This is a genomic window from Clostridium sp. AF27-2AA, assembly GCF_003478505.1.
In the GTDB taxonomy this organism is placed as follows: Bacteria; Bacillota; Clostridia; order Lachnospirales; family Lachnospiraceae; genus Brotaphodocola.
This window is the reverse complement of record NZ_QUFI01000002.1, coordinates 57,672-173,014: the sequence shown is the minus strand read 5'-3', so window position 1 is coordinate 173,014 and position 115,343 is coordinate 57,672. Positions and strand designations below refer to the sequence as shown.

Below are 115,343 nucleotides of genomic sequence, written 5' to 3'. Positions count from 1 at the left end.
TGTGTGGGACGCCATTGATCAGTACAAATGTACGATCTTAAACGGTGTTCCGAGCATGTTTCTCGCATTGATCCGCAAACCGCAGTACGCGGGACGTCAGGCACCAGATCTGAGATCCGGCATCATTGCAGGCTCACCGTGTACCCCGGAGGATTTTCTGGAAATCTGCAGACGGTTTCCGCAGATGCATCTGCAGCCGTCCTACGGACAGACAGAAACATCACCATGTATTGCCATTGCAGACTGGGATGATCCAAATGAAATCAAGGCGGTATCGGCCGGACATGTGATTGAACATGTGAAGGCGCGTATCGCGGATCTTGCAACCGGGAAAGAAGCAGCACCGGGGAAGGCCGGAGAGATTCAGGTCCAGGGCTATAATGTCATGCTGGGGTATTATCATCTGCCGCAGGCCAATGCCAAAGTTTTCACAGAGGATGGATGGCTGAGAACCGGAGATATCGGCTACTTTGACGAAACGGGTGAGCTTCATATTACCGGACGCCTCAAAGAGATGATCATCCGTGCGGGAGAAAATATTTCTCCGCGGGAGATTGAGCTTGCGATCCGCCGTTATGAGGGCGTGGCGGATGTCAAGGTAGTAGGAGTTCCGGCACAGGTCCTTCAGGAAGAAATCGCAGCCTGTGTGATTCCGAAGCCGGGAGTGCAGATCGATAAAGAACGGATGCTTTCCTATTTAAAACAGCATCTGGCAGATTACAAGGTTCCGGCCTATGTATTCTGGTTTGAAAAATTTCCCATGAACGCGAGTGGTAAGATTGAATTAAAGGAGCTGCGAAAAGAAGCAGCGGAGCGTGCCGCAAAACAGCGTGAGACGGCTGGCGGCACACAAGAATAAGCATACAGCCGGAGCAATCCGGTTTAGATATCAATATGTATGAAGGAGGAAATAGAGCAAGATGGCAGACGCATTTTTCACAGAGCAGCATGAACTGGTCAGAAAACTGGCAAGAGAATTTGCAGAGACAGAGCTGACAAAAGAAGTCCTCGATAAAGTTGAGGAGGAGGAGGTTTTCCCGGAGGAAATCCTCGATAAGATGGCAAAAGCCGGTTTCTTCGGAATCAAGGTTCCGAAGCAGTACGGTGGACAGGGCGGAGACGCGCGTTCTTACGTTATCGTAATGGAAGAAATTGCAAGAGTATCCGGTGTTGCAAGTATTTATGTTTCTTCCCCGAACTCACTTTCCGGCGGTCCGTTCCTTCTTTCCGGAAACGCTGAGCAGAAAGAGAAATATTTACGTCCGGTAGTAACTGGCGAAAAGAAGGTCTGCTTCGCGCTGACTGAGCCGGGCGCAGGTTCCGACGCAGGCGGCATGCAGACCACCGCAGTAAAAGACGGTGACTACTATGTGCTGAATGGCCGTAAGACCTTTATCACCATGGCGCCTCTGGCTGACTGGGCGGTTGTATACGCAAAGACCGACATGAGCATGGGCACCAAGGGTATTTCCGCATTCATCGTAGACATGAAGCAGGAGGGTGTATCCTGTGGTAAGCCGGAGAAAAAGATGGGTGTTGTAGGCTGTGCAACCAGTGATATCATTCTGGAGAATGTACGTGTACATAAAGACAACCTGCTTGGCCAGGAAGGCAAGGGCTTCATTAATGCCATGAAGACTCTGGATACCGGACGTATGGGCGTTGCTGCACAGTCTATCGGTGTTGCACAGGGCTGTCTGGATGAAGCAATCAAGTACGCAAAAGAGAGAAAGCAGTTTGGCCGTCCGATTGCAAAATTCCAGGCGATCGCATTTATGCTGGCTGAGATGGCAACCAAGCTTGAAGCAGCTAAGAACCTGGTTTACAAGACCGCATGGCTGATTGATAACGGTCAGGATGCTTCTATGGCAGCTTCCATGGCAAAATTCTACGCATCTGAGGTCTGCAACGAGATCGCTGCAAAGACCGTTCAGATCCATGGCGGATACGGCTTCATTAAGGATTATAAGATTGAGCGTATGTTCCGTGACTGCCGTGTATTCACGATCTATGAAGGAACCAGCCAGGTACAGCAGATGGTAATTTCTGGTAAATTACTGAAGTAATTAGGAGGGAGCAGACCATAATGAAGATCTTAGTATGTGTAAAACAGGTGCCAGACACCACAGAAGTAAAGATTGATCCGGTTAAGGGAACCCTGATCCGTGAGGGCGTTCCGAGTATCTTAAACCCGGATGACGCAAATGCGCTGGAGGCAGCACTTCAGTTAAAAGACAAAGACCCGGAGGGAACCTCCGTTGCAGTATTAACCATGGGACCGCCGCAGGCAACCTACATGCTGCGTGAGTGCCTGGCAATGGGCGCTGATGAAGCTTATCTGTTAAGTGACCGTGTATTCGGCGGCGCAGATACCTGCGCAACCTCCACCACCATCGCAGCCGGCATCCGCAAGGTAGATGAACTGGGCAAGGTAGATATCATCTTCGCAGGCCGTCAGGCAATCGATGGTGATACCGCTCAGGTAGGGCCGCAGATTGGCCAGAGACTTGGTGTTCCGGTTGTTACCTATGTACAGGATTACAAGGTTGAGGGTGACAAAGTGATCGTTCAGAGACAGCTCGAGGATGGTTACGAAGTAATCGAGGTTGGCATGCCGTGCCTGTTAACCGCTGTAAAAGAGTTAAACACCCCAAGATATATGAGCATTGGCGGTATTGTAGATGCTTACCAGAAAGAGATTACCGTATGGGATCACGTTGCAGTTGACCTGGATCCGGCAGACTGTGGACTGAAAGCTTCTCCTACCCGTGTATTCCGTTCCTTCACTCCGCCGCAGAAGGGCAAGGGCGAAATGCTTGAGGGCAGCATTCAGGAGATGGGTGCAAAGCTTGTAGGCAAACTGGTCGAGAAGCATTACATCTAAGCACAAGTGAAAGGAAAGGGTACGAAGAAATGGCAGACGTAAAGGATTTAAGCGCCTACAAAGGCGTATGGGTATTTGCAGAGCAGAGAGAAGGCAAGATCATGCCGGTAGTAATCGAGCTGCTCGGAGAGGGCCGCAAGCTGGCTGACGCAGTTGGATGCGAGCTGTGTGCCGTACTTCTTGGTGATAAAGTAGAGGGACTGACCGATGAACTGTTTGCATATGGCGCAGATAAGGTATATCTGGCAGACGATCCGGAGTTAAAGGATTACCGTACCGATGCGTACAGCATTACCATTGGCAAGGCAATTGAAGAGTACAAACCGGAGATCGTTCTGTTAGGCGCTACCCATATCGGCCGTGATCTTGGTCCGTGTCTGGCAGTAAACTGCAACACCGGCCTGACCGCAGACTGCACCAAGCTGGAGATCGATCCGACGGATAAGAAGATCCAGCAGACCCGTCCGGCATTCGGCGGAAACTTAATGGCTACGATTATCTGCCCGGATCACAGACCGCAGATGTCTACCGTACGTCCGGGTGTTATGGAAAAAGCACAGTACCAGGAAGGCCGTAAGGGCGAGATCGTAAAATTAAATGTTTCTTTCAAGGAAGGCGAGATCCGTACCAAGGTTCTGGAAATCGTAAAGAGCTTGAAGGAGACGGTTTCCCTGACCGATGCGAAGATCATCGTTTCCGGCGGTATGGGACTTGGCAAGCCGGAGGGCTTTGAGTTATTAAAGCAGCTGGCTGATAAGCTGGGCGGCGTTGTCGCAGCTTCCCGTGCGGCAGTTGACGCAGGCTGGATCGATCACTCCTACCAGGTAGGACAGACCGGTACTACCGTAAAACCAAAAGTATATTTTGCATGTGGTATTTCCGGTGCAATCCAGCACGTGGCAGGCATGCAGGATTCCGAGCTGATCGTTGCCATCAACACCAACGAGTCTGCACCGATCTTCGAGATCGCAGACGTTGGCATTGTAGGTGATCTGTATAAAGTGATCCCGGCAATCATCGAGGAGCTGGACAAGGCAGAAGCAAAAGACTGATCATAAAACGAACCTTTATAAGAGAGTGGGATGCAGAAGTGTCCCGCTCTTTTGTTCGATTAAGGAAAAGCGGAGGACTTAGACATGATGGGATATGACATCAGGGAGGTGCTACCGGAGGTGTTCCGGATTCCGGTGCCTCTGGAGGGTAATCCACTCAAAGAGTTAAACAGCTATCTGTTCCGGGGCAGCAGGGAGGCGAAGCAGCGCAATCTGCTGGTGGATACCGGATTTCGGACAGAAGGCTGCAAAAAAGCGCTCCTTAAGGGACTGGGGCAGCTCGGCGTATCCATGGAGGATACGGATATCCTGCTGACACATCTTCATGCAGATCACAGTGGGAACGCCCCGGAGCTGATCCGGCCGGGCGGAAGGGTATATATCAGCCGGGAGGATTACCGGTTTATGGACGGAACATTGCAGGAGCACCGTTCGGAACGCTTCCGGGAAAACGGAATTGAGGAATCGCTTTTGCAGGCGATGTTAGCATGTACGCCGTCCAGAACCATGGCAGCGCCGCTTTCCTTCCGGGATTATACGCTGCTGGAGGAAGGAGATGTGATCTTAGCGGGGCGGTACACGCTGCGGGCCATCTGGACACCGGGACATACACCAGGGCATTTCTGCTTTGAAGTCTGCGGTACCGGCGCCATGCTTCTGGGGGATCACGTGCTGTTTGACATTACGCCCAATATCACAGACTGGTGGGATGTGCCGGACTCTCTGGGCAATTATTTAAGGAGCCTGGACAAGCTGGAAGCCTATCCGGTTACCCTGCCGCTTCCGGGACACCGGCAGGCAGGGGATATGAAGCTCAGGATCCGTCAGCTGAAGGAGCATCATAAGAAGCGTCTGGCAGACTGCCTTAGAATTGTCCGTGAATTGCAGCATGATCCGGTGAAGAAGCCCTGCCTTTATGATATTACGGGCTGCATGAAATGGAAGATCCACTGTGATGGCTGGGATGATTTTCCGCCGGCCCAGCGCTGGTTTGCCCTGGGTGAATGCTTTGCGCATCTGGACCATCTGAAACAGGAAGGACTGGTCAGGGAGGTCTGCGGGGAGCATGGTGTGCATTATGAACCTGTTGAGAAATAAAAAGATCCGGTAAAAAACTTTTAAAAGCCTCTTTTTTTTGCTACACTGTTACCAGTAACAAAGAAAAGAGGTTTTTATGTTATATCAGATTACGGATGGTACCGTTTCGGCGGGCGGACATGTGATTTTGTCCCATGTGGATTTTGAGATAAAGGGAAATGAAAAGATTGCCCTGGTGGGGCGAAATGGCGCAGGAAAGACCACGCTTTTAAAGCTGATCGCAGGAGAACTTTCCCTGGACCGGGACGACAGGCGCCAGGGAGCAGGTGTGACGAGTTCTCGCCGGCTGACCGTGGGGATGTTAAAGCAGCAGGCTTTTTCGGACCGGGAACAGACCGTGGAGGAGATTCTTCTGGCGGCATGCCCGTTTCGCGATACCTTTGCACGGGAACGGTTTGAATATGAGCAGGAGTATGACCGGATCTTTACCGGCTTTGGCTTTGCAAGGGCTGACAAGCACAAAAAGATCGGAGATTTTTCCGGAGGTGAGCAGACGAAGATCGCGCTGATCCGTCTGCTGCTGGAAAAACCGGATATTTTACTGTTAGATGAACCGACGAACCATCTGGATATTGCCACGATCCAGTGGCTGGAGCAGTATTTAAAGCGGTATGAGCACGCGGTGGTGCTGGTGTCTCATGACCGTTTTTTTCTGGATCAGGTGGCAGAGACTGTGGTTGAGGTTTCTGACGGGAAGCTGACCCGGTATGCAGGCAATTACAGCCAGTACCGGGAAGAGAAGCAAAAGCGGATCGAACGGCAGCGAAAGGCCTGGGAGCGGCAGCAGGAGGAGGCGGACCGCTTAAACGGCGTGATTGAGCGTTTTCGCCACAAGCCGACGAAAGCATCCTTTGCCCGGGCCAAGAAAAAGCAGCTGGAGCGTATGGAGCGGGTGGAAAAGCCGGTGGAGGATGATGTGCATCTGTTTACCGGCAACATTGAGCCGCTTATTCCGGGCAGCAAGTGGGTGTTTGAGGCAGAGCACTTGAAAATCGGCTATGACCGGGCACTTTTAGAGATTACCCTGCGGATCCGCCGAGGACAGAAAATGGGCATTCTGGGGCCAAATGGAGCAGGAAAAAGTACCTTTTTGAAGACGGTGGCGGGGCTTTTGCAGCCGTTTCAGGAAAAGGATAAGTCTGTGGAGCGGCGGTGTGTGCTGGGAAACAACATTACCATCGGATATTTTGACCAGCACTCGGCAGAGATTCAGTCGGAAAAGTCCGTGGCAGAGCATTTTCATGACCTGTTCCCATCCATGACAGAGAAAGAGGTGCGGAATATTCTGGGGATGTATCTGTTCCCTGGAAAGCTGGCATCCCGGCGGGTGAGTGATTTATCCGGCGGTGAAAAAGCACGGCTGGTGCTGGCGGAACTTTTGCAAAGCCGCCCGAATTTTCTGGTGCTGGATGAGCCAACCAACCACATGGACGTGCAGGCGAAGGAAACGCTGGAATCGGCTTTCCAGGCCTATACCGGAACCATTCTCTTTGTGTCCCATGACCGGTATTTCATCCGTCAGGTAGCCCAGAGCGTGCTGATCTTTGAGGATGGAGGCCCCATGTATTACCCGTTCGGTTATGAGCATTACCTGGAGAAAAAGCAGAAGGCGGACGAATACGGAGAAGAGCTTTCAGCCCAGGTAAAGGCCGAGGACGCAGCACTTTTAGCAGGAATGCGGGCTGTGCCGAAGGCGGAACGCCACCGCCTTAAGGAGTTTTCCGTCGAGGAAGCCTATGCGGACTGGAAACTGCGGCTTGTGCAGGAAAAACTGGAGCCGGAGGAACTGGAGTATGGACGGCTTGAGGAAGAATATCAGGGGCTTTTGGATGAGTGGAAAATGTCAGAGGCGTACTGGATGACAGAACCCGCGGCGCGGATGACGGAAAAAACAGAGGCAGAGTCATCGGGAGAAAAGACCGCCGGAGGGACAGCCGGAATACCGGATGAGCCATCTGGCCTGCAGGAAGATGTGGCGGCCGCGAAAGCACGGCGCGACGAGGCGTGGGAGTGCTTTCACGCGCGGTGCATGGAATGGTATGAGGTGTATGAGGAAGTACACGGATATTCCGGCCTGGAGATCTAAGAAGATTTTAGACAGAACAGGCCGGATAGAAAAATTACTGGAGATTTCAGGAGGATAAATCATGGATGCAGAGAAGATAGGCGCGCGCCTTTCGGGCTGTCAGAAGCTTCTGATTGGTCTGGGCGAGGAGTGGAAATGGAAACGCGGGGACGCTGCGCAGGAGGCGCGGCTGCGGGAAGCCTACGCGAATTTATATGAGCTGGTGAAGAATAAGGACTATTTTATCATCACGATGGCAACAGATGCCCTGATCTTTGAGACAGCGCTTGGAAGCCAGACGGAGACCGCCATAACGGAGGAAATTCACATGGAAGAGGTGTCCTGCCCGGCTGCCGATGAGCAGACTCAGGCAATGATGGACCGCCTTTTCCCGGTGAAGGAAAAACCAAAGGATAAGCGGGTGCAGCGCATCGTAGCGCCCTGCGGAAATGAAACGTGGAAACAGTGCTCTGCGGGATGTACGAAGGACATCTGGGAGCCGGATGAGATTCCGTCCGGCATCTGTCCGCATTGTGGCGCGCCGTTAACAGGAAACACCATTGAGGCGCATCCGTACATAGAAGAGGGCTATCTGCCCCAGTGGAACCGCTATACCCAGTGGCTGACCGGAACCTTCAACAAGGATCTGGTAATCCTGGAGCTGGGAGCTGGCTTTGCGAATCCGGGCGTGATCCGCTTCCCCTTTGAGAAGACCGCATTTTTTAACCAGGGCTCTTTCTTTTTGCGGATAAATAAGACCTTCCCGCAGACGACACAGGAGCTTCATGAGCGGGCATGCGGTGTTCACCAAAATTCGGTAGACTGGATGCTGAAAAATGATTATAATGTAGAATAAAATCGAACTGATAACTAGCAACTGCATGGAGGAGACCGAATGATAGCGATTATTGACTACGATGCCGGAAATATACGAAGTGTGGAAAAGGCACTGACCGCCCTGGGCGAGCAGCCGGTTGTAACAAGAGACAAAGAAAACATTCTTGCGGCAGACAAACTGATCCTGCCGGGTGTTGGTGCCTTTGGGGGCGCCATGGAACGCCTGCACCAGTATGGTCTGGTGGAGGTAATCCGGGAGGCGGTAAAGAAAGGTACTCCGCTTCTGGGAATCTGCCTGGGCCTGCAGCTTTTGTTTGAGCGAAGTGATGAGAGTGATGGTGTGGAGGGCCTTGGCATTTTGAAGGGCGAGATCTTAAAGATTCCGGACAGCCCGGGACTCAAGATTCCGCATATGGGCTGGAATTCCCTGGAAATCAAACCGGGAACCAGACTGTTTGCCGGAATTCCGAATGGGTCTTATGTGTACTTTGTGCATTCGTATTACTTAAAGGCAGAGGACACAGAAATCGTGGCAGCCACCACAGAATACAGCACCCACATTCATGCGGCGGTGGAGCAGGGCAATGTATTTGCCTGCCAGTTCCATCCGGAAAAGAGCAGTGAGGTGGGGCTTCAGATCCTGAAAAATTTCATCAGCCTGTAACGGACAGGGCAGTTTGTAGGAGGAACAGCATATGTTTACAAAGAGAATCATTCCCTGTCTGGATGTTCACAACGGACGGGTGGTAAAAGGTGTCAATTTCGTGAATCTGCGGGATGCCGGAGATCCGGTGGAGATTGCGGCAGCCTATGATAAGGCCGGCGCCGATGAACTGGTATTTCTGGACATTACGGCATCTTCTGATGCAAGGGAGACTGTGGTGGACATGGTACGCCGGGTGGCAGAGACCGTGTTTATCCCGTTTACGGTAGGTGGAGGCATCCGCACCGTGGAGGATTTCCGGCGGCTTCTTCGGGAGGGCGCGGATAAGATTTCCATCAATTCTTCCGCTATCAATACACCGCAGCTGATCAGTGACGCGGCAGACAAGTTCGGTCGCCAGTGTGTGGTGGTTGCCATTGATGCCAGACGCAGGGAAGACGGATCTGGCTGGAATGTATACAAAAATGGCGGACGTATTGATACCGGTCTGGACGCCGTGGAGTGGGCCATGAAGGCAGACTCTCTGGGTGCCGGTGAGATTTTGCTTACCAGCATGGACTGTGATGGAACCAAGGCCGGCTATGACAATGAGCTGACTTCCCTGATTGCAGAGAACGTGTCGATTCCGGTCATTGCATCCGGCGGCGCAGGAACGAAGGAGCATTTCTACGATGCACTGACCAAAGGAAAGGCGGACGCGGCGCTTGCGGCATCTTTGTTCCATTATAAGGAGCTGGAAATCCGGGATTTAAAGCAGTATCTGCGGGAGCGGGGCATTTCCGTGCGCCTGTGATTCAAAGCTGTGCCTGGCGCGAAATTCCGGTGTTTCCGGCAATGCAGGTCTGCATGGGAACGAAGCACTGGCAACGAAAGGAGAAGCTATGGGAGCCATTGCAAATGACTGGCTTGGCCCGTTAAGCGGGGAGTTTAAGAAGCCATATTATAAGAAACTGTACGAGACAGTGAAACACGAATACGAGACACGGCAGGTGTTCCCGGATCCGAACGACATTTTTAACGCGTTTGAATTTACACCATTGTCTGAGGTGAAGGTGGTGATTCTGGGACAGGATCCTTACCATAACGTGGGGCAGGCCCACGGGCTGTGCTTTTCCGTAAAACCGGATGTGGAGATCCCGCCGTCCCTGGTGAACATTTATCAGGAGCTGCACGATGATCTGGGCTGTTACATACCGAACAACGGATATCTGGTGAAATGGGCAAAGCAGGGCGTCATGATGCTGAATACTGTGCTGACCGTGCGGGCCCATGCGGCCAATTCCCATCACGGCATTGGCTGGGAGGAGTTTACCGACGCGGCCATTAAGATCTTAAACGAGCAGGACCGGCCGATGGTATTCATTCTCTGGGGCAGACCGGCCCAGATGAAAAAGTCCATGCTAAACAATCCGAAACACCTGATTCTGGAAGCACCGCATCCAAGCCCGCTTTCCGCGTACCGGGGCTTTTTTGGCAGCAGGCCGTTCAGTAAGACCAATGCCTTTTTAGAGGCGAACGGGCTGACACCGATTGACTGGCAGATTGAAAATGTGGTAAAATAATTCTTTGGATTGTTATAAATATGACAAGAAAGAAATGAGGCAGAGCTATGGATTTTATTGAATTTTTAAAGGTTCTGGTGCTGGGTATCGTGGAGGGCTTTACCGAATGGCTTCCCATCAGCAGCACCGGCCATATGATCCTGGTGGATGAGATCATCCATTTAAACGTGACAGACGCGTTTATGTCCATGTTCCGGGTTGTAATCCAGCTGGGGGCGATCCTGGCGGTAGTTGTTTTGTACTTCCGGCGGCTGAATCCTTTTGATCCGGGAAAGACAAGGGCACAGAAGGTTGGAACGGTAAAGCTCTGGATGAAGATTGTGGTGGCCTGCATTCCGGCGGCAATTCTCGGACTTTTGCTGGACGACTGGATGGATGCCCATCTCTACAACGGATATGTGGTAGCGGCTACCCTGATCATCTACGGCGTACTTTTTATTGTGCTGGAGAATCACAACCAGTACACAGATTTCCCGATTCAGCGAACCGGCCAGATTTCTTATCAGACCGCATTTTTCATCGGCCTGTTCCAGGTGCTTTCCCTGGTGCCAGGTACCTCCCGTTCCGGTTCTACCATTCTGGGAGCCATGATCCTGGGCTGCTCCCGCAGTGCGGCTGCAGAGTTTTCCTTTTTCCTGGGAATCCCGGTCATGTTTGGCGCGAGCCTGTTAAAGCTGTTGAAGTTCGGGTTCCATTTTACCGGACTGGAGCTGTTTTATCTGATTGCCGGTATGGTGATCGCCTTTGTAGTATCGGTGTACTCCATCAAGTTCCTGATGGGTTACATCAGAAAAAATAACTTTAAGGTATTTGGTTATTACCGGATCGTGCTGGGCGTCATCGTGCTGTTCTATTTCGGAGTAACTGCGTTCCTTGGATAATGGAGGAATTGATGGAACGATTTGGACTACAGAGACCCCTTTCAAAAAACAAATGCTTTTTGATTTTGTCCCTGCTCCCGGTTTATTTTATTATAGCCGGATTGTTCATGCAGCCGGTAGATGAGATTTTTCATGGAATTGTGGAGATCATTCGGGAACCGGATTTTCTGATTACGGATTATTTTGTGATCGGCGGTGTCGGGGCGGCCTTTATCAATGCCGGTGTCCTGACGTTGATCTGTATTGGCATCATGTATGCGCTGGATATGAATTTTGACGGTCATACCGTTACATCCACCTGCCTGATGTTTGGATTTTCCCTGTTTGGAAAGAACCTGCTAAACATCTGGATGATTCTGGTGGGAGTGTTCCTTTATGCAAAGTATCATAAAACTACGGTAAAGCGTTACCTGTATGTGGGTTTTTACGGGACGAGCCTTTCTCCGATCGTGAGCCAGGTTATGCATATTGTGGATCTGCCGCTGCCACTGCGGTTTCTGCTGTGCGCGGCTACCGGCATTATCATCGGATTCGTGCTGCCACCGCTAAGTACCCATGTCCATTTTTCCCACAAAGGTTATTCCCTTTACAATGTGGGATTTGCAGGCGGCATCATCGCAACGGTGATCGTGTCTATCCTGAAGTCTTTTGGCGTTACCATTGAGTCCCGCCTGATCTGGTTTACCGGACAGAACCAGACCTTTATCATTCTGCTGTCCATCCTGTTCGGTGCCATGATCATTTATGGAATTGTGACGGACCCCATGGCGCTGGAGGATTACCGCAGTATCCTGCGCTCTTACGGTCTGGGCGGTACGGATTACTACAAGTCCGAGGGCGGTGCGGCGGTCATGATCAATATGGGCGTGAACGGCCTGGTTACCATGCTGTTTGTGGTCATGGTAGGCGCGGACTTAAACGGTCCGACCATCGGCGGAATCTTTACCGTGGTTGGCTTCAGTGCCACCGGTAAGCATTTAAGAAATATTCTTCCGGTCATGGCCGGAGTGCTCATTGCCAGTGAGGCAAAGAGCTGGAGCATTACCGATCCGTCCGCCATTCTGGCCCTTCTCCTTTCCACGACGCTGGCGCCGATTGCCGGTGAGTTTGGAATTATCGCGGGCTTGATCGCAGGTTTTTTACATTCTTCTGTAGCGCTGAACGTGGGAATTGTGTACGGAGGCATGAACCTCTACAATAACGGATTCGCTGGCGGCCTCGTGGCCATGTTCCTGGTACCGGTGATCCAGTCCATCTGCGACAGACGCGCAAGAGCAAGGGGCGGATTATCGCTGTAACACAATAAAGATTTAAGAATAGTCACGAAAGGTCCGAAGCAGGCCGGGGTGGTATCCCGCTGCGCAAAATATAAGTGCCGTGTTCGGACGATGTGGCTGACAGCCGTTTGCGGATAGTCGGACATGCTGTCCGCCTCCCGAAAACGTCAGTCGCCACATAGCCGGACACGTTGCACTTATATTTATGCTACGCAGGATACCACCCCGGCCTGCTTCTGCTTTCCTGCTATTCTACGGTAATAAAAAACACGGCCAGAATGGTACTGGTAAAAGATGGAAATCATGGCTTTTATCAGTACCGTTCTGGCTGATTTTATTTCTCTCTTAGCGGGAGCAATACAGCAGAAGCCGGTAATCCCGGCTTCGGACCTGTAGTGGGTTCTGTCTCTATATTGTTATTAGAATGTCAGGCGCATTTGGTACCAGGTTACGTTGCCGTGGACGGATGCGGAGACGCCTTCATTTACGAAGCCGAACTTTGCGTAGTAATGGATGAGCTTATCCTTGCAGGTCAGCACCAGTCCTTTGCGGCCCTGGGCTTTTGCATCGGAGATGGCGCGCTTGATGAGGTCTCCGGCATAGCCATGTTTGCGGTACTCCGGGATGGTGTTGACGCCGAAGATCATCTGCCAGGCACCGGATTCCTTGTGGAGCTCGGCGCGCTCATACATTTCATCGGTCAGGTCAGCTGCATCGGTAACCATGCCGTCTACAAAAGCAATGAGCTTACTTTCATCAAACATGAGCCAGAAATGATCACCGTAATGGGAAAGGCGGTGTTCAAAATCGGCACGGGTAGCGGCCTCCGACGGCGGGAAGCATTCTGCTTCGACAGTGGTGACAGCATCAAGGTCTTCTATGGTTGCGGTTCTGATTAACATAAGGAAAGTCCTCCTGAGTATTTTCTAGACAGATTGTATTGTAGCATGATGACCATGGAAAATCCAGACAGAAGCAAAGGTCGTTATCTGATGAAAATGACATGATGGATTAATATCCGGAATGAAACAAAAAATCCCTGTGGCACATAGACATTTATGTGCCGCAGGGATTTTTTGGTAAAAGAAAAATGCGTCTGATAGGAATCGAACCTACGCACGCGGCTCCGGAGGCCACTGCTCTATCCACTGAGCTACAGACGCATCTCTATCATGATACTATACTTTTTTCATATTTGCAAGGGGATTTATTGATTTTTTGGGCCCATTTTGATATGATTGTACTATCTTTTGGAGGATATGATTTTATGAGACACGACTGGAAATTTTTACGGGAAAAAGATACTGACACACAGAAAAAAATGCTGCTTCCGGTCCTGGTGATTCCGCTGGTGGTCATTGTACTGATGATCGTCATTGTACTTGCGGATTATGGGAAGAAGCGGTCAGCGGAGCAGGCGGCAGTAACGGAAACGGTGGAAACGGAAACGGAGACGATGCCGGCGGAAACAGAGGATGCGTCTGCGGAGGAAGAAACAGATACAGAATCTGAAACGGAGACAGAGGCTGCGGAGGAAAACGGAGACCCGTACGCAACGGAAAACTTTACCCATGATAGTGTTCCGGAGGTCCTGAGCCTGATGAAGAAGTATTTCGCGGCCCGGGCCAGCGCGGACGCGGATACCATGAATGAGATTTACGGTGTATCCGGCCTTTCCTTTACGGAGCTGGAGCACGAGAAGACACGCCTGCGCAGCAATTCCAAGTATGTGCAGGATTTTGAGAATATCACGACCTATGTGCGTGCCGGTGTAACCTCAGACAGCTGGCTGGTTTACGCGCTGGCTGATATCAAATTCCACTCTGTAAAAACAGCGGCACCCATGATCATGTGGTGCTATGTAGAGAAGGATAGCGAGGGAAACTATCACATCATCAATGACGCGGATCTTTCTGAGGATGTTCTTCAGTTTGTAGATACCTCGAATCATTCGGAAGAAGTGCGCAAGCTGGCTTCCAGTGTCAACGTGAAATTAAAAGAAGCGCTGAATTCCGATGAGGATTTAAACAGCGTTTACGGTGTACTCCGGGATGGTTCTCCGGTTTACGACAATGGAGATGAACCGGAGGTTGTGATCGGAGATGATGAGACTTCTGAGAGCAGCGAAGCGGGCGCGGAGAATGGGGAAAGCGCAGCAGACGGTTCCGCAGAAAATGGCAGCGCGGCTGCTGAGGCAGGACATGGCGCAGGAGCAGAAACACAGGCGGCATCCACAGAAACGCAGAGTGCGGAGACAGCCGCTGCGGCAAACTAGACCAGAAACGATGACCTGGCTGACTGCGCAGATTCAAAAAACAAAAACACAGAATTCACAGATAGAAAAGAAAGAAGATAATACAATGGAAACCATGAATGTAAAAGACTTTTATTTTGATCTTCCCCAGGAGCTGATCGCACAGGATCCGCTGGAGGACCGTTCTTCTTCCCGCCTTCTGGTGCTGGACAAGAACACCGGAGAGACGGAGCACCGTCATTTCCGCGATATCACTGAGTATCTGAGACCGGGAGACTGCCTGGTCATCAACAATACCAAGGTCATTCCGGCCCGGCTGTTTGGTGTAAAAGAAGATACTCAGGCCAAGATCGAGGTGCTTTTATTAAAGCGCCGGGAGAATGACATCTGGGAGACCCTGGTAAAGCCGGGCAAGAAGTGCAAGCCGGGTACCGTGATCGTGTTTGGCGAGGGCCTGTTAAAGGGTACCGTCATTGACGTGGTAGACGAGGGCAACCGTCTGATCCAGTTTTCTTATGAGGGTATTTTTGAGGAGATTCTGGACCAGCTTGGCCAGATGCCGCTTCCGCCATACATCACCCATCAGTTAAAGGACAAGAACCGTTACCAGACCGTATACGCAGAGCATGACGGCTCCGCGGCAGCTCCGACAGCAGGACTGCATTTCACGAAAGAGCTTCTGGCCCAGATTGAGGACATGGGTGTGAAGATTGCCCATGTGACGCTGCATGTAGGACTTGGCACGTTCCGTCCGGTGAAGGTGGAGAATGTGCTGGAGCACCATATGCATTCTGAATTTTACATGGTAGAGGAATCTGAGGCAAAGAAGATCAACGACACCAAAGCGGCGGGCGGCCGCGTGATCTGCGTTGGCACTACCAGCTGCAGAACCATTGAGTCTGCCACGGGCGAGGATGGAATCTTAAAGGCCGGCAGTGGCTGGACGGATATCTTTATCTATCCGGGTTACAAATTCAAGATTCTGGACTGCCTGATCACCAACTTCCATCTGCCGGAGTCTACTCTGGTGATGCTGGTTTCTGCGCTGGCAGGCCGCGAGCATGTACTGCATGCTTATGACGAAGCAATTAAGGAACGTTACCGTTTCTTTAGTTTTGGGGATGCGATGTTCATCCACGATTAAAGAACGGGATAAGAGACAGGCTATCTCTCTGGTGGGGGGATAGCCGTTTTCGGCTTATGGAAACAGGAGCGTGCGCGGCAGAAGGAAAAGAAAGCGCGCAGGAAAACTGGCTGGTGAGAAAGGAAAGAAAACCATGGAAGAAATCCGTTTAAATAAATATCTGAGCGAGCAGGGAGTCTGCTCCCGCCGGGAGGCAGACCGCCTGATTGAGGCAGGAAAAGTCACCATTGACGGCCGAAAGGCAGAGATGGGTGAGAAGGTAACCGGTCAGGAGACGATCATCTGTGATGGCAAACCAGTGGGAAAGGCGGCAGGCGGTAAAAAAGTAAAGCCGGTGCTGCTGGTAGTCAATAAACCGCGGGGAATCGTGTGCACCACTTCGGATAAAGACCGTGCGCCGAATGTGGTAGACCTGATCAAATATCCGGCCAGAGTGTATCCGGTAGGACGCCTGGACAAGGATTCCGAGGGACTTCTGCTCATGACAAATCAGGGTGAGCTGGCCAATGAGATCATGCATGCAGGCAATTTCCATGAGAAGGAGTATCTGGTTACCGTGGACCAGCCCTTCAACGCGGCATTTTTAAAGAAGATGCGTGAGGGTGTGGAGTTAAAGGAGCTTGACGTGACCACAAGACCGTGTAAGGTGGAGGCCGCCGGAGCGAAGACTTTCCGTATTATTCTGACCCAGGGCTTAAACCGTCAGATCCGCCGGATGTGCGCGGAACTGGGCTACCGTGTAGTGACTTTAAAACGTGTCCGTATCATGAACATTCATCTGGGCAAATTAAATACCGGAGACTTCCGCCGGGTAACACCGCAGGAGCTGGAGGAGCTGGAGTGGCAGTTGGAGCAGGCACGCATGGAACGTGAAGAAGCGGATTTGCCAGAGGAACAGGATGAGTAGAGGAGAAGTCCAAATCTGAACAGAGAAAACAGATCTGTAGTTTGCGTAATGAGTGAACCGCAGAAAAACAGGCAGGTGACGAATATGGATCAGAAACAGAATGAAGATAAAATCTTGCGCATGAAGGAGCTGCACCGGCAGCTTCTGGCGGCATCCAGAGCTTATTATCAGGAGAGCCGCGAGATCATGAGCAACTTTGAATATGACCGGCTGTACGACGAACTGCTGGAGCTGGAAAAAGAAACCGGCACTGTCTTAGCCGGAAGCCCGACTCAGAAGGTGGGCTACGAGGTGTTAAGTGAGCTCCCGAAGGAGGCCCATGAGGCGCCGATGCTTTCCCTGGACAAGACCAAGGAAGTACCGGTTCTGCAGGAGTGGCTGGGAAGCCAGAAGGGACTTCTCTCATGGAAATTGGATGGCCTGACCATCGTCCTGACTTATGAGGGAGGAGAACTGGTAAAGGCGGTTACCCGTGGAAACGGTGAGATCGGCGAGGTCATCACCAACAACGCAAAGGTGTTTGCCAATGTGCCGCTTCGGATCCCGTACCAGGGACAGCTGATCCTGCGGGGCGAGGCCGTTATCAAATATTCTGACTTTGCCCGCATCAACGAGGAAATCGAGGATGTGGACGCAAAATACAAAAACCCGAGAAACTTATGCAGCGGATCGGTGCGTCAGTTAAACAATGAGATCACTGCGAAGCGCAGTGTAAATTTTGAGGCGTTTATGCTGGTGCAGGCTGTAGCGGCAGAAAATGCAGGAGCAGCAGAAGACGCGGCGACAGTCGGCATGCCGGATGACGGAACCGACCATGGACGTTTCCACAACTCACGCAGGGAACAGTTTGAGTGGTTGAAGACCCAGGGCTTTGATGTGGTGGAATACAAGGAGGTAAATGCAGCTGCTCTGCCGGACGCTGTGGCGGAGTTTGCGGAAGCCATTCAGAGCTATGACATTCCATCGGACGGCCTGGTGCTTCTGATGGATGATATTGCTTACGGTGATGCCCTGGGACGCACGGCGAAGTTTCCGCGAAATTCCATTGCTTTCAAATGGGCGGACGAGATTCTGGAGACGACGCTTCGGGAGATTGAGTGGAGCGCGTCCAGAACCGGCCTGATCAATCCGGTGGCAATTTTTGATCCGGTTGAACTGGAGGGAACCACGGTGAGCCGCGCCAGTGTCCACAACATCAGCATTATGGAAGCCATGGAACTGGGCGTTGGGGATACCATCACGGTCTACAAGGCCAACATGATCATTCCGCAGATCGCGGAGAACTTAACACGAAGCGGAAACATCGTAATCCCGAAGATCTGTCCGGTCTGCGGCGGTGAGACCCAGATCCGCCAGATGAACGATGTGAAATCCTTATACTGCATGAATCCGGACTGCCAGGCGAAGAAGATCAAAAGTTTCTCCCTGCTGGTCAGCCGGGATGCGTTAAATATCGACGGGCTTTCGGAAGCAACGCTGGAGAAATTTATTGCGGCGGGCTTTATTCACAGCTACGCGGATATGTTCCATCTGGACCGTCACAAAGAAGCCATCGTTTCCATGGAAGGCTTTGGAGAGAAGTCGTATGAGAATCTGATGGCGGCGGTGAAGAAGGCCTCCCACACCAATCTGGTGCGTGTGGTATACGGCATCGGCGTGGCAGGTATCGGTCTGGCAAACGCCAAGATGCTGTGCCGTGCTTTCGGCTATGATTTTGAAAAGATGCGCCATGCCACAGCGGAAGAGCTGACGGCGGTGGACGGCATTGGAGCTGTTCTGGCGGATGCCTGGATCGCTTACTTTGCTTCAGAGAAGAACCGCGAGGCGGTGGATGGATTGTTAGCAGAGCTGACCATCGAGAACGAGGCAGAGAATACCGAGGCAGCCATCTTTGCCGGAATGACCTTTGTCATCACCGGTTCGGTGGAGCATTTTGCCAACCGCAAGGAATTACAGGCGGCCATTGAGGCCCGGGGCGGCAAGGCCACCGGTTCGGTTACCGCAAAGACCACGTATCTGATCAACAATGACGTAACATCCAATTCGTCAAAAAATAAAAAAGCAAAAGAACTGGGAATTCCGATCATTTCCGAGCAGGATTTCCTGAGTATGATGGGGGAAGAAAACAATGCCGATTAAAGTACAAAACGATCTGCCGGCCAGAGCCATTCTGGAGTCAGAGAATATCTTCGTGATGGACGAGAACCGTGCGATGAGCCAGGATATCCGTCCGCTGCAGATTCTGATCTTAAACCTGATGCCGATCAAGGAAGACACGGAAACCCAGCTTCTGCGGGCGCTTTCCAACACACCGCTGCAGGTGGACTGTACCTTCCTGATGCTGTCGACCCACGTATCCAAGAACACCTCGGCCAGCCATTTAAACAAGTTTTATGTGACCTTCGATGAGATCCGCCGCCAGAAATTCGATGGCATGATCATCACCGGCGCTCCGGTGGAAAATATGGAATTCGAAGAGGTTAATTACTGGGATGAGCTGACCTTCATCATGGAGTGGAGCAAGACTCATGTGCATTCGACGCTTCACATCTGCTGGGGTGCCCAGGCAGGCCTGTACTATCATTACGGCATTCCGAAATACAAACGGGAGAAGAAGCTGGCGGGAATTTACCGCCACAAGATCTTAAACCGCAAGATCCCGTTAGTCCGCAGCATGGATGACTATGTGATGGCACCCCATTCCCGCTACACGGAAGTGCGCAGGGAGGATATTGAGAAGCATCCGGAGCTGACCATTGCGGCAGAGTCCCCGGAGGCCGGTATTTTCCTGGTGCTTAACGATACCGGAAGCCAGATTTTTGTTCAGGGACATCCGGAATATGACCGCATGACATTAAACAACGAGTATCACCGTGACTTAAAGAAGGGCCTGCATCCGGAGCTTCCGTGCAACTACTACGAAGACAATGACCCGTTCAATGTTCCGGTCCTGTCCTGGAGAAATACCTCCAATACCCTGTACGCGAACTGGCTGAATTTCTATGTATACCAGACGACCGATTATATTCTGACGGTGGATGAGGAATAGTCAGCCTGCAGCAATATACCGGGAATGCGCCGGATGCGGAAATCCATACAGTGATTGCGGGAATGCAGTATAAATAAAACAGAAACGGGAGAAAGCAGTTATGAATACAAATGCAGCGGGTGGATTCCCACATGTAATTCTGGCATCGGCATCTCCGCGCCGCCTGGATCTTTTGCGCCAGGCAGGCATAGAGCCGGAGGTGGAGCCGAGCCATGTTGTGGAGGTAATCCGCAGCACAAAGCCGGACGAGGTGGTGATGGAGCTTTCCAGACAGAAAGCAGAAGACATTGCCTCCCGCCACACCGGGGAAGATGTGGTGGTAATCGGCGCGGATACCGTGGTGGCGTTTGACGGAAATATTCTGGGAAAGCCAAAGGACGAGGCGGATGCGGTCCGCATGATCGCTTCATTTCAGGGCAAAGCGCACCAGGTATACACAGGCGTGACCCTGGTGTTTTGTGGAAAAGCAGGAGAAAGACCGGATGACCGGTGGAAAACCATTACCTTTGCGGAAAAAACGGATGTGTTTGTCTGCCCCATGACAGAGGAACAGATCAGGGGCTATGTAAAGACCGGGGAGCCAATGGACAAGGCCGGAGCTTACGGCATTCAGGGGCGTTTTGTGGTCTGGGTGAAGGAAATTTCCGGGGACTACAACAATGTGGTGGGACTTCCGTTAGGCCGTGTATGCCGGGAATTGCTGGGGATTTCCTGAGCAGATTCCATTTCGGGAATCCATACCAGAATGACACCAGGAGATGCTATGATTAAGAAAAAAGACTTTCTGAAAGAATATAATATTGAAAAAGAAACCCTGAAAAAAACAGGGATGAAATGGGAAGAACTGAATTCCATTTATGACAGCTACTGCCGTCTGGAGCCGCAGTTAAAGAAGATCGGCAAGGATTTTGTGAATGATTACCTGTACGATATTGAAAAGGCGGGCATCCACTCTTATCGTTACCGGACGAAAAAGGCCGGGCATCTGCTGGAGAAGATCATCCGCAAAAAGAGTGAGCAGCCAGACCAGTACAAATACATCAACCGGAAGAATTACTACAAGTATATGACCGATCTGATCGGAATCCGCGTGTTCTTCCTGTATCGTGAAGATTGGATTCACTTCCACAATTATATTACGTCGGTGTTTGAGAATGACCCGGCAAACTACATTGAAGACCGTCTGCTGGATTTTGATGACGACCCGGATCACTATTACATTGCGGAGCGCCCGAAGGTATACCGCCGGACTGGTGATACCCGCATTTACGATAAGAAGCTCATCGACATCAAGTCCGACGGCATTTACCGTTCTCTGCACTACATCATCAAGTATAAAGGCTACTACGTGGAAATCCAGGGAAGAACCCTGTTCGAGGAGGGCTGGAGCGAGATTGACCATGATATCGTCTATCCATATTACCAGGATGATGAGATGCTTTCCGATTTCTCCACGCTCTTAAATCGTCTGGCCGGTATGGCCGATGAAATGAGCTCCTATTTCCGCCGTATCAAGCAGCAGCGTCAGGAGCAGCTGGAGAAGGAGCATGCGGAGAAAGAGGCGCAGAAGAAACTCGAGAAAGAAGCCCAGAAGAAGCTCGGGAAAGAACAGAAAAAGCTGGAAAATTGATTCCAGCTTTTTCATTTTCTCAGTATATGCGCATACAAAAGCATCACCCCATAGCAAAATGACAGCAGCAGAATCTGCCCGGAGGTCTTGAAAAACAACGGCATGGCACCGGCAGGAGCGGGCAAAAATCCGGAAACAAAGTAGTGAATGCCAATGGCCAGGAACAGCAGGATGGTCGGCTTGGCAATCATGTCCCAGGCATTCCAGATGAAGGGGATCCGCCGTTTTAAGGACCACAGGTGCGCCAGGGCCAGAAACATCTCACTGGCCAGCATGCCGCAGAGGTAGCCGTAGATTCCGAAAACGGGAATGGCAGCCACCACAAAGCAGAGTCGAAGGAGCATGGCGGCAACACTCTGCAGAAAGGTAGTGCGGGTGCAGCCCAGGCCGTTTAAGATACTGCCCATGGTGGCAGCCAGGTAGAGGAATGGACAGAGCCAGGCAAGGATCTGCATACAGCGTCCGGCCTGTTCTTCCTTAAATACGCTGATGCCCAGGGGAAGGCCGAACAGTACAAAGATTCCAATGCAGAGAATCCCCATGTAGAGACTATAGCGCAGTGACATGGAAACACTTCCGGCAATGCTTTCTGTGCGGCCCTCTGCCTGATCCTTTGCTACGCTGGGAAGCAGCAGGACAGCAATGGAGTTGGTGATGGCGGAGGGAAACAGAATGAAGGGCAGGGCCATACCGGTGAGGATTCCGTAGACAGAAAAGGCTTCGGCATCGCTTAAGCCAGACATTTGCAGACGGTTGGGAATCCAGACAGCTTCGGCACCTGCCAGAAGGTTTAAGATCAGGCGGTTTCCCATGAGGGGAAGCGCGAGGGACATGAGCGGGAGAAGACAGGAGGATCCATTCGCCGGAACCTGCATGCGGCGGGGCAAAATTGCGCTGTGAGGAATCTGCGGAGTGGACGGGGCGGTCCTGGAACTTGCGGCACTGTCTGGAATTTCAGCAGACAGATTCGTGGTTTGTCTTTGCGGCGGAAACAGAACCAGGCACAGCAGGTTAAAGGATGCCGCCCCGATTTCTCCGATCAGATGACCGTATACAGCCAGCCGCACGGTGATTTCTGTTCCTTCTGCCGCCCATTTTCCTGCGATCAGGAACACCAGGCTCATGCGGACAACCTGCTCTGCTACCTGGGAAAAGGCGGGAACCCGGGATTTCTGGGAACCATAGCAGTAGCCGTTGGCGCAGGCGTGGAACGAGGCAAAGGGCAGGGAAAGACCCATAACCGGCAGATAGGGACTGCAGCGGGGCTCCATAAGAATGCGTGCTGCGATCCAGTCCTGCTCATGACAGATCAGGAAAGCGAGAATGCCGGAGAGTACCATGGAAATATAGAGACCGGTGCGAAAGATCCGGCGGCCCTGACTCTCGTGGGCAGCTATGTACTGGGAAAGGGCAGTCTGGATAGAACCGCCGCAGATGGCAAAGCAGATGCCGTAGACCGGATGCACCATATTGTAAATGCCAAGCCCCTCAGCACCGATGGCGCGAGAGAGGAAAATACGGTAGAAAAAGCCCAGGAGGCGGCAGAGAAAGCCTGCGGCCGTGAGCAGCAGCGTGCCGGTGAGAAAGGCGCGCTTTTTCTCGGAAAGACCGGAATAGAAAGACATAAAACAGCCCCCCGGCCGGAAATCTTATTACAGGATATGAAGCTCCCGCAAAAATCAGAACCGGCCATGAGGGCTGCGTTACTTTAATTTTTTATGTAGCGTTCTACCAAAAGTCCGCTGTGATAAGCCATGAGAAGCTGCTCTAAATCCGCAATCTTCTCCCGGAGTACAGCGCCGGTGTCGGTGTCGCCTACCAGCTTTCTGCGGTCCGCATGCCGAACAATGACGCTGTCAGAGTGAATGTCAATCTCTCGCTCAATGGCAGCTTCCGTGGATTCGAACGGCTCCAGGGCAGACAGAATCAGGCCGTAGGAGTTGTAGGTTAAGGTGTAGCCTGCGATACCGGTTTCTTTCTGGTATGCCTTGGAGAATCCTCCGTCGATAACCAGAATCTTACCTCCGCATTTGACCGGACTTTCGCCATTCTTGGAACGGACCGGAACGTGGCCGTTGATGATGTGGCTGCCCTTTTCCGGCAGTCCGAATTCGGCCAGAATGTGGTTGACTACGGTTTCATTCTCCAGATAGCGGTAATACGGGTTCTTCTTTTCTGTGTGGGTTTCCTTTTCTGCCAGGAAATAGCGCTCAAAGGTTGCCATCTTGTCCTTGCCAAAGAGCGGGGAATCCGGATTTAGCCAGATGTACCACATAATATCGCGTCCCAGTGTCTTTTCGCGCTCCGATACGCCCATAAAAGCCTTGCGGATGTAGCTCTCCAGAATATCATAGAGGGCACGGCCATGGAAGCAGGAACCGTTGATCTCGATTTCCTTGAAGCTTCCGTCCTCATTTAACGGAATGCAGCCGTGGTAGAGCAGATTCCTGTTGTAGATTTTGTAGAGGCTTCCTTTGGCCAGCAGGAACTTTACATGCTGCTGGAGCTTTTCACAGTTTAAGAAGGCCTTGCTTAAGCGGTCCATGATATCGGCCTCGATCGGGGTGTAGGCGTAGGGATCCTTCGGGTCAATGGTCGGGAAGTTGGTATCTAACAGGTCGTAGGTATGCGGTGTCAGATTTCCGTTCTCATCCGGCATATCCAGGGTGATGGTGCCGTGCTCGTAGTCGATGCGGTGCAGCAGATTCCGCTGTTCCATGTGATACTCCGGATGCGTCTTGATGAGCTGGCCCTCGGCCTTGAACTGGATGATGGAGATGGCTTTGTGCATTTTTAAGTTAACTTCCACCTCATACTGGTTCAGTTCATTGGAACCCTTTAACTTAAAGCAGGTACACGGGTCGTCCTTGTAGGTATTTAAGGCGAAGGTGGCAAGGGGCAGCAGGTTGATGCCGTAGCCATCCTCCAAAATATCCAGGTTTCCGTAGCGGGCACAGATACGGATGACATTGGCAATGCAGCCCGGCTGGCCTGCGGCAGCGCCCATCCACAGAACATCGTGGTTGCCCCACTGGATGTCCACGGAGTGGTAGCTCATGAGCTTGTCCATGATCTTGTGCGGGCCAGGGCCTCGGTCGAAGATATCTCCCACGATATGTAAGTGGTCAATGACCAGACGCTGGATCAGCTGGCTCATGGCAATGATGCATTCCCGGCCGCGGCCGACGTGGATGATGGTGTTGACGATGGCGTTATAATAGGAAGCCTTGTCCACACTGTCATCCTTCTCGGTGATCAGCTCTTCCAGGATGTAGGCAAAATCCTGCGGCATGGCCTTGCGGACTTTGGAGCGGGTGTATTTGCTGGCTGCGCGTTTGCAGATCTCAATGAGACGGTACAGGGTGATGCGGTACCACTCATCTTTGTCTTCGGTGACCTTTAAGATCTGGTCCATTTTCTCTCGTGGATAGTAGATCAGTGTGGCAAGGGTACGCTTGTCCTGCTGGGACAGGGTATTGCCGAATACCTCGTTAACCTTGCGGCGCACGGATCCGGAACCGTTCTTCAGCACATGGGCAAACGCCTCGTCCTCACCGTGGATGTCAGTAAGAAAGTGCTCCGTTCCTTTTGGGAGATTTAAGATGGCCTCCATGTTGATGACTTCGGTAGAGGCGGCCGCAATGGTGGGATACAGATCAGCAAGCCGCTCTAAATAACGGATTTCCGGGTAATTCATATAAACCTCCTTGTTTGCGATCATAATATATGATAGATTGATTATAGCACAGATACGGCCAAAAGCCGGGATGGGGATTGTACTTTTTCGGGAAATCGAGAAAAATTTTCATAAATTTGTTAATTCCTATTGAAATACTATGAAATAAAGACTATAATAAGCCTGTCAATATGACAGGCTGGCTGCTCTGCGCGGACAGCTGAAAAATTTAAGTATATCTTTCCAGGAAAGGTGGATTTATAGATGAAGAAAACAATCTATTTGGATAATGCGGCAACAACCAAGACCAGACCAGAAGTGGTTGAGGCTATGCTTCCATATTTTACGGAGTTTTATGGCAACCCGTCCTCTATCTACAGCTTCTCTGATGAGCCGAAAAAGGCAGTTGCAGCAGGTCGTGAGGCTATTGCAAAGTCAATCGGCGCAAAGACCAACGAGCTGTACTTTACCGGCGGCGGCAGCGAGTCTGACAACTGGGCTTTAAAAGCAACTGCAGAGGCATACAAGAGCAAGGGCAATCACATCATCACCAGCAAGATCGAGCATCATGCAATCCTGCATACCTGCGAGTGGCTGGAGAATCATGGCTTCGAGGTTACCTACATCGATGTAGACGAGAACGGTGTTCTGAAGTTAGATGAGCTGAAGAAGGCTATCCGCCCGACTACCATTCTCATTTCCGTGATGTTTGCAAATAACGAGATCGGAACCATCCAGCCGATCAAAGAGATTGGCGAGATCGCGAAGGAGCATGGCATTCTGTTCCACACCGACGCGGTTCAGGCATACGGACATGTGCCGATCAACGTAGATGATTTTAACATCGACATGATGAGTGCCAGCGGCCACAAGATCAACGGACCGAAGGGAATCGGTTTCCTTTACATCCGCACCGGTGTGAAGATCCGTTCCTTCATCCATGGCGGCGCGCAGGAGCGCAAACGCCGTGCAGGTACCGAGAATGTTCCAGGTATCGTAGGTTTTGGCAAGGCAGCAGAGATTGCTGCTGCAAACATGGAAGAGCGCATCAAATACGAGAGCGAGCTGCGTGACTATCTGATGGATCGCGTTATCGCTGAGATCCCATACGCACGCATCAACGGCAGACGCGAGAACCGTCTTCCGAACAACGCAAACTTCTCTTTCCAGTTCATCGAGGGTGAGTCCATGCTGATCATGTTAGACGATAAGGGCATCTGCGGTTCCAGCGGTTCTGCATGTACCTCAGGTTCTCTGGATCCGTCCCATGTGCTTCTGGCTATCGGACTTCCTCACGAGATCGCGCATGGTTCCCTGCGCTTAAGCTTAAGTGAAGAGACCACCAAAGAGGATATCGACTACACCGTAGACAACTTAAAAGCAATCGTAGCAAGACTGCGCAGCATGTCCCCGCTGTATGAGGATTTCATCAAGCATCAGGCAAAGTAATTGGTTTTCATAAGAAAAGGAGATAAACACTATGTATTCAGATAAAGTTATGGATCATTTCCAGCATCCGAGAAATGTAGGTGAGATTGAGAACGCAAGTGGTGTCGGTACCGTCGGCAACGCAAAATGCGGTGATATCATGAGAATTTACCTGGACATCGATGACAACGGCATCATCCGGGACTGTAAGTTCAAGACCTTCGGCTGCGGCGCTGCAGTAGCAACCAGCAGTATGGCAACCGAGATGGTAAAGGGCAAAACCATTCAGGAAGCCCTGGAAGTAACCAACAAGGCCGTTATGGAGGCTCTGGACGGACTTCCGCCGGTGAAGGTACACTGCTCCTTACTGGCAGAGGAAGCAATTCATGCAGCTCTGTGGGATTACGCTGAGAAGAAGGGCATCAAGATCGAAGGTCTGGAGAAGCCGAAGTCTGACATCAGCGAAGAGGAAGAGGAAGAAGAGTATTGATTCAGGCAGAAAATAAAAAGAAGGTAGTAGTTGGAATGTCAGGCGGCGTCGATTCATCGGTTGCCGCCTGGCTTTTAAAGAAACAGGGGTATGACGTCATTGGCGTCACCATGCAGATCTGGCAGGATGAAGAGGAGACCGCGCAGCAGGAAAACGGAGGCTGTTGTGGTCTTTCTGCCGTTGATGACGCAAGACGTGTTGCATGGCAGCTGGAAATCCCCTATTATGTCATGAACTTTAAAAAGGAGTTCAGGGACAATGTCATGGACTATTTCGTGGGCGAGTATTTATGCGGGCGGACTCCGAATCCCTGTATTGCCTGCAACCGCTATGTAAAGTGGGAATCCCTGTTAAAGCGAAGCCTCGACATTGGGGCAGATTATATTGCTACCGGTCATTATGCGCGGGTAGAGCAGCTGCCAAACGGCAGATATTCCTTAAAGAAATCTGCTACTGCGGCAAAGGATCAGACCTACGCGCTGTACAATCTGACCCAGGAGCAGCTTTCCCATACGCTTATGCCGGTGGGGGAGTATACCAAGGACCAGATCCGTCAGATCGCGGAGGATATCGGCCTGCAGGTGGCCCACAAGGCAGACAGTCAGGAAATCTGCTTCATTCCGGACAATGATTACGCGGGCTTTATTGAGCGTGAGGCAGAAAACGTGCCGGGGCCGGGGAATTTTGTGACGGCAGACGGAACGGTCATTGGCCGTCATGAGGGCATCACTCATTATACCATCGGCCAGAGAAAGGGCTTAAACCTTGCCATGGGACATCCGGTATTCGTGACGGAGATCCGCCCGGAAACCAATGAGGTGGTCATCGGTGAGGCGGGAGATGTATTTACCGATACCCTGGTCTGCAACAAGTTAAACTGGATGGCCATTGACGGCCTGCACGGAAAACCCATGGAGGTAAGCGCCAAGATCCGCTATAGCCACAAGGGCGCTCCCTGTGTCATTGAGGAGATTGGGGAAGATCTGGTGCAGTGTCATTTTTCAGAACCGGTCCGTGCGGTAACGCCGGGACAGGCAGTCGTATTTTACGATGGAGATTATGTGGTCGGGGGAGGAACCATCATCCGATGAGAAAGAAAAGTGTATTACTTGGGGTGGCGGCAGCCACCATGCTTATGACGGCAGGGTGCCAGTCGAAGTACGAAAAGATTGAAGCGCCAGGAGCAATCGTGGAATCCGCGGCAGAGGAGCAGAAAGCAGGAATCAGTGAAAATAAGGCGGAACTGACCACCGAATCTGCTCCTGCCATGGAAGCACGGGATGAGACCGTGTATGTGAAAGCGACGACCCTAAACTTAAGGGTCTCTCCGGCACCGGGGGCGGCGGTGCTGGCCGCTCCCGCAAATGGAACGGCGTTAAAGCGCGCCGGAGATAACGGAACCTGGAGCCAGGTGGAGTATGAGGGAAAGACCTGCTATGCGGCTTCAGCCTATCTGACTACGGAAAAGCCGGCAGAAACCGCGGCAGCGTCCGGTCAGGATGGTCAGGCGGGCGCATCTGCGGCAGCCTCTCGGAATGCGGGAGAGGTCGGCCTGAATATGGACTGGAAATATGCTTCTCTGTCGAAAATCAACAGTGGCAAGGCTGTGCTCTACCGCTCTGAGGCGGCATCCCGTAAGAATAAAGTAGTCTGTGTCAATGCTGGTCATGGAACCAAGGGCGGCAGCAGTGTGAAGACCCAGTGCCACCCGGATGGAACTCCGAAGGTGACCAGCGGAACCACCAGCGCCGGAGCAACCACGGCAGTAGCGGTATCCGGCGGCATGACTTTTGCGGACGGAACTTCGGAAGCAAAGGTAACCCTGGCTATGGCCAAAGTATTAAAAGACAAGCTTCTGGCCCGGGGGTATGATGTACTGATGATCCGTGAGAACGATGATGTCCAGCTGGACAATGTGGCCCGTACTGTGCTTGCTAACAATATGGCGGACTGTCATATTGCGCTGCACTGGGATTCTACGAAGAGCAACAAAGGGGCATTCTACATGAGTGTTCCGAATGTGGCTTCCTATCGTGCCATGGAGCCGGTGGCATCCCACTGGCAGCAGCACAATGCCCTGGGCGAGAGCCTGGTGGCAGGTCTGAAAAATGCAGGCGTGAAGATCTTCTCCGGCGGCAGCATGGAGATGGACCTGACCCAGACCTCCTACTCCACAGTTCCCTCCATTGATATCGAACTGGGAGACGGCGGTTCCGATCATTCAGCGGCAACCCTGGATAAGCTGGGAACCGGCCTGGCAGACGGTGTGGACGCATACTTTGGAAAGTAGGTATTTTCAGAAGAAAAATGCGTATAAACGGCATAAAATAGCAAAGAAATAGGGATAGAGATATTTACAATCAGCCATTTTTCGTGTATACTGATTAAGTTATTGCGGCAAAGCGTTACAGTGCCGGTAACGGATGGAGATATACCCAAGTGGCTGAAGGGTCCGCACTCGAAATGCGGTAGGTCGGGCAACCGGCGCGAGAGTTCAAATCTCTCTATCTCCGTAAAGCAACCGGAATTCCCCGGATCTCCGGGGGTTCCGGTTTTTGTGTTCAGAGGGGATTTTCCTCTGAACGCGCCTTCATAAAAGTTCCACATGAGAGGAGAAAAGTTATGAAAAAGAAATTTTTAACGGCTCTGGTATCTGCCAGTGTTGCAGCCCTGGCATTAAGCGGCTGTGGCGGCAAGACTTCTGAGACTACCGCAGCGGCAGACCAGAACAGCGCTGCAGCAGAGAGCGGCGCTGAGACCGCAGGCGAGAACGGCGCAAAGAAGGTGCTGCGTTTTGGACAGGCAAACGCAGGCGAGGGCCTGGATATGCAGACCTCTACCAGTTCCAGAGCGGCATCCATCGCAGATGAGGTAACGGAGAGCCTGCTTCGTTTTGACGATGATAACAATGAGGAGCCGGTGCTGATCACCGATTTCCCAACCGTTTCTGACGACGGGCTGACCTACAGCTTTGAGTTAAAGCAGGGTGTACACTTCACCAACGGCACCGAGCTGACCAGTAAGGATGTTAAGTTCACCTTTGAGCGTATGTTTACTCCGGCTACTGCAGCAAAGAGCACTGCTTACTTCAACATGATCAAGGGCGCACAGGATATGCTGGCAGGAAGTGCCACTGAGCTGGCTGGTTTTGAGGTTGTGGATGATTACCACTTCAACATCACCCTGGAGTATCCATTTGCACCGTTTGTAAAGAACATTGGTACTTCCTACGCAGATATCTTCCCAGAGGACGCATGTACCGAGGCAGGCGAGAACTGGGGTCTTGGCACCAATCTGATCGGTACCGGCCCGTACAAGATTGCGGAGAACGATGACACCACCCAGGTTGTTCTTGTGAAGAACGAGGATTACCACGGCGGCGAGGTAAACTTAGACGAGCTGGATATCATCTTCTACGACGATGACCAGACCAAGCTGATCGCCTACGAGAACGGCGACATTGACCTGGCAGACTTAAACGCAAGCCTGTTAAGCCAGTATGAGGCAAACTACGCAGATGAGATCACTGCTTATCATCCGCTGGGAACCGCATTCATTTCCCTGAACTTAAACGACCAGTACTTAAGCAATGTGAACGTAAGAAAGGCCATCTCCCTGGCTATCAACCGTGAGGAGCTGGTAAGCGCAGTATTAAACGGCGCTGGCATTCCGGCTACCTCCTACTTAAACAACGGCATCCCGGGACATGACGATTCCCTTTCCGTATACGAGTATGATCCGGAGCAGGCAAAGGCACTCCTGGCTGAGGCTGGCTATGCAGATGGCATCACCATCAGTTCTGAGGTCCGTCAGGCTGACCAGGCTGTATTTTCCGCCATTCAGGGTTACCTGGCTGAGGTTGGCATTAACCTGGATCTGACCGTAGTTGATAACGCAACCTACAACTCCGACAGAACCGCAGGCAAGATCCCGATGACCGGAACCACCTGGAACGCGCTGTACCCGGATGGAGATTTCCAGATGTACAACTACTTCTACTCCAACAGATCTGACGCACAGGGCGTATTCTACAAGAACGATGACTTTGACAAGCTCTTAGACGAGGCAAGAAAGTCTACCGATGAGACTGCACGCGCAGATATGTACAAAGAGGCAGATAAGATCCTGTCCCGCGAGGATTACGCATGCATCCCGCTGTACTATCCGCAGTCCCAGTTCATTGCAAAACCGTATGTGAAGAACTACAAGGTTGGCAACCTGATCTATCATTTCTGGAATGTGGATGTTGATACCGCAGCACAGAACCAGTAAACAGAATCTGCATTCACAGGGGCACACGGCCCGGTGAAAACAAAAGCGCTCCGGCGCGTGGGGGTCCGGCAAAACGGACTCCCTTTTTTCTGTTTATCTATTTTACGAAACAAAAAGGAGGAGATCGCTTGATCCGATATATCATAAAGCGGGCGGCCCTGGCTGTCGGCATCATTTTTTCCATCTCCCTGATCACATTCTTTATCCTGAACGTGATCCCGGGAGACCCGGTAGCGGCAATGCTGGGTGAGTTCGCGGATGCGGACAAGATCGCCCAGGTAAAGGCCCAGATGGGACTTGACACCCCGCTTCCGGTCCAGTACTTTAACTGGCTGAAAGATCTTCTGCACGGAGACATGGGAACCAGTTATTTCCAGAAGAAACCGGTCATTACCCTGATCCTGCAGGCATTCCATTACACGGTCATCATGGCTACCGCAGCCTATATTGTAGCGCTGATCGTGGGCCTGACCACCGGCATTCTGGCGGCTGTTTACCATGACCGTCCGCTGGACCGCATTCTTATGAGCCTTTCCGCCCTGGGAATTTCCGCCCCGTCTTTCTGGGTAGCGATTATCCTCCAGATTTATGTAGGACTGCGTTTTGATATTTTCCCGGTATCCGGCGTAAAGAGCCCCATCGGCTACGTGCTGCCCTCCGCGGCTCTGGGTGTGCGCTACGCGGCATCCATTGCCCGCATCACCCGTGCCAGTATGCTGGAGGTGACCGGCCAGGACTTTGTCAAGACGGCTTATGCCAAGGGACTGTATTCCTGGCGCATTATCCTGATTCATATTTTCCAGAACGCCCTGGTGCCGATCATCACCGTGATCGGTACGGATATTGGCGCGCTTCTGACTGGATCCATGATCACCGAGAACGTGTTCAACATCCCGGGAATCGGAAAGCTTCTGATTGATGCCATCCACCGCAGAGACATTCCGCTGGTGCAGGGCGGTGTCATCTATGTGGCGGCCATCTGTGTCCTGATCTACTTTATCGTGGACATTCTGTATGCGGTCATCAACCCGAACATCCGCCTGACGAAAGGAGAATAGCTGATGAGAAAAAAGAATTATTATTCCGAGAGCTTAAAGCTGTTCTGGAAAAACAAGCTGGCGGTGCTGTCGCTGCTGATCCTGGTGATCCTGGCTGTGTCCGCAATTCTGGCCCCGGTGCTGACCCCGTATGATCCGAACAAGCAGGTCCTGGCAGATAAGCTGCTGTTTCCAAGCTCCGAGCATTTGTTTGGTACCGATGAATTCGGCCGTGACATTCTGACACGCTGTCTCTATGGCTGCCGCGTATCCTTAAGTGTCGGCCTCATCTCCCAGCTGATTGCTTCCGTGATCGGTTACTTTATGGGTGTGTGTGCCGGCTACTTCGGAAAGAAAGTGGACGATGTGATCTCTTTCCTGATCCAGGTCTTTTCCAGCTTCCCGGCTCTTTTGTTTGCTATGGCGCTGATGTACGCGCTGGGCTCCGGACTGATGAATCTGTATCTGACCCTGGGATTTTTATCCTGGGCCAACACCGCCCGCCTGATCCGCGGCACGGTGCTGCAGTTAAAGGAGCAGGAGTACATTCAGGCCTGCCGCATTGACGGCGGAAGCAGCCTGCGCATCATTTTAAAGCATCTGTTCCCGAACTGCATCCCGATGCTGATCGTATCCTGTACCCTGGGCATTCCGTCCGCGATCCTGACTGAGGCCAGCTTAAGCTATCTGGGACTTGGCGTGCCGAGCCCGACTGCAAGCTGGGGTTCCATGATCTCCGGTGCCCAGACCTTCATTCGTACCAACACCTACTACAGCCTGTTTCCGGGACTCTGCATCATCCTCACCGTGATCGCCTTCAACACGCTGGGCGATGGACTGCGGGATGTGCTGGACCCGAAACTCCGCAAATAGAAAGGAAGACGACATGGAAAACGAAAACATTCTTATAATCAAAGATCTGGATGTGCGGCTGTTTACCGACCGCGGCGAGCTTCCGGTCATCGACCGTTTGAGTCTTACCCTGAAGGCTGGAGAAACCCTTGGCATTGTGGGTGAGAGCGGCTGCGGAAAGAGTATGCTGGCATCTGCCATCATGGGACTGATCGCCCATCCGGGAAAGGTAACCGGAGGCAGCATTCAGTTTGAAGGCCAGGAGCTGGCAGGGATGAAAAAGAAGGATCTGCGCAGGATCCGCGGCACCGGCATCTCCATGATCTTCCAGGAGCCGATGACCAGCTTAAACCCGCTGATGACCTGCGGGCGTCAGATCGTGGAGACCATTACCTCTCATGAGAAGGTGAGCAAAGCAGAGGCGAAGGAGCGTGCCCTGGATATGATCCGTTCCGTTGGCATCGCCCGCCCGGAAAAAGTATTTTCTGAGGTTCCGGCCCAGCTTTCCGGCGGTATGCGCCAGCGTATCATGATCGCCATGGCGCTGATCTGCAGGCCGCGGCTTCTGATCTGTGACGAACCGACCACGGCGCTGGACGTAACGGTGCAGGCCCAGATCCTGGGACTGATCCGCCGCCTGCAGAAGGAAACAGGAACTTCCGTTATCTTCATCAGCCATGATATGGGCGTCATCTCCCAGATGGCAGACCGGGTAGCGGTCATGTACGCGGGCCAGCTGGTAGAATATGCCGAAGGGGAAAAGATCTTTACGGAGCCAAAACATCCCTATACCCAGGGACTGCAGGCAGCCATCCCGCGTCTTGATGAAGAAAAAGACACCCTGCTCAGCATTCCGGGCAATGTGCCGATGCTCTATGAACTGCCGAAGGGCTGTATCTTCTCTCCGCGCTGCGCCCACGCAACGGAGCGGTGCAGAAATGAACGCCCGGCGCTCGTGGAAAACAGCGGTCATCTGGTGCGGTGCTTTTTGTATGAGGACAATAAAAAACAGACTAAGAGTCAAAGCAAGGGAGGAGCGCAGGCATGAGTGAGACGATCCTTCAGGTAAAGAACTTAAAGAAATATTATATGGTGGGCAGAAAGGGGCTGTTCGGGGAAAAGGAGTATGTCAAATCCGTGGACGGTGTCAGCTTTGAACTGCACCGCGGTGAGACTCTGGCCATTGTAGGCGAGAGCGGCTGCGGCAAATCCACCACCGTGAAATCCCTGATCCGCGTGACGGAGCCGACTTCCGGCGAGGTCATCTTAAAGGGCCAGGATTTCCTGAAATTGAAGGGCGAGGAGCTGAAAAAAGCCCGCAGAAATATCAAGATGATCTTTCAGGATCCCTACAGCTCCTTAAATCCGCGTATGACGGTGCGGGATATCATCGGGGAACCGGCGGATATCGAGCATTGTTATAAAAATGAGGAAGAGCGCGAGAATCTGATCCTGGATACCATGGAGATGGTTGGTCTGAACAAAGACTTCGCGGACCGTTATCCCCATGAATTTTCCGGCGGACAGCGCCAGAGAATTGGTATTGCCCGGGCCATCATCTTAAAGCCGGAGATCATCATCTGCGATGAGCCGGTATCTGCGCTGGATGTATCTGTGCAGGCGAAGATCATCAACCTCTTAAAAGAACTTCAGCAGAAGTTAAACATTTCCTATATTTTTATCTCCCACGACCTGGGCGTAGTCAAGCACATCGCGGACCGCGTGATGGTGATGTACCGCGGCCATGTGGTGGAAGAGGGAACCCGGGATGAGATTTTCTCTCATCCAAAGCACGACTACACAAAGCTGCTGTTAAGCAGTATCCCGAGAATCGGAGAAAAAATGGATTTTGAAGCATTTGATTCTTCGTATCAGGCGTGCTATGATGAACTGGACAAAGAGAACAGCTGATTGCCGGTGTCTGTACAACATGAGGCCAGGAATGGAAAAGCTGTTTGGAACTGGAAGAAAAACGGAGGAAGCAATTTATGAAACTGGACAGAAGCCAGATTGAAGCGGATTTCCGTGCCCTGATCGGACCGCTGTGTGACGCAGTTGGACCTTCCGGGTTCGAGGATGAGGTGGCAGATCTGTTAAGAAAAGAGCTGTCTGGCTGTGATGTGGAGCTTTCGGATGACGTGATGGGAAACCTCATCGCGTATAAGAAGGGAAATAAAAAGGGCAGCGTGCTGATCGCAGCCCATATGGATGAGATCGGACTCATCATTCGCCACATTGACAGCAAAGGCTTTTTGTGGGTAGAGACTCTGGGCGGCATCGCGCCGCAGCAGTTTTTCGGCAAGCATGTGATCATCAAGACGGAGACCGGCCATGTGGACGGCATTGTGCAGTCCCTGCATCCGGGACGTCCGGACCGCTGCTCCGAAATGCCGAAATCCGCCCAGGAGTTTTACATTGAGGTGGGCGCGGAGAGCCGCGAGGAAGTATATGAGATGGGAATCGAGGAAGGCAATTCCGTTTCCATCTGCTATCCGGTGATTTTCCTTGGAAAGCACAGGGTAGGCGCAAAGGCATTAGATGACCGGGCACTGGTATTTATTCTGTTAGAGGTGTTAAAACTCTTAAAAGATGACGCCGATGTACCGGATATCTACGGCCTGTTTTCCACCCAGGAAGAGGTGGGAGCCCGCGGTGCCATTGCGGCAGCCACCCGCTTAAAACCGGATGTAGCCCTGGCTCTGGACATGAGCCTGGCTGTGGACATTCCGGGTGTTTCTGAGAGCCGCTACATCAACGAGCTGGGCCGCGGCACCTCCATCAAGGTGATGGATAAGCTGAGCTCCGGCGTGGGCGGAATCCTGGCAAACCGGGATTTAGTCCGGGAGATGAAGCAGATCGCAAAGGCCCACGATATCCCCTACCAGATCGAGGCCTATGCGGCAGGCGCTACCGACGCAAGCTTTATGCAGACCTTAAACGGCGGCATCAAGAGCGGCGGCATCCAGATCCCGATGCGTTATGTGCATTCCTATGAGGTCTGCGATATCCGCGATGTGGTGGACAGTGTAGAACTTCTTTACTGGTATGTAAAGGACGCGCAGATCTAAGGCGCAGGAGAATATTACAGGGTATCACGAGAAAAGCCAAAAAGGGACCGTTAAAAATGGCCCCTGAATATACACAATAAAGGAGAACAAAGTTATGAGCATCAGAGTTGGTATTTTAGGTTACGGCAATCTGGGAAAAGGTGTTGAGAGCGCCATTGCCCAGAACGATGACATGGAGCTGAAGGCAGTCTTCACCCGCAGAAATCCGGAAAGCGTAAGCGTTCGCACCGCAGGCGTAAAGGTTCTGCAGGCAGATGAGCTGTCCCATATGCAGGACGAGCTGGATGTGCTGATCCTCTGTGGCGGCAGCGCAACCGATCTTCCGGTTCAGACTCCGCAGTACGCTTCCATGTACAATGTAGTAGATAGCTTCGACACCCACGCAAGAATTCCGGAGCACTTTGCGGCTGTTGACGCAGCAGCAAAGAAGGCGGGCAAGGTCAGCCTGATTTCCTGCGGCTGGGATCCGGGTATGTTCTCCTTAAACCGCCTGTACGCAAACTGCGTGCTGCCGGAAGGCAAGGATTACACCTTCTGGGGCAAGGGCGTAAGCCAGGGACATTCTGACGCAGTTCGCCGTATCGAGGGCGTAAAGGACTGCAGACAGTACACCATCCCGGTAGAGAAGGCAGTAGAGGCAGTCAGAAGCGGTTCCAACCCGGAGCTGACCACCAGAGAGAAACACACCAGAGAGTGCTTCGTGGTAGCTGAGGAAGGCGCAGACCTGGCTAAGATCGAGAACGAGATCAAGACCATGCCGAACTACTTCTCTGATTACGACACCACCGTTCACTTCATCACTGAGGAAGAGATGAAGCGCGACCACAGCGGACTGCCGCACGGCGGCATGGTGATCCGTACCGGCGTAACCGGAATGGAGAAAGAGCATAAGCATGTGATCGAGTACAGCTTAAAGCTGGATTCCAACCCGGAGTTCACCGGTTCTGTGATCGTGGCTTACGCAAGAGCAGTCAGCCGCATGAACAAAGAGGGCATGAGCGGATGCAAGACCGTATTTGATGTGGCACCGGCTTACCTGTCCCCGAAGAGCGCAGAAGAGCTGCGGGCACATATGCTGTAATAAAAATTTAAGAGCAATACCAATATAGGTCCGAAGCCGGTAATCCCGGCATACCGCTGCGCAAAATATGGGTATTGTGTTCGGACGATGCGGTTGACAGATGTTTGCGGATAGTCGGACAAGATCTCCGCCTTCCTCAAACACCAGTCGCTGCATAGCCGGACACGTATACCCATATTTATGCTCGCGGAATGCCGGGATAACCGGCTTCTGCTGTATTGACCCCACTACGAGAGAAATAAAATCAGCCAGAACGGTACTGATAAAAGCCATGATTTTCAGCTTTTACCAATACCGCCCCGGCCTGCTTTGGACCTTTCGCGAACATGATTTAAATTGTGATTTGCCTGCAGGCTGCGCGAAACGGTCCTCTTGACGGTTTGGGGCTTATAGTGTAAGTTAGTAGGGTATGAATGACTGTGAAACAATGATAGAAGAGGAGGAGCCCATGATTAAGCTGGTGGTATCAGATATTGACGGGACTTTGCTGGAGGATGGAGGCCATGAGCTGAATCCGGAACTGTTTGAGGTGATTTTAAAGCTTAGGGAGAAGGGCATGCAGTTTGCGGCGGCGAGCGGAAGGCAGTGGGCGAGTATTGAGCAGGTGTTTGACCCGATTAAGGAGAAGATTTTTTATCTGTCGGACAATGGCGCTTACGTGGGCTGCCATGGACGTCAGCTGTTTGTAAATCCCATTGACCGATCTCTGGTGGAAGAACTGGTGAAGGATATCCGTAAGGCGGGTCTGACGGTTATGGTGGGCGGACCAGATGTGGCTTACATGGAAAATCCGGATCCGGAATTTGAGGACTGGATTTTAAACGGCTATAAATTTCAGGCAAAAAGCGTAGAGGATGTTCTGGCGGTGGATGATCAGTTTATCAAGGTGTCCGCGTACCGGAAAACGGATATTGAGGCGCATACGAAGGAACTGCGTGAAAAGTACGGCAACCGTCTGAAAATGACCATTTCCGGTGATATGTGGCTGGACTGCATGGCAACCGGTGTGAACAAGGGTGCGGCTGTGAAGCTGTTACAGGAGAGTCTGGAGATTGCGCCGGAGGAGACGATTGCTTTCGGTGACCAGTTAAACGATATCGAGATGCTGGGCCGGGCTTACTACAGCTTTGCTATCGGAAATGCAAGACCGGAGGTCAAGGCAGCGACCAGATTTCAGACCGATACGAATGTGCGGGATGGTGTGCTGAAAATTCTGAAGCTGCTGGTATAAGGAAAGGTTTTAAATATATGGAAAAGAAACTGGTATGCCCCAACTGCGGGGAACCATTTGAGATTGATGAAAAAGGTTACGCGGCCATCGCGAAGCAGGTGCGGGACAAGGAGTTTAAGGAAGAACTGACCCGCCAGCAGGCATCTCTGGAGGCAGAGAAGCGGACTGCCCTGGAACTGGCAAAGTCCCAGACTGCGGAAAGCTACGAGAAACAGCTGGCGGCGAAAGAGGCGGAAATTCTGAAGCTGAAAGCCCGGAGCGAGCAGGCGGAAAAGCAGCAGGAACTGGCGGTGGCCCGGGCAGAGGCGGCACTAAAAGAGCAGATGCAGGAGAAAATCCAGCGCCAGCAGGCAGAGCTCACGGAATTGAAAGCCCAGACGGAGCTCACGAAAAAACAGGCAGAACTGGCGGAGAAGCAAGTTGCACAGCAGGAAAAAACCTTGAGGGAAAGCCTGGATGCGCAGCTGAAGCAGCAGCGGGAGAGCTACGAAGCGCAGCTGAAGCAGCAGGAGCAGTCCATGAAAGAGCGATACGAGGCAGAGCGTCAGCTTCAGGAAAAAGCCGTTAAGGAGCGTTACGAGATCCAGCTCAAAGACAAAGACGAGATGATTGAGTATTACCGTGACTTAAAGGCGAAGCAGTCCACGAAGATGGTGGGCGAGACGTTGGAGCAGCACTGCGAGGTTTCCTTCAATCAGGTGCGGGCCATCGGCTTTCAGAATGCCTACTTCGAAAAAGATAATGAAGTTTCCAAAAGCGGAAGTAAGGGCGATTATATCTTCCGGGACTATGATGAGAATGGCCTGGAGTACATTTCCATCATGTTTGAGATGAAGAATGAGAACGAGACCACAGCGACCAAGCACAAGAACGCGGATTTCTTAAAAGAACTGGACAAGGACCGCCGGGAGAAGGGCTGTGAGTATGCGGTGCTGGTAACATTGCTGGAGGCGGATAATGATTACTATAATACGGGCATCGTGGACATGTCCCACAGGTATCCGAAGATGTACGTGATCCGCCCGCAGTTTTTTATTCAGATCATCACCATTCTGCGGAATGCTGCCATGAATTCCCTGCAGTACAAGAGGGAACTGGAGACAATGCGGAATCAGAATCTGGATATTACCCGTTTTGAGGAGAAGCTTCTGGATTTTAAAGATAAGTTTGGCCGCAACTATACGCTGGCCAGCGACCGCTTCCAGAAGGCCATTGATGAGATCGACAAGACCATCGACCATCTGCAGAAGGTGAAGGACAACCTGCTGGCATCGGAGAATAATCTGCGTCTGGCAAACAATAAGCTGGATGATCTGACCATCAAGAAGCTGACCTGGAAGAATCCGACCATGCAGGAGAAATTTGCCGAGGCGCGGGCAGCGGTCATTCCGGAAAAAGGGCAGGCAGAATCTGGACAGAACGCAGATTAGGAAAAAGATAGATGGAAAATCAGGATTAAAAGAATGAGAAATCAGAAAACAGAAACAGAGAGACTTACTGGTGACAGGGAAAATTTCAGAAGTCTGCCCAAAAAACAGAAGTGGTATAGCAGAAGCATGCGGGGATTTCGGGCAGTCATGCTGGCATTTTTTGCGGCAGCGCAGCTTACCTTCCTTACTGCCTGCAGCGTCAACATCCCCATGGTGTCTGACAGTGCGGCTACAGAAGGCTACACGGATGCCCAGACAATGCTCATCATAGCCACGGAGCGCAACCGTTACCGTCAGGTTTACACGGACCAGATCTGGAACGTGGAGGTCAGTGATGACAAGACGCCGTTTCAGACCTACCTGCTGGAGCAGATCCGCGCGTTTTTAAGCGAGATCCGGTCCATGAACCTTCTGGCAGACGAGGAGGGGCTGACGTTAAATAGTCAGGAACGGGAGCAGTTAAAGCAGCTGGCAGATGATTATTATGCTTCCCTCACCGATGCGGATAAGGCTTACATCAAAGCATCGCGGGATGATGTATACACAATGTATGAGGCCTATCATCGGGCCAATAAGCTGGTGGACGAGCTGACAAAGGATGTGAGCCTGGAAATCAGTGACAGTGAAGCACGGGTGATCCAGGTGCAGGAAATCGCGGTCAGCGAGGAAGCAAAGGCACAGGAAGTGTACGAAAAGGTTGTAAGTGAGGGCGCGGATTTTGCGGCCACCGCCAGAAAAGAATCGGAAAATTCAGAAATTGACGTAATCGTCGGGCGCGGCGAACGCGACGATGCCTATGAAAGTAACGTGTTTGCGCTGGAAACCGGTGCGGTTACGGAGCCGTTTTTATGGCGGGGAAAATGGTATGTAGTGAAATGCGTCAATGATTTTGACGAGGATGCAACGCTGGAGCGTAAAAACAATATGGCGCTGGAGCGCAAAAACAAGGCGTTTCGGAGCATTTATGATTCCTTTGAGGCAGAGCATAAGGTGGAAATTGAGGGCAGCATCTGGAACAAGGTCTCTCTGAGTGACGGAGCTGACTGCACTACTTCGGATTTCTTTGAGCGTTATCACGAGGTGATGGGCGAGTAGAACGTGCCGGCAGTGTGAGACGCAGCATGGCGTGCAGCAGGGCAGAAATAAAACCAGGCAGCAAAAGGGGGAATTTGCGCATGATCGCATTAAAAATAGAAGATTTGAAAACATTTACCGCGCAGCTTTTCATGGGAGAGACCTTTGACCACTGGCTGGTGCGGGAGGCAAATATCGTGACCTTCAACAGTTTTACGATAGATGGTCGTATCCGCCAGGGATACTATTCGGACGAGGAACTGGAAAAAAACCGCATTGAGGAGCTTTCTTCCTGGAAAGCCCTGCGCCCCTTCTGCTATTCTCTGATCAAGGGGAAAAAGCTTCCGGAAAGCTTTCAGATCACGATGCAGCTGTCACCAGAGGAGAATGAAAAATTTATCCGACGGGTAAAACCGGATTTCCCGGCGGAGCAGGTGGCGGCGCTTTACTTAAATATCCGCTACGAGAACCATGCGGCGGCCTGTGTGACCGGGACATCGCTTAAGGTGTTTACGCTGGACAAACAAATCGAGCGGGAATGGGATGATACAGTGCGCAGATATTTCAAAAAGCTGCAGATTCCCTGCGTAGAAGCAAACTAGGAGGTGGGTATGATAAAGGTATTTCTTGTGGAAGATGAAGCAATTATCCGGCGCGGGATTAAAAAAAATGTAGAGTGGGAGAAAAACGGTTTTGAGTTTGTCGGGGAGGCCGGGGATGGGGAATACGCGTATCCGCAGATCTTAAAGACCGAACCGGATATTCTGATCACGGATATTAAGATGCCGTTTATGGATGGGCTGGAGTTAAGCCATCTGGTAAAAAAAATCCTTCCGAATACGAAAATCATCATTCTCAGCGGATACAATGAGTTTGAGTACGCCAAAGAGGCTATCACCATCGGAATCAGCGAATATCTGCTCAAACCGGTTACCGCCGCCAGCCTGACGGCAGTACTCCGCAAAGTAAAGGAAGAAATCCGGGAAGAAAAGGAAAAATCCAGACTGTTGGAACGATATTTTGTGAGCTATGAAAAATACAATGCATTCCTCGATAAGACCGATTACACGGGAGTGGACCGGAAACTGATCCAGGATTTTTTAAAGCTTGGCTCCGCCGGGGAAGAGGGCATGTTTATTGATGAGTACCTTGCGGCGGTGGGCGAGAACAACTACCGCTCCCTTTTGCTGCGCCAGTACATGACCATCGATATTTTTTTCTGCGTGCAGGAATTTTTAAAGGGCCTCAGTGTCTGCGCGGACGAAATTCCGCCGGAGCTTGGCGATATCAAGTATATTCCCAAAATTGTCGTAAGCGAGGAACAGACGGTTTCCTATCTGAAAGAATTGTTCGCGTTTGCGATCTCAGAACGTGACCGGGTATCCGGCAACCGCTATGGTTCGCTGATCGATACCGCAAAGCAGTATCTTGCGGAACATTTTGAGAGCAATGACGTTTCCCTGAATACCGTAGCAGCGCAGGTCGGAGTCAGCAGCAGCTATTTTTCTTCTATTTTTAAGCAGGAAACCGGGCAGTCCTTTGTAGAATACCTGACGAAGCTGAGAATTGACAAAGCGTGTGAGCTTCTGCGCTGTACCACACTTCGGACCGCGGAGATCGGAGAACGGGTCGGATACAATGATCCCCATTATTTCAGCGCCACATTTAAAAAGGTGACGGGGGTATCGCCGAAGGACTATAAAAACGGCGGCCAGGAACCGGAAAGAAGAACGGTATGAACATTGCGAAACGGATAGCCAGCAAGGTATCTTTGAAGGAACGGATGCGTCTGCTGATCATTCTGACAGTCATTCCGCTTACGGTGATGGTGCTTGGCATCGTTGCCATGATCTACAATTACTCCGGCTCCTATAACCGGATCATGGCGAATCTGAAGGTCATTAATACCTATAATATGAACTTTAAGTCGGACATGGAATACTCCATGTACCGGGTCATGATTGGCCTGATCAACACAAAAGAGTTCGAAAACGGAGATATCCTGGAAGGGGAGAGCCAGTATGCCACGGTAGTAAAAAATCCGTTTCACATGATCGAGGAGGCCCGGTACGACATGGAAAAACGGATTACAAGAACTCCTGGCAGTGATGGAGATATCAGCATCAAAGGGATCTTATCCTGCCTTGATTCCCTGGAAAAAGCAGTGCAGAAGATGGTTGAGAATTCCAACAAGGCGGGGCGGTATGATGAGAACAGTGCCATTTGGGAAAATGATATCCAGGGCCTGTGTTCCATGATCCAGGATTATATCAACAAATATATTTATTACGAAACCCGCAACATGGAGAATCTGCAGCGGGACCTGGAAATCCACACCAGGCAGAGCGTTTATACATTTATGGTTCTGCTGGCAGTCATTCTGACGACCGGAATCATGTTTTCCGCCATGCTGACCAATTCGGTGACCAGGCCGATCAGCAGCCTGAAAATGACGGCAGAGCGCCTGGGAAACGGAGACTGGAATGCCAGGGCAGAGACGGGAAGCCTGGAAGAGATTAATGTTCTTGCGCGCACCTTCAACCAGATGAGCGAGGAAATCGCGGGCCTGATCGAGCGGATCCGGAAGGAGCAGAAGAACCTTCACATTGCGGAAATGAAGCTTCTGCAGGCACAGATCAACCCTCATTTTTTGTATAATACCCTGGATTCTATCGTCTGGATGGCGGAGGATGGAGATAACCAGAAGGTGGTGGAAATGACTTCGGATCTCAGTGATTTTTTCCGGACAGTCCTTTCCGGTGGTTCTGACTTTATTCCCATCGAAGAGGAAAAACGCCACATCGAAAGCTATCTGAAGATCCAGAAAATCCGATACGAGGATATTCTGGATTACCGGATCGTCATTGAGGAGCAGATCCTGCACAAACGGGTTCTGAAAATGCTGCTTCAGCCAATCGTTGAAAACGCGCTCTACCATGGAATTAAAAATAAGCGGGGCGGAGGCACCATTGTAATCCGCGGTTATGAGGACAAAAGCGGCGTGGTATTTGAGGTAGAAGATAACGGCCATGGAATGGATCCGGATACCTTACATGCGTTGCGGGATAAGGTAAATGGCTGCAGCGTGATGTCGGAGGTCAGTGAGCGGGGCGGCTTTGGTATGTCTAATGTGGCCCAGCGCATCCGGATGTATTATGGAACGGAGGCGTCGATTACGATTGAATCGGAAGAACAGGTTGGTACCTGTGTGAAAATTTATATCGGACATGGACAGCTAGTAGGGAAGTAAACTTTATAAAATCTAAAGAAAACACACGTCCATTGAAAGAAAACACACCAATTTCGAAAAAAAGAGAAAAAAGAGTCGAAAAAATCAGCAAAATCAGTAAAATAATCCAATTTTTTCAAAAAAAGCTCTGTTTCAAAAAGCAGAGCTTTTTTTTATAATAAAAGTACGATGTGAGTTCGGAATCATATTTAAAAGGAGGAAGGTATTTATGAAAAAGAAACTGATGGCAATCGCTATGACAGCAGCTATGGTGGGGTCTCTTACAGCCTGCGGCGGAGGAGCAAAGGAAACAACAGCAGCTCCGACAGAAGCGGCTAAGACAGAAGCTGCAGAAACGGAAGCGAAAGCAGAAGAGAGTAAAGAAGCGGATGCAGGATCCGGTAAAGCAGACGGTGATCTGATCACAGTCGGCTACGCACAGGTTGGCGCAGAGTCTGACTGGAGAACCGCAAACACCGAGTCCTTCAAATCTACCTTTACCGAGGAAAACGGTTACAAGCTGATCTTTGATGACGCACAGCAGAAACAGGAGAACCAGATCAAGGCAATCCGTTCCTTCATTCAGCAGGAAGTTGACTATATCGTAGTAGCACCTGTAGTAGAGACCGGATGGGAGACCGTTCTGGAAGAGGCAAAGGAAGCAGGAATTCCGGTTATCCTGTCTGACCGTCAGATGCAGCTTTCCGATGATTCCCTGTATGAGGCATGGGTAGGCGGAAACTTCGTAAAAGAGGGCGAGACCTGTGGTGACTGGCTGGCTAAATATCTGGAAGACCAGGGACGCGGCGACGAAGAAATCAATATGGTAACCATTCAGGGTACCATCGGTGCATCCGCACAGGTTGGCCGTACCGAAGGTATGGATAACAAGTTAAAAGAGCACTCCAACTGGAAGATGCTGGACAGACAGTCTGGTGAATTCACTCAGGCAAAGGGCCAGGAAGTTATGGAGTCCTTCTTAAAGAGTTACCCGGATATCGACGTTGTTATCTGTGAGAACGATAACGAGGCATTTGGCGCAATCGATGCGATCCACGCAGCAGGCAAGACCTGTGGCCCGAACGGCGACATCATCGTAGTAAGCTTTGACTCTGTTAAGGCAGCTTTCGAATCCATGATCAAAGGCGATCTGAACGCAACCTTCGAGTGCAACCCGCTTCATGGACCGCGTGTAGCAGAAATCATCCAGAAACTGGAAAAGGGCGAGCAGGTTGACAAGGTCCAGTACGTAGACGAAGCATACTTTGATACCTCCATGGATCTTGAAAATATTCTGAAAGACAGAGCATATTAATTCAGAATGACCATCCGTGACAGGAACGGAATGGATCACGATACATGAGTTCCGTCATGCAGGATACAGAGTGCGGAGCCGGAGGCTGAGGCTTCCGGCCCCGCACTATTTGCTTTACAGGAAACATTTCGTATAAGGAAAGTTTGAGATTAGCTGATAGGAGGCAAAGCTTTTATGGAGCAAGGTTCAGTTCTTGAAATGAGAGGAATTTACAAAACATTCCCTGGAGTAAAAGCTCTGCAGAATGTAGATTTTACACTGAAAAAGGGCGAGATCCATGCCCTGATGGGAGAAAATGGTGCCGGAAAATCTACCCTGATCAAAGTTCTTACTGGAGTAGAGGAATTTGAGACCGGGCAGATCATGATCGATGGAATTGATCACGCCATCATCAACCGCAGCCCGCAGGAGGCACAGCAGCGGGGAATCAGTACGGTATATCAGGAGGTAAACCTCTGTCCGAATCTTTCTGTCGCAGAGAACCTGTTTATTGGCAGAGAGCCAAGAAAAGGCGGACTGATCGACTGGAAGACCATGAATAAGAGAGCAAGTGAGCTTTTAAAAAGCCTTGATATAAACGCAGAAGCAACCCAGACGATCGATCATTATTCCATTGCGATCCAGCAGATGATTGCCATCGCGCGCGCGGTGGATATGTCCGCAAAGGTTCTGATCCTGGATGAGCCGACCTCGTCCCTGGATGACAATGAAGTAGAAAAGCTGTTTACCCTGATGCGGAAGCTGCGGGATGAGGGCGTCGGAATCATTTTCGTAACCCATTTCCTGGAGCAAGTATATGCGGTCTGCGATAAGATTACGGTTCTTCGAAACGGTCAGCTGGTCGGACAGTTTACGACCGCAGAGCTGCCGCGTTTCCAGCTGGTAGCAAAGATGATGGGCAAGGATTTCGATGACCTGGCCGCAATCAAGCACAGTGGAGAGGAAGAGCGGAACTTTGACGGAGAAGACATTGTGATCAAGGCGGCTGGCCTTGGAAAACAGGGCTACATCAAGCCATTTGATCTGGTGATCCGCAAGGGCGAAGTCATTGGCCTGACCGGTCTTCTTGGTTCCGGACGTTCTGAGACCGTCCGCGTGATTTACGGCGCAGAAAAGCCGGATACCGGAGAACTGGAGGTGAAGGGAGAAAAGCTTCTTTCCAGACATCCGATCGATTCCATGAACCGTGGCATGGCATATCTTCCAGAGGATCGTAAGAATGAAGGAATCATTGCAGATCTTTCTGTAAGAGAAAACATGATCATTGCGCTGCAGGCGAAGCAGGGAATGTTCCATCTGCTGAGCAGAAAGCAGCAGGAAGAGTATACCGATAAATACATCGATATGCTTCAGATCAAGACGGCGAGCCGCGAAACTCCGATCAAGTCCCTGTCCGGCGGCAACCAGCAGAAGGTGATTATCGGCAGATGGCTTCTGACGAATCCGGATTTTCTGGTGCTGGACGAGCCGACCAGAGGTATTGATGTCGGAACCAAGACCGAGATTCAGAAACTGGTAGTAGAACTGGCAGAAAAAGGAATGGCAGTCGTGTTCATTTCTTCTGAAGTGGAGGAAATGCTTCGTACCTGTGACCGCATGGTTGTTCTTCGCGATGGCGCGAAGGTCGGTGAGCTGAGCGGCACAGAGATGAACCAGGCTTCCATCATGACAACGATCGCAGGGGGGCAGTAAGTATGAAAGATTTTAATATCAAAAAATTGACATCGCAGAGATTATTTCTGCCGGTCTTCTGTCTGGTACTGGTTCTTCTTGTCAACATTATGACAACGCCGGACTTCTTTTCCATTTCCATCCGGGATGGCGTCCTGTACGGATATATCATTGATATCATCAACCGTGCATCGGAACTGGTGATCCTGGCCATCGGCATGACGCTGGTGGTATCGGCTTCTGCCGGTACGGATATTTCCGTTGGCGCGATCATGGCTGTGAGCGCGGCAGTCTGCTGTAACATTCTGACTGGCGGAGAGCGTGCGGCTACAGAGTATGCAAGTCCTCTGATCCTTGGTTTTCTTGCAGCACTGGTAATCGGTATGCTGATCGGATCCTTTAACGGATTTCTGGTTGCAAAATTAAAAATCCAGCCAATGGTAGCGACCCTGATTATGTTCACGGCCGGCCGCGGAATCGCGCAGCTGATCACCGATGGACAGATTACATATGTACGTGTGGAGAGCTACAAGATCCTGGGAAGCTTCCTCCCACATGTGCCAGTACCGACACCGTTTATTGTGGCTATGCTCATGGTACTCCTGACGGCACTGCTTTTAAGAAAGACGGCGCTGGGACTGTACATTCAGTCGGTCGGCATCAACGCAAAGGCCTCCAGGCTGGTAGGAATTAAATCCACCATGATCGTGTTCCTTGCGTACGCGTTTTGCGGAATCTGCTCCGGTCTGGCAGGCCTGATTGCTTCCAGCCGTATCTATTCCGCGGATGCAAACAACATTGGACTGAACATGGAGCTGGATGCGATTCTGGCAGTCGCGATCGGCGGAAACTCTCTTGGAGGCGGTAAATTCTCACTGGCAGGTTCTGTTATTGGCGCTTATACGATCCAGGCCCTGACGACAACCCTTTACGCAATGCATGTATCTTCGGATCAGGTTCCGGTGTACAAGGCAATCGTCGTTGTCATTATCGTGGCACTTCAGTCACCGGGCTTTGCGAAATGGCGTAAGTCCATTGCCCAGAAAAAAGCAGCGCAGATGAACGCGGGAAAGGAGGCTGCATAATGAAACAGAAAAAAAAGCTGAACCAGACCAGCTTCCTTTTGCTGATCACGATCGTATTGTTCTTTGTTATGTATGCCATTGGCTGTGTCATATTTAAGGAGCAGGGCTTCGCAAAGACCCAGAACTTCTTAAACCTGTTTATTTCCAACGCAGGCCTGATCGTGATCGGTGTCGGCATGACCACCGTTATGATCACCGGCGGCATTGATATCAGCGTTGGTTCCTTCGTTGCCATGGCCTGCATGATGCTGGCCTGGATGATGGAGCGGGCACAGATCGGCGCGGTTCCCGCAGTTCTGATCGTGCTGGTAACCGGAATCGTATTTGGACTTGTGCAGGGATTTCTTGTAGCTTATATGGACATTCAGCCATTCATTGTAACCCTGGCCGGCATGTTCTTTGCGCGAGGCATGACCGCGATCATTTCCAAGGATATGATCAGCATTACCAACGAAACCTTTATGGCATGGGCAAAAGCAAAGATCTATCTTCCGTTTGGCGGCTATGTAAACCGAAAAGGCGTCATGATCTATCCTTACATCTATCCGACGGTGGTGATCGCGCTGATCATTCTGATCCTGGCGTTCATCATGCTGCGCTACACAAAATTCGGACGCAGCATCTATGCAGTCGGCGGCAATGAGCAGTCCGCCCTGATGATGGGCTTAAATGTCCGCCGCGTAAAACTGAAAGCCTATGTTCTGGATGGCTTTTTATGCGGAGTTGGCGGCATCCTGTTTTGTCTGAACACCCTGGGCGGTTTCGTAGAGCAGGCGAAAGGCTTTGAGATGGATGCGATCGCGTCTTCCGTTATTGGCGGTACGCTGCTGACTGGTGGTGTCGGCAACGTGATCGGAACCCTGTTTGGTGTTCTGATCAAGGCAACCATCGAAGCATTCATTACCTTCCAGGGAACCCTGTCTTCCTGGTGGACCCGTATTACAATCGCGGCACTTCTTTGCTTCTTCATTGTGTTACAGTCCATTCTTGCCATGGTGAAGAAGAAAAATTAAAAATTTATAAATTATTAGCACTCAACGTGATTGAGTGCTAATTTTTTATTGACTTTTCGATTTCATGGTATTAAAATACCGTTATGGTAATTCGAAAAGCGGTCAGATGGCCGGCTTTCAATTTTGAATCGAAAAGGAGCAATGCATTATGAGCAGAACAGGTAATTTATCCATAAACAGTGAAAATATATTTCCGATCATCAAGAAGTGGCTGTATTCCGACCACGATATCTTCTACCGTGAGCTGGTTTCCAACGGCTGCGATGCCATCACCAAGTTAAAGAAGCTGGAGCTGATGGGCGAGTACACCAAGCCGGAAGACATGGAGTACAAGGTACAGGTTACCGTGAACCCGGATGACAAGACCATTGCCATTACCGATAACGGCCTGGGCATGACTGAGGCTGAGGTAGAGGAGTACATCAACCAGATCGCCTTCTCCGGCGCCCAGGATTTCCTGGAGAAATACAAAGACAAAGCCAACGAAGACCAGATCATCGGTCATTTCGGTTTAGGTTTCTATTCTGCATTTATGGTAGCAGACAAGGTAACCATTGATACCCTTTCCTACAAAGAGGGCAGCAAGCCGGTTCACTGGGAGTCTGAGGGCGGCCTGACCTTCGAGATGAAGGATGGCGAGAAAGCAGAGCAGGGAACCACCATCACCCTCTACTTAAATGAAGACAGCTACGAGTTCTCCAACGAGTACCGCGCAAGAGAAGTCCTGGAGAAATACTGTTCCTTCATGCCGATTCCGATCTTTTTAAACAATGAGAAGGCAGAGCCGCAGTATGAGACCATCGAGAAGGATGAGCTCACCGACAAGGACACCATCATCGAGACCATCGTAGAGCCGGCCAAGACCGAGGAGAAGGAAAACGAGAAGGGCGAGAAAGAGACCGTAGAGACCGAACCAGCCAGAGAAAAATACAAAATCCTGAAACGTCCGGTTGCATTAAACGACACCACTCCGCTGTGGAGCAAGCATCCGAACGAGTGCACCGATGAGGAGTACCGCGATTTCTACCGCAAGGTCTTCCACGATTACAAGGAGCCGTTGTTCTGGATTCACTTAAATATGGACTATCCGTTCAACTTAAAGGGTATCCTGTACTTCCCGAAGATCAACACGGAGTACGATTCCATCGAAGGAACCATCAAGCTGTACAACAACCAGGTCTTCATTGCAGATAACATTAAGGAGGTCATTCCGGAGTTTCTGATGCTGTTAAAGGGCGCTATTGACTGCCCGGATCTGCCGCTGAACGTATCCAGAAGCGCTCTGCAGAACGATGGATTTGTCAAGAAGATTTCCGACTATATCACCAAGAAGGTAGCCGACAAGTTAAGCGGCATGTGCAAGACCGACCGCGAGAATTATGAGAAATACTGGGATGACATCGCTCCGTTCATCAAATTCGGCTGCATCAAGGACGAGAAGTTTGCGGAGAAGATGAACGACTACATCCTCTTTAAGAACCTGGACGGCAAGTACTTAACCTTAAAGGACTGCCTGGAGGAGAACAAAGAGAAGCACGAGAATACCGTCTTCTACGTGACCGATGAGAAAGAGCAGAGCCAGTACATCAACATGTTCAAGAAGGAAGGCCTGGACGCAGTTATCCTGCCCCACAGCATCGACAGCCCGTTCATTGGCCATCTGGAGCAGAAGAACGAGGGCTTGAAGTTTTTACGCATCGATGCAGACTTAAACAGCACCTTCAAGGAAGAGGTCAAGGATGACGATGAGGAATTCAAGAAGACCTCCGAGACTCTGACTGAGACCTTCAAGAAGGCTCTTGGCAATGATAAGCTTGAGATTAAGGTCGAGAAGCTGAAAGACGAGAGCATTTCCTCCATGCTGACTGTATCTGAGGAGACCCGCCGTATGCAGGATATGATGAAGATGTACAATATGTACGGCATGGATCCTTCCATGTTCGGCGGCGCAGGCGAGACCCTGGTATTAAATGCCAACAACAAGCTGGTTCAGTATGTGCTGAATCACGGTGAGGGCGAGAATACCAAGAAGATCTGCGAACAGCTCTACGATCTGGCTCTGTTGGCTCACGGCAGCTTAAGTCCGGAGCGCATGACCGGATTTGTGGCACGCACCAATGAGATCATGATGATGCTGGCAGAAGCCAAATAAAAATTTAGGGTTAAAACCAATAAAGGTCCGAAGCTGGTAATCCCGGCATACCGCTGCGCAAAATATGGGTATTGTGTTCGGACGATGCAGCTGACAGATGTTTGCGGATAGTTGGACAAGATGTCCGCCTACCTCAAACAGCAGTCTCTGCATAGCCGGACACGTATACCCATATTTATGCTCCGCGGAATGCGGGGATAACCGGCTTCTGCTGTATTGCACCCGCTAAGAGAGAAATTAAATCAGCCAGAACGGTATTGATAAAAACCGGAAATTTCAGCTTTTTACCAGTACCACCCCGGCCTGCTTCGGATCTTTCGCGAACATGATTTAAATTGTTATTATAGGATAGCGACTCTGCAAAGAACACCGTTAGCAGATATTTTTGTACAAAAAACGAATAATACTGTCAACGGTGTTTTTTATTGTAAAAATATGGTATAGTAACCATAGAAGGCCGCGTTCGATTTTGGGAGCGGTAGTTGAAAGGAGCAGATTACATATGGGACTGATCAGAGCAGCAGCAGGCGCACTTGGGGGAACTCTGGCGGACCAGTGGAAAGAATTTTTCTACTGTGATGCCATGGAGAAAGACATACTGGTAAAGAGGGGCCAGAAGCGAACCTCTTCCCGTTCTGCAAATACAAAGGGAAATGACAACATCATTTCCAATGGCAGCGGCATTGCGGTGGCGGACGGTCAGTGTATGCTGATCGTGGAGCAGGGAAAAGTTGTGGAGGTCTGTGCGGAGCCAGGTGAATTTACTTATGACAGCTCTACCGAGCCGAGCATTTTTACCGGAAATCTGGGAGACAGCATCAAGGAGACATTTAAAATTGTTGGTAAGCGTTTCACCTATGGGGGTGATACGGCAAAGGATCAGCGGGTTTATTACATTAACACGAAGGAGCTGGGCGAGATTCTGTTTGGAACAGCTACGCCGATTCCGTTCCGTGTGGTAGTGGATGAGTCTCTTGGCTATAAGCTGTCGGTGGATATCCGCTGCAACGGTCTGTTTACTTATAAAATCTGTGATCCGCTTCTGTTTTATACCAACGTATGCGGAAATGTAGTAGATACCTATGAGAGCGATGAGATCGCAGCCCGCTTAAAAGGCGAAATGATGACTGCCCTGCAGCCGGCTCTGGCAAAGCTTTCCGCACGGAAAATCCAGTATTATGAGATCCCGGCTCATACCATGGAAATCTCCGATGCGTTAAATGAAGTGCTGTCCGGTTCCTGGCGGCAGAAACGAGGCATTGAGGTTTTCTCTGTCAACATTAATTCCTTAAGTATTCCGGATGACCAGAGAAAGAAGCTGACCGAGTGGGAAGAGAATGCCATGACTACCAATCCGAATACAGCAGCAGCACGCCTGGTTGGCGGTCAGATTGATTCCATGAAAGCTGCAGCATCCAACAGCGGCGGCGCTATGACCGGATTCATGGGAATGGGCATGGCCATGAATGCAGGCGGCGGCATGAATGCGCAGAACCTCTTTGCCATGGGCCAGCAGCAGGCACAGGCAGCGCCTCAGCAGGCACAGGCTGGCGCGGCAAACACCTGGACCTGTTCTTGTGGAGCAACTGTGAGCGGAAAATTCTGTCCGGAGTGCGGCGCAAAGAAGCCGGAACCGAAGATGCAGGCGGCAGGCAGCTGGACCTGCGCAAAATGCGGCACCCAGGCTACCGGAAAGTTCTGTCCGGAGTGCGGAGCACCGAAACCGGCAGACGGCTGGACCTGTTCCTGCGGAACTGTGAACAAGGGTAAATTCTGCAGCAACTGCGGAGCAAAGAAGCCGGCTGGCGCATTACTCTACAAGTGCGACAAATGTGGCTGGGAGCCGGAAGATCCGGCCCATCCGCCGAAATTCTGCCCGGAATGCGGAGACCCGTTTGATGAGGGCGATATGGTAAGATAACGATTGGTAAAATAACACACACGAAAACGGAAAACCGCTGAGGCTGGACCGGAATGCGTCAGCGGTTTTTCCAATGAGAAAAGATCGGAGAAACTACATGGGAGAATTACAGGAATACAAATGCCCCTGCTGTGGAGGCGGAATCCGTTTCGACAGCAAAGCACAGAAACTGAAATGTCCGTTCTGTGATACGGAATTTGAAATGGAAGCGTTGCAGCAGTACGACGCGACCCTGAAACAGGAAAAAAAGGATGATATGAAATGGGAGAAGGCGGAAGGCAGTGCCTGGAAAGAAGGCGAGGAACAGGGCCTGAATACCTACCACTGCGAATCCTGTGGCGGTGAGATCGTGGCAGACGAAAATACGGCGGCATCCACCTGCCCGTTCTGTGGAAATCCCATTGTCATGACAGGAAAGCTTTCCGGAGAACTTCGCCCGGATATTCTGATTCCGTTTAAGCTGGATAAAAAGGCTGCGAAGGCTGGCCTGATAAAGCATCTGGAGGGCAAGAAACTTCTTCCAAAGATCTTTAAGGATCAGAATCACATTGATGAGATTCGCGGAATCTATGTTCCGTTCTGGCTGTTCAATACCGAGGCGGATGCGAATATCCGCTACCGCGGAACCAGAACACGTTTCTGGAGCGACAGCAAATATAACTATACGGAGACCAGTTACTTCCTGATCAACCGGGGCGGAACCATTGGATTTGAAAAAGTGCCGGTAGACGGTGATTCCAAGATTCCGGATGATCTGATGGAATCCATTGAACCTTACGACTTAAAAGAGGCAGTTCCATTCCAGGCGGCTTATCTGGCCGGATATCTGGCAGACCGCTATGATGTGGATTCAGAAAAGAGTGCGCCGCGTGCGAACGAACGTGTGAAAAAATCAGTGGAACGTGCCTTTGAAGAGACTGTAACCGGTTACGCTACGGTGATGACGGAAAACAGCAGTGTTCAGCTTCGTGATGGCAGTGCCCAGTATGCCCTGCTTCCGGTGTGGATCTTAAACACCACCTGGGAGGGAAAACATTATCTGTTTGCTATGAACGGACAGACCGGTAAATTTGTCGGCGACCTCCCGGCAGATAAGAATGCGGCACGGAAGATGACCATTAAGCTTACAGTGATCATTACGATCGTAGTCTATATCCTGCGTCTGATTTTATGGATGTTTGGAATTTAACGGGAGGGAATGGAAGATGAAAAAGAAAAAAACATATGCAGCCGTTATGCTTGCGGCAGGCCTCCTTTCCCTTCTGGGCTGTGTCCCGGCGTTTGCGGATGCGGAGGGATTTTCCGAGGAGTACAGCCGGTTTCAGGATCCGGACGGAATTCTTTCCGGGGATGAGGCAGAAGAACTGAATGAGAAACTGGATGAGATCAGCCATGATCAGGAGTTTGATGTGACGGCAGCGCTGGTAAACAGTCTTGGCGGCAGCAGTGTACAGGATTATGCGGATGATCTTTATGATATGTGTGACTTTGGCTATGGAGCAGACCGTGATGGTGTACTGCTGTTGGTAAGCCTGGAAGACCATGACTGGTACATTTCCACATCTGGGTATGGAATTACAGCATTCACAGACGCAGGCATCCAGTACATTGGAGAACAGATCAAACCAGATCTGGCAGACGGAAACTATCTGGACGCATTTGAAACCTATGCAGATCAGTGTGATAATTTCATTAACCAGGCAAACAGCGGAGAACCTTACGATGTAGATCATATGCCGAAAGAACCGCTGTCTCCGATCTGGTTTGGAATTTCCTTTATAGTCGGACTTGGCGGCGCGCTTTTGGTGGTTGGCGTCAATAAGAGTGAATTGAAGAGCGTCGGAAAACAGAATGAAGCACAGAATTACGTTCGTCCTGGCAGCATGAGGGTTACAAAGCGCAGTGATCTGTTCCTGTACCGGAAGGTAACCAGAACCGAAAAGCCACAGCCAAAGAGCTCCGGCTCGGGTGGCAGCAGCACCCACACCTCATCCTCTGGAAATACGCATGGGGGCGGCGGCGGAAAGTTCTAAAATCAAAACAAAAGTCAGTTATCAAAAAATGTTTATGTCCTGAAAAAAGAACAGAAATCTTACTTGTCAAATATTCCTATATCCTTATAATAGGAAGAAGCGCACTCTCGGCGCAATCTACAATTCGAGTAAAACAGAGGTAGGACAGATGTACAAAGGCATAAAGAAATTAGCAGAACTGATTTTAGAATCCGAAAAAAAATTCCTCACTGGTCAGGATGAGCAGGAAATTTATCTTAGCAGTCTTTTGAAGACAGGCGCTCAGGATGAAATCTGGGTTAGCGAAGACGGTGAGTATCATACCGTTATGATCGGCAACAGGGAAGAACAGGACAACAGCATGCAGGTGTGTCATGAGTCTGAGCATCCTGTCTGCCTCCCGAAATTACTTTGGATCGCAAATGCGCTCCAGAAGCTTTTAGAGCAGGCAAATGGCAACCTTCCGATTGAGGAAGATGAGAATCCGGAGCTGATCCGCTATGCAGCAGACATTATCCGCAAGTACGCAGATGGCCTTTCTCATGACCAGCGCAGCGCAAAGGAGATCTGTGAGGAAAACAGACGGAACATCGCGTAGTACGGCAGTGATATTGATATAATAAGACGAAAAGTCTCTTATGTGAAGATGATGAAGAGTCATCTGCGCATAAGAGACTTTTTTTATTTTTCATTCAGTTTTTTCATATTTCAATTGAAACAGCTAAGGAACTTATTTTTAGTGTTGGTGGTATTGCTGGAAGTGGTTATGCCTTTAGATTAGCAGCGCAACAGGCCTCAAAATTTTTGAACGTGTTTTGGCCAGGAGCAGGTTCTGTTGTTAGCAGCGGTATTGCTACATTTGGAACCAATTGTATAGGAAAAGCAGCTATATCTTATTATACTGACGAAAAGATGCTTGAAGAAGTTAAAAAGCGCTTTGAAGAAGACAAGAAAAAGGAAGTAGAATCAAACATATTCTTGTTACAATAAAATCAGGTATATCCTTCAGAAAATTGATGAAAATCTGACGTATGATTATCTGCATGCTTCGGAAGATAATCTCTGGAGTATTCTTTATCTGACCGGATGTACGCAAAGGAGTACAAAGAGGATTACGAAGAGGATTACGATGAGATTTTCCGCTATGGAATCTCCTTTTATAAGAAACGCTGCCTTGTAAGCAGGCAATAAAAAAGAAACCCAGTTATAGAATTCGCAATATTTGCGGTTCTTATAGCTGGGTTTTTCTTTACTTTTCTTCTTCCGGACAGCGGGCAAGGCAGTTCTGAAGCCATGCGATGTAAGATTCCTCGCGCATGATGGCCCCCTCGAGCACCATGAAATCTCCGAACTCCCGGGTTCCAACGGCGGGAGCCTGATCATGGTAGTTTTTGTGCATGATATCCGTGAGATATTTCTTTTTCAGGATGTGCTTTTCAAGCTGCAGAGTAAGCTGGGTTTTCAGCTCTTTCGGCGTCATGAAATCAGAGAAGTACATACGCAGGCGGAAGACATCTTTCGGGGTTGGCTCCAGCGGTTCGTTTTTCATGAGCCATTCCTGAAGCTGCGCCCTTCCATCTGGTGTGATGGAATACAGCTTTTTCTCCAGCTTTTCACCCTGGATCACGACTTCGCAGGTAACCAGCTTTTCGTCCATCAGGCGGCCAAGCTCCGGATAGACCTGACTGTGCTTGGCATACCAGAAGTTAGCCAGATTATTGCTGTTGAATTCCCGGGTGATATCGTAACCAGTCATGGGTTCCCGGTTGATCAGACCAAGAATGGCGTATTTCAATGTTCGCATATGAGCGATCCTCCCTAATATGATAAAATGGCGGTTTCGTTGGAAAGCAAACGAATTCCCAATCATGACCTGTAAAGATTGATATGTCAATTTTAACATAAAAATGAAAAATGAAAAGTAAAAAAATAAACGGAATAAAAAGAAAAATGCGATAAGTAAAAAATGACAGAAATATAACGAAAAAGATGCTGAAAAACCGCAGGAAAAGTTTGTCTAAAATCCCTATATCGGTTTTGACATATCTATATTTACATAGTTTTTGCAGTACGTTATAATATTATCAACTATAAGATAAAGGGAGAACGTATAAAATGAAAATGCTAATGAGAATCGTGCTGTACTGTGTGGGCCTTCTGTTCATGGCCTTCGGAGTTGCCTTTTCCGTGAACTCGAATCTGGGTGTGTCCCCGGTCAATTCACTGCCGTATGTGATTTCTTTGATCGTACATCAGGATCTTGGCCGGTGCATTATCGGCGTATTTGTAACTTACATGGTGGTGCAGATCATCATCAAGCGGAAAGAGTATAAATGGATCAATCTGACTCAGCTTATTTTTTCTACCATTTTCGGCTATTTTGCAGATTTCGCAAAAGGCGTAATGCATGGATTTACAATTCCAACTTATTTCGGACAGCTTCTCATGATGGCAATCAGCATTGTGCTGGTAGCAATCGGTGTGGCAATTTACATGGATGTAAAGCTCGTGAACATGCCAATGGAGGGAATGACCCTTGCCATCAGTGATTGTTTTCCGAATATAGAGTTCCACAAAATTAAAATTATTGTGGACTGTTCTTCTGTAGCAATCGGTGTGGTATTATCCTTCCTGTTCCTACATGGGCTGTTTGGAATCCGTGAGGGCACCATTTTAAGCGCAATCCTGGTAGGAAAGATCCTTCCGGTCATGAAGAAACGCATCAGCCCGGTAATACAGAAACTGTGCTTCTAAATATAAAAATTGATATTTTTGAGAATAATGAGAATACCATGCAAATCCATTTTCCCAGGAAGAACCGTATCGCATGGTATTTAAGATCAATGATCTCGTGCGGGAGCTGCCGGACGGAAAACAGGGGCACCGCATCAGCAAAGGAATTATACTGAGCGGTGTTCCTTTTTTTACAAGAAATTCAATAAAATATGCGAAAAATTTCTCACTACTGGACAGGAGCTTTCTGTAGAGGTAAATTGAAGGCATCTTAAAAAGGAGGGGTACAGCATGGTTCTTGCACTGAAGGTAAATGACAAAGACAATGTGGCAACAATCTTTGCGGAGCAGGTACAGGGCGGCGATGTGATTCAGATCCGGGATAAAAAGGGAGAGACAACAGAGGTGAGGGCACTGGAGGCGGTTCCTTACGGACACAAGATTGCGCTGCAGGATATTGCGAAGGGGCAGATTATTGTAAAATACGGAGAAGAGATAGGAATGGCTTCCGCTGACATCCGAGAGGGAGAACATGTACATATTCATAATCTGGAGAGCATGAGAGCAAGAGGCGACTGGAATAACGACGGCGGGGAGGCGAAAGCAAAATGAAATTTTACGGTTACAGAAGAGCAGACGGCAGTGTAGGCTGCCGGAACCTGGTAGCAGTAATTCCGAGTGTGGTCTGCGCGGCTGATGTGGCACAGGCCATTGTGCAGAATGTGCAGGGGGCAGTTGGCCTGTTTCATCACCAGGGATGCAGTCAGCTTCCACCGGATTTAAAACGGGTGACGGATACGCTGATCGGTCTGGCATTAAATCCGAATGTAGGTGCGGTTCTTATTGTCAGCCTGGGCTGTGAGGGAACGGATCACGCAAGAATGTATCAGGAGATCCAGGCGGCGGGAAAGCCGGTGGAGATCATTGGAATCCAGAAGCTTGGCGGTGTCAGCAAGGCCATTGCGGCCGGTATTGACGCGGCAGCTGGTCTGGTGCGGAAGATTTCCGGCCAGCAGCGGGAAGAGGCAGATTTGTCCGAAGTGGTGCTTTCCATCAAGTGCGGTGCTTCCGACGCGACTTCCGGCATGGCATCAAACTGTGCACTGGGCTATGCTGCTGATAAGCTGGTAAGCCTTGGTGGAACGGTCATCTTTGGAGAAACCACAGAGTTTATCGGTGCGGAACATATCCTGATGCGGAGGGCTGTGAACCAGGAGGTAGCAGACCGGATTGGTTTTATCGTGAACCGGATGGAGACACGCGCAAAGTCTCTGGGCTGTGACATGCGCAAAGGGCAGCCAACGCCTGGAAACATTGAAGGCGGCCTTTCTTCTATTGAGGAGAAGTCTCTGGGCGCGATTCTGAAATCAGGAACCAGTCCGATTCAGGGGGTTATGGAATATCCGGACCGTGTTCGCACCAGTGAGGGCATTAAGAAGGGGCTCTGGATCAAGGATACACCGGGCCGTGAACCGGAGATTCTTACCGGAATGGCCTGCAGTGGAGCGCAGATCATGATGTTCTCCACTGGACGGGGAGCGCCGCAGGGCTATCCGATCATGCCGGTTGTGAAGGTGTGCGGTAACCCAGTGACCTATCAGCATATGGAACAGGATATGGATATCAATGCCGGTTTGATTCTGGAAGGCAAAAAAACCATTGAGCAGGTGGGGGAAGAAGTATTTGCAAAGATTCTGGAAACCCTGAATGGTGAGATGAGTAAGAATGAGAGTCTACATTATTACAGTGCAATTGAGATTCACACTCTGGGACCGGTGGTTTAACAGAACAAAGGATGGATTGTTACAGAAAAAACAGAGGGAGACTGTGCGAAGCAGTCTCCTTTTTTTGATGACAAAAAGATAACGGAAAAAGTGGTATACCATTAAAGAGATAAAAACGACAAAAATATGAAAAAATTCTCAAAAAGTACTACCATATTGTTCATAATCATGGTATTATTAAGAAAAAGTGGAATACCGCTCAGATATTACAACGAAAGTGGTATACAAAAGAAAGGAGGAAAGCCCAGTTTTTGCACGAAAATTATCAGTAAAAAGATAACGATGTTTGTTCAATGTGAATAATTTAGCACATAAGAGCAAAGTGTTAGGAAATTGGGCGTGATGCTGATGGTTTACAGTTATTTTCCGGGCTGTACCTTGAAGAACAAGGCGAAGGAACTGGATATCTGCGCACGTAAATCAGCGGAGGCATTGGGCATTGTCCTGGAAGAAATTGAGGACTGGCAGTGCTGCGGAGGTGTATATCCGCTGGCTTCCGATGAAATCGCTACCAAATTATCTTCGGTACGCGCGCTGAACGCAGCAAAAGAAAAGGGTCAGGATCTGGTAACAATCTGTTCTGCATGTCATCATGTGATCAAGCGCGTGAATGATGATATGGCAAATGTTGCGGATATTCGGGACCGCGCAAATAATTATCTTGGGTTAAAGGAACCTTATGCAGGTGAGACCCATGTATACCACTTCCTGGAACTTTTAAGAGATCAGATTGGTTTTGATAAATTAAAGGAGAAGGTTGTAAAGCCTCTGACCGGCAGAAAGATCGGCGCATACTATGGCTGCATGCTTCTTCGTCCAAGCGGTATTTTGCAGTTTGACGATCCGGAGAATCCAAAGATTCTGGAGGATTTCATTCGTGCCCTTGGAGCAGAACCGGTGGTATACCCGTACCGCAATGAGTGCTGCGGCGGATACATTTCCTTAAAAGAAAAAGAAATGGCCGGACAGATGGTAGACACCATTTTAGACTCTGCGGAATACAACGGAGCGGATGAGCTGGTAACGGCCTGCCCGCTGTGCCAGTACAACTTAAATCATAATGCCGGCCATGCACATACACCGAAGGTAAAATACTTCACAGAGATCCTTGCAGAGGCTCTTGGGGTAGAGATCCAGGAAGGAAAGGAGGATGGCGAGGTATGATTCATACGGACAAAGAGAAAGCAGAATTGATCTGCAGAATCAGCAATGTTGATACAAAGAAATGTATGAAATGCGGCAAGTGTTCCGCATCCTGCCCGGCTTACGACAGTATGGACATTCGTCCGCATCAGTTTGTTTCCTACGTAGATCGCGGAGAGATTGAGCCATTGTTGAAATCCAAATCCATCTGGAAATGCCTTTCCTGTTTTGCATGTGTGGAGCGCTGCCCGCGTGATGTGAAACCGGCTAAACTGATCGAAGCAGTCCGTCTGATGGTGATTCGGAGCCAGGGCGGCAACTATCTGTCCCCGGACGAGATTCCAGAGCTGCTTGATCCGGAACTTCCACAGCAGCTTTTAGTAAGCGCATTTCGTAAATATAGTAAGTAGAAGAAAGATCCGAGGTGAAATCATTGCAAAGAATAGGAGTATTTGTCTGCCACTGCGGTACCAACATTGCGGCGACTGTAGACGTTGAAAAAGTGGTAGAAGCAATTAAAAACGAGCCTGGCGTGGTTCATGCGGAAGATTATCAGTATATGTGTTCGGAAGCTGGACAGTCGAAGATCCAGGAGGCCATCAAAGAAAAACATCTGACTGGTGTTGTTGTATGTTCCTGTTCCCCGCGTATGCATGAGAACACATTCCGCAAAGCGGTGGAGAAAGCGGGACTGAACCCATATATGCTGGAGATTGCCAATATTCGTGAGCATTGTTCCTGGATTCACAAAAACCGGGAAGAGGCAACGGAAAAAGCAATTATCCTGGCCAGGGCGGCAGTAGCCAAGGTACATTTAAATGCACCTCTTCAGCCAGGTGAGAGCAAAGTAGTAAAACGTGCACTGGTTATCGGCGGTGGAATCGCGGGAATCCAGACTGCACTGGATATTGCAGATGCAGGTTACGAAGTAGATATCGTGGAGAAAACACCGAGTATTGGTGGAAGAATGTCCCAGCTGGACAAGACCTTCCCGACCCTGGACTGCTCCGCATGTATCCTGACCCCGAAGATGGTAGAGGCTTCTGCTCATGAGCGGATTAACCTGTTTACATACAGTGAGGTAGAAAAGGTATCCGGTTTCGTTGGAGACTTTAAGGTAGATATCCGCAAGAAAGCAAGAAGCGTGGATATGAGCAAGTGTACCGGATGTGGTGTCTGCTCTCAGAAATGCCCGTCCAAGAAAACACCGAGTGAGTTTAACCGAGGACTGGGAACCAGAAGCGCCATTTATACCCCGTTCGCACAGGCTATTCCGAATGTTCCGGTTATCGATCGGGAGCACTGCATTAAATTCCAGACTGGAAAATGCGGTCTCTGCTCCAAGGTCTGCGCGGCCGGCGCGATCGACTACACTCAGGAAGACGAGATCGTTACCAGAGAGTACGGTGCCATTGTTGTGGCTACCGGCTTTGATATGATCAAGTTAGACAAGTTTGGTGAGTATTCCTATGATACCTGCCCGGATGTCATTACTTCCCTGGAGTTTGAGCGTCTGACCAATGCGGCTGGCCCGACAAAGGGTCATCTGGAGCGTCTGTCCGATCATAAGGCACCGAAGTCCGTAACCTTTATCCAGTGTGTGGGATCCCGTGATACGACCTGCCGCGGAAAGAGTTACTGCTCTAAGATCTGCTGCATGTACACTGCAAAGCATGCGATGCTGATTCGTGATAAATATCCGGATGTACAGGTCAATGTCTTCTACATTGATGTCCGTACCCCGGGCAAGAACTTCGATGAATTTTACCGCAGAGCCGTTGAAGAGTACGGTGTGAACTACATCAAAGGCCAGGTCGGCAAGGTTGCGGAAGTAGATGGACATCTGCGTGTACAGGCTGTTGATTTAATCGACAACCGCCGCATCATGCTGGATACCGATCTGGTTGTTCTGGCAGCAGCAATTGAGCCGGATCCGTCCGTGAGAAAACTTGCTACCATGCTGACAGCCAGCATTGATACCAACAATTTCCTGACAGAGGCACATCCGAAACTGCGTCCGGTAGAAAGCCCGACCGCGGGAATCTTCCTGTCCGGTGTATGCCAGGGACCGAAAGATATTCCGGAGACGGTATCCCAGGCCGGCGCTGCTGCAGCGAAGGTGATCGGACTGCTGGCAAAGGACAAACTGGTAACCAACCCATGTACCGCAAAACCGGACGAGCGCTACTGCAATGGCTGCAGATCCTGTGAAAAGGTATGTCCGTATGGTGCGATCACTTATGAAAAAAAACTGGTTATGGACCATGGCGTGAAGGAAGAGCGTATGGTTGCATCTGTGAACAGCGCGCTGTGCCAGGGCTGCGGTGCCTGCACGGTAGCTTGTCCGTCCGGTGCAATGGATCTGCAGGGCTTTTCTAACAGACAATTAATTGCGGAGGTAGATGCAATATGCAGGTAGAACATGAGAATACAGAAGTAAAAGAAGAATTCAAGCCTCTGATCGTTGCGTTCTGCTGCAACTGGTGCAGCTACGCGGGAGCAGACCTGGCAGGAACCAGCCGTCTTTCCTATCCGGCTGAAGTTAAGATCATCCGTGTCCCGTGCTCCTGCCGTGTCAACCCGCTGTTTATTCTGCGGGCTTTCCAGAGAGGCGCAGATGGCGTGATCCTTTGTGGATGTCATCCGGGCGACTGTCATTACAGCACCGGCAACTATTATGCGAGAAGAAGAATGACGATGCTGTTCTCCTTACTGGATTACATTGGCGTAGAAAAAGGAAGAACCCGGGTTGAATGGGTATCTGCCGCGGAGGGCGTGAAATTTGCGGCAACCATGAACGAATTTATCGAAAAGATCCGGAGTCTTGGCAAAAACGTGAGATTGGAGGACTTAAGATGCAGGAAATAAAAGAGAGAGCCAAAGAGTTACTTGCCTCCGGTCAGGTACAGCGTGTCCTTGGATGGAAACGCGGCGAAGACCTGCCTTATAATCCGCAGCCGGCCTTTTTTGAGAACGAAGCACAGCTGGAGGAGCTGGTTTATGACAGCTTCTGTGCGGCAAACTTAAGCAAATATATGATTCAGGCCAGCAAGCTGGAGGGGAAAACTCTGGTTTTCTTAAAACCATGTGACACCTACAGTTTCAACCAGTTATTAAAAGAACGCCGGGTTGACCGCGAAAAGAGCTACATCATTGGTGTAGGATGCAAGGGCAAACTGGATATTGAAAAGATCAAAAAACTTGGAATCAAGGGCATTGAGTCCGTAGAAGAAGAGGGCGATACGCTTCATATCAAAACAATCTACGGCGAGAAGACCTGTGCTTTTGCAGATGGTATCCTGGAGCGCTGCCTGTGTTGCAAGGGAAACGAGCATAAAGTATATGATGAACTCATTCATGAAGAGTTAGAACTGGCAGTTCCGGCTGAGGATCGTTTTGCAAAAGTTCGTGAGCTGGAGAGCATGACACCGCAGGAGCGGTTCGCGTTCTGGCAGGGCGAGCTGTCCAAATGCATCCGCTGCAATGCATGCCGTAATGTATGTCCGGCCTGCAGCTGCAATAAGTGTGTATTTGACAGTGACCGTTTTGATACCGCACAGAAAGCAAACTCCGATTCCTTCGAGGAGCAGATGTTCCATATCATCCGCGCGTTCCATGTAGCCGGACGTTGTACGGACTGCGGAGAATGCAGCCGCGTATGCCCGCAGGGAATTCCACTGCATCTTTTAAACCGCAAGATGATCAAAGATATCGATGAGTTTTACGGCGAATATCAGGCCGGCGAAGACACCGAGTCAAGAGCACCGCTTACCGATTTCCGCCAGGATGATATAGAACCGGGAGCTGCCGGGGAAAGGGGTTAGGATATGTATAAAATTTCAAATGAAAAACTTCCGTTACTCTTTGCCGCCATCGCAGAAAATATGGATCTTTACATGCCGCTAGAAAAGAACGGTCAGGTAAATTACGGAATCTGGACGAAAGACGATAAAGCAGCGCTGGATGCCCTGAACGCGGTAAAATCTCCAAAAGATGTTTTTTTCCCGCAGAGTGAAACGCTGTATACCTGTTATAAAGAAGGAAAGAAAATCTCCATTGATCCCCAGAAGCTTTGTGAAGAACCTTTCGCTGTGTTCGGTATCCGGGCCTGTGATGTAAAGGGCATTGAAGTTCTGGACCGCGTATTTCTGGCTGATCCGGTAGACAGTTACTACCAGTCCCGCAGAGAACATGGAATCCTGATTTCTAGAGCCTGCCATGAACCGGATACAACCTGCTTTTGTAAGGCATTTGGAATCGATGCCGCAGAGCCGTCCGGCGATGTGGTAACCTGGAGCATTGGAGAGGAACTGTACTGGAAACCGGTAACAGAAAAGGGAACTGCTTTCACAGAGTCCCTGAAGGAATTCTTTGCCGATGCAGACGAGAAGACGGTGGAAGCAGAGAAGGACGCAATTCGCGCCATTACGGAAAAACTTCCTTACAGCAATCTTTCCCTAGATTATTTCAAAAACACCCCGATGCAGGAGATCTTCGATTCTCCGAAATGGGAGGAGCTTTATAAACCGTGTTTGGCCTGCGGTACCTGCACCTTCGTGTGCCCGACCTGCCAGTGCTATGACATCCGCGATTATGACACCGGAAAAGGAATCCGCAGATTCCGCTGCTGGGATTCCTGCATGTATTCCGACTTTACCCTGATGGCCCACGGCAACAACCGTAAGAGCCAGAAGGAACGTTTCCGTCAGAGATTCATGCATAAGCTGGTATACTATCCGGAAAACAATGACGGTCTCTTCTCCTGCGTGGGCTGTGGCCGCTGTGTGAACAAGTGTCCTTCCGGATTAAACATCCTGAAGGTGATCAAGAGTCTGGGGGTGACAGAAGATGTGTAGCTGTGGATGCGGCGGAAGCCATAAACACGATGAATTAGTGCCGATGGTCGGTGTGATCACGGATATCAAGGATCAGACCCCGGATGTCAAGACATTCCGGGTAGAGCGTCCGGAGGGCGGAAAGTTGTTTGAGCATATGCCTGGACAGTGCGCCATGATCAGCGTACCTGGTGTGGGCGAGGCTATGTTTTCCATTACCTCTTCCCCGACCAACAAAGAATATCAGGAGTTCAGCATCAAGCGCTGCGGAACCCTGACCGATTATCTTCATACCATGGAAGTCGGAGATGAGCTGACCGTAAGAGGACCTTACGGCAACGCATTCCCGGTGGAAACGGTGTTAAAGGGACAGAACCTTCTGTTCGTAGCAGGCGGTATCGGCCTGGCACCGCTTCGTTCCGTCATCAATTACGTGATGGATAACCGTGAAAATTATGGTACGGTGGATATCCTTTACGGTTCCCGCTCCAAGGAAGATCTGGTTGGTCTGGATGAGATCCAGAACGAGTGGACCAAAGACAAGGGCGTGAATGTATACCTGACCATCGACCGGGAGCAGCCGGAATGGGACGGCCATGTAGGCTTTGTTCCTTCCTATTTAAAAGAACTGGAATTCTCAGTAGATAAAACCGTTCTGGTCTGCGGACCGCCGATCATGATCAAATTTGTGCTGGCGGCACTGCAGGAGATGGGATTTGAGAAGACCCAGGTGTATACCACCCTGGAACTCCGCATGAAGTGCGGCATCGGCAAATGCGGACGCTGCAACATCGGTTCCAAGTATGTCTGCAAGGACGGACCGGTATTCCGGTGCGACGAGGTAGACGAGCTGCCGGATGAGTACTAAGACTGGATTACGAGGATAATCAGGAAGGATAAAAAAATGCAGGAAATGGTAAATGTTTATTTCTATGGTAAAAAATATACGGTGCCGGCAGATCTGACCATCATGACCGCTATGGAGTATGCCGGATACAAACTGGTAAGAGGCTGTGGCTGCCGTCACGGATTCTGCGGTGCCTGCGCAACAATCTACCGCATCAAGGGACAGAATGAGTTAAAGACCTGCCTGGCCTGCCAGACTCAGGTACAGGAGGGAATGTATGTGGCAAGCATTCCGTTCTTCCCGACCGACAAACGCACTTACGACATCGAAGATCTTCGCCCGAACGAGCAGATTATGATGGAGCTGTATCCGGAGATTTACAGCTGTATCGGCTGTAATGCCTGCACCAAGGCATGCCCGCAGAAGTTAAATGTTATGCAGTATATTGCCTACGCCCAGAGAGGTGATTTCGAGAAATGCGCAAAGGAATCCTTTGACTGCGTGAGCTGCGGAATCTGTTCCACCAGATGCCCGGCCGGAATCTCCCATCCGATGGTAGGACTGCTGGCCAGAAGACTGACTGGTAAGTACATTGCACCGGAAAGCAAACATCTGGAGAAACGTGTGGATGAGATTCGCCATGGCGAGTATGATCAGCTGATTGAGCAGATCATGGAAACCCCGATCGACCAGATGAAGGAACTGTACAATAACCGCGATATCGAGAAATAAGGGAGGGATGAAGTCATGTATACAGAGGAAATGCTGGAATCCATTAAAAAAGTAGAGGCATCCAGAACATCCAGAATCGGAAAAGAATTACGTCGTATGGATGCGGATGAAAAAGACAATCTGCTGAAAGAGTTTCATCCTGACTACAAGGAGAGCGGATTTGCAACCTTAAAGATGGGCCCGAACAAGGGCGAGAAGGCACCGGCTGAGCTGGCAGATCTGTTACAGGCAAACAGCCGTGTGCTGGGCAAGGATATTGACCTTACACATCCGGACTACGATGTGGATGTTCTGGTTATCGGCGGCGGCGGAGCAGGTGCTTCCGCAGCCATTGAGGCTCACAATGGCGGAGCTAACGTCATGATTGTGACCAAGTTAAGAATCGGTGACGCCAACACCATGATGGCAGAGGGCGGCATCCAGGCAGCAGACAAAGAGAACGACTCTCCGCAGAGACATTATCTGGATGCGTTCGGCGGCGGACATTTCGCTGCAAAGCCGGAGCTGTTATCCAAACTGGTTATGGAAGCACCGGAAGCCATTCAGTGGCTGAACGATCTGGGTGTTATGTTCGATAAGAACCCGGATGGCACCATGGTAACCACCCACGGCGGCGGTACTTCCAGAAAGAGAATGCATGCCTGTGCCGATTACTCTGGTGCAGAGATCATGCGTGTACTGCGCGATGAAGTCATCAATCGTGGCATTCCGGTTGTAGATTTTACTTCCGCGATTGAGCTGATCAAAGATGAGAAGGGCCAGGTAGCAGGTGCGGTTCTCCAGAATATGGAGACAGATGAGTACCTGATCGTAAGAGCAAAGGTTGTTATTATTGCAACCGGCGGCGCAGGACGCCTGCATTACCAGGGCTTCCCGACCTCCAATCACTACGGCGCAACTGCAGATGGACTGGTTCTGGGATACCGTGCAGGAGCAAATCTGCTGTACCAGGATACCATTCAGTATCACCCGACCGGTGTTGCTTACCCGGCTCAGCTGTTTGGTGCCCTGGTAACCGAGAAGGTACGTTCCGTAGGTGCCCAGCTGGTAAACTGTGAGGGCGAAGCCTTCATGCATCCGCTGGAGACCCGTGATGTATCCGCAGCGTCTATTATCCGTGAGTGCACGGCACGCGGAAATGGTGTTCCGACTCCGGGCGGCGGCTATGGCGTATGGCTGGATACCCCGATGATCGAGATGATCCACGGCGAGGGAACCATTGAGAAGCGTATCCCGGCTATGCTACGTATGTACATGAACTATGGCATTGATATGCGTAAGGTGCCGATCCTGATCTACCCGACCCTGCATTATCAGAATGGCGGTCTGGAGATCGGCGCAGACTGCGCGACCATCAACATCCCGAACCTGCTGGTAGCAGGCGAGGCTGTCGGAGGAATCCACGGACGCAACCGTCTGATGGGCAACTCCCTGTTAGATATCATTGTATTTGGCCGTGATGCAGGAAAGCATGCCGCAGAGCTTACCCATGAAGTAGAGCTTGGCACACCGAATCTGGATCATGTGGAGAAGTTTGCCGAGGAGCTGGAAGCTGCCGGCATTCACACCGACCGTGTATCTCCGCTTCTTCTTCCGCCGTATGCGCGCAGAGAGAGAAGCTTATAGGATGCGAAAGGGGCTGTCGCAATAGCGGCAGCCCCATATTTTTTTATTGTTGTCATTAAACTCTTGCGATGCCCTGCTCTACAGCGGTGTCAGCTACAGCCTTAGCGACTACGTCAGCTACGGTCTTGTCAAGCGGGGAAGCGATGATGTTCTCTGCGGTCAGCTGGTCGTCCGGAATCAGGCTTGCGATGGCGTAGGAAGCACGCTCCTTCATCAGTTCGGTGATCTCTTTCGCACGAACGGAGAGCGCACCTTTGAAGACACCCGGAAATACCAGAACATTGTTGATCTGGTTCGGGAAGTCGGAACGACCGGTACCTACAACCGCAGCGCCGCCAGCCAGTGCCTCATCCGGCATGATCTCCGGGGTCGGGTTAGCCATAGCGAAGACGATACCATTGTTCATGGTGGAAACCATCTCTTTGGTTACCAGGCCCGGGCGGGATACACCGATGAATGCGTCAGCACCCTTTAAGGCGTCTGCCAGCTTGCCGTGCTCGTGGTTTAAGTTGCTGACATGGGAAATCTCTTCCTGGCCGGCATTTAAGCCCTCATCACCTTCGCAGATGATGCCATTGATATCGCACATGATTACATTACCGAAGCCCATGTTGATGAGGTGCTTACCAATTGCGATGCCGGCTGCGCCTGCGCCGTTGATGACGATGCGCATCTTGCCCATCTCTTTTTTGGTTACCTTCATGGCATTGATCAGGGCTGCAGCAACGACGATGGCGGTACCATGCTGGTCATCGTGGAATACCGGGATGTCGCAGATCTCCTTTAAGCGGCGCTCAATTTCGAAGCAGCGCGGAGCAGCAATATCCTCCAGGTTGATGCCGCCGAAGCTCTTGGAGATCAGGTAGATGGTCTGGACGATAGTGTCGGTATCCTTGGAATCGATGCAGATCGGGAATGCGTCTACGTCGGCGAACTCCTTGAAGAGTGCACATTTGCCTTCCATAACTGGCATGCCTGCGGCCGGTCCGATGTCGCCAAGCCCCAGAACAGCAGTGCCGTCAGTGATGACAGCAACCAGATTCCCACGGCGGGTCAGCTTAAAGGACTGCTCGTAGTCCTTGGCGATGACGCGGCACGGTTCTGCAACGCCTGGAGTGTAAGCCAGGGACAGATCCTCTCTGGTCTCGATTTTCTTGCGGGAAACAACCTCGATCTTGCCGCCTAACTCATAGTGCATTTTTAAAGAAGCTTCGTTGATATCCATGTTCTTGTTCTCCTTTGCTATGATCTTGTTATAAAAAATGAAATTATACCATCTGTTCCGGTTTAAATACCTCGTCAAAACGCTCTGCGGTCAGGAATCCCAGGGCTACGCAGGCATCCTTCAGGGAAATATTTTCCTTGTAAGCCTTTTTGGCGGTCTTGGCTGCGTTCTCGTATCCGATGTATGGATTCAGGCAGGTAACCAGCATCAGGGACCGGTGCAGGTTGTCATCCATCTTTTCCTTGTTGGCGCGGATGCCGCATGCGCAGTTGTCGTTGAAGGAGGTCAGGGAGTCGGTTAACAGGCGGACGGACTGCAGGAAGTTGTAGATCAGCACCGGCATAAATACGTTCAGCTCAAAGTTGCCCTGGGATGCTGCCATACCGACTGCGGTATCGTTGGCGATCACCTGGACTGCTACCATGGTAACGGACTCACACTGGGTCGGATTTACCTTACCCGGCATGATAGAGCTTCCCGGCTCGTTCTCCGGAATAAAGATTTCGCCTAAGCCGCAGCGCGGGCCGCTGGCCAGCCAGCGTACATCGTTGGCGATTTTCATCATATCCGCCGCAAGGCCTTTTAATGCGCCGTGAGCGAATACCAGCTCGTCCTTGCTGGTGAGAGAGTGGAACTTGTTGGATGCAGTTACAAACGGTTTGCCGGTCAGCTCGGAAACGGCCTTTGCTACCTCAGTGTCAAAGCCCTTCGGTGCGTTTAAGCCGGTTCCGACTGCGGTTCCGCCCAGAGCCAGCTCACGAAGTCCCGGAAGCGCCAGCTCCAGCATGGCTTTGGATTTCTCCAGCATATTTTTCCAGCCGCTGATCTCCTGGGAGAAGGTGATCGGGGTTGCATCCTGCAGATGGGTGCGTCCGGTCTTGATGATGCCTTCATTTTCCTTCATCAGGCGGTCAAAGGTTGCTGTCAGTCGGTCGATGGCCGGGAAGAGCTTGTCTTCAATCTCGGTAGCTGCCGCAATGTGCATGGCCGTCGGAAACGTGTCATTGGAACTCTGGGACATATTCGAATGGTCATTTGGATGGATCAGCTTCTCACCGGCAATCTCATTGGCCCGGTTGGCAATGACCTCATTTACGTTCATATTGGACTGGGTGCCGCTTCCGGTCTGCCATACAGCTAACGGGAAGTTGCCCTCCAGCCTGCCCTCCAGAATCTCATCGCAGGCCTGGGCAATCAGTCCAGCGCGTTTGTCATCCATTTTGCCAAGACGGTTGTTGGCCATAGCGGCTGCCTTTTTTAAGATTGCAAAAGCGCGGATGACTTCGTTCGGGATTTTCTCGATGCCGATCCGGAAGTTCTGGTAGCTTCTTTGAGTCTGTGCACCCCAGTAGCGGTCTGCAGGGACCTGAACCTCGCCCATTGAATCATGTTCTGTTCTGTACTCCATGTTGTAAAAACCCTCCTTAAATCGTTAATTTTAAAACAAAAACAGCCCTGGAGAGCAGGACGGGGGCCACCCCGGGCCTGCCGCCCAGCGCTGTTATGATCATATTATACCTCAGTGCCGCATTGAATGCAGAAACACTGGTTTCATCATACTGGATTTTGTATGAAATTGCAAGTTATGCCGGATAAATCTCATCCAGTTTCTTGAAAGCTGCTTCCTTCAGATTCTTATAGATGCTGTTTCCGTGAGTATCCATGCCGACTACCAGCGGACCAAATTCAACGGCTTCCAGATCCCAGAGTGCCTCCGGCATACCCATCTCAAACCAGGTAACATCCTGAATACCCTTGATTCCCTGTGCAAGTTTCGCAGCACAGCCAGGAGCTGCCTGAAGGTAAACATAGCCATATTTTTCACAGGCTGCCAGAGTATCTTTCTCCATGCCGCCCTTTCCGACAACGGCTCTGACACCAAGTTTTCCAACCATGTCAGCGTACGGCTCCATGCGGATGCTGGTGGTCGGTCCGATTACGTTTAAGCGCCAGGAACCATCCTCATTCTTTAAACATACCGGGCCAGCGTGGAAGATAGCAGCGCCGTGGAAATCCTTCGGCAGCGGCTCACCTTTCTCCAGTAACTGGCGGATTCTTAAATGTCCCATATCTCTGGATGTAAAGATATGGCCGGTCAGATATACGACGTCGCCGAGTTTTAACTCACGGACATCCTCTTCTTTAATAGGCATAGTAAGAACTTTCTTTTCCATAAGATTGTGATCTCCTTTCTGATCCGATACTGATTACAGAAGTTTTTCAATGCGTCCGTCGTTGTACATACGGATGCCGGCACGTCTTGCTACCCAGCAGTGGAAGTTGATGGCTACCGGAGCAATTGCGGTATGAGTTGCGGCAGTTCCGATCTTAACAGCCAGACATACGGTGTCACCGCCGGTGCCTGCTGCGCCAAGGCCGAGCTTGTTGATGTTGTCACGCAGCTCGTCTTCCAGTCTTGCAAGGAGCGGATCCGGATTGGTGTCGGACCAGTTACGGGTGCTGATTGCTTCACGGCTTAATTTGGATGCGATATCCATCTGTCCGCCGATACCGATACCGATACCAAACGGCGGGCATGGCTTGCCGCCTGCGTTGATGGCGGTTTCCAGAACGAAACGTTTTAAGCCCTCAAAATCTTTGTCCAGCTTTAAGGTAGCAGTGGTAAAAATCTTCATGGCGTTACCAAGCTCTGCGCCGCAGCCCTTGAAGCTGATAATGAAATCCACATAATCCTGACCCGGATTGTACTGGTACTCAATATTCGGAACACCCTTACCGGTGTTATTGCCAGGATTGTGACGGGTTAACGGATCTACGATACTCGGACGGAGATAGCCTTTTTTGGTAGCTTCGCCAAGTGCTTCTGCGATGGTCTCTTTTGCGAAAGACGGGAAATTGTCATCGCCATAGGAAATCCAGGTGGTCGGATATCCCGGGGACTGGCAGACTGCCTTGTCCTGGGCCTTTGCAATATCCAGGTTCTCCAGCATGGAAGAAAGCATGCTCTTTGCGGTCTCGTTGGTTTCACGGTCCAGAGCAGCCTGAACCAGTGCTTTTACATCAGCTGAAATTTCGGTTACGGCTCTGATGCAGGCATCATGCATGGCTTCTTTCATCAGTTCTTTTTCCATAATAAAAACCTCCTTAAATGGTATTGGGTTTATGATAATTGAAATACTTTGTTGATATCATCGAATGTTTCCAGGTTATGCAGGTTGTCTAACAGGTGGGTAACCACGTCGGCACCAAGCATATCCTCCGTCAGCAGGCGGAATTTGCGGTCAGCCATAGCCCAGTCGAATGGATTCTTGAAGTCACCGATCGGGTAATCTACCTGATTCGTGATAACCTCGCCGTTCTTCATGGTGATGGTGAGCTTGTGGGACCACTGGTTCGGATCCTGATGGAACTCGTCATCCAGCTTCGGACTGATGTTGACTTTGATCTTGGACATCAGCTCTTTGATCTTCGGATTGTTGATGTTCTCGATGGTAAATACCCGGTCGCTTAAATCCCGTAAGATGATGGCAGCGGCAATACAGAACTGAACACTGAACTTGGCTGCATACGGATTCTCCGGATATGGGTTGTTTGTGGTCTGTACCGCGGTGCTGTAGGTATCGTCCGTAATGGATACGATATCGTCCGGATTGATGTCATGCGCTGCAAGAATCTTCTCAACACAGTAATCTGCGGAATGGGTGTGGCGGCAGCATGCATATGGCTTGAATGAGTTTTCCGTGATACGATAGCCTTCGCCGAAGCCCTTTACCAGATTGTTCATGTCATGCTCAGGGGCAAGGGCATTTACAAAAGCACGCTCTCCCTCCAGAATGGCAGGGGCACCGGTAAAGCCAAGTTTTGCAAGCTCAGCAGCCCGCATACCGCAGAGGTTCGCATTTGCGGTGTGAAGAACCTTGCTCATGGATCCGCTTGCCAGGAATTCCCACAGGCCCGCAGCCTGGGTTCCAGCGGAGCCAAAGCAGTTTACCATCTGTTCTTCCGTGAGACCAAGCAGCTTAGAGGCGGTGGCACCGGAGGAAAAGGCACCAACTACCGCGGTAGTATGCCAGTATTTATAGGAGGAAGGGTTGATGGTCTCTCCGATGCGGGCACCTGCCTCATAGCCTGCAGCCACTGCTTCGATTACCTGTCTGCCGCTCAGGTGAAGCTTCTGCGCAAGGGCAAAAGCGGTCGGAACGGTGATGACAGCCAGATGGGTGATGGATGCGTTGTGCACATCGTCCATATCCATGACGTGGCCAAATACCGCGTTCAGCGCGGCGGCCTGCTCAGCAGTCATATTCTGAAAACCAGGTTGGAACAGGCTGGCCTGGGGAGCGGTTACCTTCTCGGCATAATATTCTTTCCAGATGGATGATTCTTTCTTTGCGGAACCGGCAATGGCTACGCCCATGAAATCGAGGATACACATTTTGGTGATGTCAATGGTATGTTCATCAAAATGGTCATAATTCATATCCTTGATATAAGCGGCCAGTTTCCGGGTTTCCTGATTTGAACTGCTCATATAAAACCTCCTCACAGATGAATGAATTCGTAATAAACAAAAACACGGATTTTGTCGTTTTCACTGGTGGTATACCAGTTCTTATGTACAGAATACCACACATAATCACAAAAGAAAAGGGAAAATGAGAAAAAAATTATAAAAAATGCCGGGGTATTTTTGGGAACTATTGACAATAACAGAGGTTTTATTGTATCTTTTATATAAGAAAATGTGAAAAACGGAACAAACACATCATTTGTTATGAGATTTTCACAGGAGAAACAGAGGGGAAAACTATGGAAGAGAAGAAAGCGTCCAGGTCTGGAAACAAATACTATGAGGTGATTCTGGACTGGTTCCGTCAGCAGATCCTGTCCGGACAGATGAAAGAAGGAGATCCGATTCCGTCAGAGCGGGAACTGGCTTCTCAGTTTGGTGTCAGCCGGGTTCCGGTGCGGGAGGCCTTGAGAATCCTTGAATATATTGGAATTATCAACAATGGCCCGGATGGTATGACCATCCAGAGAGTGGATGTGCAGCTGTTTACGCCGGGGGCTAATTTTGCGACGGAGATCACCCAGGAAACCATAGAAAATCTGTTTGAAGTGCGAATTTTCCTGGAATCCGCAGCGGCATACTACGCGGCGCTTCGGCATACCGATGAGGACATTGTGCAGATCCGCGAAGCAATTCAGGCAATGTCGGTGGCCATCGATGATCCGGAATCGGACAGCGAATCCCTTACCAGGTCATCTCATGCGTTTCATCTGCGGGTGATCACGGCGGCCAAGAACCCGGTACTGGAAAATCTGTACCGCAGTCTCTACGATCTTCTGGAAATTTCCAAGCAGTATACCATGCGTCCGGAGAGTGTCAGTGATTCTACTCTCATGGATCATGAGGCGATTCTTTATAAGATTGAGAGCGGAAATGCCGAGGATGCCAGCAAATATATGAAATTCCATCTGAGCAGGGCACTGAAACGGGTCATGGCCGAGCATGAAAAAATGAAAGAATAGGGGAGAGGCCATGGATGCAAAGCGGGTCAATAAAGAATACAGCAATGCAGAGGCTGTGGATATCATCCACCAGGTGGCGAACCTTTATATTTCCACCAAGGTTCCGCGGGACTACGGAACCGGGGAGGAGTATACTTCGGTAGAAGTTCATACGCTGAAGCACATTGCGGACAATCCGGGAATTACGGTGACAGAACTGGCCAGGCACAACGGCAAGACAAAGGGCGCCATTTCCCAGATTTTAAAAAAGATTGAGGATAAGGGGCTGATCTGCCGCGGAGAATCCAAGGGCGAGAACAAATGCCCGTTGTTCCTGACGGAAAAGGGAAAGAGTCTGGACCAGGCACATCGGCAGTTTGATGAGGAACATTCCGGCGAGTCCATCAATCAGGTCCGGAAGTTTTACAGTGATAAGGAAATTAATCTGGCCTTTGATGTGCTGGAGACCTGGCTTTCCGTACGCCGGGAGGTACAGCAGCGGAGGATACAGCAGAAAAAAGAAGCCAGAAAGAAACAAATGTAACTGCAATACGGATCATAAAACAGAACAGGGAATTCAGCAAAGCGGAGCTGCCAGAACAGGTGGCTCCGTTTTATTGTATAAAATGCATAAAAGAGTTAAGAAATGTTTAGAGAAACGGCGACGAAGTTAACAACATATTAACTTCACAAGAGGGAGCCTTAGGGTTTAGAATCTAAACAGGCCAATTATTATTTTCATTTTCCTTAACGCGCGTACAAAAGAAGGTAAGGAGGTTGTGGGATGAGTAAAAAGCAACGGATCATCGAGCTTGCTATGCCGGCTGCCTTTATTCTGATGGCAGCTTACGTAGCGGTTCAGTCATTATCCATGGGAAGTGAGGGGATCTTTCCCATGATGTCTGCAGGAGTTCTGTTTCTTTGTGCAGTGTATCTGCTGTTCCAGACACTGAAAAAGCAGCAGGCGGTCGTGAATCTGCAGGGCGTAAATCTGAAAATGGTGGGAATTACGCTGCTGGCTCTGCTGGTATATGTGTTCCTGCTGAAAAAAATCGGTTATGTCATTGATACGTTTCTTCTCTGCGCGTTTATTATCCGCTCACTGGGATACCGGAAGTATGGCATGATCGCAGTCTGCTCCGCAGTTGCGGTGGCTGCAGTGTTTGTGATTTTTAAGGTGGTGCTGTCTGTGCCGCTTCCAATGATCATACTTGATTTTTAACGCGAGGAGGGAAATGTATGAGCGGTATTTTACTTGGGTTAGGGCAGCTGGCTCAGCCGATGGCCCTGCTGGCATTGCTTGGAGGCGTGGTGATCGGACTGATTGTTGGTTCGCTTCCTGGACTGAACGACAGCATTACCATGGCAGTTCTGATCCCGATCACATTTGGCATGGAGCCATGCGTAGCCATCTGTCTGCTGATCGGAATTTACTGTGCATCCGCGTGCGGCGGCTCTGTACCGTCTATTCTGTTAAAGATTCCGGGAACTGCATCCGCTACTGTAACAGCCTATGACGGTTACCCGATGTCACAGAAGGGAAAGAGCGGCGAGGCGCTGGGACTGGCTATCTCCAGTTCTACCTTCGGCGGCATCAGCAGTGCAATTGTTCTGCTGTTTCTGTCTCCGTTCCTGGCCCGTCAGGCTTTGAAATTCGGCCCGCCGGAATATTTCATGCTGGCCATCCTTGGCATGAGTACGGTAATCGGCATGGCTGGAAAGAACGTGGTAAAAAATATTCTGGCCATGGCCGTCGGCCTTTTATTCAGCTGTATTGGCATGAGCCCGCAGACCGGACTGGCCCGTTTCACCTTTGGACAGGTCAGTCTGATGGATGGGATTTCCCTGATTCCAATGCTGATCGGTCTCTTCGGTATTACTTCTATATTAGAAATGATCGAATCCATCAAGGGAAAGACCGATGCCAGGCAGTTTGTGGAGGACGTAAAAGAGAATTACCAGAAGGTAAAGGTAACACTGCCGGATCGGGCTATGGCCAAACGCCTGCTTCCAATCTGGATCCAGTCCAGTGTCATTGGTAATGTCATCGGAATCATCCCGGGTGCCGGCATGATCATGGCGATCTTCATGGCTTATGATCAGGCTTCCAGAAGATGTCCGAATCTGGAATTTGGTACTGGCGTACCGGAGGGCGTTGCAGCGCCGGAATCAGCCAATAACGCAGTGGTAGCAAGCTCCATGGTACCTCTTCTGTCTCTGGGCGTTCCCGGAAACTCTACCTCATCCCTGTTTCTGGGCGCGCTGACTATTCAGGGACTCAGAACCGGCCCGACTCTGTTCCGTGATACTCCGGAGATGGCCTACATGATCATTCTGGGCTTCCTGCTGGCGAATATCATTATGCTTCCGCTGTCTGTTTACTACTGCAATGTACTGGCCACGGCCGTACTGCGCCTGAACCGGAAGATCTTAAGCGGCATTGTTCTGGTATTATGTGTGACTGGTGCCTTTGCGGTAAGCAACAATATCTTTAATGTTGCGGTTATGGTATTCTTTGGATTCGTGGGCTACAGCTTTAACAAATATAAAATCCCGCAGTCTCCGCTGATTCTGGCTTCCATTCTGGGCAGCATGATGGAGAATAACTGGACCCAGAGCATGAAGTTTGCGGATGGTTCCCTGAGCGTGTTTGTTACAAGACCGTTAAGCTGCGGTCTGCTGATTCTCTCAATTATTTTCATTGGACTTCCGCTCTGGAAACAATGGAAAGCAAAAAAAGCATAAAGAAGAACAGGATATCCATTACAAAACAGAATGGATATCCTGTAAACAGGACTGTCTGAACGGGCAGTCCTGTTTTGCTTTCCGAGGTTGTATTTCTGGAAAAAATGAAAGAAAACAGATTGACAAAAAGGAAAATATCCAGTATAACATATTAACACACCAGTTAAGTAGGAATAAGGTTAAGCAAACAAAGAAATGATTGCGATCCGGGCATAAAGAAAAGCTTTCCACTTTAGAAAACAAGACAAAATTAAAAAAATAAAGGGAAAAGGCAAAAAAACGGATCAAAACGGAATTCACACTTTCTTTTATGTGGTAAATTGCACAAAAAAAATCAATAACTTTATTGGAATACAACAAACTGTACAATGGTATATTGACAAACTAAAAAAAAGGGTTTAGACTCTAAACATGTTCAACATATGGTATACCAAAGTGGTCCTGATAGGAAATGCCTATGGGACAATCAAAAAGCAGTATTTTACAAATGTCGGTCCAGAGCCTATGATGAAAACAGGCATAGGGAGAGGGTTACCGGTGCTGATGAAGAAAGGGGAATGCTGAAGATGAGTTTGGTACATGATTTTGACGAGGTTGTCAACCGGAGAGGAACTGATTCCAAAAAATATTCCGTATATCCGGAAGATGTCATCCCAATGTGGATTGCAGACAGTGATTTTAAGGCTCCGCAGCCGGTTGTAGATGCGCTGGTAGCAAGAATGCAGCAGGGCGTATACGGCTACACTCCGATTAGCGAGCGTTTAAAGAAAGCAGGAGCAGGATGGCAGAAAAAACGTTTCGGGTGGGACGTGGATCCGGAATGGGTTGAATTTGTTCCGGGCGTTATTACCGGACTGATTTGTGCGGTACGTGCATTGAGCCAGCCAGGAGACAACATTGTGATCCAGTCTCCGTGTTATCCGCCGTTCTCAGATCTTTCCGATCATAACGGACGCCATTTATTAAGAAACAAGCTGGTTTTAACCGGAGATCATTACGAGATTGACTTTGAAGACTTCGAAGAGAAATGTAAAGATCCGAGAACAAAATTATTTATCCTCTGTAACCCGCAGAACCCGACTGGTCATGTGTTTACGAAAGAGGAACTTACAAAGCTTGGAAATATCTGCATGAAATACCATGTAATTGTTCTTGCAGATGAGATTCATCAGGATCTCGTAAGCAGCGGACACAAGCACATTCCGTTTGCAAGTATCTGTGAGGAATTCGAGCAGAACAGCGTTTCCTTTATGAACCCAAGCAAGACCTTCAATGTTCCGGGATTCCGTACCGCGGCCTTCATCGCTGCAAACCCGGTACTCAAGAATGCAGTTCATGATATCGTAGTCAATAATAAGCAGATTGGTGAGAATATCTGCGGAACCATTGCATTCTGTACTGCATATGAAGCGTGCGATTACTATGCAGACCAGCTTGCAGTTTATATTGAAAAGAACCGTGCCCTTGTCGAGGAAACCCTGAAAGATGTAAAGGGAATCAAGGCAATCCATGCAGATGGTACTTATTTCGTATGGCTGGACTGCCGCGGACTGAATATGAGTCAGGACGAGCTAAACAAATTCTTTGTTGAGACTGTGAAGCTTGGATTTAACAGCGGCAAGACCTTTGGTCCGGATGGAGAGGGATTCCTCCGGATGAACATCGCCTGTCCAAAATCCACGGTAGAACAGGCACTTGATCGGATCGTGAAAGCGCTGGCATAAACCAGGCTTGGAAATGAACGATAGATAAAAGAAAAAGGAGAGAGACAGTATGAAAAAAAGAATGGCAGCATTATTATTCGCAGGAATCATGGCAGCATCTTTAGCAGGATGCTCCAGCAAACCTGCAGAGACCACTGCAGCAGCTACCGAAGCAGCTACCGAGGCAGCAGCTGAAACAAAGGCAGAGGAGACTGCAGCAGAAGAGAAGGCAGCTGAGACCGTGAAAGAGGCTGCAAAACCGGACAATTTCCCGAAAAAGAACATTAAGATCATCGTTCCTTACGATGCAGGCGGCGGTGTAGATATCACCACTCGTATCCTGGCAGAAGCGGCAGGAAAAGATTATTTTGACGGTAAGTCCCTGATCGTTGAGAACATGGCAGGCGGCGGTGCTGTTATCGGTCATACCGCTGTGGCTAACGCAGATCCGGATGGCTACACATTACTGGCTTACACCAGTGCAGTTGTAAACAACCCGCTGTTAAAAGATGTAACCTACACTCTGGACAGCTTCAAGACGCTCGGCATGGTATGCTTCGATCCTGAGATCCTGGTAGTTCCGCCGACTGCAGAGTACAAGACCTATGATGAGTTCGTTGAGTATGCTAAGACTCATACCGTAAAGGTTGCAACTCCGGGTCATTCTACTGCACATCACATTGCAGCAATCCAGTTTGCAAAAGACCTTGGCTTAAAATTTGAGTATCTGCACAACGACAGTGCATCCGTACAGATGCAGCAGCTGATGGGCGGTCACTGCGATGCAGCTTTCATGGCTGTTGGTGAGACTGTAAGCCAGATCAAAGATGGTACGATCATCGGCCTTGCAATGGGCGGTGAAGAGAGAAATGCAGACATCCCGGATGTACCGACCTTCACAGAAAAGGGTGAAGATCTGGTAGCTGGTGCATTCCGTGGCTACGCTTGCCCGGCCGGTGTTCCGGATGATGTATACAATTATCTGGTATCTGAGTTCGACAAGATCATCACTTCTGACAAGTTCATTGATGCTATGAAGGAAGCTTCCATTCCGTATGCATACAAGAACGCAGCAGATTTCCAGGCATATGCTAATCAGTGCTCTAAGGATCTGGAGGCTCTGGTTCCGGAATTAAAGGGCAACTAATCCGAGTAAACATTGTAAGCATTCGTAAGCATTAACTGCCATGATGCGCCGCGCCTCGCGGGCTATAAAGCAGCCGGGCGCGGCGCATTTTTTCTTACAGTGTGAAGAAAACGATAAAAAAGGAGGAATTGCTGTGAATAAAAAGCAATTAATGATCGAACTGGCTATGCCGATTGTGTTTATGCTGGTTGCGGTTTATGTTATTGTGAAAGCTATTCCGATGGAGAGTGAGGGTGTATTCCCTATCATGTCAGCCGGTGTGCTGCTGCTCTGCGCGGTATACTTATTTGTTGAGATTCTGATCAAGCACCAGCAGGTTGTAAAGCTGGAAGGCGTGAACCTGAAGATGGTTGGAGTTACACTTCTGGCTCTGGCTGTTTATGTATTTCTGTTAAAGAAAATCGGTTACATCATCGATACCTTTGCTCTGTGCTTTTTCATAATCCGTTCCCTGGGTTACAAAAAAACCGGAGTTACCCTGTTGTGTTCCGCGCTTGCAGTTGCATGCGTATTCTTTATCTTTAAAGTATTATTGTCAGTTCCGCTGCCGATGATACTGCTTGATTTCTAAGGAGGTGGGTGTATGAGCGGCATTTTATTAGGTTTGGGGCAGCTGGCACAGCCCACTGCGTTACTTGCTCTTTTGGGCGGTGTTGTTATCGGCCTGATCGTTGGTTCCCTTCCGGGACTGAACGACAGTATTACCATGGCGGTTCTGATCCCGATCACATTCGGTATGGAACCACAGGTTGCAATTTGTCTTCTGGTTGGTATTTACTGTGCATCTGCCTGCGGCGGTTCTGTTCCGTCCATTCTGTTAAAGATTCCGGGCACTGCGTCTGCTACGGTAACTGCGTATGATGGTTATCCGATGAGCCAGCAGGGAAAGAGCGGACAGGCCCTCGGACTTGCAATATCCAGTTCCACCTTTGGCGGACTGACCAGTGCGATCGTTCTGTTATTCCTGTCTCCGTTCCTGGCTAAGCAGGCTCTGAAATTTGGCCCGCCGGAGTACTTTATGCTGGCTGTTCTTGGTATGAGTACCGTAATCGGCATGGCAGGCAACAACATTGCAAAGAACATTCTTGCCATGGCTGTCGGCCTGATCTTCAGTTGTATCGGCATGAGCCCGCAGACCGGTCTTGCAAGATTTACCTTCGGCCAGGTCAGTCTGATGGATGGTATTTCCCTGATCCCGATGTTAATCGGCCTGTTCGGTATTACTTCAATTCTTGAGATGATCGAGGGTATTCAGAAGACCCCGAAGGTGAAAGAAGTAAAACAGAAGGTAGAAAACTTCAAGGAAGATGTAAAAGAGAACTACAAAAAAGTAAAGGTGGTTCTTCCGGACAAGGAAATGGCGAAACGCCTGCTTCCGATCTGGGTACAGTCCAGTGTTATTGGTAACGTAATCGGAATTATTCCAGGTGCCGGCATGATCATGGCAATCTTCATGGCATACGACCAGGCTTCCAGACGTCGTCCGAACCTCGAATTCGGTACTGGCGTTCCGGAGGGTATTGCGGCTCCTGAGGCAGCAAACAATGCAGTGGTAGCAAGTTCCATGGTTCCGCTTCTGTCTCTTGGTGTTCCTGGAAACTCTACCTCTTCCCTGTTCCTTGGCGCACTGACGATTCAGGGACTGAGAACCGGCCCGACCCTGTTCCGTGATACCCCGGAAATGGCATACATGATTATCCTTGGTTTCATCGTAGCCAACATCATCATGCTTCCGCTTTCCGTTTACTACTGTAACTTCCTTGCAACCGCAGTACTTCGTCTGAACCGTATGATTTTAAGCGGCATCGTTCTGACCCTGTGTGTAACCGGTGCATTTGCAGTAAGCAACAACGTATTCAACATTTATGTCATGGTATTCTTCGGATTTATTGGATATACCTTCAATAAGTACAAGATTCCGCAGTCTCCGCTGATCCTTGCTTCTATCCTGGGAAGCATGATGGAGAACAACTGGACTCAGAGCATGAAGTTTGCTGACGGCTCTCTGGCTGTATTCGTTACCAGACCGTTAAGCTGCGGCTTACTGATTCTGTCCATCATCTTTATCGGCATGCCGCTGGTAAAACGTATCAAGGCAAATAAAGCAGCAAAGGCTGCTTAAAACAAGGAAAACACTGCAGATGGAACCGGGGGACAGCATTTATGCTGTGTCAGTTCCGTCTGTGGTGTTTTTTCGTTCCGTGTCGTGCCTGTATAGAGCAAAGGCGCGGAGACCATGAATAAAAACGGAAGGAGAGAATATATGAAGATCAGCCAGATGGAATATTTTTCCTGCGTTTGTCGGTGCGGGAGCATTACGAAGGCTGCAAAGGAACTGCATATTTCCCAGCCTTCTGTGACAGCCGCGGTTCATGAACTGGAGAAAGAACTGGGGGTAAACCTGTTTCTGCGGCGAAACAACAAGATTCAGCTGACGGAGGAAGGATGGTTTGTGCAGGAACGCATTGACGGAATCCTGAAAAGCATGGACACCCTGAATCGGGATCTAAATGATTTCGTGGGGCAGAAAAATCATATCCGCCTTGGGGTTCCGCTGCAGATCGGAAGTTTTCTGCTGCCGCTTCTGTTTGGCAAATTCCGGCAGGAATATCCGGATATCTGCCTGGAGATTGAGGAGAGCGGAGCCATTGACATTGTAAAAAAGCTTCTGGATGACCAGCTGGATCTGGCCATTCTTTCCGTGGATACATCCCGGACCTGGGATGTGGAATGGACCCACCTGTACAATTCGGAGTTCTGTTTCTGCGTCTCAAAAGATCACGAACTGGCGAAGAAGGAATCTGTGAGTTTTCAGGAAGCCTGCAGCTGTCCGCTGGTGGTATTCAAGGAAGGCTTTTATATCAACGAGCGGGTGCGGCAGCGGATGAAAGAGAACGGTGTGGTGCCGGATATCTGGATGGAAACCAGTCAGCTGCATACCATCAAAAATCTGGTGATCCGGGATGGCTGCGGGGCATTTCTGCTCCGGGACGCAGTCCGCATGGATGATCAGATCTGCGCGATTCCCCTGGAAAATCCCATGCGGGCAGAGATCGGTTTGATCACCCGCCGGGGCAAGGTGATTTACAGTGATGCGCGCACGCTGATTTCCTTTATCAAACAGGAACTGAAGCGATAAGCCATAAAAAGAGGTTATGGAGATATAGGAAAAGGATATTTTACGCTGTATAGCCATTCCTATTATAATAAGAACAGAATGTATTGTGGAAAACGGAAAGGAGAAATCTTATGAAATATGTAACACTTGCAGATCATGCAATGCGTGAATATGCACCGGATAAAATTTTTGCGGCAAGTCAGAAGGCCAAAGCAGCTATTGCGGAGCTGGGCGGAGATGCCGTGATCAATTCCACCCTGGGCGAGTGTCAGGATGATGACGGAAAGCTGATGGTGCTCCCGACGGTAGAGAAGATGCTTCGTTCGATGCCGGTGGAGGAGATGTGCAGCTATGCGCCGATTGGCGGTATACCAGGTTTCAATGAGGCAGTTCAGATTTCTCTGTTTGGCCATGTGAGTGAGCGTTTTCATGTGGAATCTGTTCCGACTCCGGGCGGATGCGGAGCGCTGCGCCATGCAATCTGGAACTTCCTGGATAACGGGGACAGCATGCTGACCACCGACTGGATCTGGGGACCGTACCGCAACATCTGTGAGGAACACGGACGTTTCCTGAAAGATTTCCCGATGTTCAATGATCAGGATGGCTTCAATGTAGAAGGAATGGAAGATGGATTAAGAGAACTTCTGGAAAAACAGAAACAGGTTCTGCTTCTGTTAAATACTCCGGCTAACAACCCGACTGGTTATTCCATGACAAAAGAAGAGATGGACAAGGTGGTTGATGTTCTGAAAAAACTGGCAGCTGAGTATCCGGACCGCCGCCTGACGTTCTGTCTGGATGTGTCCTACATCGATTTTGACGGAACCTTCGAGGAGACCAGATCTATTTTTGACAGCATTCATGATATGCCGGGAAATATGATGACTCTGGTGGTATTCAGCATGTCCAAGAGCTATACCATGTGCGGTATGCGCTGCGGTGCCATCGTATGTCTGGCGGAAACGAAGGAGGCGGCAGACCTGTTTAAGGCAGCCATGTCCTATTCCTCCAGATCCGTATGGTCCAACGTAGTCCGGATTGCTCAGAGAATACTGGTTGATATCAACCTGAATCCGGAGGTGAAGGCCGAGGTGGACAAAGAGCGTCTGGTATTCTCAGAACTTATCACCAAACGCGGTCAGACCTTCTACGGGGAAGCACAGCGTGTTGGCTTAAAGTGCTGCCCGTATAAGCATGGATATTTCATTGCGATCCCGTGTAAGAATCCGGCAAAGGTAGCCGCATATCTGGAAGAAGAGCATGTATATGTGGTTCCGCAGAAGAAGGGACTCCGTTTCTCCCCGTGCGCAGTAACTACCGATAAATGCCTGCGAGCACCGGCCATCATCAAGAAGGCAGTAGACAGAGTGGAGGCAGAAGCATAAAGATTACCGATATCAAATTAATTCCAGTCAATAAATTCTTATTTGTAAAAGTGTACACCGACGAAGGCATCACCGGAATCGGAGAATCCGGTGACTGGGGCTTTCTGGAGTCCTCCGGCGAGGTGATCAAATCCTTCCGGGAGTATCTGATCGGACAGGATCCGCTGCGGATTGAGCATCACTGGCAGTACATGTACCGCTGCTTTCATTTCCGCGGAGCGGCTGTCATGGGCGCACTGAGTGCCATCGATATCGCACTGTACGACATTGCCGGAAAGTATTACGGCGTACCGGTATACCAGCTGCTGGGCGGCAAGGTAAGAGATAAAGTCCGGGTATACTCCCACGTATCCGGCGGCTCCTTTGAGGAACTGATGGAGAGCTGTCTGGCAGAGAAGGAGAAAGGCTTTACGGCCATCGGCCATTTATCCCCGTTCCTGGATGAGCCGAGATCCACCCGCTATTTTGAGACTTACGCGAGAAAAATGAGCAATGGCGTGGAGCGCCTGAGCCGGATCCGTGAGGCCGTTGGCCTGGATGTGGATTTGTGTATTGAGAACCACCGCCGCTTAAACCCGGCAGAGGCTATTGCGCTGGCTTCCCAGTTAGAGCCGTTGTTCCCGATGTTCTATGAAGATCCGCTGATCCCGGATAACTTTGATTCCATGGCCTGGGTGGCTCAGAAAATCCGCATTCCGTTAGCAACCGGTGAGCGGATTCACACACCGCAGGAATACCAGATGCTGGTAAAACGTCAGGCACTGGATTACCTGCGCGTGAGCATTTGTGTATGCGGCGGCTTCACCGGAGCAAAGAAGATTGCAGCCATTGCGGAGGCCAACCATCTGGGAATCATCCCGCACAATCCGTTAAGCCCGGTAGCAACCGCAGCCTGCATCCAGTTAGACGCGGCAGTTCCATGCTTTACCATTCAGGAATATCCGGATCCGAACGGCCCGGCAGCTCATGCGCGCTTTGTATTTGAGAAGACCGGAAAATCCGAGTTCCATGTCTGCGACATTGTGGACCGCATGCCGGAGTGCAAAGACGGCTTTCTGATCGTGCCGGACGCACCGGGACTTGGAATTGAGCTGTTAGATGGTGTGGAGGAAAAATTCCCGTTCGAGCGCCGGAAAGTGGTAACTAGACTGACCACCGACGGAGCTGTTATGGACCAGTAAAAAGAATATATACAGATAAAAAGGAGTGAGAGAAACCGATGAGTATGACGATGACACAGCAGATCCTGGCCCGCCACTGCGGCCTGGAGTCTGTAAAAGCGGGAGATCTGATCGAGGTATCCCTGGATCTGATCCTCGGAAATGACCTGACCACCCCGGTAGCGATCCGTGAGTTCGCGAAAATCGAGGGCGCGAAAGTGAAAAATCCGGAAAAAGTAGTAATTGTAATGGATCATTTTACCCCGAATAAGGATATTCAGACAGCAACCCAGTGCAAGGCCTGCAGAGAGTTTGCGAAGGCCCAGGGAATTTCTGATATTTATGATGTAGGAAACGGCGGAATCGAGCATGTGCTGCTTCCGGAGAAAGGCTATGTACATACCGGTGACCTGATCGTGGGTGCGGATTCCCACACCTGTACTTATGGTGCATTCGGCGCATTTTCCACCGGTATCGGAAGCACGGATATGGCTGCAGCCATGCTGACCGGAGAGCTGTGGTTCCAGGTTCCGCGCGGAATCCGCGTGGAGCTCCGCGGTAAAAAGAAAAAATGGGTATCCGGAAAGGATATCATTCTCTGGCTGCTTCGCCAGATCAGCGTAAATGGCGCGGACTATGCTTCCCTGGAGTTTGTGGGTGACATTGCGGATCTGACTATGGATGATCGTATGACCATCTGCAACATGGCGGTAGAGGCCGGTGCAAAGAATGCAGTATTCCCGGTAGATGATGTAACCAGAGCTTACTTAAAGGAAGTGGGTGCCGAGGGCGGTATTGCATGTGAGGAGGCTCCGGCTGACGCGTATGAGAAGACTCTGGTGCTGGATCTGGATGAGGTAGAGCCGATCGTGGCCTTCCCGGGCAAACCGGATAACGGCAGATGCTTCTCTGAGTTCGGCGAGGTGAAGCTGGATCAGATCGTCATTGGTTCCTGTACCAATGGCCGGCTGTCTGATTTAAAGGAAGCAGCAGATATCCTGCGCGGAAAGAAGGTTGCGCCGGGACTGCGCGTCATTGTTATTCCTGCGACTCCGAAGATTTACCGTGAGGCCATGGAGGAAGGCCTTCTGATGGATTTCATGAACGCGGGCTGCGCCATCATGACTCCGTGTTGCGGACCGTGTATCGGCGGAAGCATGGGTATCCTGGCAGCAGGAGAGCGTGCCCTGGCAACAACGAACCGGAACTTTACCGGACGTATGGGCCATCTGGAATCTGAAATCTATCTGTCCAGTCCGGCTGTAGCGGCGGCCAGTGCGCTTACCGGACGGATCACACATCCGCAGGAGGTGATGGAATAATGTTTATTCAGGGAAAAGCAAGACGCGTCGGAGATAATGTTAATACAGATCAGATGTATCCGACACGCTATACCAGTATTGTAGAAGACAGCGAAATGGCAAAGCACTGCATGGAGGATTATGATCCGGATCTGATCAAACGCATGGATCCGGGAGATGTTCTGGTAGCCGGAGTCGGCTTTGGCTGCGGATCCTCCAGAGAGCATGCACCGAAATCCGTCAAGGCAGCAGGATTTTCCTGCGTGGTGGCGAAAGGATTTTCCCGTATCTTCTACCGCAATGCGATCAATATCGGTCTTCCAATCGTAATCTGTACCGAAGCAGTAGACGACTGCCAGGAACTGGATGAGCTTGCCATTGATTTTGACAAGGGAATCCTCACGAACGTGACCCGGAACAAGACTTATGAGATTACACCGTTTCCGGCTTTCATTAATGATATCATGAACTGCGGCGGACTGATCAACCGCATCAAGCGCAATCTGTTCTCCTGATCCGGGAATGAAAGGAGGAGCCTGTTATTTCGCAGATAATCGTTGTGGGATAACAGGCTTTTTGTTTGGAATAGGGGTGGACATTTGCCGGAAAGTCAAGTACAATGAACCAGAGCCGGCAACCCGGGATCCGGGGAGCGGCTGGCAAACAAATGATGATAAAATGGGAAATGGATAGAAGTTATCATGAATACAGATTATTTGAAAAAATGTGCGGCGAAGCTGCTGACAGAAAAACAGATGTCTGAGGCGTTTCTGAATAATATGTTTCTGGCATTGTCCGGCGGACTTCAGGATGCCTATACCTATAATGTGCGCGATCATGTATTTTCCAATGCGCAGACTGGAAATGTGGTGCTCATGAGCCAGCATATCATCAGCGGTGACATGAGAAGCGCACTGAGGTATCTGGTACCGCTGGTTTCGTTTGTGCTGGGGGTTTATATTTCAGAAGAGATTCATCTGCATTTTAAAGACGCAAGGAAGCTGCACTGGAGGCAGAGCATTCTTCTGCTGGAGATTATCATACTGACGCTGGTAGGGTTTCTGCCGGAGGAGCGGAATATGCTGGCTACTGTGCTGGTTTCCTTTGCCTGCGCGATGCAGGTGCAGTCCTTCCGCAAGGTGGGCGGCTATTCCTACGCCAGTACCATGTGTATCGGCAACTTAAGAAGCGGAACCACAGCGCTGACCATGTATTTTGAGGAGCACAAGCCGGAGCAGCTGCGGCAGTTTCTCTATTATTTTGGCATTATTTTCTTCTTTGCCATTGGAGCCGGTGTAGGAGGTGTCATGTCCCTGCACTTTGGAATCACCACAATCTGGGGATCCAGTGCGATGCTGCTGGTCAGCTTCCTGCTGATGTTTCTGGAGCGGCTGCGTTAAAAATTTAAGAGCGTACAGCACTACAGGTCCGAAGCCGGTAATCCCGGCATACCGCTGCGCAAAATATGGGTATTGTGTTCGGACGATGCAGCTAACAGATGTTTGCGGATAGTCGGACAAGATGTCCGCTTCCCGAAAACGTCAGTCGCCGCATAGCCGGACACGTATATCCATATTTATGCTCCGCGGAATGCCGGGATAACCGGCTTCTACTGTATTGGCCCCGCTAAGAGAGAAATAAAATCAGCCAGAACGGTATGGATAAAAGCCATGATTTCCAGCTTTTATCAGTACCATTCTGGCTGTGTTTTTTATTAGGCAGGAAAGCAGAAGCGGGATACCACCCCGGCCTGCTTCGAACTTTTTGTGACTATTCTTAAATTGCTTTTAGTGGGTCTGTCCCTCGGCGGTGCGGATATCATCTTCATACTCTCCGATGGCAACGATAGCGGCCTCGATACCGCGGGCAATGTCCTTTAGGTTCATGGACGGTGCCGGTGCCGGTCTTTCGACTACCTGCTCCGGGATGAACGGAACGTGCATGAAGCCGCCGCGTACGCCCGGGTATTCCTTTGCCAGGGTGTAGAGAACGCCGTACATTAAGTGGTTGCAGACGAAGGTGCCTGCGGTGTTGGAGACGCTGGCCGGAAGGCCTGCCTCACGGATGTGCTGCACCATAGCCTTGATCGGAAGATCAGAAAAATAGGCCGGAGCACCGTCTTCGTAGATTGGCACATCAATCGGCTGGTTACCCTCGTTGTCTTTAATGCGGGCATCATCTAAGTTGATGGCTACGCGTTCCGGGGTGATGTCGTAGCGTCCGCCGGCCTGGCCGATGCAGAGCACTGCGTCCGGTTTTTCTTTTGCGATGGCAGCAGCTACGGTAGCGATGGATTTGTGGAATACGGTAGGAACCTCGACCTTTGTCACCTCTACGTTTCCGACTTTTTCAGAGACCAGCTTTACGGCTTCCAGGGCCGGATTGACTTTGTCTCCGCCAAAGGGATCAAATGCGGTTAAAAGAAGTTTCATGGGAAAACCTCACTTTCATGTAAAAATTTGGACAGTTGCAATAAGCGTCAGAGCATATGATTAAAATGCCAGGAAATACATGAGTAAAATATGAATGACCAGCATGGTGAGGGCCACCGGGATCTGGGATTTGATGACAGCATATTTGCTCTTTGTCTCGAGCAGTGCCACCGGCACGATATTGAAGTTTGCGGCCATCGGGGTCATCAGGGTACCGCAGTAGCCTGCGGTCAGACCAAGCGCGCCGATAACAACCGGGTTTGCGCCCTGCGCGATCAAAAACGGAATGCCGATTCCGACTGTGATAACAGAGAATGCCGCAAAGCCGTTGCCCATGATCATGGTGAACAGTGCCATGGAAACGCAGTATACGGCGGTAGCCGCAAACAGGTTACCGGTCGGGATTACGGCGCTGACGCCGTGGGCAATGACATCACCGACACCGGCAGCTGTAAAGAGGGAACCGAGAGCGGCTAAAACCTGCGGCAGGATGCCGGTCACGCCGACATTGTCTACGAGGCGGGTTCCGTCTGTAACCGCGTAGGATGGTTTGGTCTTAAACAGAAGCAGTGCCACAAGGAGGGCAATGGTTCCGGAAATACCGATGGCATTATTGGCGCCGAGTACCTTTAAGAAGGTTGCGACCAGCACCGCGGTAACTGCCAGGGTAAGCGGCGGAATGAATACGGCGTAGCCGGTCTTGTCGGCTGCTTTCCGGGTTTCCGCGGCTTGCGGTACATCACTTTTTGACGGAGCGACAAGACGCAGCGCGGTGAGTGCTGCCATCAGGACCACACAGGCGCCGGTGATCCAGCGCGGAAGATGAGCTCCGACAATGAAGGTGAATGCCAGGATAAACCAGAACAGCGCGGTAGTATGTTTTTTTGAGCAGTCCGGATCTTTTAATGCCTTTACGCCGTTGGAAATAAAGAAAAGGCCGATGATGCAGTAGAAGATCTCCGAGACGATGGTGCTTACGGTCCAGGTCATATTACATTTCCTCCTGTTTCTTCCGGTCTGAGAACCGGCGTTTTAAGATCTGGTCAAAGATCAGGGCATAGATCACACCGACAATAACAGCGAACACGGCGATCGGTACGGACTGTCCGGCAATCTGCAGGGCATCTACCGGATATCCCTGCTCGGTCAGGGTGGAGACGATCAGCAAAGTACCGGAGGAACCCATGAAGCAGTTCTGCGCAAAGAAGTTTCCGTAGTTTTCACTTCCGGCACACATGCCTTTGATATCATCCTCCGTCTTTTCGTCCAGCTTGCCATACTGAACTACGGCAGCAGCCTGGGCCATCGGATTGATCAGCGGGCGGATGAATTGCGGATGTCCGCCGATACGCAGGGAAAAGGCGGATGCAAGGGTACGGATGATCTGCCAGATGGCGATCAGGCGGCCGGTGGTCGCATTCTTTAAGGATGTGATAAAGTCTACGGCCTTATCCTTCAGACCGTTCCGCTCACAGATTCCGATGACCGGCAATGTGAGAATGAAAAGAGTGGCGGTACGGTTCGTGATAAATGCGGTGCCGAGGGTTTCGAGAATCTTCATAGGGCTCATGCCGGCTACAAGTCCGGTTGCAAGACCGGCCACAACAACAACGGCGAGCGTGTCAAGCTTTAAGATAAAGCCGACGATAACGATCAGGACACCGATCAGTTTGATAACTTCCATAAAAAACCTCCTTATGTGCTATTTGCAACTGCGTGGAAGCTGGATACAGCTGCGGTCTTGATGAAATCTTAACATACTGATGCAAAATTAACAATGACATTATTTTCCAGAAACAAAATCAGTCCCTCTGTGCAGGAACCATTACTTGCAATATCGGTAAACTATGCTATAATAAGTGGTAATTAAAACTATGTCAGATAGAGGACGTGCTGTAGATGCGAAACACGGATGCAGGCGCACCATACGGGCGCGGTAACGGAGAATACGGACAACAGCACGGGGTCGGAGGAAGATTATGAGCTATAAGATTTTTGGCGACAGCTGCCTGGACTTAACAGAGGAATTAAAGAAGGATCCGAGGTTTGAGATGATCCCTCTTACTCTTCAGGTGGATGACCATATGATAACGGATGATGAAACGTTTGACCAGAAGGCGTTTCTGGCCATGGTGAAGGCGAGCCCGAACTGTCCGAAAACTGCCTGTCCTTCCCCGGAGGCATTTAAAAAGGCCTGTGAGTGTGATGCGGACGATATCTATATTATTACCTTGTCCAGCCATCTGAGTGGTACCTACAACAGCGCAGTGCTCGGGAAAAAAATGTACGAGGAAGAGCATGGCAAGGGGAAAAAGAACATTCTGGTGATTGATTCCGAGTCTGCTTCAGCCGGAGAATTAAACGAGGCTCTGGCCATCCGCGATATGTACGAGGAGGGGCTCACTTTCAGTGAAATTTCTGAGCGTATCCTGAAAATGAGAGATGAGCAGCAGACCTATTTTGTGATCGACACGCTGGAGCCGCTCCGCAAGAATGGCCGCCTTACCGGACTGCAGGCCTTTTTTGCCACGGCGCTGAATATTAAGCCGGTTATGGGAGCAGATCACGGTGTCATCATCAAGCTGGATCAGGCAAGAGGCATCACCAAGGGACTGGCCCGTATGTGTGAGCTTGCCACCAGGCGTGCGGGAAAGCCGGAGGAAAAGCGTGCGGTCATCGCGCATGTAAATTGTCCGGAGCGTGCACTCCAGGTGAAGGCAGAACTGGAAAAGCGCGGGAATTACCGCGAGATCGTGATCACAGGCACGGCTGGTGTTGCCACGGTGTATGCGGGAGACGGCGGCATTGTTCTGGCTGTCGGCTAAAAAGAATTCATTGCTGTGTATAAAATTTTAAAAAAGTTAAAAATATCACACAATTCAAAGAATTTTGTGTATAATAGATAACGAAAGAAAACAGGGCGAAGAGGTCGTGGACGCATCCGAATCTCTTCACCCTGTTTTTCTCTGTAACTGTTCCGTATGGCTGCAGTTACATTTTCTACAGTGTGAAGAAAGCGCAGATCTGCGGCTTTCCCTAAACCCTGACTGTTCAGGGAGGCCCCCGGAAAAAATGCTGAATGTAATGATGCAAAAAACAAACAAATAGTTAGGCATGTATTGGGGAAAATACAGGTTTTTGGAATATAGTATACAATGAGCACAAAAAATATAAGGAAAATGAGAAAAAACTATCCAAAACACTTGCATTTCCCTGATTTTATGTTATGATTGAGTTAGCAAAATTATATTTAGCAAAAATAAAAAATAGTAAGGAGGGGAGGACCAGACGAACAGATTTCTGGTGGGGGCCGGAAGTCATTTTAGATGCTAAATACTTGTTTATTCGTTCCTGCCCGGTGGGTCCGCGGGATGGCCGCTGACCGTAAAAAACATAAACTGTAAGGCAAGAATTCCATTGCCGCAGGCAAATGAAATAGATTTTGCGGATTTCGCTTGTAACTGTGAAAAAATTAACAGTTGCGTTTTTCCGTGCTTTGGAACAAAACAGCAAGAATTGCTGTCTGGACCTCAAAGAAGCATGAAGGAGAAAACAAAAGAATTAGGAAACAGCAATGTGCTGTTTGACTTCTATGGGAAGAGACCGGAAATGTCCCAGCTTGTCCCGCTGAGTCTGCAGCATGTGCTGGCAGCTATCGTCGGTGTCATTACACCATCCATGATCATTGCGGGTGTCTGCGGACTGACTGACGCAGAGAAAACCATGATGATCCAGGCGGCACTGATCTTCACTGCGCTGGCTACGTTTTTACAGCTGTTTCCGCTGTTCCACAAGATTGGCGCAGCACTCCCGGTTATCATGGGTACCAGCTTCGCATATGTACCGACCCTGACCGCGATCGGCGGTGAATTCGGTATCGGTGCCATCATGGGCGCACAGATCATCGGCGGTATCGTAGCTATCGTATTTGCGATTTTCGTAAAGCAGATCCGTAAGCTGTTCCCAGATATCGTAACCGGTACCGTTATCTTTACCATCGGTCTTTCCCTGTATCCGACCGCGATCCGTTATATGGCAGGTGGTTCCGGACATCCGGAATTCGGCGGCTTAAAGAACTGGTTCATTGCTCTGCTGACTTTTGCAGTGGTACTGTTCCTGAACAACTTTACTAAAGGTGTGTTAAAGCTGGGCTCTTTGTTTTTCGGTATTATCGTTGGTTATGTAGTATCCCTTTTCATGGGAATGGTAGATTTCACTAATGTTATGAACACAACTTCCATCATTGAGTTCCCTCAGCTTATGCATTTCAAGATCGAATTTGCTCCGGCTGCATGCGCATCACTGGCTATCGTTTACGCAGTTAACGCAGTACAGACCATCGGTGATTTAACATCTACCACTGTCGGCGGCATGGATCGTGTGCCGACTGACAATGAGCTTCAGGGCGGTATCCTGGTTCAGGGTGTTGCAAGTATCGTGGGTGCGTTCTTTGGAGCACTTCCGACGGCTTCCTACAGCCAGAACGTAGGTATCGTAACCATGAACAAAGTAGTAAACCGCGTGATTTTCGCGGTATCCGCAGCAGTGCTTCTGATCGCAGGCCTGATTCCTGGTCTGTCCGCAGCACTTACAACCATCCCTCAGTGTGTCATCGGCGGCGCAACTCTTTCCGTATTCGCGCAGATCGCAATGACCGGTGTACGCCTGTTCACAAAGGATGGCATGACAGCAAGAAAGACAACCGTAGTTGGTATGTCTGTAGCACTTGGTGTTGGTATCACCCAGGTATCCGGATGCTTACAGGGACCTGGAATCCCGGCGTGGACCAATACCGTATTTGGAAGTTCGTCCGTGGTAGTGGCAACGATCATGGCGATCATCCTGAACCTCACCCTTCCGCCGGAAGAGTAAGGACAGTCGGATGATTTAATGCAAAAAGAAAGCCGAACAGTTTTAATCCTGTTCGGCTTTTGTTTCCTCGTCTTCGGCTTTGATCTCGTTTAAGTAACTGTAAAGCGTAAATTTTGAAATGCAGAGGACCTGACAGACACGCTGTCCGGACTTGGTAATGAGAAATGCTCCTGCGTCATTCAACAGCCGTATGAAGTCAATCTTGTCATCCTTTGTCATGACGGCGGCCGGTTTTCCGATACGCTGGAAGGCCTGCTCAATGAGCTCATCCAGAAGATCGCTGACGTTCAGGGATACGGTCTCAGGACTGGAGGCTTCCGTGGCATCCGCTGCAGTGGCAGTGAAGCTCTGGATGTGGGTCTGCGCAGCCAGCAGAATGGTGATATCATAGTTGATGCTTAAAATCCCTATGATCTTGCCCTGGCTGTTGCGGATGTAGATGGTACTGGACTTCAGAATCTTTCCGTCCTTTGTTTTTGTTAAATAGGCAAGCTTGTCATGCGTGTGCTTCGCACCGTTCTGCAGGGATTCCAGAACAATATGGGATGGTCCGTCACCGAGCTTTCTGCCGGTGATGTAGCCATTTTCAATGGCGACAATGGAGTGCTCTACATCGTTGCTCTCCAGATCGTGAATGACGATCTCGCAGTTGGAGCCAAACTGGGCTGCAAGACCGCGGGCAAGGCGTGTATAAAAATCAATTGCTGTTTTGTCCATGGTTTTCTCCTTTCTGAAAGCAAATCAGCTTATCATACAATTTGTTTGATGCCGTATTTATCATAGCAACTACAGATACAGAATGCAAGGAAAAATTAAAAAAACTAATTTACACAAGGAGGTATATTAATGCTGCTTATAGGAAATGGTAAAGTAATCACAAGAGACAGCGCGAATCCATACCTGGAGAACGGCGCAGTGGTAACCGATGGTGAGAACATCAAAGAGGTTGGCACCTTAGATGCCATGAAGCAGAAATATCCGGAGGCGGAGTTTGTAGACGCGCACGGCGGTGTCATCATGCCGGGTCTCATCAATGCGCATACCCATATCTATTCCGGACTGGCAAGAGGTCTTTCCATCGTGGGCAACAATCCGACAAACTTCCTGGAAGTTCTGGAAGGAACCTGGTGGGCCATTGACCGTCAGCTTGATCTGGACGGAACCAGAGCCTGCGCATGGGCTACCGTTTTAGACTGCATCCGTGACGGTGTTACCACCATCTTCGATCATCATGCAAGTTTCGGTGAGATCCCGGGCTCCCTGTTCGCGATCCGCGATGTCGTGAAAGAAGCAGGAATCCGTTCCTGTCTCTGCTATGAGGTTTCCGAGCGTGACGGCGAAGAAAAGACCGCGCAGAGCATCAAGGAGAACGCAGACTTCGCAAAGTGGGCCAAAGATGCGGATGATAGCATGATCAAGGCTATGTTCGGCGGCCACGCGCTGTTTACCATCTCTGACAAGACCTTCGAGAAGATGGTAGAGGCAAACAATGGCATGACCGGTTTCCATATCCATGTGGCTGAGGGCATGAACGATGTTTATGACAGCTTAAGAAATTACGGCTGCCGTCCGGTGAACCGTCTTTTGTACAACGGCATTCTGGGTGAGAAGACCATGCTTGGCCATTGCATCCATATCAGCCCGGCTGAGATGGACATCATCAAAGAGACCGGTACCATGGTGGTCAACAACCCGCAGTCCAATCAGGGCAACGCAGTAGGCTGCTCCCCGGTACTGCAGATGATGGCAAAGGGCATTACCGTTGGTATGGGTACCGACGCTTACACCCACGATATGTTAGAGAGCATGAAAGCATTCCTGACCATTCAGCGTCACAACGCAATGCTGCCGAACGTAGGCTGGTGTGAGGATGTGAAGATGCAGTTCGAGAACAACCGCATCATCGCCGAGAAGTACTTTGGCAAGACTCTTGGCATCTTAAAAGAGGGTGCTGCGGCTGATATCATCATCATGGATTACAAGCCATTCACTCCGTTCTCTGACGAGAATATTGACGGCCACATGATCTTCGGTATGGAGGGCAAGAACTGCCGCACCACCATCATCAACGGTAAGGTTCTCTACAAAGACAGAGAGTTCGTTGATCTGGATGAGGACAAGATCAACGCATGGACCATGGAGCAGAGTAAGAAGCTCTGGGGTAAGTTAAATCACAGAGTATACTAATAAAACCATATAAAAACTATATAAATGGGAAGCAAGGGTTAAATAAATGGCTTCCGACAGGAGGATAACATGAGCGAAATTATGAGACCAATGTCAATCGGCCATCTGATGCACTGGATTATGTCCGAATACGAGCAGAAAAAGAGCATCTTTGGCATTGAAAAGATTGTAAAGCATGAGAACGGCCAGGCACTTCCGATCTACGAAGAGAAGATCGAGTCCCCGTTTGGTCCGGCAGCAGGCCCGAACAGCCAGCTGGCACAGAATATCGTAGCAGCCTATGTGGCTGGCTCCCGTTTCTTCGAGTTAAAGACCGTTCAGGTGATGGATGGTGCTGACCTTGCGGCATGCATCAGCCGTCCGTGTATCATTGCAGGCGATGAGTGCTACAACTGTGAGTGGTCTACCGAGCTGTACGTTCCGCAGGCATTTGCCGAGTACGTAAAAGCATGGGTGGCATGTAAGCTGATCGCAAAAGAGTACAACCTCGGCGATCCGGACGCATTCGTATTCAACATGTCCGTTGGTTATGATCTGGAAGGCATTAAGTCCCCGAAGGTTGACAAGTACATCAACGACATGATCGAGGCAAAAGATACCGAAGTCTTCAAAGAGTGCATCAACTGGGCATTAGAGCATGTGAACGAGTTCAAGAACGTAGATGAGGAGTATATCCGCAACATCAGCTCCAACGTTTCCAACTCCATCACCGAGTCCACCCTGCACGGCTGTCCGCCTGCAGAGATCGAGCGTATCGCAACCTACCTGATCACCGAGAAGCACTTAAACACCTTCATCAAGTGCAACCCGACTCTGCTTGGTTATGAGTACGCAAGAAAACGTCTGGATGGCCTTGGATTCGATTACATAGCATTCGATGATCATCACTTTGTAGAGGATCTTCAGTGGGCTGACGCAGTTCCGATGCTACACAGACTGTATGACCTCTGCCAGGAGAAGGGTCTGGAGTTCGGCGTTAAGATCACCAACACCTTCCCGGTAGACGTAACCAGAAACGAGCTTCCGAGCAACGAGATGTACATGGCAGGACGCGCGCTGTTCCCGTTAAGTATCCATGTAGCACGCCTTCTGACCGATGAGTTCCAGGGCAAGCTGCGTATCTCCTACTCTGGCGGCGCAACCATCGAGAATATCAAAGAGCTGTTCGACGCAGGCATCTGGCCGATCACCATGGCTACCAACATCTTAAAGCCGGGCGGCTACCAGAGAATGAGCCAGATCGCGGACGAACTCATGGAGTGCGGCAGCGAGCGCTTCTCCGGCGTAAACGTAGCAGCACTGGCAGCCATCGATGACGGCGTAGAGGCAAAGGCTATGTACAGAAAGCCTGTAAAACCGCTTCCGGAGCGCCATGTAGATAAGAAGCTTCCGCTGTTCGACTGCTTCAACGCACCGTGCCGTAACGGCTGCCCGATCGAGCAGGATATTCCGGCTTACTTACAGGCTATGGTTGACGGCGATGCGAAGAAAGCACTCGAGATCATCTTAGAGCGCAACCCACTTCCGTTCATCACCGGCACCATCTGCCCGCATCACTGCGGCGACAAGTGCATGCGCAACTACTATGAGGAGACCCTGCACATCCGCGAGACCAAGCTGGCAGCAGCAAGCCAGGCATACAACGAGATCCTTCCGGCTCTGAAGGCTGAGGGCAGCGTAGCTGGCAAGAAGGTTGCTATCATCGGCGGCGGTCCTGCAGGTCTGGCAGCAGCTACCTTCCTGTCCCGCGCGGGCGTAGCAGTAACTGTATTTGAGCGTAAAGAGCAGTTGGGTGGTGTTGTACGCAACGTGATTCCGGAGTTCCGTATCACTGCAGACTCCATTGACAAAGATGTAGAGCTGTGCAAGGCTTACGGCGCAGAGTTCAAGCTTGGCGCAGAGGTTACCTCTGTGAAAGCATTAAAGGCAGAGGGCTACACCGATGTCATCGTTTCCATCGGCGCATGGAAGCCGGGCAGATCCCCGTTAGCATACGGCGAAGTAACCGACGCTCTGGAGTTCTTAATGGAGGCTAAGAAGAACGGCGCTTCCATGAACATCGGCAAAGATGTTGTTGTTCTGGGCGGCGGCAACACTGCTATGGATGTTGCAAGAGCTGCGAAACGTCTCCCGGGTGTTGAGCATGTGCGCCTGATCTACCGCAGAACCAAACGTTACATGCCGGCAGATGAGGAAGAGTTACAGCTGGCAATTGAGGATGGCGTAGAGTTCTTAGAGCTTCTTGCTCCGGTTGGCGCAGAGAACGGCAAACTGAAATGTTCCGTTATGGAGCTTGGCGCTCCGGACGCTTCCGGCAGAAGATCTCCGGTTGACACCGGCAGAACCGAAGAGTACCCGGCAGACACCATTATCGCGGCAATCGGTGAGACCATCGATACCACTCTGTACGCAGAGCTTGGCGTAGAGATGGACGCAAAGGGCCGTCCGGTTGTAGACGCAAACATGATGACTACTGAGGCTGGCGTATACGCAGTCGGAGATTCCAGAAGAGGACCGGCTACCGTTGTTGAGGCCATCGCAGATTCCGCTAAGGCTGCAGCAGCCATCGCAGGCATCAGCTATGACAAGTACGCAGAAGAGAACATTGCGGCAGACGAGAAGCTCTACACCGCGAAGAAGGGTGTTCAGAGCAGAGATACCGGGAAGACTCCGGATGACCGCTGCTTAGGCTGCCCGACCGTATGTGAGGTATGTACTGATGTCTGCCCGAACCGCGCAAATGTGGCAATCCATGTACCGGGCAAGTGCAAAGCACAGATCATCCATGTAGATGGCATGTGTAACGAGTGCGGCAACTGTGAAGTATTCTGTCCGTACAAGGGCGGCAGACCTTACAAAGATAAATTCACCTTATACTGGAGCGAGGAAGACTTCCTTGACAGCACCAATGAGGGCTTCCTGCCGTTAGAAGGCACCCAGGTCAAGGTTCGTCTGGACGGTAAGGTTGAGACTGTTGACATTGCCGGTGAGACTGATCTGTCTGCTGATACAGTGGCTGTGATCCGCACCGTATTAAAGGATTACGAATATCTGATCCACTAAGGGGTTAATATCCCGCGGCTGTCTGTGCAGCATGGCAGCAGCCGCGCGGTCATAAAAGGAGTTAGGGGTTTCACATGAAAAGAAAGAAAAACATTGCGGTCGTTCATTGCTCCGGTGGGGCAAAACAAAACGAGGGGATCGATTTTGCCGCATTACCGAAAGACTGTAACCAGATCCTGGAACAGTATCCGGACGGGATCCACAGCTGCAGCTACGGCTGTCTGGGCGGCGGAAGCTGCGTGGCTGCCTGCAAGCTGCACGCGCTCACCATCAACGAGAAGGGGGTCGCTGAGGTTGACAGGGATAAATGTGTCGGATGCGGACTCTGCGTAAAAGCATGTCCGAAGCATCTGATCAGTCTGGAAGCACCGGAGGGAACCATTCAGCCGCTGTGCTCTAACGAGCAGAAAGCCGCAGACGCAGGAAAGGCCTGCACATCCAGCTGCATTGGCTGCAAGATCTGTGAAAAATATTGTCCGTCCGATGCCATCCATGTGATTGATTTCCATGCAGTCATCGACCGGGAAAAATGTGTGGCGTGCGGCATGTGCGCAACCAAATGTCCGCGTGGTGTCATTCATGACGCAGACGGAATTTATGCAACTGCATTTTAAAAATTTGTAAGCCGCCGCGGACGCGCAAGTTCGCGGCTCGCGGCGGCTTTAAGAAGTAAGTAAAATTGCTGTTTCCATATGAGCGGAACAGCGATGGATGAGGAGAAGGATAATGGGAGAAGTTTTTGAGTTTACAGTAAACGGTCAGGTGCAGCGCACCGAAGAGGACAAGCCGTTGCTCCGTTACCTGCGCGATGATCTGAAGCTGTATTCCGTAAAGGACGGCTGCAGTGAGGGTGCCTGCGGTACCTGCACCATCGTAGTAGACGGAAAGGCGATCAAGTCCTGTGTACTGACCACAAAAAGAGCCGTTGGCAGAAACATTCTGACCGTGGAGGGCTTAAGCGACGAGTGGAAGGACGCGTTCGTATATGCGTTCGGAGCAGTCGGAGCCGTTCAGTGTGGTTTCTGTATCCCGGGCATGGTGATGGCCGGAACGGCATTATTACAGAATAATTTAAATCCGACTGAGGAAGATGTAAAGTACGCGCTGCGCGGAAACATCTGCCGCTGTACCGGATACAAGAAGATCATTGAGGGAATCCTTCTGGTGGCAAAAATTCTTCGGGGAGAGGCTTCCGTAGATGAGGACCTGGAGAAGGGAGATGTTTACGGCGTTGGCCAGAGAGCATTCCGTGTAGATGTCCGCAAGAAGGTATTAGGCTTCGGCAAATACCCGGACGATATCGTGATGGATGATATGGTTTACGTTTCCGCAGTCCGCAGCAAATATCCGAGAGCCCGTGTCTTAAAGATTGACGCTTCCAAGGCAGAAGCACTGCCGGGTGTTCTGGGTGTCCTGACTGCAGCGGATGTTCCGAACAATAAGGTCGGGCATATTCAGCAGGACTGGGATGTTATGATCGCGGAAGGTGACACCACCCGCTGCCTCGGCGATGCCATCTGCCTGGTGGTTGCTGAGAATGAAAAGATTCTGGAACAGGCAAAGAAACTGGTGAAAATCGATTACGAGGAGCTGGAGCCGGTAAGAGGCATTGCGGACGCAAAGAGAGAGGATGCTCCGAAGGTGCATTCCAAAGGAAACCTCTGCCAGACCCGTCACGTTGTTCGCGGCGATGCAGCGAAAGCACTGGCAGAGTCCAAATATACCGTGACCAATTCCTTTACCACTCCGTTTACGGAGCATGCGTTTTTGGAGCCGGAGTGTGCTGTGGCATTTCCATATAAGGATGGCATCAAGATCTTAAGTACCGACCAGGGTGCTTTCGATACCAGAAAAGAGACCGCGATCATGTTTGGCTGGGAGCCGGAGCGTATCGTGGTGGAAAACCAGCTCATCGGCGGCGGTTTTGGTGGAAAAGAGGATGTTTCCGTACAGCATATTGCAGCATTGGCAGCCTGGAAGTATCAGGTTCCGGTCAAGGCAAAATTCAGCCGTCAGGAATCCTTATATTTCCATCCGAAGCGTCATGCGATGGAAGGAACCTTTACCCTGGGCTGTGATGAGAACGGTATCTTTACCGGTCTGGACTGTGAGATAAACTTCGATACCGGTGCTTACGCATCTCTTTGCGGACCGGTTCTGGAGCGTGCATGTACCCACTCTGTAGGACCGTACTGCTATCAGAACACCGATATCCGTGGTTACGGTTATTACACCAATAACCCGCCGGCTGGCGCGTTCCGTGGCTTCGGCGTATGCCAGAGTGAATTCGCGCTGGAATCTCTGATCAACGTACTGGCAGAGAAGGTGGGCATCACTCCGTGGGAGATCCGTTACCGCAATGCCATTGAGCCGGGCAAGGTGCTTCCGAACGGACAGATCGCAGACTGCTCCACTGCGCTGAAAGAGACACTGGAAGCCGTGAAGGATGTTTATGAACAGAATATGGATCATGCCGGAATTGCATGTTCCATGAAGAATGCCGGTGTCGGCGTAGGTCTTCCGGATAAGGGCCGCGCAAGACTGGTCATTGAAGATGGTGTCTGTGTGATCTACTGTGCGGCATCCGATATCGGACAGGGCTGTCTGACGGTATTCTGCCAGGCGGTATCCGAGACCACTGGACTCCCGCTTTCCAAGATCCGCAACGCAGTGGCAAATACCGAGAATGCACCGGACTCCGGTACGACATCCGGTTCCCGTCAGACCCTGCTTTCCGGCGAGGCGATCCGCGGGGCTTCCGCACTTTTGAAAGAGGCGATGGATGAGGTTGGCGGAGACTTAAGCAAACTGGAAGGCCGCGACTTCTTCTATGAGTACTTTGAGCCGACCGACAAGCTTGGCGCAGATGTACCGTTCCCGAAGAGCCATATCGCATACGGCTATGCAACCCATGTTGTTATCCTGGATAACGATGGCAAAGTCAAAGAGGTTTACGCAGCACATGATTCCGGCAAGGTTGTGAACCCGATCTCCATTCAGGGACAGATCGAGGGCGGCGTGCTCATGGGTATGGGCTATGCGCTGACCGAGGACTGGCCGTTAAAAGACTGCGTACCGCAGGTGAAGTACGGTACCCTGGGACTTCTCCGTTCCAACCAGATTCCGGACATTCATGCCATCTATGTAGAGAAGGATGAGCTCCTCGGTGTGGCATACGGCGCGAAGGGAATCGGCGAGATCGCGACCATCCCGACTGCACCGGCCATCCAGGGTGCTTACTATGCAATGGACAGAAAGTTCCGCACCTCCCTTCCGCTGGAGGATACGTTCTACAGAAAGAAGAAGGGTTAAGCAGCTTAATAATAAGAAAAAACAGATTTTCACACATTCTGGTTTCGTGATAGATAAACAAAATGAGAAAAAAATAAAAAAAAGTTTTGTACATACTTGACATAGAGCCAGAATGTGTTATGATATCTATAGAAGCAAACAAAAAGTTTGAAGAAATACAAAAAGTTTGTTAGGAGAAGAGAAAATGGAGAAAATTCTTTGGGCATTGAACAAGATGCCGAAAAGCGAAGACAAGTGTCTGCCGGTTATGAGCATTGAGAACATCAAACAGGCACGCGAGTTCCACAAGAGCTTCCCGCAGTATTCCATCACCCCGCTTGCAAAGCTGGACGGTATGGCTGAGGGCCTTGGCCTTGGCGGCCTGTTCGTAAAAGATGAGAGCTATCGTTTCGGCCTCAACGCATTCAAGGTGCTGGGCGGTTCTTTCGCAATGGCACGTTACATCGCTAGTGAGATGGGACGTGATGTGTCCGAGATGACATACGATTACCTGACCAGCGAGAAATTCCGTGAGGAGTTCGGTCAGGCAACCTTCTTTACCGCAACTGACGGTAACCACGGCAGAGGCGTTGCATGGGCAGCAAACAAGCTGGGCCAGAAAGCCGTTGTACATATGCCGAAGGGCAGCACCAAGACTCGTTTCGATAACATCGCAAAAGAGGGTGCAAAAGTTACCATCGAGGAAGTTAACTACGATGACTGCGTGCGTATGGCAGCAGCTGAGGCTGAGGCAACCCCGCACGGCGTAGTAGTTCAGGATACCGCATGGGAAGGCTACGAGGAGATTCCGGCATGGATCATGCAGGGCTACGGAAGCATGGCTGGCGAGGCTGCTGAGCAGTTACGCGAGGTTTCTGTGAACCGCCCGACCCACGTATTCGTACAGGCTGGTGTAGGAAGCCTTGCAGGCGCAGTAGTTGGTTACTTCACCAACCTGTATCCGGAGAACCCGCCGAAATTCGTTGTTATGGAAGCTGGCGCTGCAGCCTGCCTGTATAAGGGCGCTGTTGCAGGAGATGGTGATCCGCGTATCGTTGGTGGTGATCTTCAGACTATCATGGCCGGTCTTGCATGCGGCGAGCCGAACATCATTGGCTGGGATATCTTAAGAAACCACGTATCCGCATTTGTTTCCTGCCCGGACTGGGTAGCAGCAAAGGGCATGAGAATGCTGGCAGCTCCGGTTAAGGGCGATCCGAAGGTGATTTCCGGTGAGTCTGGAGCAGTTGGTATGGGTGTGATCTCCACCATCATGGAGAATGATGAATACAAAGAGCTGCGTGACGCTTTAGAGCTGAACCGCGACAGTAAGGTTCTGATGTTCTCCACCGAGGGTGACACCGATCCGGACAAGTACAAAAAGATCGTCTGGGGCGGCGAGTATCCGACCGTTTAATTTCATAAGAACCAAATTAACAAGAACATATATAATCCAGGAGGGTAAAAAAATGGGACTTGATTTTGACAAAATCAAACAGGCAGCAGAGGGTTATCGCGCAGATATGACTGCGTTCTTAAGAGCAATGATCTCTCATCCGAGCGAGAGCTGCGAGGAGAAAGAGGTAGTAGCATGCATCAAAGCTGAGATGGAGAAGTTAAACTTCGATAAAGTAGAGGTTGACGGTCTTGGTAACGTAATCGGCTGGATGGGCGAAGGCGATAAGATCATCGCTATCGATTCCCATATCGATACTGTAGGTATCGGTAACATCAACAACTGGGAAGCAGATCCGTACGAGGGCTATGAGACTGACGAGATCATCTACGGCCGCGGCGGTTCCGACCAGGAAGGCGGTATGGCAAGTGCTGTTTACGGCGCAAAGATCATGAAAGACCTGAACCTCATTCCGGAGGGCTACAAGATCATGATCGTTGGTTCCGTACAGGAAGAGGACTGCGATGGTATGTGCTGGCAGTACATCTACAACAAAGACAAAATTGTTCCGGAGTTCGTAATCTCTACCGAGCCGACCGATGGTGGTATCTACCGTGGACATCGCGGACGTATGGAAATCCGTGTAGACGTTAAGGGCGTTTCCTGCCATGGTTCCGCACCGGAGCGTGGTTCCAACGCTATCTACAAGATGGCTGACATCATTGCTGATGTTCGTTCCCTGAACAACAACGGCTGTGACGAAGACACTGACATCAAGGGGCTTGTTAAGATGCTGAGCCCGAAATACAACCCGGAGCACTACGAGGACGCTCAGTTCCTTGGAAGAGGTACCTGCACCGTTTCTCAGATCTTCTACACCTCTCCGAGCCGCTGTGCAGTAGCAGATAGCTGCGCAATCTCCATCGACCGTCGTATGACCGCAGGTGAGACCTGGGATTCCTGTCTGGACGAGATCCGTCAGCTGCCGAGCGTTCAGAAGTATGGCGATGACGTTAAGGTTTCCATGTATATGTACGACCGTCCGTCATGGACCGGTGAAGTATACGAGACCGAGTGCTACTTCCCGACCTGGATCAACAAAGAGAACGCAGCTCATGTACAGGCTCTGTACGATGCACACGTAGCTCTGTTTGGCGATCATCGTATGGGACCGGACTCCACCAAAGAGCTTCGTAACCGTCCGCTGATCGATAAGTGGACCTTCTCCACCAACGGTGTTGCTATCCAGGGCCGTTACGGTATTCCGTGCGTAGGCTTTGGCCCGGGTGCTGAGAGCCAGGCTCACGCTCCGAACGAGATCACCTACAAAGATGACCTTGTAAGATGCGCAGCTATGTATGTAGCAGCAGCAAATCTGTACGACGGTTCCAAGAAGACAGATGATATTTCCCAGTTCCGCGCAGGCAAGACCAACAACGACATCAAATAATCATCAGACAATATTTCAGTAGCCGGCAGATCAGCGCGGTGAGCGCTGGTCTGCATCAAAAATAATAATTTCTTATATGAAAGAAGGAGATCAACATGGATAAAGTATTACAGGGTTACATTGACAAACTGAACAAACTGAACTTCAAAGATATGTACGAGGGCGATTTCTTCCTGACCTGGGAGAAAACCGATGACGAGATCGAGGCTGTTTTCACCGTAGCTGATGCTCTGCGTTACATGAGAGAGCATAACATCTCCACCAAGGTATTCGAGTCCGGCCTGGGCATCTCCCTGTTCCGTGATAACTCTACCCGTACCCGTTTCTCTTTTGCATCTGCTTGTAACCTGCTTGGTCTTGAGGTTCAGGATCTTGACGAGGGCAAGAGCCAGATCGCTCATGGTGAGACCGTTCGTGAGACCGCTAACATGATCTCTTTCATGGCTGACGTTATCGGTATCCGTGATGATATGTACATTGGCAAAGGTAACAAGTACATGCACGACGTAGTAGACGCTGTAACCGAGGGACACAAGGACGGCGTTCTGGAGCAGAAACCTACTCTGGTTAACTTACAGTGTGATATCGACCATCCGACCCAGTGTATGGCTGATATGCTTCACATCATCAACACCTTCGGCGGCGTTGAGAACTTAAAGGGTAAGAAAGTAGCTATGACCTGGGCTTACTCCCCGAGCTACGGCAAACCGCTTTCCGTACCGCAGGGTGTTATCGGCCTGATGACCAGATTCGGTATGGACGTTGTTCTGGCACATCCGGAAGGATACGAGGTAATGCCGGAGGTTGAGGAAGTAGCTAAGAAGAACGCTGAGAAGACCGGCGGCAGCTTCACCAAGACCAATTCCATGGCAGAGGCATTCAAGGATGCTGATATCGTATATCCGAAGAGCTGGGCTCCGTTCGCAGCTATGGAGAAGAGAACCAACCTGTACGCTGAGGGCGATACCGACGGCATCAAGGCTCTGGAGAAAGAGTTGCTTGCCCAGAACGCAGAGCACAAAGACTGGTGCTGCACCGAAGAGTTAATGTCCACCACCAAGGATGGCAAGGCTCTGTACCTGCATTGCTTACCGGCTGATATCAACGATGTATCCTGCAAGGACGGCGAGGTTGAGGCTACCGTATTCGATCGTTATCGTACTCCTCTGTACAAAGAGGCTAGCTACAAGCCGTACATCATCGCAGCTATGATCCTGCTTGCAAAACAGCAGTGCCCGCAGGAGACTCTGGCTAAGCTGGCTGAGAAAGCAACCGAGAGACATATGGCATAATTTGCCTGTTGTCAGAATAATCTGGTAAATTGGGAAATCCCTTTTTATACAACAACCTGCTCAACAAAAGCGGTGGCAGTCCTTAAACGGACTGCCATCACTGCTTCAAAAAGAAAAATGAAAATAGTCCGCGGGGGAAAATCGCAGATCCGGTTTGCACAAGGTGCGAACAGCAGCGAAAGGCGGACATAGGAGATATTGTTATGGGAAAAAGAATTGTAATCGCCCTTGGCGGTAATGCATTGGGAAATAATCTGCCGGAGCAGATGATCGCGGTGAAGAAAACTGCTTCCGCAATCGTAGATCTGATCGAGGCCGGCAACGAAGTTGTAATCGCACACGGAAATGGACCGCAGGTAGGCATGATCCAGAACGCAATGTCTGAGCTGACCCGTTCCAATCCGGAAAAATACATTCCGTGTCCGCTGTCTGTATGCGTGGCTATGAGTCAGGGCTACATCGGATACGATCTGCAGAATGCGCTGCGTGAGGAAATGCTGGATCGCGGTATTAATACCGGATGCACCACCATTCTGACACAGGTAGAGGTAGATGCGAATGATCCTGCTTTCGAAAATCCGACAAAGCCGATCGGCGCATTTATGACAAAGGAAGAGGCAGACAAGCTGGTCAAAGAGAAAGGATATAAGGTTGTTGAGGACGCAGGACGTGGTTACCGCCGTGTTGTTGCTTCTCCGAAGCCGAAGTCCATCATCGAGATCGACACCATCCGCAGCCTGGTCGAGAATGATTATGTCGTTGTTGCATGTGGCGGCGGCGGTATCCCGGTATTCGTAAGCGGAGGCCATCACTTAAAGGGTGCCGCAGCGGTAATCGATAAAGATTTCGCAGCAGAGAAGCTGGCAGAACAGTTAGACGCAGACTGCCTGATCATTTTAACCGCAGTCGAGAAGGTTGCTGTTCACTTCGGCAAACCGGATCAGGAGTGGCTGTCCGAGCTTACCCCGGAGACTGCACAGAAGTATATCGAGGCTGGCGAGTTCGCACCGGGCTCCATGCTTCCGAAGGTACAGGCAGCAGTTGCTTTCGCAGAGTCCGCACCGGGCCGTGAGTCCTTAATTACCCTGCTTGAGAAAGCAAAAGATGGTATCAACGGATTAACCGGTACCAGAATTCATCAGTAAGTGAATATTGAAAATAAGATAAGCGCAGGAAAATGGCTTTGCCATTTTCCTGCGCTTAAAACCATATATAGGAGAATTTCAATCTATGAAGAAATTAGTAAAAAACGGAATGCTCTGTACCGAGAGCGGCGTATATGAAGCAGATCTCTTAATCGAAGGTGGCGTAATCCGTGAGATCGGAACCGGACTGTCCGACGCTGAGGCTGAAGTGGTAGAGGCGAAAGGAAAGTATGTTCTGCCGGGCGCTGTGGATATCCACACCCACATGGATCTGGATGTGGGCATTGCCCGCGTCATTGACGATTTTTACACCGGAACTATTGCGGCTGCCTGCGGCGGCACTACCTCCATTGTGGATCATATGGCCTTTGGACCGAAGGATTGCAGCCTGTGGCACCAGGTTAAGGAATATCACAGGCTGGCGGATGGAAATGCCGTGGTAGATTATGGTTTTCACGGTGTGTTCCAGCATGTGAACCCGCAGGTTCTGGAAGAGATGGGAGAGATTGCAAAGGAAGAGGGAATCACCAGCTTTAAGGTATATATGACCTATGGTTATGGCCTTGGTGACGGTGAACTGATGCAGATCCTGACCCAGGCCAGGAAAGATGGCATCCTCATTGCATCCCACTGTGAGAATGACGGTATTGTCAACTACTGGCGTGACAAGTTTGTGAAAGAGGGCCACGCCCAGGCGAAGTATCACCCGATCAGCCGTCCGGCCGAGGCTGAGGCAGAAGCCGTGAACCGTTTCCTGTATCTGGCCGAGTCCGCAGGAGAGGCACCGGTTTATGTGGTACATTTATCCAGTAAGCAGGGCCTGATGGAGGTACGCCGCGCGAAACGCCGTGGTCAGAAGCATTTTGGCGTGGAGACCTGCCCGCAGTACCTGTTTATGACAGATGACCGCTACGCAGACGATCAGGAGGGCTTAAAGGCCATTATGGCACCGCCGCTTCGAAAGAAGGATGATAACGAAGCACTCTGGCAGGCCCTGGAGAACGGAGAGCTGGATGCAGTCGCAACCGATCATTGTCCATTCACCTTCGCAAAGCAGAAACAGCAGGGCGCGAAAGACTTTACCCAGTGCCCGAGCGGAGCGCCGGGCGTGGAGGAGCGCCTGCCGCTTATGTTCTCTGAGGCGGTGAAGGGAGAGCATCTGACCATTCCGCAGGTGGTACATTACCTGTGCACAAACCCGGCAAAGATCGCCGGACTGTATCCGAAGAAGGGAACAATCCAGACCGGTTCCGATGCAGACCTTGTACTCATTGACCCGAAGAAGGAATGGACCATCACCACAGAGAAGATGCATGGAAACGCGGATTACACCTGCTACGAGGGTACGAAGGTGACCGGTGCCATTGAGAAGGTATTCCTGCGCGGTCAGGAAATTGTTACTGACGGAAACTTTGTCGGAACCCGGGGAGAAGGACAGTATCTGAAGAGAGGAAAGAGCTCTTTAGCAGAGTAATAGGAGGCAGGGAACATGCAGAATACGGATGCAGTGGTATGGACAAAGAAATTAGTTGGCATTGAGAGCACAAATCCGGGAAAAGAAGAGCATGAGATTGCCGGATTTCTGGAGCAGGAGATAAAAGCGGCACTCCCGGAGTGCGGCGAACTGAAAAAAGATTACACAAAGGAGGGACGCCCGATCCTGATGGCAGTCCTTCCGGGTGAAACAAAAGAAGAACTGGTGTTTATCTGTCACATGGATACGGTTCCGATCGCCGGAGGCTGGACAAAGAATCCGCTGGGTGAGGACGGGGAGAACGGCCGTTTCTTCGGACGCGGTTCCTGTGACATGAAATCCGGGCTGGCCTCTGCTCTGTGCGCGTTTCTGGAAGTGGCAGCACAGATGAAGGAGACTGGCAAGGCTCCAAAGCGAACCTTAAAGTGGATTGGAACCTGTGATGAAGAGGGAGACATGACCGGTGTTGAGCGGGTGATCGAGCTTGGCTGGGTGATGAAAGACAGCCTGGTGATGGATACGGAACCGACCGACGGTGAAATTCAGACTGCCCACAAGGGGCGCTACTGGTTTGAAGTAACCATGCACGGAAAGGCAGCCCATGCCAGCCGTCCGGAACAGGGCATGGATGCCATTGCCGGTATGGCTTATATGCTGGCATCTGCCCGCAATCGCATGAAGGAACTGAAGGAAGATGCGTTTCTCGGCAAGTCCACCATCGTGTTTGGGGAAATCCAGGGCGGTATTCATCCGTATCAGGTACCGGCAGAGTGCAAGGTATCGGTAGATATGCGCGTAGTTCCACCGTATCATATTGAAGATGTGAAGGCACTGCTGGAGGCAGCAGCGGAGGATGCGGGAAAGGAGATTCCTGGCCTGAAAGCCGAGATTCAGATTACTGGCAACCGTCCGCCGATTGCCCATCATGAGGATGCCGAGATGCTGGCGCGCGTCAAGGCGGCCGTAGCGCAGGCAACCGGAAAAGAACCGGTGGTTGCCGCATTCCCGGGTTACACCGATACGGCTGTGATTGCCGGAACTACCGGAAACTGCAACTGTCTTTCCTATGGACCAGGCACCCTGGCCATGGCCCACAAAGCAGACGAGTATGTGGATGAGGCGGACATCCGCCGCTGCCAGAAGGTGTATGAGACGCTGCTGGAAGAATGGCTGTGGAAGTAATGGAGCAGCGAGCGCATTGTCTGGCACAAAAATAGAAAAGGTAGTCCTGCCTGAAGATTTTGGAAGACGGGGCTGCTTTTTACGATATCTGGACGGAGCAGGGTGTTTGTGCTATGATAAGAGAAGTTATACGGCTTGTTTGCAGACAGGCATTTTCTGCTGGGGAATGTCTGTGGGAACAGGCCAGGTTTCAGGAAAGGAGCAGTTATGGCAGGAGGTTTATTTTGCAGCAGCGGCGGCTGCACAGCAAAGCTGGGCCCGGATATTCTGGAGCGGGTGTTAAGCCGGATCGAGCGCGGCGCGGCAGATCCGAATCTGCTGGTGGGGTTTGACAGCAGCGATGACGCGGCAGTTTACCGCATCAGCGATGACGTGGCCGTGGTGCAGACACTGGATTTCTTCCCGCCGATGCTGGAGGACCCGTACGTGTTTGGCCAGATTGCGGCAACGAACGCGCTGAGTGATGTGTACGCCATGGGGGGCGAGGTTATCAGTGCGCTGAATATTGTTTGTTTTCCCCAGGATGAGGACCTGAATGTTCTCGGTGAGATCATGCGGGGCGGTTCGGAAAAGGTGGTGGAGGCCGGAGCGGTACTCTGCGGCGGTCATTCCATCAACGACAGGGATGTGAAATACGGGCTTTCTGTAAATGGTGTGGTGCATCCGGACCGGATCTATAAAAATAATGGCGGTCAGGCAGGAGATGTACTGGTTCTGACCAAGAAGCTGGGGGTCGGCATCATGAATACCGCAAACCGGGTGGGAGCGGCTTCGAAAGAGGCCATGGCGGAAGCCATCACATCCATGACCACGTTAAACAAGTACGCGGCGGCTATCTCCAAAAAGTATACGGTGCATGCCTGTACCGATGTGACCGGATTCAGCTTTTTAGGCCATCTTCATGAGATGCTGGATAAGCGTTTCTGGGCGGTGGTGGATACGCTGAGTATTCCGTACATCAAAGAGGCCTACACCCATGCGGAAAACTTCATGATCACGGCAGCCGGACAGCGCAACCGCAACCATGTTGGAGCATTTGTGGATTTTAAGGGGGTTCCGTTCCCACTGGAAGAGATTTTATTTGATCCGCAGACCTCGGGCGGCCTGCTGTTTGCAGTGCCCCAGGAGGATGGAAACGCATTCCTGCAGGAATTAAAAGAGGCCGGGCTTCCGGCGCAGATTGTGGGACGGCTGATTCAGCCGGAGGATGCAGGATTCAGGAAGGAAATCACAGTGCTGTAAAAACTGTGATGATAAAAAACATGACGGCAATGATTTTTGGAACTTTCAGGGCATGCCGATAGAATAAGAGAAGAGAGGAAACTTGTATGACAACAGTTGACGCAAGAGGCGAGATCTGCCCGATCCCGTTAATTAAGGCAAAAGAGGCAATCAAAAATTTAAATGGCGCAGGTGACGTGGAGGTTCTTGTAGATAACGAGATCGCAGTCCAGAACCTGGAGAAGATGGCAGGACAGATGGGATATGGCGTGGAGTCCTCCAAAGAGGAGGAGAAGATCTGGAAGGTGGTTCTTCATGTGAGCGGTCAGGAGAAATCCGCAGAGGAAATTCCGGCGGATCAGTGCCTGGTTCCGGCAAAAAAGAAAACGGTCGTTGCGGTTACCGCAGATCATATGGGCGAGGGCAACGAGGAGCTTGGCAAGGTGCTGATCAAGGGATTTTTATTTGCCCAGACCCAGCTGGAAAACCTGCCGGATACCATTTTATTCTACAATGGCGGCGCAAAGCTGACCTGCGAAGGTTCTGATTCCATCGAGGATTTAAAAAAACTGGAGGAGGCAGGCGTGCAAATTTTGACCTGCGGCACCTGCTTAAACTATTACGGACTGACTGAGAAATTGAAAGTCGGCGGTGTGACCAATATGTATGTGATTGCCCAGACCATGGCCGAAGCGGACCTGGTTGTACGGCCATGATCTATCTGGACAATGCGGCTACCTCTCTGCATAAGCCGGAGACGGTGGCCGCTGCCGTTTATCAGACTCTGGTGTCCGGCAGCGTAGGCAACGCGGCGAGGGGAAGCAATGAGGCGTCTTTGCAGGCCCTGCGCCTGGCGGTGGAGACCCGGGGCCTTCTGGGAGAACTGTTTGGCTATCCACATCCGAACCAGGCGGCGTTTTCCATGAATGCCACAGACAGCCTGAATATGGCAATTCAGGGCCTGTTTGAGCCGGGGGACCATGTGATCACCACGCAGATGGAACACAATTCTGTGCTGCGCCCTCTGTACCGGAAAGAAAAAGAGGGGGTGGATCTCACGATCATCCCCTGCGATGAAAAAGGAAGAATGTGCCTGGATGTGCTGGCGGGCAGTATGCGGCCGGATACCAAAGCCCTGGTCTGCACCCATGCGTCAAATCTGACCGGTAATGTCAATGATCTGGAAAAGCTGGGGGCTCTGTGCCAGGAAAACGGAACACTGTTCGTGGTGGATGCAGCTCAGACAGCAGGTCTTCTGCCGATTGATATGGAACGGATGCACATTGATGTGCTGTGTTTTTCTGGTCATAAAGGTCTTTTAGGCCCCCAGGGCATGGGCGGCATCTGTGTACGCGAGGGCGTGAAGATGAAGCCGTTTCGTGTGGGCGGCACGGGAATCCGTACCTTTGATAAAGAACAGCCGGATGAAATGCCGACCCTGTTGGAAGCAGGAACCTTAAATATGCCGGGCATTGCGGGACTTCGGGCCGGAGTGGAATACATTCTGGAGAAGGGAACCGATGTCATCTGGCAGCAGGCAGATGCGTACGCGAGAGCTTTCTATGAGGGTGTAAAACATCTGCCTGGAGTCCGGCTGTACGGTGATTTCGATGCGGATGTCCGGACTCCGGTGGTGACACTGAACCTGAAAGATTATGACTCTGCGGCAGTAGCGGATGAGCTGATGCAGCGCTTTGATATTGCGGTTCGCTCCGGCGGCCACTGTGCGCCGCAGATGCATCAGGCCCTTGGAACCGGAAAGCAGGGCGCCGTTCGCTTCAGCTTTTCTCACTTTAATACCATGGATGAAGTGCAGGAGGCCGTAAAAGCCATGCGGATCCTGGCCTGGGAGGGATAAGATGTTAAAAAAAGAACTTCGTCTGATCATCACATTCCGGGATACGGTCATGGCCATTCGTATGGAGAAGGCCATGAAGGAAGCCGGGCTTCCCGGCCGCATCATCCCGCTTCCCAGCGCCATCTCCGCAGGCTGCGGCCTGTGCTTTATGGCACCGTTAGAAGCGCGGGAAGTGCTGGA

General features: G+C 50.6%; 101 protein-coding genes and 2 tRNA genes (2 of these 103 cut by a window edge). 89 read left to right on the top strand and 14 right to left on the bottom strand.

Annotation, left to right across the window (positions count from 1 at the left end):
- From DWY84_RS02440 to DWY84_RS02385, 12 genes are all read left to right on the top strand, one after another.
- Positions 1 to 859, top strand: the 3' portion of a protein-coding gene (locus tag DWY84_RS02440; protein WP_118530529.1) for an AMP-binding protein. Its footprint begins 764 nt before the window's first position; only the last 859 of its 1,623 coding nucleotides appear in the window; its start codon lies off the left edge, out of view; its stop codon occupies positions 857 to 859.
- Between the two features lie 61 nt (positions 860 to 920).
- A complete protein-coding gene (locus tag DWY84_RS02435) occupies positions 921 to 2,066 on the top strand; it encodes an acyl-CoA dehydrogenase family protein (protein ID WP_118530527.1) in 1,146 nt (381 codons plus the stop codon).
- 20 nt (positions 2,067 to 2,086) lie between these two features.
- Entirely contained in the window at positions 2,087 to 2,884 is a 798-nt protein-coding gene (gene etfB / locus DWY84_RS02430) for an electron transfer flavoprotein subunit beta (protein ID WP_118530525.1), read from the top strand.
- 29 nt (positions 2,885 to 2,913) lie between these two features.
- A complete protein-coding gene (locus DWY84_RS02425; RefSeq protein WP_118530523.1) occupies positions 2,914 to 3,936 on the top strand; it encodes an electron transfer flavoprotein subunit alpha/FixB family protein in 1,023 nt (340 codons plus the stop codon).
- Positions 3,937 to 4,020: 84 nt separating this feature from the next.
- Positions 4,021 to 5,034 (top strand): MBL fold metallo-hydrolase, encoded by a 1,014-nt coding sequence (locus DWY84_RS02420; protein WP_118530521.1) that lies wholly within the window; start codon positions 4,021 to 4,023, stop codon positions 5,032 to 5,034.
- Between the two features lie 76 nt (positions 5,035 to 5,110).
- Positions 5,111 to 7,120, top strand: coding sequence for an ABC-F family ATP-binding cassette domain-containing protein (locus DWY84_RS02415; protein ID WP_118530519.1), 2,010 nt, complete (start codon positions 5,111 to 5,113; stop codon positions 7,118 to 7,120).
- A 61-nt stretch (positions 7,121 to 7,181) separates the two neighbouring features.
- Positions 7,182 to 7,955, top strand: a complete 774-nt coding sequence (locus DWY84_RS02410; RefSeq protein WP_118530517.1) for a hypothetical protein — start codon at positions 7,182 to 7,184, stop codon at positions 7,953 to 7,955.
- A gap of 39 nt (positions 7,956 to 7,994) precedes the next feature.
- Positions 7,995 to 8,600: an imidazole glycerol phosphate synthase subunit HisH gene (hisH, locus tag DWY84_RS02405; RefSeq protein ID WP_118530515.1), complete on the top strand. Its 606-nt coding sequence runs from the start codon at positions 7,995 to 7,997 to the stop codon at positions 8,598 to 8,600.
- 31 nt (positions 8,601 to 8,631) lie between these two features.
- The gene (hisF, locus tag DWY84_RS02400; protein ID WP_118530513.1) at positions 8,632 to 9,393 is read left to right on the top strand and encodes an imidazole glycerol phosphate synthase subunit HisF; all 762 of its coding nucleotides are present in this window, start codon (positions 8,632 to 8,634) and stop codon (positions 9,391 to 9,393) included.
- Positions 9,394 to 9,481: 88 nt separating this feature from the next.
- On the top strand, positions 9,482 to 10,162 hold the full coding sequence (locus DWY84_RS02395; RefSeq protein WP_118530512.1) for a uracil-DNA glycosylase: 681 nt from the start codon (positions 9,482 to 9,484) through the stop codon (positions 10,160 to 10,162).
- A 47-nt stretch (positions 10,163 to 10,209) separates the two neighbouring features.
- Complete coding sequence (locus tag DWY84_RS02390) at positions 10,210 to 11,043, top strand: undecaprenyl-diphosphate phosphatase (RefSeq protein ID WP_118530510.1); 834 nt, start codon at positions 10,210 to 10,212, stop codon at positions 11,041 to 11,043.
- Positions 11,044 to 11,054: 11 nt separating this feature from the next.
- Complete coding sequence (locus tag DWY84_RS02385) at positions 11,055 to 12,341, top strand: DUF1576 domain-containing protein (RefSeq protein WP_347560744.1); 1,287 nt, start codon at positions 11,055 to 11,057, stop codon at positions 12,339 to 12,341.
- 398 nt (positions 12,342 to 12,739) lie between these two features.
- Here the strand turns inward: DWY84_RS02385 and DWY84_RS02380 are convergent, their stop codons facing one another.
- Both DWY84_RS02380 and DWY84_RS02375 read right to left on the bottom strand, forming a co-directional pair.
- Entirely contained in the window at positions 12,740 to 13,222 is a 483-nt protein-coding gene (locus tag DWY84_RS02380) for a GNAT family N-acetyltransferase (RefSeq protein WP_118530508.1), read from the bottom strand.
- Between the two features lie 189 nt (positions 13,223 to 13,411).
- Positions 13,412 to 13,483: transfer RNA gene (locus tag DWY84_RS02375), tRNA-Arg, on the bottom strand.
- Positions 13,484 to 13,587: 104 nt separating this feature from the next.
- Here DWY84_RS02375 and DWY84_RS02370 point away from each other — a divergent pair.
- The 7 genes from DWY84_RS02370 to DWY84_RS02340 all read left to right on the top strand — a co-directional run bounded on the left by DWY84_RS02370 (position 13,588) and on the right by DWY84_RS02340 (position 21,304).
- Positions 13,588 to 14,595 carry a hypothetical protein gene (locus DWY84_RS02370; protein ID WP_118530506.1) on the top strand — a complete coding sequence of 336 codons (1,008 nt, stop codon included), beginning with the start codon at positions 13,588 to 13,590 and terminating at the stop codon, positions 14,593 to 14,595.
- 94 nt (positions 14,596 to 14,689) lie between these two features.
- The gene (queA, locus tag DWY84_RS02365) at positions 14,690 to 15,718 is read left to right on the top strand and encodes a tRNA preQ1(34) S-adenosylmethionine ribosyltransferase-isomerase QueA (protein ID WP_118530601.1); all 1,029 of its coding nucleotides are present in this window, start codon (positions 14,690 to 14,692) and stop codon (positions 15,716 to 15,718) included.
- A 133-nt stretch (positions 15,719 to 15,851) separates the two neighbouring features.
- Positions 15,852 to 16,625: a pseudouridine synthase gene (locus tag DWY84_RS02360; protein ID WP_118530599.1), complete on the top strand. Its 774-nt coding sequence runs from the start codon at positions 15,852 to 15,854 to the stop codon at positions 16,623 to 16,625.
- Between the two features lie 84 nt (positions 16,626 to 16,709).
- Entirely contained in the window at positions 16,710 to 18,764 is a 2,055-nt protein-coding gene (gene ligA, locus DWY84_RS02355; protein ID WP_118530597.1) for an NAD-dependent DNA ligase LigA, read from the top strand.
- Positions 18,754 to 19,674 carry a homoserine O-succinyltransferase gene (metA, locus tag DWY84_RS02350; RefSeq protein WP_118530504.1) on the top strand — a complete coding sequence of 307 codons (921 nt, stop codon included), beginning with the start codon at positions 18,754 to 18,756 and terminating at the stop codon, positions 19,672 to 19,674. Before ligA ends, metA begins: the two co-directional genes overlap by 11 nt.
- Positions 19,675 to 19,774: 100 nt before the next feature.
- Entirely contained in the window at positions 19,775 to 20,389 is a 615-nt protein-coding gene (locus tag DWY84_RS02345; protein ID WP_118530503.1) for a Maf family protein, read from the top strand.
- Between the two features lie 48 nt (positions 20,390 to 20,437).
- Positions 20,438 to 21,304 carry a GTP pyrophosphokinase gene (locus DWY84_RS02340; protein ID WP_118530502.1) on the top strand — a complete coding sequence of 289 codons (867 nt, stop codon included), beginning with the start codon at positions 20,438 to 20,440 and terminating at the stop codon, positions 21,302 to 21,304.
- Positions 21,305 to 21,315: 11 nt separating this feature from the next.
- Here the strand turns inward: DWY84_RS02340 and DWY84_RS02335 are convergent, their stop codons facing one another.
- Together DWY84_RS02335 and DWY84_RS02330 are read right to left on the bottom strand one after the other, a co-directional pair.
- Positions 21,316 to 22,929: a polysaccharide biosynthesis protein gene (locus DWY84_RS02335; protein ID WP_118530501.1), complete on the bottom strand. Its 1,614-nt coding sequence runs from the start codon at positions 22,927 to 22,929 to the stop codon at positions 21,316 to 21,318.
- Positions 22,930 to 23,012: 83 nt separating this feature from the next.
- Positions 23,013 to 25,001: a fructose-1,6-bisphosphatase gene (locus DWY84_RS02330; RefSeq protein WP_118530499.1), complete on the bottom strand. Its 1,989-nt coding sequence runs from the start codon at positions 24,999 to 25,001 to the stop codon at positions 23,013 to 23,015.
- A gap of 243 nt (positions 25,002 to 25,244) precedes the next feature.
- Here DWY84_RS02330 and nifS point away from each other — a divergent pair, with 243 nt between their 5' ends.
- The 28 genes from nifS to DWY84_RS17210 all read left to right on the top strand — a co-directional run bounded on the left by nifS (position 25,245) and on the right by DWY84_RS17210 (position 56,331).
- On the top strand, positions 25,245 to 26,429 hold the full coding sequence (gene nifS / locus DWY84_RS02325; RefSeq protein ID WP_118530498.1) for a cysteine desulfurase NifS: 1,185 nt from the start codon (positions 25,245 to 25,247) through the stop codon (positions 26,427 to 26,429).
- Positions 26,430 to 26,460: 31 nt separating this feature from the next.
- The gene (gene nifU, locus DWY84_RS02320) at positions 26,461 to 26,898 is read left to right on the top strand and encodes a Fe-S cluster assembly scaffold protein NifU (RefSeq protein WP_118530496.1); all 438 of its coding nucleotides are present in this window, start codon (positions 26,461 to 26,463) and stop codon (positions 26,896 to 26,898) included.
- Positions 26,895 to 27,989: a tRNA 2-thiouridine(34) synthase MnmA gene (mnmA, locus tag DWY84_RS02315; protein ID WP_347560743.1), complete on the top strand. Its 1,095-nt coding sequence runs from the start codon at positions 26,895 to 26,897 to the stop codon at positions 27,987 to 27,989. Before nifU ends, mnmA begins: the two co-directional genes overlap by 4 nt.
- Positions 27,986 to 29,188 (top strand): N-acetylmuramoyl-L-alanine amidase, encoded by a 1,203-nt coding sequence (locus DWY84_RS02310; protein WP_118530495.1) that lies wholly within the window; start codon positions 27,986 to 27,988, stop codon positions 29,186 to 29,188. Before mnmA ends, DWY84_RS02310 begins: the two co-directional genes overlap by 4 nt.
- Positions 29,189 to 29,323: 135 nt before the next feature.
- Positions 29,324 to 29,411, top strand: a tRNA-Ser gene (locus DWY84_RS02305).
- A gap of 109 nt (positions 29,412 to 29,520) precedes the next feature.
- Positions 29,521 to 31,170 (top strand): ABC transporter substrate-binding protein, encoded by a 1,650-nt coding sequence (locus DWY84_RS02300; RefSeq protein WP_118530494.1) that lies wholly within the window; start codon positions 29,521 to 29,523, stop codon positions 31,168 to 31,170.
- 128 nt (positions 31,171 to 31,298) lie between these two features.
- Positions 31,299 to 32,228: an ABC transporter permease gene (locus DWY84_RS02295; RefSeq protein ID WP_118530493.1), complete on the top strand. Its 930-nt coding sequence runs from the start codon at positions 31,299 to 31,301 to the stop codon at positions 32,226 to 32,228.
- 3 nt (positions 32,229 to 32,231) lie between these two features.
- A complete protein-coding gene (locus DWY84_RS02290) occupies positions 32,232 to 33,080 on the top strand; it encodes an ABC transporter permease (RefSeq protein WP_118530491.1) in 849 nt (282 codons plus the stop codon).
- 13 nt (positions 33,081 to 33,093) lie between these two features.
- Positions 33,094 to 34,107 (top strand): ABC transporter ATP-binding protein, encoded by a 1,014-nt coding sequence (locus DWY84_RS02285; RefSeq protein ID WP_118530490.1) that lies wholly within the window; start codon positions 33,094 to 33,096, stop codon positions 34,105 to 34,107.
- On the top strand, positions 34,104 to 34,970 hold the full coding sequence (locus DWY84_RS02280; RefSeq protein ID WP_118530488.1) for an ATP-binding cassette domain-containing protein: 867 nt from the start codon (positions 34,104 to 34,106) through the stop codon (positions 34,968 to 34,970). The genes DWY84_RS02285 and DWY84_RS02280 overlap by 4 nt, the downstream gene beginning before the upstream one ends.
- Before the next feature lie 77 nt (positions 34,971 to 35,047).
- A complete protein-coding gene (locus tag DWY84_RS02275) occupies positions 35,048 to 36,127 on the top strand; it encodes a M20/M25/M40 family metallo-hydrolase (protein ID WP_118530487.1) in 1,080 nt (359 codons plus the stop codon).
- A gap of 94 nt (positions 36,128 to 36,221) precedes the next feature.
- Positions 36,222 to 37,208 (top strand): diaminopimelate dehydrogenase, encoded by a 987-nt coding sequence (locus tag DWY84_RS02270; RefSeq protein ID WP_118530486.1) that lies wholly within the window; start codon positions 36,222 to 36,224, stop codon positions 37,206 to 37,208.
- Positions 37,209 to 37,656: 448 nt separating this feature from the next.
- Positions 37,657 to 38,439 (top strand): HAD family hydrolase, encoded by a 783-nt coding sequence (locus tag DWY84_RS02265; RefSeq protein ID WP_118530484.1) that lies wholly within the window; start codon positions 37,657 to 37,659, stop codon positions 38,437 to 38,439.
- Positions 38,440 to 38,456: 17 nt separating this feature from the next.
- Positions 38,457 to 39,869: a DUF2130 domain-containing protein gene (locus DWY84_RS02260; protein ID WP_118530483.1), complete on the top strand. Its 1,413-nt coding sequence runs from the start codon at positions 38,457 to 38,459 to the stop codon at positions 39,867 to 39,869.
- A gap of 33 nt (positions 39,870 to 39,902) precedes the next feature.
- Positions 39,903 to 40,964 (top strand): peptidylprolyl isomerase, encoded by a 1,062-nt coding sequence (locus DWY84_RS02255; protein ID WP_118530482.1) that lies wholly within the window; start codon positions 39,903 to 39,905, stop codon positions 40,962 to 40,964.
- Positions 40,965 to 41,044: 80 nt separating this feature from the next.
- Positions 41,045 to 41,545, top strand: coding sequence for a DUF5721 family protein (locus DWY84_RS02250; protein WP_118530480.1), 501 nt, complete (start codon positions 41,045 to 41,047; stop codon positions 41,543 to 41,545).
- Between the two features lie 9 nt (positions 41,546 to 41,554).
- Positions 41,555 to 42,682 carry a helix-turn-helix domain-containing protein gene (locus tag DWY84_RS02245; RefSeq protein WP_118530479.1) on the top strand — a complete coding sequence of 376 codons (1,128 nt, stop codon included), beginning with the start codon at positions 41,555 to 41,557 and terminating at the stop codon, positions 42,680 to 42,682.
- Positions 42,679 to 44,193: a sensor histidine kinase gene (locus DWY84_RS02240; protein ID WP_118530478.1), complete on the top strand. Its 1,515-nt coding sequence runs from the start codon at positions 42,679 to 42,681 to the stop codon at positions 44,191 to 44,193. The genes DWY84_RS02245 and DWY84_RS02240 overlap by 4 nt, the downstream gene beginning before the upstream one ends.
- Before the next feature lie 208 nt (positions 44,194 to 44,401).
- Positions 44,402 to 45,487, top strand: coding sequence for an ABC transporter substrate-binding protein (locus tag DWY84_RS02235; protein ID WP_118530477.1), 1,086 nt, complete (start codon positions 44,402 to 44,404; stop codon positions 45,485 to 45,487).
- Between the two features lie 174 nt (positions 45,488 to 45,661).
- On the top strand, positions 45,662 to 47,179 hold the full coding sequence (locus DWY84_RS02230; protein ID WP_118530475.1) for a sugar ABC transporter ATP-binding protein: 1,518 nt from the start codon (positions 45,662 to 45,664) through the stop codon (positions 47,177 to 47,179).
- A 2-nt stretch (positions 47,180 to 47,181) separates the two neighbouring features.
- Complete coding sequence (locus tag DWY84_RS02225; protein WP_118530473.1) at positions 47,182 to 48,243, top strand: ABC transporter permease; 1,062 nt, start codon at positions 47,182 to 47,184, stop codon at positions 48,241 to 48,243.
- Entirely contained in the window at positions 48,243 to 49,256 is a 1,014-nt protein-coding gene (locus DWY84_RS02220) for a sugar ABC transporter permease YjfF (RefSeq protein ID WP_118530471.1), read from the top strand. Before DWY84_RS02225 ends, DWY84_RS02220 begins: the two co-directional genes overlap by 1 nt.
- Before the next feature lie 148 nt (positions 49,257 to 49,404).
- Positions 49,405 to 51,408: a molecular chaperone HtpG gene (gene htpG, locus DWY84_RS02215; RefSeq protein WP_118530469.1), complete on the top strand. Its 2,004-nt coding sequence runs from the start codon at positions 49,405 to 49,407 to the stop codon at positions 51,406 to 51,408.
- Between the two features lie 502 nt (positions 51,409 to 51,910).
- Positions 51,911 to 53,329: an SPFH domain-containing protein gene (locus DWY84_RS02210; RefSeq protein WP_118530467.1), complete on the top strand. Its 1,419-nt coding sequence runs from the start codon at positions 51,911 to 51,913 to the stop codon at positions 53,327 to 53,329.
- A 97-nt stretch (positions 53,330 to 53,426) separates the two neighbouring features.
- Entirely contained in the window at positions 53,427 to 54,518 is a 1,092-nt protein-coding gene (locus DWY84_RS02205) for a hypothetical protein (RefSeq protein WP_118530465.1), read from the top strand.
- 16 nt (positions 54,519 to 54,534) lie between these two features.
- Positions 54,535 to 55,362, top strand: coding sequence for a TPM domain-containing protein (locus tag DWY84_RS02200; protein WP_118530463.1), 828 nt, complete (start codon positions 54,535 to 54,537; stop codon positions 55,360 to 55,362).
- Positions 55,363 to 55,510: 148 nt separating this feature from the next.
- On the top strand, positions 55,511 to 55,939 hold the full coding sequence (locus tag DWY84_RS02195) for a hypothetical protein (protein ID WP_118530461.1): 429 nt from the start codon (positions 55,511 to 55,513) through the stop codon (positions 55,937 to 55,939).
- Between the two features lie 206 nt (positions 55,940 to 56,145).
- Positions 56,146 to 56,331, top strand: a complete 186-nt coding sequence (locus DWY84_RS17210) for a hypothetical protein (RefSeq protein ID WP_147354262.1) — start codon at positions 56,146 to 56,148, stop codon at positions 56,329 to 56,331.
- 259 nt (positions 56,332 to 56,590) lie between these two features.
- Here DWY84_RS17210 and DWY84_RS02190 read toward each other — a convergent pair whose 3' ends face one another.
- The gene (locus tag DWY84_RS02190; RefSeq protein WP_118530459.1) at positions 56,591 to 57,145 is read right to left on the bottom strand and encodes a PadR family transcriptional regulator; all 555 of its coding nucleotides are present in this window, start codon (positions 57,143 to 57,145) and stop codon (positions 56,591 to 56,593) included.
- 311 nt (positions 57,146 to 57,456) lie between these two features.
- On the opposite strand from DWY84_RS02190, the gene DWY84_RS02185 reads away from it, so the two are divergent.
- The 12 genes from DWY84_RS02185 to DWY84_RS02130 all read left to right on the top strand — a co-directional run bounded on the left by DWY84_RS02185 (position 57,457) and on the right by DWY84_RS02130 (position 69,041).
- Complete coding sequence (locus DWY84_RS02185; protein ID WP_118530457.1) at positions 57,457 to 58,095, top strand: DUF6198 family protein; 639 nt, start codon at positions 57,457 to 57,459, stop codon at positions 58,093 to 58,095.
- A 270-nt stretch (positions 58,096 to 58,365) separates the two neighbouring features.
- Positions 58,366 to 58,686 carry a UxaA family hydrolase gene (locus DWY84_RS02180; RefSeq protein WP_118530455.1) on the top strand — a complete coding sequence of 107 codons (321 nt, stop codon included), beginning with the start codon at positions 58,366 to 58,368 and terminating at the stop codon, positions 58,684 to 58,686.
- Positions 58,683 to 59,858, top strand: coding sequence for a UxaA family hydrolase (locus tag DWY84_RS02175; protein WP_118530453.1), 1,176 nt, complete (start codon positions 58,683 to 58,685; stop codon positions 59,856 to 59,858). The genes DWY84_RS02180 and DWY84_RS02175 overlap by 4 nt, the downstream gene beginning before the upstream one ends.
- A 342-nt stretch (positions 59,859 to 60,200) precedes the next feature.
- The gene (locus DWY84_RS02170; protein ID WP_347560745.1) at positions 60,201 to 61,022 is read left to right on the top strand and encodes a CoB--CoM heterodisulfide reductase iron-sulfur subunit B family protein; all 822 of its coding nucleotides are present in this window, start codon (positions 60,201 to 60,203) and stop codon (positions 61,020 to 61,022) included.
- Entirely contained in the window at positions 61,019 to 61,411 is a 393-nt protein-coding gene (locus DWY84_RS02165) for a 4Fe-4S dicluster domain-containing protein (RefSeq protein WP_178716555.1), read from the top strand. The genes DWY84_RS02170 and DWY84_RS02165 overlap by 4 nt, the downstream gene beginning before the upstream one ends.
- 23 nt (positions 61,412 to 61,434) lie before the next feature.
- Positions 61,435 to 63,420 carry a CoB--CoM heterodisulfide reductase iron-sulfur subunit A family protein gene (locus DWY84_RS02160; protein WP_118530451.1) on the top strand — a complete coding sequence of 662 codons (1,986 nt, stop codon included), beginning with the start codon at positions 61,435 to 61,437 and terminating at the stop codon, positions 63,418 to 63,420.
- Entirely contained in the window at positions 63,411 to 63,869 is a 459-nt protein-coding gene (locus tag DWY84_RS02155) for a hydrogenase iron-sulfur subunit (protein ID WP_118530449.1), read from the top strand. Before DWY84_RS02160 ends, DWY84_RS02155 begins: the two co-directional genes overlap by 10 nt.
- Positions 63,857 to 64,825: a 4Fe-4S dicluster domain-containing protein gene (locus tag DWY84_RS02150; RefSeq protein ID WP_118530447.1), complete on the top strand. Its 969-nt coding sequence runs from the start codon at positions 63,857 to 63,859 to the stop codon at positions 64,823 to 64,825. Before DWY84_RS02155 ends, DWY84_RS02150 begins: the two co-directional genes overlap by 13 nt.
- 3 nt (positions 64,826 to 64,828) lie before the next feature.
- Positions 64,829 to 65,857: a 4Fe-4S dicluster domain-containing protein gene (locus DWY84_RS02145; RefSeq protein WP_118530445.1), complete on the top strand. Its 1,029-nt coding sequence runs from the start codon at positions 64,829 to 64,831 to the stop codon at positions 65,855 to 65,857.
- On the top strand, positions 65,850 to 66,704 hold the full coding sequence (locus DWY84_RS02140; protein WP_118530443.1) for an FAD/NAD(P)-binding protein: 855 nt from the start codon (positions 65,850 to 65,852) through the stop codon (positions 66,702 to 66,704). Before DWY84_RS02145 ends, DWY84_RS02140 begins: the two co-directional genes overlap by 8 nt.
- A 36-nt stretch (positions 66,705 to 66,740) precedes the next feature.
- Positions 66,741 to 67,415 carry a 4Fe-4S dicluster domain-containing protein gene (locus DWY84_RS02135; protein ID WP_118530441.1) on the top strand — a complete coding sequence of 225 codons (675 nt, stop codon included), beginning with the start codon at positions 66,741 to 66,743 and terminating at the stop codon, positions 67,413 to 67,415.
- Positions 67,416 to 67,430: 15 nt separating this feature from the next.
- A complete protein-coding gene (locus DWY84_RS02130) occupies positions 67,431 to 69,041 on the top strand; it encodes an FAD-dependent oxidoreductase (RefSeq protein ID WP_118530439.1) in 1,611 nt (536 codons plus the stop codon).
- A 55-nt stretch (positions 69,042 to 69,096) separates the two neighbouring features.
- On the opposite strand, the gene DWY84_RS02125 is transcribed toward DWY84_RS02130, so the two are convergent.
- The 5 genes from DWY84_RS02125 to DWY84_RS02105 form a co-directional block, all read right to left on the bottom strand.
- Positions 69,097 to 70,266, bottom strand: coding sequence for an NADP-dependent malic enzyme (locus tag DWY84_RS02125; RefSeq protein WP_118530437.1), 1,170 nt, complete (start codon positions 70,264 to 70,266; stop codon positions 69,097 to 69,099).
- A gap of 43 nt (positions 70,267 to 70,309) precedes the next feature.
- Complete coding sequence (fumC, locus tag DWY84_RS02120; RefSeq protein ID WP_118530435.1) at positions 70,310 to 71,674, bottom strand: class II fumarate hydratase; 1,365 nt, start codon at positions 71,672 to 71,674, stop codon at positions 70,310 to 70,312.
- A gap of 175 nt (positions 71,675 to 71,849) precedes the next feature.
- Positions 71,850 to 72,440 carry a FumA C-terminus/TtdB family hydratase beta subunit gene (locus tag DWY84_RS02115; RefSeq protein ID WP_118530433.1) on the bottom strand — a complete coding sequence of 197 codons (591 nt, stop codon included), beginning with the start codon at positions 72,438 to 72,440 and terminating at the stop codon, positions 71,850 to 71,852.
- A 33-nt stretch (positions 72,441 to 72,473) separates the two neighbouring features.
- Positions 72,474 to 73,358 (bottom strand): fumarate hydratase, encoded by an 885-nt coding sequence (locus DWY84_RS02110; RefSeq protein ID WP_118530431.1) that lies wholly within the window; start codon positions 73,356 to 73,358, stop codon positions 72,474 to 72,476.
- Between the two features lie 29 nt (positions 73,359 to 73,387).
- Positions 73,388 to 74,758 carry an MmgE/PrpD family protein gene (locus DWY84_RS02105; RefSeq protein WP_118530429.1) on the bottom strand — a complete coding sequence of 457 codons (1,371 nt, stop codon included), beginning with the start codon at positions 74,756 to 74,758 and terminating at the stop codon, positions 73,388 to 73,390.
- A 278-nt stretch (positions 74,759 to 75,036) separates the two neighbouring features.
- Between DWY84_RS02105 and DWY84_RS02100 the strand changes: the two genes are divergently transcribed.
- From DWY84_RS02100 to DWY84_RS02035, 14 genes are all read left to right on the top strand, one after another.
- Positions 75,037 to 75,759, top strand: a complete 723-nt coding sequence (locus DWY84_RS02100; RefSeq protein ID WP_118530427.1) for a FadR/GntR family transcriptional regulator — start codon at positions 75,037 to 75,039, stop codon at positions 75,757 to 75,759.
- A gap of 10 nt (positions 75,760 to 75,769) precedes the next feature.
- A complete protein-coding gene (locus tag DWY84_RS02095; protein WP_118530425.1) occupies positions 75,770 to 76,282 on the top strand; it encodes a helix-turn-helix domain-containing protein in 513 nt (170 codons plus the stop codon).
- Between the two features lie 240 nt (positions 76,283 to 76,522).
- Positions 76,523 to 76,960, top strand: coding sequence for a tripartite tricarboxylate transporter TctB family protein (locus DWY84_RS02090; protein WP_118530423.1), 438 nt, complete (start codon positions 76,523 to 76,525; stop codon positions 76,958 to 76,960).
- Positions 76,961 to 76,977: 17 nt separating this feature from the next.
- Complete coding sequence (locus DWY84_RS02085) at positions 76,978 to 78,483, top strand: tripartite tricarboxylate transporter permease (RefSeq protein WP_118530421.1); 1,506 nt, start codon at positions 76,978 to 76,980, stop codon at positions 78,481 to 78,483.
- A gap of 566 nt (positions 78,484 to 79,049) precedes the next feature.
- A complete protein-coding gene (locus tag DWY84_RS02080; RefSeq protein ID WP_243024714.1) occupies positions 79,050 to 80,207 on the top strand; it encodes a MalY/PatB family protein in 1,158 nt (385 codons plus the stop codon).
- 49 nt (positions 80,208 to 80,256) lie between these two features.
- The gene (locus tag DWY84_RS02075; protein WP_118530419.1) at positions 80,257 to 81,333 is read left to right on the top strand and encodes a tripartite tricarboxylate transporter substrate binding protein; all 1,077 of its coding nucleotides are present in this window, start codon (positions 80,257 to 80,259) and stop codon (positions 81,331 to 81,333) included.
- Between the two features lie 133 nt (positions 81,334 to 81,466).
- Positions 81,467 to 81,904 (top strand): tripartite tricarboxylate transporter TctB family protein, encoded by a 438-nt coding sequence (locus tag DWY84_RS02070; protein WP_178716544.1) that lies wholly within the window; start codon positions 81,467 to 81,469, stop codon positions 81,902 to 81,904.
- A gap of 12 nt (positions 81,905 to 81,916) precedes the next feature.
- The gene (locus DWY84_RS02065) at positions 81,917 to 83,455 is read left to right on the top strand and encodes a tripartite tricarboxylate transporter permease (RefSeq protein WP_118530415.1); all 1,539 of its coding nucleotides are present in this window, start codon (positions 81,917 to 81,919) and stop codon (positions 83,453 to 83,455) included.
- A gap of 141 nt (positions 83,456 to 83,596) precedes the next feature.
- Positions 83,597 to 84,472, top strand: coding sequence for a LysR family transcriptional regulator (locus DWY84_RS02060; RefSeq protein WP_178716541.1), 876 nt, complete (start codon positions 83,597 to 83,599; stop codon positions 84,470 to 84,472).
- Positions 84,473 to 84,582: 110 nt separating this feature from the next.
- Entirely contained in the window at positions 84,583 to 85,839 is a 1,257-nt protein-coding gene (locus DWY84_RS02055) for an aminotransferase class I/II-fold pyridoxal phosphate-dependent enzyme (protein ID WP_118530411.1), read from the top strand.
- Entirely contained in the window at positions 85,779 to 87,020 is a 1,242-nt protein-coding gene (locus DWY84_RS02050; RefSeq protein WP_279220295.1) for a mandelate racemase/muconate lactonizing enzyme family protein, read from the top strand. Before DWY84_RS02055 ends, DWY84_RS02050 begins: the two co-directional genes overlap by 61 nt.
- Before the next feature lie 38 nt (positions 87,021 to 87,058).
- Positions 87,059 to 88,321, top strand: coding sequence for a 3-isopropylmalate dehydratase large subunit (gene leuC, locus DWY84_RS02045; RefSeq protein ID WP_118530409.1), 1,263 nt, complete (start codon positions 87,059 to 87,061; stop codon positions 88,319 to 88,321).
- Positions 88,321 to 88,815 (top strand): 3-isopropylmalate dehydratase small subunit, encoded by a 495-nt coding sequence (gene leuD / locus DWY84_RS02040; protein WP_118530407.1) that lies wholly within the window; start codon positions 88,321 to 88,323, stop codon positions 88,813 to 88,815. The genes leuC and leuD overlap by 1 nt, the downstream gene beginning before the upstream one ends.
- 186 nt (positions 88,816 to 89,001) lie before the next feature.
- Entirely contained in the window at positions 89,002 to 89,700 is a 699-nt protein-coding gene (locus tag DWY84_RS02035; protein ID WP_243024712.1) for a YoaK family protein, read from the top strand.
- Positions 89,701 to 90,087: 387 nt separating this feature from the next.
- On the opposite strand, the gene pcp is transcribed toward DWY84_RS02035, so the two are convergent.
- From pcp to DWY84_RS02020, 3 genes are read right to left on the bottom strand one after another with little or no spacing between them, the layout of a single operon-like run.
- The gene (gene pcp / locus DWY84_RS02030) at positions 90,088 to 90,732 is read right to left on the bottom strand and encodes a pyroglutamyl-peptidase I (RefSeq protein ID WP_118530405.1); all 645 of its coding nucleotides are present in this window, start codon (positions 90,730 to 90,732) and stop codon (positions 90,088 to 90,090) included.
- 60 nt (positions 90,733 to 90,792) lie between these two features.
- Entirely contained in the window at positions 90,793 to 91,722 is a 930-nt protein-coding gene (locus DWY84_RS02025; RefSeq protein ID WP_118530403.1) for a DUF979 domain-containing protein, read from the bottom strand.
- Between the two features lies 1 nt (position 91,723).
- Complete coding sequence (locus tag DWY84_RS02020) at positions 91,724 to 92,407, bottom strand: DUF969 domain-containing protein (protein ID WP_207665119.1); 684 nt, start codon at positions 92,405 to 92,407, stop codon at positions 91,724 to 91,726.
- Positions 92,408 to 92,711: 304 nt separating this feature from the next.
- On the opposite strand from DWY84_RS02020, the gene DWY84_RS02015 reads away from it, so the two are divergent.
- Both DWY84_RS02015 and DWY84_RS02010 read left to right on the top strand, forming a co-directional pair.
- Positions 92,712 to 93,557, top strand: coding sequence for a DegV family protein (locus tag DWY84_RS02015; protein ID WP_118530400.1), 846 nt, complete (start codon positions 92,712 to 92,714; stop codon positions 93,555 to 93,557).
- A 715-nt stretch (positions 93,558 to 94,272) separates the two neighbouring features.
- On the top strand, positions 94,273 to 95,604 hold the full coding sequence (locus DWY84_RS02010) for a solute carrier family 23 protein (RefSeq protein WP_118530398.1): 1,332 nt from the start codon (positions 94,273 to 94,275) through the stop codon (positions 95,602 to 95,604).
- A gap of 42 nt (positions 95,605 to 95,646) precedes the next feature.
- Here the strand turns inward: DWY84_RS02010 and DWY84_RS02005 are convergent, their stop codons facing one another.
- Positions 95,647 to 96,321: a helix-turn-helix transcriptional regulator gene (locus DWY84_RS02005; protein WP_118530396.1), complete on the bottom strand. Its 675-nt coding sequence runs from the start codon at positions 96,319 to 96,321 to the stop codon at positions 95,647 to 95,649.
- Between the two features lie 129 nt (positions 96,322 to 96,450).
- Here DWY84_RS02005 and ssnA point away from each other — a divergent pair, with 129 nt between their 5' ends.
- The 14 genes from ssnA to DWY84_RS01935 all read left to right on the top strand — a co-directional run.
- Positions 96,451 to 97,791, top strand: a complete 1,341-nt coding sequence (gene ssnA, locus DWY84_RS02000) for a putative aminohydrolase SsnA (protein ID WP_118530394.1) — start codon at positions 96,451 to 96,453, stop codon at positions 97,789 to 97,791.
- 69 nt (positions 97,792 to 97,860) lie between these two features.
- The gene (ygfK, locus tag DWY84_RS01995; protein WP_118530392.1) at positions 97,861 to 100,854 is read left to right on the top strand and encodes a putative selenate reductase subunit YgfK; all 2,994 of its coding nucleotides are present in this window, start codon (positions 97,861 to 97,863) and stop codon (positions 100,852 to 100,854) included.
- A 74-nt stretch (positions 100,855 to 100,928) separates the two neighbouring features.
- Positions 100,929 to 101,468 (top strand): 4Fe-4S binding protein, encoded by a 540-nt coding sequence (locus tag DWY84_RS01990; RefSeq protein WP_118530390.1) that lies wholly within the window; start codon positions 100,929 to 100,931, stop codon positions 101,466 to 101,468.
- Positions 101,469 to 101,580: 112 nt separating this feature from the next.
- Positions 101,581 to 104,166 (top strand): selenium-dependent xanthine dehydrogenase, encoded by a 2,586-nt coding sequence (gene xdh, locus DWY84_RS01985; protein ID WP_118530388.1) that lies wholly within the window; start codon positions 101,581 to 101,583, stop codon positions 104,164 to 104,166.
- A 184-nt stretch (positions 104,167 to 104,350) separates the two neighbouring features.
- Positions 104,351 to 105,562, top strand: a complete 1,212-nt coding sequence (gene dpaL / locus DWY84_RS01980; RefSeq protein ID WP_118530386.1) for a diaminopropionate ammonia-lyase — start codon at positions 104,351 to 104,353, stop codon at positions 105,560 to 105,562.
- A 52-nt stretch (positions 105,563 to 105,614) separates the two neighbouring features.
- Positions 105,615 to 106,991 carry a YgeY family selenium metabolism-linked hydrolase gene (locus DWY84_RS01975; protein ID WP_118530384.1) on the top strand — a complete coding sequence of 459 codons (1,377 nt, stop codon included), beginning with the start codon at positions 105,615 to 105,617 and terminating at the stop codon, positions 106,989 to 106,991.
- Positions 106,992 to 107,086: 95 nt separating this feature from the next.
- Positions 107,087 to 108,283: a knotted carbamoyltransferase YgeW gene (ygeW, locus tag DWY84_RS01970; RefSeq protein WP_118530382.1), complete on the top strand. Its 1,197-nt coding sequence runs from the start codon at positions 107,087 to 107,089 to the stop codon at positions 108,281 to 108,283.
- 203 nt (positions 108,284 to 108,486) lie between these two features.
- Positions 108,487 to 109,428, top strand: coding sequence for a carbamate kinase (gene arcC, locus DWY84_RS01965; protein ID WP_118530380.1), 942 nt, complete (start codon positions 108,487 to 108,489; stop codon positions 109,426 to 109,428).
- An 85-nt stretch (positions 109,429 to 109,513) separates the two neighbouring features.
- Entirely contained in the window at positions 109,514 to 110,902 is a 1,389-nt protein-coding gene (gene hydA / locus DWY84_RS01960) for a dihydropyrimidinase (protein ID WP_118530378.1), read from the top strand.
- A 15-nt stretch (positions 110,903 to 110,917) separates the two neighbouring features.
- Entirely contained in the window at positions 110,918 to 112,084 is a 1,167-nt protein-coding gene (locus tag DWY84_RS01955) for a M20 family metallopeptidase (RefSeq protein ID WP_118530376.1), read from the top strand.
- 207 nt (positions 112,085 to 112,291) lie between these two features.
- Positions 112,292 to 113,326: a selenide, water dikinase SelD gene (gene selD, locus DWY84_RS01950; protein ID WP_118530375.1), complete on the top strand. Its 1,035-nt coding sequence runs from the start codon at positions 112,292 to 112,294 to the stop codon at positions 113,324 to 113,326.
- Positions 113,327 to 113,412: 86 nt separating this feature from the next.
- Positions 113,413 to 114,021, top strand: a complete 609-nt coding sequence (gene yedF, locus DWY84_RS01945; RefSeq protein WP_118530373.1) for a sulfurtransferase-like selenium metabolism protein YedF — start codon at positions 113,413 to 113,415, stop codon at positions 114,019 to 114,021.
- Positions 114,018 to 115,163 (top strand): aminotransferase class V-fold PLP-dependent enzyme, encoded by a 1,146-nt coding sequence (locus tag DWY84_RS01940; RefSeq protein WP_118530372.1) that lies wholly within the window; start codon positions 114,018 to 114,020, stop codon positions 115,161 to 115,163. Before yedF ends, DWY84_RS01940 begins: the two co-directional genes overlap by 4 nt.
- Position 115,164: 1 nt before the next feature.
- Positions 115,165 to 115,343: the 5' portion of a DUF3343 domain-containing protein gene (locus DWY84_RS01935; protein ID WP_118530371.1), read on the top strand. 58 nt of this gene lie beyond the right edge of the window; the window shows 179 of its 237 coding nt (coding positions 1-179); it begins with the start codon at positions 115,165 to 115,167; its stop codon lies beyond the right edge, outside the window.

What these genes read in the sequence shown, in the direction of transcription:
- DWY84_RS02435 (WP_118530527.1), top strand. Translation starts at nt 921, where the DNA reads ATGGCAGACGCATTTTTCACAGAGCAGCATGAACTGGTCAGAAAACTG.
- etfB (WP_118530525.1), top strand. Translation starts at nt 2,087, where the DNA reads ATGAAGATCTTAGTATGTGTAAAACAGGTGCCAGACACCACAGAAGTA.
- DWY84_RS02425 (WP_118530523.1), top strand. Translation starts at nt 2,914, where the DNA reads ATGGCAGACGTAAAGGATTTAAGCGCCTACAAAGGCGTATGGGTATTT.
- DWY84_RS02420 (WP_118530521.1), top strand. Translation starts at nt 4,021, where the DNA reads ATGATGGGATATGACATCAGGGAGGTGCTACCGGAGGTGTTCCGGATT.
- DWY84_RS02415 (WP_118530519.1), top strand. Translation starts at nt 5,111, where the DNA reads ATGTTATATCAGATTACGGATGGTACCGTTTCGGCGGGCGGACATGTG.
- DWY84_RS02410 (WP_118530517.1), top strand. Translation starts at nt 7,182, where the DNA reads ATGGATGCAGAGAAGATAGGCGCGCGCCTTTCGGGCTGTCAGAAGCTT.
- hisH (WP_118530515.1), top strand. Translation starts at nt 7,995, where the DNA reads ATGATAGCGATTATTGACTACGATGCCGGAAATATACGAAGTGTGGAA.
- hisF (WP_118530513.1), top strand. Translation starts at nt 8,632, where the DNA reads ATGTTTACAAAGAGAATCATTCCCTGTCTGGATGTTCACAACGGACGG.
- DWY84_RS02395 (WP_118530512.1), top strand. Translation starts at nt 9,482, where the DNA reads ATGGGAGCCATTGCAAATGACTGGCTTGGCCCGTTAAGCGGGGAGTTT.
- DWY84_RS02390 (WP_118530510.1), top strand. Translation starts at nt 10,210, where the DNA reads ATGGATTTTATTGAATTTTTAAAGGTTCTGGTGCTGGGTATCGTGGAG.
- DWY84_RS02385 (WP_347560744.1), top strand. Translation starts at nt 11,055, where the DNA reads ATGGAACGATTTGGACTACAGAGACCCCTTTCAAAAAACAAATGCTTT.
- DWY84_RS02380 (WP_118530508.1), bottom strand. Translation starts at nt 13,222, where the DNA reads ATGTTAATCAGAACCGCAACCATAGAAGACCTTGATGCTGTCACCACT.
- DWY84_RS02370 (WP_118530506.1), top strand. Translation starts at nt 13,588, where the DNA reads ATGAGACACGACTGGAAATTTTTACGGGAAAAAGATACTGACACACAG.
- queA (WP_118530601.1), top strand. Translation starts at nt 14,690, where the DNA reads ATGAATGTAAAAGACTTTTATTTTGATCTTCCCCAGGAGCTGATCGCA.
- DWY84_RS02360 (WP_118530599.1), top strand. Translation starts at nt 15,852, where the DNA reads ATGGAAGAAATCCGTTTAAATAAATATCTGAGCGAGCAGGGAGTCTGC.
- ligA (WP_118530597.1), top strand. Translation starts at nt 16,710, where the DNA reads ATGGATCAGAAACAGAATGAAGATAAAATCTTGCGCATGAAGGAGCTG.
- metA (WP_118530504.1), top strand. Translation starts at nt 18,754, where the DNA reads ATGCCGATTAAAGTACAAAACGATCTGCCGGCCAGAGCCATTCTGGAG.
- DWY84_RS02345 (WP_118530503.1), top strand. Translation starts at nt 19,775, where the DNA reads ATGAATACAAATGCAGCGGGTGGATTCCCACATGTAATTCTGGCATCG.
- DWY84_RS02340 (WP_118530502.1), top strand. Translation starts at nt 20,438, where the DNA reads ATGATTAAGAAAAAAGACTTTCTGAAAGAATATAATATTGAAAAAGAA.
- DWY84_RS02335 (WP_118530501.1), bottom strand. Translation starts at nt 22,929, where the DNA reads ATGTCTTTCTATTCCGGTCTTTCCGAGAAAAAGCGCGCCTTTCTCACC.
- DWY84_RS02330 (WP_118530499.1), bottom strand. Translation starts at nt 25,001, where the DNA reads ATGAATTACCCGGAAATCCGTTATTTAGAGCGGCTTGCTGATCTGTAT.
- nifS (WP_118530498.1), top strand. Translation starts at nt 25,245, where the DNA reads ATGAAGAAAACAATCTATTTGGATAATGCGGCAACAACCAAGACCAGA.
- nifU (WP_118530496.1), top strand. Translation starts at nt 26,461, where the DNA reads ATGTATTCAGATAAAGTTATGGATCATTTCCAGCATCCGAGAAATGTA.
- DWY84_RS02310 (WP_118530495.1), top strand. Translation starts at nt 27,986, where the DNA reads ATGAGAAAGAAAAGTGTATTACTTGGGGTGGCGGCAGCCACCATGCTT.
- DWY84_RS02300 (WP_118530494.1), top strand. Translation starts at nt 29,521, where the DNA reads ATGAAAAAGAAATTTTTAACGGCTCTGGTATCTGCCAGTGTTGCAGCC.
- DWY84_RS02290 (WP_118530491.1), top strand. Translation starts at nt 32,232, where the DNA reads ATGAGAAAAAAGAATTATTATTCCGAGAGCTTAAAGCTGTTCTGGAAA.
- DWY84_RS02285 (WP_118530490.1), top strand. Translation starts at nt 33,094, where the DNA reads ATGGAAAACGAAAACATTCTTATAATCAAAGATCTGGATGTGCGGCTG.
- DWY84_RS02280 (WP_118530488.1), top strand. Translation starts at nt 34,104, where the DNA reads ATGAGTGAGACGATCCTTCAGGTAAAGAACTTAAAGAAATATTATATG.
- DWY84_RS02275 (WP_118530487.1), top strand. Translation starts at nt 35,048, where the DNA reads ATGAAACTGGACAGAAGCCAGATTGAAGCGGATTTCCGTGCCCTGATC.
- DWY84_RS02270 (WP_118530486.1), top strand. Translation starts at nt 36,222, where the DNA reads ATGAGCATCAGAGTTGGTATTTTAGGTTACGGCAATCTGGGAAAAGGT.
- DWY84_RS02265 (WP_118530484.1), top strand. Translation starts at nt 37,657, where the DNA reads ATGATTAAGCTGGTGGTATCAGATATTGACGGGACTTTGCTGGAGGAT.
- DWY84_RS02260 (WP_118530483.1), top strand. Translation starts at nt 38,457, where the DNA reads ATGGAAAAGAAACTGGTATGCCCCAACTGCGGGGAACCATTTGAGATT.
- DWY84_RS02255 (WP_118530482.1), top strand. Translation starts at nt 39,903, where the DNA reads ATGAGAAATCAGAAAACAGAAACAGAGAGACTTACTGGTGACAGGGAA.
- DWY84_RS02250 (WP_118530480.1), top strand. Translation starts at nt 41,045, where the DNA reads ATGATCGCATTAAAAATAGAAGATTTGAAAACATTTACCGCGCAGCTT.
- DWY84_RS02245 (WP_118530479.1), top strand. Translation starts at nt 41,555, where the DNA reads ATGATAAAGGTATTTCTTGTGGAAGATGAAGCAATTATCCGGCGCGGG.
- DWY84_RS02240 (WP_118530478.1), top strand. Translation starts at nt 42,679, where the DNA reads ATGAACATTGCGAAACGGATAGCCAGCAAGGTATCTTTGAAGGAACGG.
- DWY84_RS02235 (WP_118530477.1), top strand. Translation starts at nt 44,402, where the DNA reads ATGAAAAAGAAACTGATGGCAATCGCTATGACAGCAGCTATGGTGGGG.
- DWY84_RS02230 (WP_118530475.1), top strand. Translation starts at nt 45,662, where the DNA reads ATGGAGCAAGGTTCAGTTCTTGAAATGAGAGGAATTTACAAAACATTC.
- DWY84_RS02225 (WP_118530473.1), top strand. Translation starts at nt 47,182, where the DNA reads ATGAAAGATTTTAATATCAAAAAATTGACATCGCAGAGATTATTTCTG.
- DWY84_RS02220 (WP_118530471.1), top strand. Translation starts at nt 48,243, where the DNA reads ATGAAACAGAAAAAAAAGCTGAACCAGACCAGCTTCCTTTTGCTGATC.
- htpG (WP_118530469.1), top strand. Translation starts at nt 49,405, where the DNA reads ATGAGCAGAACAGGTAATTTATCCATAAACAGTGAAAATATATTTCCG.
- DWY84_RS02210 (WP_118530467.1), top strand. Translation starts at nt 51,911, where the DNA reads ATGGGACTGATCAGAGCAGCAGCAGGCGCACTTGGGGGAACTCTGGCG.
- DWY84_RS02205 (WP_118530465.1), top strand. Translation starts at nt 53,427, where the DNA reads ATGGGAGAATTACAGGAATACAAATGCCCCTGCTGTGGAGGCGGAATC.
- DWY84_RS02200 (WP_118530463.1), top strand. Translation starts at nt 54,535, where the DNA reads ATGAAAAAGAAAAAAACATATGCAGCCGTTATGCTTGCGGCAGGCCTC.
- DWY84_RS02195 (WP_118530461.1), top strand. Translation starts at nt 55,511, where the DNA reads ATGTACAAAGGCATAAAGAAATTAGCAGAACTGATTTTAGAATCCGAA.
- DWY84_RS02190 (WP_118530459.1), bottom strand. Translation starts at nt 57,145, where the DNA reads ATGCGAACATTGAAATACGCCATTCTTGGTCTGATCAACCGGGAACCC.
- DWY84_RS02185 (WP_118530457.1), top strand. Translation starts at nt 57,457, where the DNA reads ATGAAAATGCTAATGAGAATCGTGCTGTACTGTGTGGGCCTTCTGTTC.
- DWY84_RS02180 (WP_118530455.1), top strand. Translation starts at nt 58,366, where the DNA reads ATGGTTCTTGCACTGAAGGTAAATGACAAAGACAATGTGGCAACAATC.
- DWY84_RS02175 (WP_118530453.1), top strand. Translation starts at nt 58,683, where the DNA reads ATGAAATTTTACGGTTACAGAAGAGCAGACGGCAGTGTAGGCTGCCGG.
- DWY84_RS02170 (WP_347560745.1), top strand. Translation starts at nt 60,201, where the DNA reads ATGCTGATGGTTTACAGTTATTTTCCGGGCTGTACCTTGAAGAACAAG.
- DWY84_RS02165 (WP_178716555.1), top strand. Translation starts at nt 61,019, where the DNA reads ATGATTCATACGGACAAAGAGAAAGCAGAATTGATCTGCAGAATCAGC.
- DWY84_RS02155 (WP_118530449.1), top strand. Translation starts at nt 63,411, where the DNA reads ATGCAGGTAGAACATGAGAATACAGAAGTAAAAGAAGAATTCAAGCCT.
- DWY84_RS02150 (WP_118530447.1), top strand. Translation starts at nt 63,857, where the DNA reads ATGCAGGAAATAAAAGAGAGAGCCAAAGAGTTACTTGCCTCCGGTCAG.
- DWY84_RS02145 (WP_118530445.1), top strand. Translation starts at nt 64,829, where the DNA reads ATGTATAAAATTTCAAATGAAAAACTTCCGTTACTCTTTGCCGCCATC.
- DWY84_RS02140 (WP_118530443.1), top strand. Translation starts at nt 65,850, where the DNA reads ATGTGTAGCTGTGGATGCGGCGGAAGCCATAAACACGATGAATTAGTG.
- DWY84_RS02135 (WP_118530441.1), top strand. Translation starts at nt 66,741, where the DNA reads ATGCAGGAAATGGTAAATGTTTATTTCTATGGTAAAAAATATACGGTG.
- DWY84_RS02130 (WP_118530439.1), top strand. Translation starts at nt 67,431, where the DNA reads ATGTATACAGAGGAAATGCTGGAATCCATTAAAAAAGTAGAGGCATCC.
- DWY84_RS02125 (WP_118530437.1), bottom strand. Translation starts at nt 70,266, where the DNA reads ATGGATATCAACGAAGCTTCTTTAAAAATGCACTATGAGTTAGGCGGC.
- fumC (WP_118530435.1), bottom strand. Translation starts at nt 71,674, where the DNA reads ATGGAGTACAGAACAGAACATGATTCAATGGGCGAGGTTCAGGTCCCT.
- DWY84_RS02115 (WP_118530433.1), bottom strand. Translation starts at nt 72,440, where the DNA reads ATGGAAAAGAAAGTTCTTACTATGCCTATTAAAGAAGAGGATGTCCGT.
- DWY84_RS02110 (WP_118530431.1), bottom strand. Translation starts at nt 73,358, where the DNA reads ATGGAAAAAGAACTGATGAAAGAAGCCATGCATGATGCCTGCATCAGA.
- DWY84_RS02105 (WP_118530429.1), bottom strand. Translation starts at nt 74,758, where the DNA reads ATGAGCAGTTCAAATCAGGAAACCCGGAAACTGGCCGCTTATATCAAG.
- DWY84_RS02100 (WP_118530427.1), top strand. Translation starts at nt 75,037, where the DNA reads ATGGAAGAGAAGAAAGCGTCCAGGTCTGGAAACAAATACTATGAGGTG.
- DWY84_RS02095 (WP_118530425.1), top strand. Translation starts at nt 75,770, where the DNA reads ATGGATGCAAAGCGGGTCAATAAAGAATACAGCAATGCAGAGGCTGTG.
- DWY84_RS02090 (WP_118530423.1), top strand. Translation starts at nt 76,523, where the DNA reads ATGAGTAAAAAGCAACGGATCATCGAGCTTGCTATGCCGGCTGCCTTT.
- DWY84_RS02085 (WP_118530421.1), top strand. Translation starts at nt 76,978, where the DNA reads ATGAGCGGTATTTTACTTGGGTTAGGGCAGCTGGCTCAGCCGATGGCC.
- DWY84_RS02080 (WP_243024714.1), top strand. Translation starts at nt 79,050, where the DNA reads ATGAGTTTGGTACATGATTTTGACGAGGTTGTCAACCGGAGAGGAACT.
- DWY84_RS02075 (WP_118530419.1), top strand. Translation starts at nt 80,257, where the DNA reads ATGAAAAAAAGAATGGCAGCATTATTATTCGCAGGAATCATGGCAGCA.
- DWY84_RS02065 (WP_118530415.1), top strand. Translation starts at nt 81,917, where the DNA reads ATGAGCGGCATTTTATTAGGTTTGGGGCAGCTGGCACAGCCCACTGCG.
- DWY84_RS02060 (WP_178716541.1), top strand. Translation starts at nt 83,597, where the DNA reads ATGAAGATCAGCCAGATGGAATATTTTTCCTGCGTTTGTCGGTGCGGG.
- DWY84_RS02055 (WP_118530411.1), top strand. Translation starts at nt 84,583, where the DNA reads ATGAAATATGTAACACTTGCAGATCATGCAATGCGTGAATATGCACCG.
- DWY84_RS02050 (WP_279220295.1), top strand. Translation starts at nt 85,779, where the DNA reads ATGCCTGCGAGCACCGGCCATCATCAAGAAGGCAGTAGACAGAGTGGA.
- leuC (WP_118530409.1), top strand. Translation starts at nt 87,059, where the DNA reads ATGAGTATGACGATGACACAGCAGATCCTGGCCCGCCACTGCGGCCTG.
- leuD (WP_118530407.1), top strand. Translation starts at nt 88,321, where the DNA reads ATGTTTATTCAGGGAAAAGCAAGACGCGTCGGAGATAATGTTAATACA.
- DWY84_RS02035 (WP_243024712.1), top strand. Translation starts at nt 89,002, where the DNA reads ATGAATACAGATTATTTGAAAAAATGTGCGGCGAAGCTGCTGACAGAA.
- pcp (WP_118530405.1), bottom strand. Translation starts at nt 90,732, where the DNA reads ATGAAACTTCTTTTAACCGCATTTGATCCCTTTGGCGGAGACAAAGTC.
- DWY84_RS02025 (WP_118530403.1), bottom strand. Translation starts at nt 91,722, where the DNA reads ATGACCTGGACCGTAAGCACCATCGTCTCGGAGATCTTCTACTGCATC.
- DWY84_RS02015 (WP_118530400.1), top strand. Translation starts at nt 92,712, where the DNA reads ATGAGCTATAAGATTTTTGGCGACAGCTGCCTGGACTTAACAGAGGAA.
- DWY84_RS02010 (WP_118530398.1), top strand. Translation starts at nt 94,273, where the DNA reads ATGAAGGAGAAAACAAAAGAATTAGGAAACAGCAATGTGCTGTTTGAC.
- DWY84_RS02005 (WP_118530396.1), bottom strand. Translation starts at nt 96,321, where the DNA reads ATGGACAAAACAGCAATTGATTTTTATACACGCCTTGCCCGCGGTCTT.
- ssnA (WP_118530394.1), top strand. Translation starts at nt 96,451, where the DNA reads ATGCTGCTTATAGGAAATGGTAAAGTAATCACAAGAGACAGCGCGAAT.
- ygfK (WP_118530392.1), top strand. Translation starts at nt 97,861, where the DNA reads ATGAGCGAAATTATGAGACCAATGTCAATCGGCCATCTGATGCACTGG.
- DWY84_RS01990 (WP_118530390.1), top strand. Translation starts at nt 100,929, where the DNA reads ATGAAAAGAAAGAAAAACATTGCGGTCGTTCATTGCTCCGGTGGGGCA.
- xdh (WP_118530388.1), top strand. Translation starts at nt 101,581, where the DNA reads ATGGGAGAAGTTTTTGAGTTTACAGTAAACGGTCAGGTGCAGCGCACC.
- dpaL (WP_118530386.1), top strand. Translation starts at nt 104,351, where the DNA reads ATGGAGAAAATTCTTTGGGCATTGAACAAGATGCCGAAAAGCGAAGAC.
- DWY84_RS01975 (WP_118530384.1), top strand. Translation starts at nt 105,615, where the DNA reads ATGGGACTTGATTTTGACAAAATCAAACAGGCAGCAGAGGGTTATCGC.
- ygeW (WP_118530382.1), top strand. Translation starts at nt 107,087, where the DNA reads ATGGATAAAGTATTACAGGGTTACATTGACAAACTGAACAAACTGAAC.
- arcC (WP_118530380.1), top strand. Translation starts at nt 108,487, where the DNA reads ATGGGAAAAAGAATTGTAATCGCCCTTGGCGGTAATGCATTGGGAAAT.
- hydA (WP_118530378.1), top strand. Translation starts at nt 109,514, where the DNA reads ATGAAGAAATTAGTAAAAAACGGAATGCTCTGTACCGAGAGCGGCGTA.
- DWY84_RS01955 (WP_118530376.1), top strand. Translation starts at nt 110,918, where the DNA reads ATGCAGAATACGGATGCAGTGGTATGGACAAAGAAATTAGTTGGCATT.
- selD (WP_118530375.1), top strand. Translation starts at nt 112,292, where the DNA reads ATGGCAGGAGGTTTATTTTGCAGCAGCGGCGGCTGCACAGCAAAGCTG.
- yedF (WP_118530373.1), top strand. Translation starts at nt 113,413, where the DNA reads ATGACAACAGTTGACGCAAGAGGCGAGATCTGCCCGATCCCGTTAATT.
- DWY84_RS01940 (WP_118530372.1), top strand. Translation starts at nt 114,018, where the DNA reads ATGATCTATCTGGACAATGCGGCTACCTCTCTGCATAAGCCGGAGACG.